The 114,623-nt window shown below is 63.1% G+C and carries 95 protein-coding genes, 3 pseudogenes and 1 riboswitch (1 of these 99 running past the window's edge); of the genes and pseudogenes, 51 read left to right on the top strand and 47 right to left on the bottom strand.

What is annotated here, in order from left to right:
* Together AC0L28_RS09335 and AC0L28_RS09330 are read right to left on the bottom strand one after the other, a co-directional pair.
* Nucleotides 1–960 carry the 5' portion of a YcbK family protein gene (locus AC0L28_RS09335; RefSeq protein WP_473476960.1) on the bottom strand. Its footprint begins 294 nt before the window's first position, so 960 of the gene's 1,254 nt are visible here — the first part of the coding sequence; its start codon is at nucleotides 958–960; its stop codon lies beyond the left edge, outside the window.
* Nucleotides 961–1,173: 213 nt separating this feature from the next.
* Nucleotides 1,174–3,009 (bottom strand): PHA/PHB synthase family protein, encoded by a 1,836-nt coding sequence (locus AC0L28_RS09330; protein ID WP_473476958.1) that lies wholly within the window; start codon nucleotides 3,007–3,009, stop codon nucleotides 1,174–1,176.
* Between the two features lie 97 nt (nucleotides 3,010–3,106).
* Between AC0L28_RS09330 and AC0L28_RS09325 the strand changes: the two genes are divergently transcribed.
* The 5 genes from AC0L28_RS09325 (at nucleotide 3,107) to recJ (ending at nucleotide 9,128) form a co-directional block, all read left to right on the top strand.
* Nucleotides 3,107–3,499, top strand: a complete 393-nt coding sequence (locus AC0L28_RS09325; protein WP_473476956.1) for a hypothetical protein — start codon at nucleotides 3,107–3,109, stop codon at nucleotides 3,497–3,499.
* 79 nt (nucleotides 3,500–3,578) lie between these two features.
* A complete protein-coding gene (locus AC0L28_RS09320; RefSeq protein ID WP_077383891.1) occupies nucleotides 3,579–4,796 on the top strand; it encodes an LL-diaminopimelate aminotransferase in 1,218 nt (405 codons plus the stop codon).
* 47 nt (nucleotides 4,797–4,843) lie between these two features.
* Nucleotides 4,844–6,157, top strand: a complete 1,314-nt coding sequence (locus AC0L28_RS09315; protein ID WP_473476954.1) for a homoserine dehydrogenase — start codon at nucleotides 4,844–4,846, stop codon at nucleotides 6,155–6,157.
* Between the two features lie 141 nt (nucleotides 6,158–6,298).
* Nucleotides 6,299–7,282 carry a class II fructose-bisphosphatase gene (gene glpX / locus AC0L28_RS09310; RefSeq protein WP_473476952.1) on the top strand — a complete coding sequence of 328 codons (984 nt, stop codon included), beginning with the start codon at nucleotides 6,299–6,301 and terminating at the stop codon, nucleotides 7,280–7,282.
* 61 nt (nucleotides 7,283–7,343) lie between these two features.
* The gene (gene recJ / locus AC0L28_RS09305; RefSeq protein WP_473476950.1) at nucleotides 7,344–9,128 is read left to right on the top strand and encodes a single-stranded-DNA-specific exonuclease RecJ; all 1,785 of its coding nucleotides are present in this window, start codon (nucleotides 7,344–7,346) and stop codon (nucleotides 9,126–9,128) included.
* 45 nt (nucleotides 9,129–9,173) lie between these two features.
* On the opposite strand, the gene AC0L28_RS09300 is transcribed toward recJ, so the two are convergent.
* The 3 genes from AC0L28_RS09300 to folE all read right to left on the bottom strand — a co-directional run bounded on the left by AC0L28_RS09300 (nucleotide 9,174) and on the right by folE (nucleotide 11,471).
* The gene (locus AC0L28_RS09300; RefSeq protein ID WP_023801041.1) at nucleotides 9,174–10,142 is read right to left on the bottom strand and encodes a patatin family protein; all 969 of its coding nucleotides are present in this window, start codon (nucleotides 10,140–10,142) and stop codon (nucleotides 9,174–9,176) included.
* Nucleotides 10,143–10,226: 84 nt separating this feature from the next.
* On the bottom strand, nucleotides 10,227–10,697 hold the full coding sequence (gene hisI / locus AC0L28_RS09295; protein WP_023801042.1) for a phosphoribosyl-AMP cyclohydrolase: 471 nt from the start codon (nucleotides 10,695–10,697) through the stop codon (nucleotides 10,227–10,229).
* A 138-nt stretch (nucleotides 10,698–10,835) separates the two neighbouring features.
* Nucleotides 10,836–11,471, bottom strand: coding sequence for a GTP cyclohydrolase I FolE (folE, locus tag AC0L28_RS09290; protein ID WP_023801043.1), 636 nt, complete (start codon nucleotides 11,469–11,471; stop codon nucleotides 10,836–10,838).
* Between the two features lie 240 nt (nucleotides 11,472–11,711).
* On the opposite strand from folE, the gene AC0L28_RS09285 reads away from it, so the two are divergent.
* The 6 genes from AC0L28_RS09285 to AC0L28_RS09260 all read left to right on the top strand — a co-directional run bounded on the left by AC0L28_RS09285 (nucleotide 11,712) and on the right by AC0L28_RS09260 (nucleotide 17,223).
* Nucleotides 11,712–12,158: an iron-sulfur cluster assembly scaffold protein gene (locus AC0L28_RS09285; protein WP_023801044.1), complete on the top strand. Its 447-nt coding sequence runs from the start codon at nucleotides 11,712–11,714 to the stop codon at nucleotides 12,156–12,158.
* Between the two features lie 7 nt (nucleotides 12,159–12,165).
* Complete coding sequence (yidD, locus tag AC0L28_RS09280; protein ID WP_473476946.1) at nucleotides 12,166–12,543, top strand: membrane protein insertion efficiency factor YidD; 378 nt, start codon at nucleotides 12,166–12,168, stop codon at nucleotides 12,541–12,543.
* 124 nt (nucleotides 12,544–12,667) lie between these two features.
* Nucleotides 12,668–13,492 carry a class D beta-lactamase gene (gene blaOXA, locus AC0L28_RS09275; RefSeq protein WP_473476944.1) on the top strand — a complete coding sequence of 275 codons (825 nt, stop codon included), beginning with the start codon at nucleotides 12,668–12,670 and terminating at the stop codon, nucleotides 13,490–13,492.
* Between the two features lie 166 nt (nucleotides 13,493–13,658).
* Nucleotides 13,659–15,635: a threonine--tRNA ligase gene (thrS, locus tag AC0L28_RS09270; protein WP_128170790.1), complete on the top strand. Its 1,977-nt coding sequence runs from the start codon at nucleotides 13,659–13,661 to the stop codon at nucleotides 15,633–15,635.
* A 198-nt stretch (nucleotides 15,636–15,833) separates the two neighbouring features.
* Complete coding sequence (locus AC0L28_RS09265) at nucleotides 15,834–16,220, top strand: hypothetical protein (RefSeq protein ID WP_473476941.1); 387 nt, start codon at nucleotides 15,834–15,836, stop codon at nucleotides 16,218–16,220.
* 64 nt (nucleotides 16,221–16,284) lie between these two features.
* Entirely contained in the window at nucleotides 16,285–17,223 is a 939-nt protein-coding gene (locus tag AC0L28_RS09260) for a lysophospholipid acyltransferase family protein (protein ID WP_287174045.1), read from the top strand.
* Between the two features lie 48 nt (nucleotides 17,224–17,271).
* Here AC0L28_RS09260 and AC0L28_RS09255 read toward each other — a convergent pair whose 3' ends face one another.
* Nucleotides 17,272–18,237 (bottom strand): hypothetical protein, encoded by a 966-nt coding sequence (locus AC0L28_RS09255; protein ID WP_023801050.1) that lies wholly within the window; start codon nucleotides 18,235–18,237, stop codon nucleotides 17,272–17,274.
* A gap of 156 nt (nucleotides 18,238–18,393) precedes the next feature.
* Here AC0L28_RS09255 and AC0L28_RS09250 point away from each other — a divergent pair, with 156 nt between their 5' ends.
* On the top strand, nucleotides 18,394–18,978 hold the full coding sequence (locus AC0L28_RS09250) for a nitroreductase family protein (RefSeq protein ID WP_128244793.1): 585 nt from the start codon (nucleotides 18,394–18,396) through the stop codon (nucleotides 18,976–18,978).
* On the top strand, nucleotides 18,979–19,587 hold the full coding sequence (locus tag AC0L28_RS09245) for a flavin reductase family protein (RefSeq protein WP_473476939.1): 609 nt from the start codon (nucleotides 18,979–18,981) through the stop codon (nucleotides 19,585–19,587).
* Between the two features lie 12 nt (nucleotides 19,588–19,599).
* On the opposite strand, the gene AC0L28_RS09240 is transcribed toward AC0L28_RS09245, so the two are convergent.
* Together AC0L28_RS09240 and AC0L28_RS09235 are read right to left on the bottom strand one after the other, a co-directional pair.
* Nucleotides 19,600–20,481, bottom strand: a complete 882-nt coding sequence (locus AC0L28_RS09240; RefSeq protein ID WP_473476936.1) for an HpcH/HpaI aldolase/citrate lyase family protein — start codon at nucleotides 20,479–20,481, stop codon at nucleotides 19,600–19,602.
* A 3-nt stretch (nucleotides 20,482–20,484) separates the two neighbouring features.
* Entirely contained in the window at nucleotides 20,485–20,961 is a 477-nt protein-coding gene (locus tag AC0L28_RS09235) for a MaoC family dehydratase (protein WP_473476934.1), read from the bottom strand.
* A gap of 238 nt (nucleotides 20,962–21,199) precedes the next feature.
* Here AC0L28_RS09235 and AC0L28_RS09230 point away from each other — a divergent pair, with 238 nt between their 5' ends.
* Complete coding sequence (locus AC0L28_RS09230) at nucleotides 21,200–22,321, top strand: DUF2336 domain-containing protein (RefSeq protein ID WP_473476931.1); 1,122 nt, start codon at nucleotides 21,200–21,202, stop codon at nucleotides 22,319–22,321.
* A 56-nt stretch (nucleotides 22,322–22,377) separates the two neighbouring features.
* Here the strand turns inward: AC0L28_RS09230 and parE are convergent, their stop codons facing one another.
* Nucleotides 22,378–24,429 (bottom strand): DNA topoisomerase IV subunit B, encoded by a 2,052-nt coding sequence (gene parE, locus AC0L28_RS09225; protein WP_023801056.1) that lies wholly within the window; start codon nucleotides 24,427–24,429, stop codon nucleotides 22,378–22,380.
* Nucleotides 24,430–24,697: 268 nt separating this feature from the next.
* Between parE and AC0L28_RS09220 the strand changes: the two genes are divergently transcribed.
* On the top strand, nucleotides 24,698–25,867 hold the full coding sequence (locus tag AC0L28_RS09220; protein ID WP_473476928.1) for a GGDEF domain-containing protein: 1,170 nt from the start codon (nucleotides 24,698–24,700) through the stop codon (nucleotides 25,865–25,867).
* A gap of 71 nt (nucleotides 25,868–25,938) precedes the next feature.
* Here the strand turns inward: AC0L28_RS09220 and gcvP are convergent, their stop codons facing one another.
* From gcvP to AC0L28_RS09180, 8 genes are all read right to left on the bottom strand, one after another.
* Complete coding sequence (gcvP, locus tag AC0L28_RS09215; protein WP_473476926.1) at nucleotides 25,939–28,749, bottom strand: aminomethyl-transferring glycine dehydrogenase; 2,811 nt, start codon at nucleotides 28,747–28,749, stop codon at nucleotides 25,939–25,941.
* A gap of 19 nt (nucleotides 28,750–28,768) precedes the next feature.
* Nucleotides 28,769–29,137, bottom strand: a complete 369-nt coding sequence (gene gcvH / locus AC0L28_RS09210) for a glycine cleavage system protein GcvH (protein ID WP_473476923.1) — start codon at nucleotides 29,135–29,137, stop codon at nucleotides 28,769–28,771.
* Nucleotides 29,138–29,142: 5 nt separating this feature from the next.
* Complete coding sequence (gene gcvT / locus AC0L28_RS09205) at nucleotides 29,143–30,258, bottom strand: glycine cleavage system aminomethyltransferase GcvT (RefSeq protein ID WP_473476920.1); 1,116 nt, start codon at nucleotides 30,256–30,258, stop codon at nucleotides 29,143–29,145.
* Nucleotides 30,259–30,410: 152 nt separating this feature from the next.
* Nucleotides 30,411–30,498, bottom strand: a riboswitch (glycine riboswitch).
* Nucleotides 30,499–30,576: 78 nt separating this feature from the next.
* Nucleotides 30,577–31,365 carry a molybdopterin-binding protein gene (locus AC0L28_RS09200; protein WP_202362538.1) on the bottom strand — a complete coding sequence of 263 codons (789 nt, stop codon included), beginning with the start codon at nucleotides 31,363–31,365 and terminating at the stop codon, nucleotides 30,577–30,579.
* A gap of 1 nt (nucleotide 31,366) precedes the next feature.
* Complete coding sequence (locus AC0L28_RS09195; RefSeq protein WP_473476917.1) at nucleotides 31,367–32,248, bottom strand: cytochrome b/b6 domain-containing protein; 882 nt, start codon at nucleotides 32,246–32,248, stop codon at nucleotides 31,367–31,369.
* 114 nt (nucleotides 32,249–32,362) lie between these two features.
* Complete coding sequence (locus AC0L28_RS09190) at nucleotides 32,363–33,019, bottom strand: DUF1345 domain-containing protein (protein ID WP_473476915.1); 657 nt, start codon at nucleotides 33,017–33,019, stop codon at nucleotides 32,363–32,365.
* A 138-nt stretch (nucleotides 33,020–33,157) separates the two neighbouring features.
* Nucleotides 33,158–33,625 (bottom strand): YaiI/YqxD family protein, encoded by a 468-nt coding sequence (locus tag AC0L28_RS09185; RefSeq protein ID WP_473476912.1) that lies wholly within the window; start codon nucleotides 33,623–33,625, stop codon nucleotides 33,158–33,160.
* 278 nt (nucleotides 33,626–33,903) lie between these two features.
* The gene (locus AC0L28_RS09180) at nucleotides 33,904–35,031 is read right to left on the bottom strand and encodes an S-(hydroxymethyl)glutathione dehydrogenase/class III alcohol dehydrogenase (RefSeq protein ID WP_236374391.1); all 1,128 of its coding nucleotides are present in this window, start codon (nucleotides 35,029–35,031) and stop codon (nucleotides 33,904–33,906) included.
* Nucleotides 35,032–35,232: 201 nt separating this feature from the next.
* On the opposite strand from AC0L28_RS09180, the gene AC0L28_RS09175 reads away from it, so the two are divergent.
* From AC0L28_RS09175 to AC0L28_RS09160, 4 genes are all read left to right on the top strand, one after another.
* Entirely contained in the window at nucleotides 35,233–37,245 is a 2,013-nt protein-coding gene (locus AC0L28_RS09175; RefSeq protein ID WP_473476910.1) for an acetyl-CoA carboxylase biotin carboxylase subunit, read from the top strand.
* Between the two features lie 347 nt (nucleotides 37,246–37,592).
* On the top strand, nucleotides 37,593–41,072 hold the full coding sequence (dnaE, locus tag AC0L28_RS09170) for a DNA polymerase III subunit alpha (RefSeq protein WP_473477081.1): 3,480 nt from the start codon (nucleotides 37,593–37,595) through the stop codon (nucleotides 41,070–41,072).
* 100 nt (nucleotides 41,073–41,172) lie between these two features.
* Nucleotides 41,173–42,183 (top strand): methyltransferase, encoded by a 1,011-nt coding sequence (locus AC0L28_RS09165; protein WP_473476907.1) that lies wholly within the window; start codon nucleotides 41,173–41,175, stop codon nucleotides 42,181–42,183.
* A 103-nt stretch (nucleotides 42,184–42,286) separates the two neighbouring features.
* Nucleotides 42,287–43,090, top strand: a complete 804-nt coding sequence (locus AC0L28_RS09160; RefSeq protein ID WP_473476904.1) for a potassium channel family protein — start codon at nucleotides 42,287–42,289, stop codon at nucleotides 43,088–43,090.
* 103 nt (nucleotides 43,091–43,193) lie between these two features.
* On the opposite strand, the gene AC0L28_RS09155 is transcribed toward AC0L28_RS09160, so the two are convergent.
* Entirely contained in the window at nucleotides 43,194–44,075 is an 882-nt protein-coding gene (locus AC0L28_RS09155; RefSeq protein WP_473476902.1) for a DMT family transporter, read from the bottom strand.
* Nucleotides 44,076–44,229: 154 nt separating this feature from the next.
* On the opposite strand from AC0L28_RS09155, the gene AC0L28_RS09150 reads away from it, so the two are divergent.
* Nucleotides 44,230–44,736: a hypothetical protein gene (locus AC0L28_RS09150; RefSeq protein WP_473476899.1), complete on the top strand. Its 507-nt coding sequence runs from the start codon at nucleotides 44,230–44,232 to the stop codon at nucleotides 44,734–44,736.
* Nucleotides 44,737–44,832: 96 nt separating this feature from the next.
* Here AC0L28_RS09150 and AC0L28_RS09145 read toward each other — a convergent pair whose 3' ends face one another.
* Entirely contained in the window at nucleotides 44,833–46,161 is a 1,329-nt protein-coding gene (locus AC0L28_RS09145; RefSeq protein ID WP_473476896.1) for a DNA polymerase IV, read from the bottom strand.
* A gap of 68 nt (nucleotides 46,162–46,229) precedes the next feature.
* On the opposite strand from AC0L28_RS09145, the gene AC0L28_RS09140 reads away from it, so the two are divergent.
* The 3 genes from AC0L28_RS09140 to AC0L28_RS09130 all read left to right on the top strand — a co-directional run bounded on the left by AC0L28_RS09140 (nucleotide 46,230) and on the right by AC0L28_RS09130 (nucleotide 48,717).
* Nucleotides 46,230–46,805: a GNAT family N-acetyltransferase gene (locus AC0L28_RS09140; RefSeq protein WP_473476893.1), complete on the top strand. Its 576-nt coding sequence runs from the start codon at nucleotides 46,230–46,232 to the stop codon at nucleotides 46,803–46,805.
* Nucleotides 46,806–46,928: 123 nt separating this feature from the next.
* Nucleotides 46,929–47,651 (top strand): DUF6065 family protein, encoded by a 723-nt coding sequence (locus AC0L28_RS09135; RefSeq protein ID WP_419693477.1) that lies wholly within the window; start codon nucleotides 46,929–46,931, stop codon nucleotides 47,649–47,651.
* A gap of 571 nt (nucleotides 47,652–48,222) precedes the next feature.
* Nucleotides 48,223–48,717 carry a hypothetical protein gene (locus AC0L28_RS09130; protein WP_473476889.1) on the top strand — a complete coding sequence of 165 codons (495 nt, stop codon included), beginning with the start codon at nucleotides 48,223–48,225 and terminating at the stop codon, nucleotides 48,715–48,717.
* On the opposite strand, the gene AC0L28_RS09125 is transcribed toward AC0L28_RS09130, so the two are convergent.
* Nucleotides 48,699–49,490, bottom strand: a complete 792-nt coding sequence (locus AC0L28_RS09125) for an anti-sigma factor family protein (RefSeq protein WP_473476886.1) — start codon at nucleotides 49,488–49,490, stop codon at nucleotides 48,699–48,701. The genes AC0L28_RS09130 and AC0L28_RS09125 overlap by 19 nt on opposite strands.
* Nucleotides 49,487–50,029, bottom strand: coding sequence for an RNA polymerase sigma factor (locus tag AC0L28_RS09120; protein WP_023801080.1), 543 nt, complete (start codon nucleotides 50,027–50,029; stop codon nucleotides 49,487–49,489). Before AC0L28_RS09120 ends, AC0L28_RS09125 begins: the two co-directional genes overlap by 4 nt.
* Nucleotides 50,030–50,154: 125 nt before the next feature.
* Here AC0L28_RS09120 and AC0L28_RS09115 point away from each other — a divergent pair, with 125 nt between their 5' ends.
* Entirely contained in the window at nucleotides 50,155–51,579 is a 1,425-nt protein-coding gene (locus AC0L28_RS09115) for a S8 family serine peptidase (protein ID WP_473476883.1), read from the top strand.
* A 136-nt stretch (nucleotides 51,580–51,715) separates the two neighbouring features.
* Complete coding sequence (locus AC0L28_RS09110) at nucleotides 51,716–53,209, top strand: hypothetical protein (RefSeq protein WP_473476880.1); 1,494 nt, start codon at nucleotides 51,716–51,718, stop codon at nucleotides 53,207–53,209.
* A gap of 24 nt (nucleotides 53,210–53,233) precedes the next feature.
* On the opposite strand, the gene AC0L28_RS09105 is transcribed toward AC0L28_RS09110, so the two are convergent.
* Nucleotides 53,234–53,533: a DUF3572 domain-containing protein gene (locus AC0L28_RS09105; RefSeq protein WP_128168995.1), complete on the bottom strand. Its 300-nt coding sequence runs from the start codon at nucleotides 53,531–53,533 to the stop codon at nucleotides 53,234–53,236.
* A gap of 249 nt (nucleotides 53,534–53,782) precedes the next feature.
* On the opposite strand from AC0L28_RS09105, the gene AC0L28_RS09100 reads away from it, so the two are divergent.
* Both AC0L28_RS09100 and AC0L28_RS09095 read left to right on the top strand, forming a co-directional pair.
* Nucleotides 53,783–54,139: a response regulator gene (locus tag AC0L28_RS09100; RefSeq protein WP_287247952.1), complete on the top strand. Its 357-nt coding sequence runs from the start codon at nucleotides 53,783–53,785 to the stop codon at nucleotides 54,137–54,139.
* Between the two features lie 33 nt (nucleotides 54,140–54,172).
* Nucleotides 54,173–55,546, top strand: coding sequence for a PleD family two-component system response regulator (locus AC0L28_RS09095; RefSeq protein ID WP_023801084.1), 1,374 nt, complete (start codon nucleotides 54,173–54,175; stop codon nucleotides 55,544–55,546).
* 390 nt (nucleotides 55,547–55,936) lie between these two features.
* On the opposite strand, the gene rpmG is transcribed toward AC0L28_RS09095, so the two are convergent.
* The 7 genes from rpmG to topA all read right to left on the bottom strand — a co-directional run bounded on the left by rpmG (nucleotide 55,937) and on the right by topA (nucleotide 64,329).
* Nucleotides 55,937–56,104 carry a 50S ribosomal protein L33 gene (gene rpmG, locus AC0L28_RS09090; RefSeq protein ID WP_006201775.1) on the bottom strand — a complete coding sequence of 56 codons (168 nt, stop codon included), beginning with the start codon at nucleotides 56,102–56,104 and terminating at the stop codon, nucleotides 55,937–55,939.
* A 254-nt stretch (nucleotides 56,105–56,358) separates the two neighbouring features.
* Nucleotides 56,359–56,814, bottom strand: a complete 456-nt coding sequence (locus tag AC0L28_RS09085; protein WP_473476877.1) for a YqfO family protein — start codon at nucleotides 56,812–56,814, stop codon at nucleotides 56,359–56,361.
* 105 nt (nucleotides 56,815–56,919) lie between these two features.
* Complete coding sequence (locus AC0L28_RS09080; protein ID WP_023801086.1) at nucleotides 56,920–58,095, bottom strand: MFS transporter; 1,176 nt, start codon at nucleotides 58,093–58,095, stop codon at nucleotides 56,920–56,922.
* A 21-nt stretch (nucleotides 58,096–58,116) separates the two neighbouring features.
* Nucleotides 58,117–58,851 carry an NUDIX hydrolase gene (locus AC0L28_RS09075; RefSeq protein WP_128172324.1) on the bottom strand — a complete coding sequence of 245 codons (735 nt, stop codon included), beginning with the start codon at nucleotides 58,849–58,851 and terminating at the stop codon, nucleotides 58,117–58,119.
* 73 nt (nucleotides 58,852–58,924) lie between these two features.
* Nucleotides 58,925–59,377 carry a DUF983 domain-containing protein gene (locus tag AC0L28_RS09070; RefSeq protein ID WP_473476874.1) on the bottom strand — a complete coding sequence of 151 codons (453 nt, stop codon included), beginning with the start codon at nucleotides 59,375–59,377 and terminating at the stop codon, nucleotides 58,925–58,927.
* The gene (rnr, locus tag AC0L28_RS09065) at nucleotides 59,377–61,683 is read right to left on the bottom strand and encodes a ribonuclease R (RefSeq protein WP_128172326.1); all 2,307 of its coding nucleotides are present in this window, start codon (nucleotides 61,681–61,683) and stop codon (nucleotides 59,377–59,379) included. Before rnr ends, AC0L28_RS09070 begins: the two co-directional genes overlap by 1 nt.
* A 6-nt stretch (nucleotides 61,684–61,689) precedes the next feature.
* Nucleotides 61,690–64,329 (bottom strand): type I DNA topoisomerase, encoded by a 2,640-nt coding sequence (topA, locus tag AC0L28_RS09060; RefSeq protein ID WP_128168997.1) that lies wholly within the window; start codon nucleotides 64,327–64,329, stop codon nucleotides 61,690–61,692.
* A gap of 429 nt (nucleotides 64,330–64,758) precedes the next feature.
* Between topA and AC0L28_RS09055 the strand changes: the two genes are divergently transcribed.
* Entirely contained in the window at nucleotides 64,759–65,505 is a 747-nt protein-coding gene (locus tag AC0L28_RS09055) for a cytochrome c biogenesis CcdA family protein (protein WP_023801091.1), read from the top strand.
* A 68-nt stretch (nucleotides 65,506–65,573) separates the two neighbouring features.
* On the opposite strand, the gene AC0L28_RS09050 is transcribed toward AC0L28_RS09055, so the two are convergent.
* Nucleotides 65,574–67,256 (bottom strand): caspase family protein, encoded by a 1,683-nt coding sequence (locus tag AC0L28_RS09050; RefSeq protein ID WP_473476871.1) that lies wholly within the window; start codon nucleotides 67,254–67,256, stop codon nucleotides 65,574–65,576.
* Nucleotides 67,257–67,639: 383 nt separating this feature from the next.
* Here AC0L28_RS09050 and glmU point away from each other — a divergent pair, with 383 nt between their 5' ends.
* The 3 genes from glmU to AC0L28_RS09035 all read left to right on the top strand — a co-directional run bounded on the left by glmU (nucleotide 67,640) and on the right by AC0L28_RS09035 (nucleotide 71,820).
* A complete protein-coding gene (glmU, locus tag AC0L28_RS09045) occupies nucleotides 67,640–69,001 on the top strand; it encodes a bifunctional UDP-N-acetylglucosamine diphosphorylase/glucosamine-1-phosphate N-acetyltransferase GlmU (RefSeq protein ID WP_473476868.1) in 1,362 nt (453 codons plus the stop codon).
* A gap of 157 nt (nucleotides 69,002–69,158) precedes the next feature.
* The gene (gene glmS, locus AC0L28_RS09040; RefSeq protein WP_027155143.1) at nucleotides 69,159–70,982 is read left to right on the top strand and encodes a glutamine--fructose-6-phosphate transaminase (isomerizing); all 1,824 of its coding nucleotides are present in this window, start codon (nucleotides 69,159–69,161) and stop codon (nucleotides 70,980–70,982) included.
* A gap of 79 nt (nucleotides 70,983–71,061) precedes the next feature.
* Complete coding sequence (locus AC0L28_RS09035) at nucleotides 71,062–71,820, top strand: DUF502 domain-containing protein (RefSeq protein ID WP_031255660.1); 759 nt, start codon at nucleotides 71,062–71,064, stop codon at nucleotides 71,818–71,820.
* Here AC0L28_RS09035 and recG read toward each other — a convergent pair.
* Nucleotides 71,772–73,859, bottom strand: a complete 2,088-nt coding sequence (gene recG / locus AC0L28_RS09030; RefSeq protein WP_287174078.1) for an ATP-dependent DNA helicase RecG — start codon at nucleotides 73,857–73,859, stop codon at nucleotides 71,772–71,774. The genes AC0L28_RS09035 and recG overlap by 49 nt on opposite strands.
* A 333-nt stretch (nucleotides 73,860–74,192) precedes the next feature.
* Between recG and AC0L28_RS09025 the strand changes: the two genes are divergently transcribed.
* From AC0L28_RS09025 to AC0L28_RS09010, 4 genes are all read left to right on the top strand, one after another.
* On the top strand, nucleotides 74,193–74,480 hold the full coding sequence (locus tag AC0L28_RS09025) for an FAD assembly factor SdhE (protein ID WP_023801098.1): 288 nt from the start codon (nucleotides 74,193–74,195) through the stop codon (nucleotides 74,478–74,480).
* Nucleotides 74,481–74,493: 13 nt separating this feature from the next.
* On the top strand, nucleotides 74,494–77,991 hold the full coding sequence (mfd, locus tag AC0L28_RS09020) for a transcription-repair coupling factor (protein WP_473476865.1): 3,498 nt from the start codon (nucleotides 74,494–74,496) through the stop codon (nucleotides 77,989–77,991).
* A 306-nt stretch (nucleotides 77,992–78,297) separates the two neighbouring features.
* Complete coding sequence (locus AC0L28_RS09015; RefSeq protein WP_091593609.1) at nucleotides 78,298–79,671, top strand: class II 3-deoxy-7-phosphoheptulonate synthase; 1,374 nt, start codon at nucleotides 78,298–78,300, stop codon at nucleotides 79,669–79,671.
* On the top strand, nucleotides 79,562–79,876 hold the full coding sequence (locus tag AC0L28_RS09010) for a dihydrofolate reductase family protein (protein WP_473477079.1): 315 nt from the start codon (nucleotides 79,562–79,564) through the stop codon (nucleotides 79,874–79,876). The genes AC0L28_RS09015 and AC0L28_RS09010 overlap by 110 nt, the downstream gene beginning before the upstream one ends.
* 11 nt (nucleotides 79,877–79,887) lie before the next feature.
* Here the strand turns inward: AC0L28_RS09010 and AC0L28_RS09005 are convergent, their stop codons facing one another.
* Together AC0L28_RS09005 and AC0L28_RS09000 are read right to left on the bottom strand one after the other, a co-directional pair.
* Nucleotides 79,888–80,685, bottom strand: coding sequence for an RES family NAD+ phosphorylase (locus tag AC0L28_RS09005; protein WP_287378095.1), 798 nt, complete (start codon nucleotides 80,683–80,685; stop codon nucleotides 79,888–79,890).
* Nucleotides 80,645–81,019 (bottom strand): antitoxin Xre/MbcA/ParS toxin-binding domain-containing protein, encoded by a 375-nt coding sequence (locus AC0L28_RS09000; protein ID WP_473476861.1) that lies wholly within the window; start codon nucleotides 81,017–81,019, stop codon nucleotides 80,645–80,647. The genes AC0L28_RS09005 and AC0L28_RS09000 overlap by 41 nt, the downstream gene beginning before the upstream one ends.
* A 233-nt stretch (nucleotides 81,020–81,252) precedes the next feature.
* Here AC0L28_RS09000 and AC0L28_RS08995 point away from each other — a divergent pair.
* The 3 genes and pseudogenes from AC0L28_RS08995 (at nucleotide 81,253) to AC0L28_RS08985 (ending at nucleotide 82,805) form a co-directional block, all read left to right on the top strand.
* Nucleotides 81,253–81,671: pseudogene (locus AC0L28_RS08995) on the top strand (GFA family protein).
* A 95-nt stretch (nucleotides 81,672–81,766) separates the two neighbouring features.
* Nucleotides 81,767–82,126 carry a diacylglycerol kinase gene (locus AC0L28_RS08990; protein ID WP_091593617.1) on the top strand — a complete coding sequence of 120 codons (360 nt, stop codon included), beginning with the start codon at nucleotides 81,767–81,769 and terminating at the stop codon, nucleotides 82,124–82,126.
* A 97-nt stretch (nucleotides 82,127–82,223) separates the two neighbouring features.
* Nucleotides 82,224–82,805, top strand: coding sequence for a hemerythrin domain-containing protein (locus AC0L28_RS08985; RefSeq protein ID WP_473476857.1), 582 nt, complete (start codon nucleotides 82,224–82,226; stop codon nucleotides 82,803–82,805).
* Nucleotides 82,806–82,808: 3 nt separating this feature from the next.
* On the opposite strand, the gene AC0L28_RS08980 is transcribed toward AC0L28_RS08985, so the two are convergent.
* On the bottom strand, nucleotides 82,809–83,396 hold the full coding sequence (locus tag AC0L28_RS08980) for a DedA family protein (RefSeq protein WP_287378816.1): 588 nt from the start codon (nucleotides 83,394–83,396) through the stop codon (nucleotides 82,809–82,811).
* Nucleotides 83,393–83,956, bottom strand: coding sequence for a DUF1003 domain-containing protein (locus AC0L28_RS08975; protein ID WP_287378818.1), 564 nt, complete (start codon nucleotides 83,954–83,956; stop codon nucleotides 83,393–83,395). Before AC0L28_RS08975 ends, AC0L28_RS08980 begins: the two co-directional genes overlap by 4 nt.
* A gap of 89 nt (nucleotides 83,957–84,045) precedes the next feature.
* On the opposite strand from AC0L28_RS08975, the gene AC0L28_RS08970 reads away from it, so the two are divergent.
* The 4 genes from AC0L28_RS08970 to gltX all read left to right on the top strand — a co-directional run bounded on the left by AC0L28_RS08970 (nucleotide 84,046) and on the right by gltX (nucleotide 90,548).
* Nucleotides 84,046–84,759: a DNA-3-methyladenine glycosylase I gene (locus AC0L28_RS08970; RefSeq protein WP_419693458.1), complete on the top strand. Its 714-nt coding sequence runs from the start codon at nucleotides 84,046–84,048 to the stop codon at nucleotides 84,757–84,759.
* A 145-nt stretch (nucleotides 84,760–84,904) separates the two neighbouring features.
* Entirely contained in the window at nucleotides 84,905–86,650 is a 1,746-nt protein-coding gene (locus AC0L28_RS08965) for an NAD+ synthase (protein ID WP_473476852.1), read from the top strand.
* 522 nt (nucleotides 86,651–87,172) lie between these two features.
* Nucleotides 87,173–88,978 carry an ABC transporter ATP-binding protein gene (locus AC0L28_RS08960; protein WP_473476850.1) on the top strand — a complete coding sequence of 602 codons (1,806 nt, stop codon included), beginning with the start codon at nucleotides 87,173–87,175 and terminating at the stop codon, nucleotides 88,976–88,978.
* A gap of 196 nt (nucleotides 88,979–89,174) precedes the next feature.
* Nucleotides 89,175–90,548 carry a glutamate--tRNA ligase gene (gltX, locus tag AC0L28_RS08955; protein ID WP_128169012.1) on the top strand — a complete coding sequence of 458 codons (1,374 nt, stop codon included), beginning with the start codon at nucleotides 89,175–89,177 and terminating at the stop codon, nucleotides 90,546–90,548.
* On the opposite strand, the gene AC0L28_RS08950 is transcribed toward gltX, so the two are convergent.
* The 6 genes and pseudogenes from AC0L28_RS08950 to AC0L28_RS08925 form a co-directional block, all read right to left on the bottom strand.
* Complete coding sequence (locus tag AC0L28_RS08950; RefSeq protein WP_473476847.1) at nucleotides 90,466–91,626, bottom strand: DUF2865 domain-containing protein; 1,161 nt, start codon at nucleotides 91,624–91,626, stop codon at nucleotides 90,466–90,468. The two genes, gltX and AC0L28_RS08950, sit on opposite strands and share 83 nt — an antisense overlap.
* A gap of 326 nt (nucleotides 91,627–91,952) precedes the next feature.
* A complete protein-coding gene (locus tag AC0L28_RS08945; RefSeq protein WP_473476845.1) occupies nucleotides 91,953–94,295 on the bottom strand; it encodes an NADP-dependent malic enzyme in 2,343 nt (780 codons plus the stop codon).
* Nucleotides 94,296–94,661: 366 nt separating this feature from the next.
* Nucleotides 94,662–95,036 (bottom strand): type II toxin-antitoxin system VapC family toxin, encoded by a 375-nt coding sequence (locus AC0L28_RS08940; RefSeq protein ID WP_023801114.1) that lies wholly within the window; start codon nucleotides 95,034–95,036, stop codon nucleotides 94,662–94,664.
* Complete coding sequence (locus AC0L28_RS08935) at nucleotides 95,036–95,254, bottom strand: AbrB/MazE/SpoVT family DNA-binding domain-containing protein (RefSeq protein ID WP_268929459.1); 219 nt, start codon at nucleotides 95,252–95,254, stop codon at nucleotides 95,036–95,038. Before AC0L28_RS08935 ends, AC0L28_RS08940 begins: the two co-directional genes overlap by 1 nt.
* A 73-nt stretch (nucleotides 95,255–95,327) precedes the next feature.
* Nucleotides 95,328–95,507, bottom strand: a pseudogene (locus AC0L28_RS08930) (hypothetical protein); the annotation flags it as partial.
* A 211-nt stretch (nucleotides 95,508–95,718) separates the two neighbouring features.
* A complete protein-coding gene (locus AC0L28_RS08925) occupies nucleotides 95,719–96,552 on the bottom strand; it encodes a LysR family transcriptional regulator (RefSeq protein ID WP_287258015.1) in 834 nt (277 codons plus the stop codon).
* 147 nt (nucleotides 96,553–96,699) lie between these two features.
* Here AC0L28_RS08925 and AC0L28_RS08920 point away from each other — a divergent pair.
* A pseudogene (locus tag AC0L28_RS08920) lies at nucleotides 96,700–97,701 on the top strand (alpha/beta fold hydrolase).
* Between the two features lie 192 nt (nucleotides 97,702–97,893).
* Here AC0L28_RS08920 and AC0L28_RS08915 read toward each other — a convergent pair.
* On the bottom strand, nucleotides 97,894–98,841 hold the full coding sequence (locus AC0L28_RS08915; RefSeq protein WP_287238088.1) for a LysR family transcriptional regulator: 948 nt from the start codon (nucleotides 98,839–98,841) through the stop codon (nucleotides 97,894–97,896).
* Nucleotides 98,842–98,980: 139 nt separating this feature from the next.
* On the opposite strand from AC0L28_RS08915, the gene AC0L28_RS08910 reads away from it, so the two are divergent.
* Complete coding sequence (locus tag AC0L28_RS08910; protein ID WP_128172349.1) at nucleotides 98,981–99,949, top strand: MBL fold metallo-hydrolase; 969 nt, start codon at nucleotides 98,981–98,983, stop codon at nucleotides 99,947–99,949.
* 353 nt (nucleotides 99,950–100,302) lie between these two features.
* Here AC0L28_RS08910 and AC0L28_RS08905 read toward each other — a convergent pair whose 3' ends face one another.
* Together AC0L28_RS08905 and AC0L28_RS08900 are read right to left on the bottom strand one after the other, a co-directional pair.
* A complete protein-coding gene (locus AC0L28_RS08905) occupies nucleotides 100,303–101,208 on the bottom strand; it encodes an alpha/beta hydrolase (protein WP_287228580.1) in 906 nt (301 codons plus the stop codon).
* Between the two features lie 316 nt (nucleotides 101,209–101,524).
* Entirely contained in the window at nucleotides 101,525–101,935 is a 411-nt protein-coding gene (locus tag AC0L28_RS08900) for a DUF1761 domain-containing protein (protein WP_287175236.1), read from the bottom strand.
* A gap of 158 nt (nucleotides 101,936–102,093) precedes the next feature.
* Between AC0L28_RS08900 and AC0L28_RS08895 the strand changes: the two genes are divergently transcribed.
* Nucleotides 102,094–102,642, top strand: coding sequence for a TetR/AcrR family transcriptional regulator (locus AC0L28_RS08895; protein ID WP_287228584.1), 549 nt, complete (start codon nucleotides 102,094–102,096; stop codon nucleotides 102,640–102,642).
* A gap of 132 nt (nucleotides 102,643–102,774) precedes the next feature.
* Here the strand turns inward: AC0L28_RS08895 and AC0L28_RS08890 are convergent, their stop codons facing one another.
* The gene (locus tag AC0L28_RS08890) at nucleotides 102,775–103,554 is read right to left on the bottom strand and encodes an SDR family oxidoreductase (protein ID WP_287228585.1); all 780 of its coding nucleotides are present in this window, start codon (nucleotides 103,552–103,554) and stop codon (nucleotides 102,775–102,777) included.
* 119 nt (nucleotides 103,555–103,673) lie between these two features.
* On the opposite strand from AC0L28_RS08890, the gene AC0L28_RS08885 reads away from it, so the two are divergent.
* Nucleotides 103,674–104,504, top strand: coding sequence for a UDP-2,3-diacylglucosamine diphosphatase (locus AC0L28_RS08885; RefSeq protein ID WP_023801125.1), 831 nt, complete (start codon nucleotides 103,674–103,676; stop codon nucleotides 104,502–104,504).
* Between the two features lie 237 nt (nucleotides 104,505–104,741).
* The gene (locus AC0L28_RS08880; protein ID WP_287228588.1) at nucleotides 104,742–105,959 is read left to right on the top strand and encodes an MFS transporter; all 1,218 of its coding nucleotides are present in this window, start codon (nucleotides 104,742–104,744) and stop codon (nucleotides 105,957–105,959) included.
* Here the strand turns inward: AC0L28_RS08880 and dgcA are convergent.
* A complete protein-coding gene (gene dgcA, locus AC0L28_RS08875; RefSeq protein ID WP_287258019.1) occupies nucleotides 105,930–106,913 on the bottom strand; it encodes an N-acetyl-D-Glu racemase DgcA in 984 nt (327 codons plus the stop codon). The genes AC0L28_RS08880 and dgcA overlap by 30 nt on opposite strands.
* 100 nt (nucleotides 106,914–107,013) lie before the next feature.
* Between dgcA and AC0L28_RS08870 the strand changes: the two genes are divergently transcribed.
* From AC0L28_RS08870 to AC0L28_RS08855, 4 genes are all read left to right on the top strand, one after another.
* A complete protein-coding gene (locus AC0L28_RS08870; RefSeq protein ID WP_027155114.1) occupies nucleotides 107,014–108,201 on the top strand; it encodes an ABC transporter permease in 1,188 nt (395 codons plus the stop codon).
* A gap of 1 nt (nucleotide 108,202) precedes the next feature.
* Nucleotides 108,203–109,021, top strand: coding sequence for an ABC transporter ATP-binding protein (locus tag AC0L28_RS08865; RefSeq protein ID WP_287258020.1), 819 nt, complete (start codon nucleotides 108,203–108,205; stop codon nucleotides 109,019–109,021).
* A 14-nt stretch (nucleotides 109,022–109,035) separates the two neighbouring features.
* Nucleotides 109,036–110,409, top strand: a complete 1,374-nt coding sequence (locus AC0L28_RS08860; protein ID WP_473476838.1) for an MlaD family protein — start codon at nucleotides 109,036–109,038, stop codon at nucleotides 110,407–110,409.
* Nucleotides 110,410–110,524: 115 nt separating this feature from the next.
* Nucleotides 110,525–111,139 carry an ABC-type transport auxiliary lipoprotein family protein gene (locus AC0L28_RS08855; RefSeq protein ID WP_413468521.1) on the top strand — a complete coding sequence of 205 codons (615 nt, stop codon included), beginning with the start codon at nucleotides 110,525–110,527 and terminating at the stop codon, nucleotides 111,137–111,139.
* A 127-nt stretch (nucleotides 111,140–111,266) separates the two neighbouring features.
* On the opposite strand, the gene AC0L28_RS08850 is transcribed toward AC0L28_RS08855, so the two are convergent.
* Nucleotides 111,267–114,623: coiled-coil domain-containing protein (locus AC0L28_RS08850; RefSeq protein WP_473476836.1), on the bottom strand; the 3,357-nt coding region annotated here is incomplete at its 5' end.

The following is a 114,623-nucleotide window of genomic DNA, read 5'->3' as shown; positions in this document are numbered from 1 at the left end:
CGAAGGTTTCAGGCAGGCAACGTCGACATTCTCCGTCTGCTTCAAAAGACCGTTGGGCGCCAGCCGGGCAAGACCGGGAGCGTATGCCACCTGATAGGCGTCGCCTTCATCCTCATTCAGATCGACGTCGCTGTCGTCGTCGAGGCCGGATTTGCGCTTGATCTCGAAAAGCGCGGTCTTGCGCACGCCAGGCAGCGCGTCATCGGTGAAACGGCTGGTATCGCCGAGCGAAGCCAGTTGCACCGGCTTTTCAGCCGATTTGGCCGAGGCCAGGGTGATGGCGGGTTTTGCCGCCGCCTTGGGCTGAGCGGCCTTGGGCTGCGCCGCCGGCGGCTGCTCGCCCGACCTGTTGCTGGCCTGCGGGGCAGGTGCTGCCGAGGCAGGCGTGCTGAACAAAGAGGCGAGGAACCCCTTCTTCTTCGGCGCATAGGCCTGCGGCTCTGCGGCGGTCACATAGACCGGGTTGTTCATCGCCGGCGCGGCGGCCTCGGCCTTTGACTTCGGCGCGGCCGTGCCGGCATCGGCGGTTTCAGTCTTCTGCGCAGCAGCGTCGGCCTGTTCAACCGTCTGCGCCGCCTGTGGCTGCGGCGTCTGGCCCGCAGCCGCCTCTGCGCCCGCTTTGGCCGGGACGGGGAAGCCGGCATCCGATTTGGTGCCTCCCTGGAGGGCCTGCGCCCCTGGCTTGGCCGCTGGCACATGAGCGACCTGCTCGGGAAGGCTTGCGTCGCCCTTGGCGGTCATCGTCATTTGTGAAGTCGTCATCTGCGACGATGAATCAGTGGTGACCTGTTGGCTGCCGGAGGCCGTGTCTGGTGCCGAGGCATTGTAGCCGGGCATGCCGACGGACAGGGATGGGTCGCCGGCCGAGGTGCAGGACGCCAGGAGCACGGAGAAAAGCGCGGCCGCAATGGCGCGGCTTTCTCCCTTCGCGAGGCGCGATCCTGCTGATTTCAAAACCAAATTCCCCCTCGATGTCCGGTCGGTACTTCATTGGCGGCACCGAAAAGTCTCGCCGCAATAAACCCTTGTCCCCGAGCGGAAACGAGACCTGTGTCAAATCCGCAAGCCCCAGAGTAATTCGACGGCTAGAGAAGAATCGGGAGTGCTTAAGGGTTGACGACACCATTTCGCCCTCTTTTACCGGCGCGTCAACTCACCACACATTACAGAAGGTTACACACGCACCTTGACATAGGTGCCTGGCGCATCGCCCAGGGTTTTCATGTGCTTGCCGGGTTTGCGGGCCGGCACGCGGGTGTCGTCCTTGGCCTCGATCCAGCGTTGCCAGTGCGACCACCAGGAGCCGGGATGGTTGGTGGCCTTGGCGAGCCACTCGTTGAAGTCGCCGGTTGGCTTGCTCCCGGTCCAGAAGTGATATTTCTGCGCCGCCGGCGGATTGACGACGCCGGCGATGTGGCCGGAGCCGGCCAGGACGTAGTCGACCTCGCCGCCGAAATATTTCGAACCGAGGAACACCGAAAGCGCCGGCGCGATATGGTCTTCCTTGGAGGCGAGGTTGTAGACCGGGATGGTGACATCCTTCAGCGAGACGACGCGGCCCGCCAGTTCCATCTCGCCTTGCGAAAGTCTGTTCTCGAGATAGCAATTGCGCAGGTAGAAGGAATGGTTGGCTGCGGCCATGCGGGTCGAATCGGCGTTCCAGTAGAGCAGGTCGAAGGGCAGGGGATCCTTGCCGCGCATGTAGTTGTTGACGACATAGGGCCAGATCAGGTCGCCCGAGCGCAGCATGTTGAAGGCGGTCGCCATCTTGGTGCCGTCGAGATAGCCTTTCTCGTTCATCGCCTTTTCGACGGCCGCGACCTGCTCCTCGTCGACGAACACTTTCAGGTCGCCGGCATGGGTGAAATCGACCTGCGTGGTGAAGAAGGTGGCCGATTTGATGCGGTGGTCGCCCTCCTGCGCCAAAAGCGCCAGGGCGGCTGCCAGCAACGTGCCGCCGACGCAATAGCCGACGGCGTTGACGTCCTGTTCGCCGGTGGCCTTTTCGATCGTGTCCAGGCCGTATTGCAGGCCCTCTCTGATATAGGCCTCCCAGCTCTTGGTGCCGTGCCGCTCGTCCGGGTTGATCCAGGAGATGACGAAGACGGTGTGGCCCTGCTCGACCGCCCAGCGGATGAAGGATTTTTGCGGGTTGAGATCGAGAATGTAGAATTTGTTGATCCATGGCGGGCAGATCAGCAGCGGCCGCTTGAGCACGGTTTCGGTCGCCGGATCATATTGCAGGATCTCGGCGACGTCGCTGCGGCCCACCACCTTGCCGGGTGTCGTGGCCAGGTTCTTGCCGATCTCGAAGGACGAATAATCGGCCTGCCTCAGTTTCAGGTCGCCCTTGCCGGCGGCGATGTCCTCGGCCAGCATCTTCATGCCGCGCACCAGGTTTTCGCCATTCGAAGCGATGGTCTCGCGAAACAGTTCCGGGTTGGTCAGGATGAAATTCGACGGCGAAATGGCGTTGGACACCTGCTTGACGTAGAAACCGGCCTTGTGGCGGGTGTGCTCGTCCAGGCCATCGGCGTGTTCGACCAGGTCGTTCGCCCAGCGCGAGGTGACGAGATAGGCCTGCTTGAGGAAATCGAAGAAAGCGTTGCGGCCCCATTCCGGGTCCTGGAAACGCTTGTCGCCGGGCTCGGGCTTGAACGCGCCTTCGGCGTCTTCGCCGCCGTCGCTGAGGCGCTGGATGGAGTTGGCCCAGACGGTCATGTAGCCGGAGAACAGCCGCGTTTGCGCCTCCAGCGCGCGCTGCGGATCGGAAAGCCAGTATTCGCTGAGCTTAGAGAAGGTTTTCACCATATCGACGACCGGCTCGGCGACATGATCGCGCACGTCGCCTTTTTCGCGCGGCTCGGCCCATGCGGAAGCCGCCTTGCCGGCTTGCTCGATCATGCGCGCCATGTTCAAGGCGAAGCGCTCCGGATCCTTGACCAGATATTGCTCGACGGTCGAAGGCCGGTCATCTTCCGCTTTGCCCGAATCGGGTGTTTTGGACATGGTTCGCGGGGTTCCTCCCGAAGCGTTTTCTTGACATAGTATCATGGCACATCCAACAGGGTCCAACGCGCTCTATTTTGGCTACCCGGGAAACAATATGACGACTGATACTGGCAAAACTGTTTTTTCTGGCACTGGTCGTTTTTGCCGCACAGGCGCGGCGGTCGTCTTTTTGGCGATATCAGGCTGTTCGAGCACCAACATCGAGGGCGCCACGCCTGTCGCTGCTACCGACGGGCCGAAGAACACCGGCACCTATCCGAACCTGAATATCCCGCCGCAGGCGGCGGCGGAGCAATTCACCGAGGCGGAAAAGAACGCCAAGCTCGCCCAGTTGAAGGCGGAGGCACAGGCGCAGGGCTCAAAGGGCGGCGCGGTCAAGGTCGCGAACCCGGCGGCGCTGAACACATTGGCAAAGCAGCACGGCGCCGATGCGCTGAAGCAGATCGAAGCCAAATGCGATCCCGCCCTCGACCCTACCTGCAAATAGGATTATATCGCGCGACCGACAACCACCTTTGCCAAAACCACTTTGACCGTCTGGAATTGAACCCACCACTGGAAACGACATGGAAGAATTTCACAAGGTCCGCCGGCTTCCGCCCTACGTCTTCGAGCAGGTCAACCGGCTGAAGGCCAGTGCCCGATCGCGCGGCGCCGACATCATCGACCTTGGCATGGGCAATCCGGACCTGCCGACGCCCAAGGCCATCGTCGACAAATTGTGCGAGGTCGTGCGCGACCCGCGCACGCACCGCTATTCATCGTCGCGCGGCATTCCGGGCCTGCGCCGCGCCCAGGCCAATTACTATGCCCGCCGTTTCGGCGTGAAACTCGACCCGGACACGCAAGTGGTGGCGACGCTGGGCTCGAAGGAGGGCTTCGCCAATATGGCGCAGGCGATCACCGCGCCCGGCGACGTGATCCTGTGCCCAAATCCGACCTATCCGATCCACGCTTTCGGCTTCATCATGTCTGGCGGCGTCATCCGCTCGTTGCAGGTGGAACCGGACGACGGCTTCATTCCGGCGCTGGAGCGCGGCATCCGCCATTCGATCCCGAAGCCGCTGGCGTTGATCCTCAATTATCCGTCGAACCCGACGGCGCAGGTCGCCTCGCTCGATTTCTACAAGGAGGTGGTGGCGTTCGCCAAGAAGAACGACATCATCATCCTGTCTGACCTTGCCTATTCGGAAATCTATTTCGACGGCAATCCGCCGCCCTCGGTGCTGCAGGTGCCGGGCGCGATCGACGTGGCGGTCGAGTTCACCTCGATGTCGAAGACCTTTTCGATGCCCGGCTGGCGCATGGGTTTTGCCGTCGGCAACGAGCGGCTGATCTCGGCGCTGACGCGGGTGAAATCCTATCTCGACTACGGCGCCTTCACGCCGATCCAGGTGGCGGCGGCGCATGCGCTGAACGGCGACGGCGCCGATATCGCCGAAGTGCGCGACATCTACCACAAGCGCCGCGACGTCATGGTCGACGCCTTCAGCCGCGCCGGCTGGGTCGTCCCGGCGCCGGCGGCGTCGATGTTTGCCTGGGCGCCGATCCCGGAGCCGTTCAAGCATCTCGGCTCGCTCGAATTCTCCAAGCTTCTGATCGAGCACGCCGACGTGGCGGTGGCGCCGGGCGTCGGCTTCGGCGAGCATGGCGACGACCATGTGCGCATCGCGCTGGTCGAGAACGAGCACCGGATCCGGCAGGCGGCGCGCAACATCAAGCGCTTCCTGGCGTCCAGCGCCAAACAGCCCAACAATGTGGTGCCGCTCGCCGCGCATCGTTGAGTTGCCTGATACCACATCGACCAAATTCTTGAAGGGCGTCGCCGGACATGGCTGAAGCGTTGCGTGTTGGAATCGCCGGTCTCGGCACTGTCGGCGCGTCGGTGGCGCGCGTTCTGCGCGACAAGGCGGCGGAACTGACTCGGCAATGCGGCCGCGAGGTCGTCGTGACGGCCGTTTCGGCCCGCGATCCCAAACGCGACCGCGGCGTCGATCTCGGCGCGGCCAAGTGGTTCGACGATCCGGTAAGAATGGCGCAGACCGCCGAGATCGATGTCTTCGTCGAACTGATCGGCGGCGACGAAGGGCCGCCGCATTCATCGGTGAAAGCGGCGCTTGAATCCGGCCGCCACGTCGTCACCGCCAACAAGGCGCTGCTCGCCAAGCATGGCGTTGCGCTGGCCGAGATCGCCGAGAGGAAGGGCGTTCTGCTTAATTACGAGGCGGCGGTGGCGGGCGGCATTCCGGTCATCAAGACGATGCGCGAGGCGATGGCCGGCAATTCGGTGACCCGCGTCTTCGGCATCCTCAACGGCACCTGCAACTACATTCTGACCCGCATGGAAGCCGAGGGCCTGTCGTTCGACGACTGCCTGAAAGATGCGCAGCGGCTGGGCTATGCCGAGGCCGACCCGACCTTCGACATCGAGGGCCACGATACCGCGCACAAACTGTCGATCCTGACCAGCCTTGCCTTCGGCACGAGGATTGCCGCCAACGACATCTACATGGAAGGCATTTCCAACATCAGCCAGGCCGACATCCGCGCGGCCGGTGATCTCGGCTACCGGATAAAGCTGCTCGGCGTCGCCCAGCGCACGGAAAGCGGGATCGAACAGCGCGTGCACCCGACCATGGTGCCGACGGCCTCGGTCATCGCGCAGGTGCACGGCGTCACCAATGCGGTGGCCATCGAAACCGATATCCTTGGCGAGCTTTTGCTCTCCGGTCCCGGTGCCGGCGGCAACGCCACCGCATCGGCGGTGGTCGGCGACATTGCCGACATCGCCAAGAGCCGGCCCGGCTTCCAGCACGGTCCGGTCTTCGGCCTGCCGGCGAAGGAATTGCGGCCGTACAAGAAGGCGCAGATGCGCAGCCATGCGGGCGGCTATTTCATCCGGCTGACCGTGCATGACCGCATCGGCGTCTTTGCCGCCATCGCCAAGCGCATGGCCGACAACGACATTTCGCTGGAATCGATCGTGCAGCACGCCGCCGGGCCGGATACCGCCTTGCAGAAGACAGTGATTCTCGTCACCCACGAGACGACGGAAGCGGCGGTCCGCAAGGCTGTCGACGGCATCACCAGGGACGATCATCTGACCGACAAGCCGCAGGTCATCCGCATCGAGCGGGCGGAATAGGCATATCGCTTTTCTCCTCAATCGATTGATATCGTTGTGTTTTCAAAAAAGACCCGCAGAGGTCTTGCTGTTGTCATGGAGCTTTGACACAACCGGCGCGCCTCTGGCGGGAGGCAATGTGCCAACGAGGATTGTCCACCGATGAACGTTGCCCAGAACATCGTCGCCGGCCTTGACCGGATACTCACAATGGAACTGGTGCGTGTCACCGAACGCGCCGCCGTTGCGGCAGCCAGATTGCGCGGACGCGGCGACGAAAAGGCTGCCGACCAGGTCGCGGTCGACGCGATGCGCGAAGAGCTCAACCGCCTCGCCATCAACGGCACGGTGGTGATCGGCGAAGGCGAGCGCGACGAGGCGCCGATGCTCTATATCGGCGAAGAGGTCGGTTCCGGCAAAGGCCCGGCGGTCGATATTGCGCTCGATCCGCTCGAAGGCACGACGATCTGCGCCAAGAACCTGCCCAATGCACTGGCGGTCATCGCCATTGCGGAAAAGGGCAGCCTTCTGTTCGCGCCCGACGTCTATATGGACAAGATCGCCATTGGCCCGGGTTATGCGGACGGCGTCATCGACATCGATGCCGCGCCGGCCGAAAACATCGCCAGCCTGGCCAGGGCCAAGGGCGTGGCGGTGTCGGAGATCACCGCCTGCATCCTCGACCGGCCGCGCCATGGCGCGCTGATCGAGGCGGTGCGCACCACGGGCGCTGCGATCCGGCTGATCGGCGATGGTGACGTCGCCGGCGTCATCCATACCACCGATCCGGACGAAACCGGCATCGACATCTATCTCGGCACCGGCGGCGCGCCGGAGGGTGTGCTGGCGGCGGCAGCGTTGCGTTGCACCGGCGGCCAGATGCAGGGAAGGCTGATCCTCGACACGCCGCAAAAGCTGGCGCGCGCGGCGAAGATGGGCATCCTCGATCCGAAGCGGGTCTACCGCGCGCAAGACATGGCGCGCGGCGACGTGCTGTTCGCGGCAACCGGCGTGACCGACGGCAACATGCTGGCCGGCGTCAAGTTCGGCCGCAATTTTATCACCACGCATACGATCGTGCTGCGCTCGTCGTCGCGCACCGTGCGCGAGATCAAGGCCAGGCACCAGGATCTGGAAAAGTTTTGATTCCCGACTCGGCTGGCCGTCGCATATTGTGAGAAATGACAATCCGCAGACGGCGCGTCGCATGACGGGCGAAAACCGTATCTTCCTCGATGTCAGGCAGTCGGCATCAGGTGTTTCCTGGGAGCACCGGTTGACCGAGCGGCAGGACATGACCGCGCTTGCCATAGCGCAAGGCTATGGCGTGCCGGACATCGTTGCGCGCGTGCTTGCCGGGCGCGGCGTGACCGCCGAGCAGACCGAGCGGTTCCTGGATCCGACCATCCGCGATCTTTTGCCGGACCCGGCGTCGCTGACCGACATGGACAAGGCCGCCGCCCGCATCGCCGGGGCAGTCGTTGCCAGGGAAAAGGTGGCGATCTTCGGCGACTACGATGTCGACGGCGCCGCCTCGTCGGCGCTGCTCAAGCGGTTCCTCACGCATTTCTCGGTGCCTGCGGAGATCTACATACCGGACCGTATCTTCGAAGGGTACGGCCCCAATCCGGAAGCGATGCGCGAACTCGTCTCGCGCGGCGCGACGCTGATCGTCACCGTCGATTGCGGTACCAACAGCGCCGTATCCATCGACGCGGCGAACGCTGCCGGCGCCGATGTCGTGGTGCTCGACCACCACCAGCTCGGCGGTCCGTTGCCGGCAGCGGTTGCGGTCGTCAATCCCAATCGCGAGGACGACCTTTCGGGGCAGGGCCATCTTTGTGCCGCCGGCGTCGTCTTCCTGGCGCTGGTGCAGACGGCGAGGATCCTGCGCGGCCGGTTGCCCGATGCCGCACCGCCGGACCTGCTCGGCTTGCTCGACCTCGTTGCGCTGGCCACCGTTTGCGACGTGGTGCCGCTGACCGGCGTCAACCGCGCCTTCGTGGTCAAGGGACTGCAGATCGCACGCCAGCAGAGGAACGAAGGATTGGCGGCGTTGGCGCGGGTCTCGCGCATCGGCGAGCCGGTCAGCACCTTTCATCTGGCCTATCTGATCGGCCCGCGCATCAACGCCGGTGGGCGCATCGGCGACGCAGCACTCGGCAGCCGCCTGCTCGCCACCGACGATCCCGTCGAGGCCCGCACCATCGCCGAGACGCTGGACCGGCTCAATCAGGAGCGGCAGCAGATGGAACTGGAAATGCTGGCCGCGGCGCGCGTCGAGGCCGATGCCGAGCTTGCCGGCGGCAATGGCCCGGCCATCGTCGTCACCGCCAGCTCCAACTGGCATCCGGGCATCGTCGGCCTGCTGGCCTCGCGGCTCAAGGACCATGCGCGCCGGCCGGCTTTCGCCATCGCCTTCAACGCCAATGGTGTCGGCACTGGGTCCGGCCGTTCGGTGTCGGGCTTCGATCTTGGCCGGCTGGTGCGCGAGGCGGCCATTGCCGGGCTGATCGTCAAGGGCGGCGGCCATGGCATGGCGGCCGGCATCACGGTGGAGCGGGCGAAACTTGGCGCGCTCAGGGCCTTCTTCGAGGAACGAGCGGCGGCCGAGGTGTTCCCGCTGCAAGGCGAGGAAAGCCTGGCGATCGACGGCGCGCTGGCCGCCGAAGGCGCGACGCTTGGCCTGCTCGATGCACTGGAGAAAGCCGGCCCGTTCGGCGCCGGGCATGTCGCACCGGTCTTCGCGCTGCCGCGCCATCGCCTTGCCGATGCGAGGCCGGTCGGCACCAATCACATCCGCGCCGAGTTGCAGTCGGAAAGCGGCGGCCGCATCCAGGCGATCGCGTTTCGCGCCGTCGATACGGCGCTCGGCGAATTCCTGTTCAAGAACAGGGGCAAGCCGGTGCATGTCGCCGGTTCGCTGTCGGGCAATCACTGGAACGGCAACCGCACGGTGCAGTTCCGCATCGTCGATGCCGCGCGCGCCTGAGGATAGCTTCCGTTTTCTGCGCGGACCTTCAGTTCGGGTCGCGCTTCAGGCGAGAACCGCCTGCAGGCGGGCCAACTCGTCGATCTGCGCCATCGTCACCTGATAGCCGATGCGGATCGCCTCGTCGGCGCGATGGAATTCGGTCAGGCCGATATGGCTGAGTTTTGGCTGCAGCGACATATCAGGCGGGTCGCCGGCAAGACGCGCCCGCGAAATGCGATCCTGGATGATGTTGAAGGCTTCGACCATAACCCCGGTGATGCCGAGCCGTGTCTGGTACTGGTGCCCTGTGTCGATCAGGCCGGGCCTTGGCGCGTCCTTCTCGACGACCAGTTCGCCGGCGCTGTGCTTGATGACGGCGGCGCGGCCGAACAGATCGTAGTGAAGGTTCACCGCGACCACGAGCGGCTGCTCGTAGGCGCGGCACACCGAGACCGGGACCGGATTGACCAGCGCGCCGTCGACCAGAACGCGCCCGTTGCAACTGACCGGTTCGAATACGCCGGGCAGGGCGTAGGAGGCGCGCATGGCGGTGATCAGCGAGCCGCCCGACAGCCAGATTTCATGGCCGGTGCGGATCTCCGTGGTGACGCAGACGAAAGGTTTTGGCAGATCCTCGAAACGGATGCCGGCCATGTGCTCGCGCAGCCGTGCATCGAGCTTCATGCCGCCGAACAGTCCGCTGCCGCGCAGGTTGAGATCGAGAAGACCAAAAATGCGCCGCTTGGTCAGGCTTCTGGCGAATTCTTCCAGCTCATCCAGCTTGCCGGCAAGGTAGCAGCCGCCGACCAGCGCGCCGATCGAGGTGCCGGCGATCATCGACACTTCGATGCCGGCTTCGTCGAGCGCGCGCAGCACGCCGATATGGGCCCAGCCACGCGCGCAGCCGCCGCCCAGCGCCAGCGAAATGCCTGTTTTCCTGGCGGGGCTCTTTTCGGATGCACCGGCGGACGATGACAGGCCATTCGCCTCCCGAACGTCTGGTCTGTTATGCAATGACGCCCATTCGAGCATCACAATCTCCCTTGTCCCGCGGCTAAATTATCGGCAGGCCGTATCGAAATCATGAATATACGTGATTGCAGTTCGGCGAATGGTTCAAATAGATGGTTCATGAGGCTTTCGATACGTTTCTTGCGTATCGAACAGCGGCTTGCTGCCATCGTTGGCAAGCGTCCCCTTGCCGTCGATCAGTCCCACCGTCCGATAAAAGCAGGAACGCCGGCCGGTGTGGCAGGTTGCGTCGTGGCCCATCACTTTGACGCGCAACCATATTGCGTCCTGGTCACAATCCGTGAGCATCTCGACGATTTTCTGGACATTCCCGGATGTTTCGCCCTTCTTCCACAGAGCGCTGCGCGAGCGCGACCAGTAGTGGGCGATGCCGGTTTCCAGCGTCAGCGCCAGCGCCTCGGCGTTCATATGCGCGACCATCAGCAGCATGCCGTCTTCGGCATCGGTGACGACGACGGTGACCAGGCCGCCGGCATCGAAGCGCGGCGAAAAGACCGTGCTTTCTTCCAGTGCTTTCTTGTCTGATGGAGCTTTCGGAAATTCCACTGCCGACATCGCCGGTCCTTGTTCAGAGCCTCGCCGAGCACGATCGGATCGGAACGGGCGAGGCTCTGTCTTGTTGTTTGGCCATGATCTGATCCGAGAACCGGTTCTCATTTCTCGCGACCATGGCTGGCGGCCGGCGAGGCTCGTTCAGCCCCTGCCGCCGCGCACCATGGTGACGAAACGGACCTGTTCCTCGGGCGTGTCCTTGAAGACGCCGGTGAAGGTCGAGGTCAGCGTCGTGGAGCCTTCCTTGCGGATGCCGCGCATGGCCATGCACATATGCTCGGCTTCGAGCATGACGGCGACGCCGCGCGGATTGAGCACATCCTGGATGACGCCGGCGATCTGTGCGGTCATCGCTTCCTGGGTCTGCAGGCGCTGGGCAAAGATATCGACGACGCGGGCGATCTTGGACAGGCCGACGACCTTGCCGTCCGGCAGATAACCGACATGCGCCTTGCCGATGATCGGCACCATGTGGTGCTCGCAATGCGAATGGAACGTTATATCCTTGACGAGAACAAGATCGTCATAGCCGGCGACTTCCTCGAAGGTGCGGCCGAGTTCTTCGGCCGGGCATTTGTCGTAACCGCCGAACATTTCGCGATAGGCCTTCACCACACGCTTTGGCGTATCGACCAGGCCCTCCCGGTCCGGATTGTCGCCGGTCCAGCGCAACAGCGTGCGAACCGCGGCCTCGGCTTCGGCTTCGGTCGGCCGATCGGTGACCGGCTTTTCCATATAGGCGGAAGGGGGCATGAATTTCTTGATGACGGCATCCATAAAGGCGTCTCCCGTAGTTCCCCTCTCAGGAGGAACGAGTTGAACGGACCACGACCTTTCGGGTGTTAGAAACGTGCCCTGTTTCCAGCCCGTAAGCGGCGTGAAGTGAATTGAGCAGGGACGCGGTCGTTGGTCGCCTTGTCCATACCCGAGTACCAGCATTATATATGATCGTTGCGAGCGAAAGGAAGGCCGTCTGCGGCAATCGCTGTTCGCTCGGCGGCGACGGATTGGAAAAATATGATCGACGACGTCTACAATGCGAAAATTCTGGGATTTGCCGGGAATATCGCGCGGATCGGCCGGCTCGACCATCCCGATGCAACCGCGCGCGCGCATTCCAAGCTGTGCGGCTCGACGGTGACCGTCGATCTGAAGATGGATGACGGTATCGTCACCGATTTCGCCCATGACGTCAAAGCCTGCGCGCTTGGCCAGGCGTCGTCCTCGATCATGGCGCAGCATGTCGTCGGCGCCAGCGCGGATGAGTTGCGCAGCGTTCGCGAGACCATGCTGAAGATGCTGAAGGAAAACGGCGCACCGCCGCAAGGCCGCTTCGCCGATCTCAGATATCTCGAGCCGGTGCGTGACTACAAGGCGCGCCATGCCTCGACCATGCTGACCTTCGATGCGGTGGTCGACGCGATCGGCCAGATCGAGAAGAAGCGCGCCGAACAGGCGGCGTAGCCGTCAAATGGCGACGGATCACACGCATCAGAGGCCGCGATACACGCGCAACTGGCCGGGCCCCTGGCGCAAGACGCCCGGCCGAATCGTCGGCACCTCACTCGTGCGCTTCTACCAGCTGACGCTGTCCGGCTTTGTCGGCAATTCCTGCCGGCATTTGCCGACCTGTTCCGAATACGCGCACGAAGCGATCGCCCGCCATGGGCTATGGGCCGGCAGCTGGCTGGGTTTTTTCCGCGTGCTGCGCTGCGGGCCGGGCGGAACGCATGGCATCGACCGGGTGCCGGAGGTGCTGGCCGAGCGCTATGTCTGGTTCACACCCTGGCGGTACTGGCGGATCGGGAAAAAGCGCAGTGATCCGGAAACCGATGCCGGTGGGGCGTAAGCTCTGCAACCAGAGCAGGATCTTTACGATTTGCTAGGGTTAACCGCACGTTGCGCATTTAAGACAAAATCGAGACAAGACGCCTCGCTAAGCCGCTCCTGATAGCCATCAGGAGAGATTGCCAATGCGCCAGATAGACCGCCGTCCATTCGTTTTCGCCTTGGTTATCTACCTTCTGGCCTGGCTTTTTGGTTTTCCGATCCGCGCACAATCGGCGCCGCTGGGGGAGGTCGAATGCACGCTGATCCTGGATGCTGCAAGCGGTGAAACGCTGTATCGGGACGGGGTCTGCGACCAGCGCTTCAGTCCCGCCTCGACTTTCAAGGTCCCCTTGGCCCTGATCGGCTATGACGCGGGAATCCTGAGCGACGAGCACACGCCGGCCTGGGGCTACAAGCCCGAGTTCAAGGCGGTCAAGCGGGACCAGAAAACCGTCGACCCGACGATCTGGGAAAAGGACTCGGTGCTGTGGTTTTCGCAGGAAATCACCCGCCGGCTCGGCAGCGAGCGGTTCGCCGGCTACGTCTCGAAATTCGACTACGGCAACACCGATGTTGCCGGCACTCCCGGCAGGAATGATGGCCTCACCCGGTCCTGGGTGAATTCTTCCCTTGAGATATCGCCGGTCGAACAGGTGAATTTCATGCGCCGGCTGCTTGCCGGCGAACTGCCGGTTTCGGCCAAAGCCCACGCGATGACCAAAGCGATCTTGCCGACCTTCCGGTCAGGTGGCTGGACGGTGCAGGGCAAGACCGGGACCACCAGGCTTGGCGAAAGCGCCGACAAGGGCCCGCTTGGCTGGTTTGTCGGCTGGGCGAACAAGGATGCGCGCAGCATCGTCTTTGCCCGCCTGGTAATCGATACGAAACGTTCCGATACGCCGAAGGGGCCTCAGGCGCGGACGATGTTCCTGAAAGAGCTGCCGAATCTCGTCGACAGGAGCAAGTGATTGGTCATTCGCCTTTACGGCACGAAAATCTGCCCATAAAAGACTGCCGCCGGACGCATCCGGCTTTTTACTTTATGCATGTCGTCGGCCAAAAACCGCTGCACACTTTTGGGTGACATGCATTTCACCACCCGCGTTCGTTTGCGGGACTGGATAGGAGAATTTTATGCTGAATTCCGTTTCCCTGACATTTCCCGATGGCTCCGTCCGCGACTACGAAGCGGCGATGACCGGCGCCGGCCTGGCGGAATCGATCTCGAAGTCGCTGGCCAGGAAGGCGGTCGCCTACTCGATCGATGGCGTGGTGCGCGATCTTTCCGACCCGCTCGGCAAGTCCGGCAAGGTCGAGATCATCACCCGCGAAGACCCGCGCGCACTGGAGCTCATCCGCCATGACGCAGCGCACGTGCTGGCCGAAGCCGTGCAGGAATTGTGGCCGGGTACGCAGGTGACCATCGGCCCAGTGATCGAGAACGGATTCTACTATGATTTTGCCCGCAACGAGCCGTTCACGCCCGATGATTTCCCGGTGATCGAGAAGAAGATGCGCGAGATCATCGCGCGCAACAAGCCGTTCACCAAAGAGGTGTGGTCGCGCGAGAAGGCGAAAAAGATCTTTGCCGACAAGGGCGAGCGCTACAAGCTGGAACTGATCGACGCCATTCCCGAGGATCAGGACCTCAAGATCTATGCGCAAGGCGATTGGTTCGACCTCTGCCGCGGCCCGCATATGGTCTCGACCGGACAGATCGGCAGCGCCTTCAAGCTGATGAAGGTGGCCGGCGCCTATTGGCGCGGCGATTCGAACAACCCGATGCTGACCCGCATCTATGGCACGGCCTGGGCCGATCAGGCGCAGCTCGATGCCTATCAGACCATGCTGGAGGAAGCCGAAAAGCGCGACCACAGGAAGCTCGGCCGCGAGATGGACCTGTTCCATTTCCAGGAGGAGGGGCCGGGCGTCGTCTTTTGGCATGCCAAGGGCTGGAGGCTGTTCCAGAACCTGGTCAACTACATGCGCCGCCGCCTCGACGAGCAGGGTTATCAGGAAGTCAACGCGCCGCAAGTGCTCGACAAAAGCCTGTGGGAGACGTCAGGTCACTGGGGCTGGTACCGGGACAATATGTTCAAGGTGACGGTTGCCGGCGACGACACCGACGACGACCGGATGTTTGCACTGAAGCCGATGAACTGCCCCGGCCACGTCCAGATCTTCAAGCACGGTCTGAAGTCCTACCGCGATCTGCCGGTAAAACTTGCGGAATTCGGTAATGTGCATCGCTATGAGCCGTCCGGCGCGCTGCATGGGCTGATGCGCGTGCGCGGCTTTACCCAGGACGATGCCCACATCTTCTGCACCGAGGAACAGCTCGCCGACGAGTGCATCAAGATCAACGACCTGATCCTGTCGACCTATGCCGATTTCGGCTTCGACGAAATCACCGTCAAGCTGGCGACGCGTCCCGAAAAACGGGTCGGCACCGACGCTATGTGGGATCATGCCGAGGGCGTGCTGCAGGACGTGCTCGACAAGATCGCAGCGCGGTCGGGCAACCGGATCAAGACCGGCGTCAATCCGGGCGAGGGCACGTTCTACGGGCCAAAATTCGAATATGTGCTGAAGGACGCCATCGGCCGCGATTGGCAATGCGGGACCACGCAGGTCGATTTCAACCTGCCGGAACGGTTCGGCGCCTTCTACATCGGCTCGGATTCGGAAAAAAAGCAGCCGGTGATGGTGCATCGCGCCATCTGCGGTTCGATGGAGCGCTTCCTCGGCATCCTGATCGAGAACTATTCCGGCCATTTCCCGCTGTGGTTCGCGCCGCTGCAAGTGGTGGTTGCGACGATCACCTCCGATGCCGACGATTACGCGCAAAAGGTCGTCGCGCAGCTGAAGGCGGCCGGACTGTTGGCGGAAGCCGATCTTCGCAACGAGAAGATCAACTACAAGGTCCGCGAGCACAGCCTGGCCAAGGTTCCGGTGATCCTCGTCTGCGGCAAGCGCGAGGCGGAGGAAGAGACGGTCAACATCCGCCGGCTCGGCTCGCGCGACCAGGAGTCGCTCGGCCTTGGCCAGGCGGTGGCGATGCTTGCCGAAGAAGCGGTGACGCCCGACCGCAGGCGCAAACGAGTGGCCTGACCCTGGCTCCAATGGCGCATCCTTGTCGGCAGTAATCCGGGCGAAGTTCACGCCGACAAGGTTGACGTCGCAGCGCTTCGTATTTCCGTCGCAGTTTATTTCTTTGTCCTGAGAGCTGACGGGGCAATCGGCACTTGATGCAAGAAATGTGCACATATTGTGCCAACAAGTGCCATTGCAGGCGCGCCGGAGAGATCGATGACAGTCGCTCAGAATACGCAGGCAGCCATGGTGTCGGGCTTCGTGGAGAGCCTTCAGGAACCTCGCACGCCATACATTTCACCAAAACGCTTCTCAAAGGCGCTTGGGGTCCAGGTGACGAACCTGGCCGATCTGACTGGTGTTCACCGAAACACGCTTCGCAACCCGGCCTCTGAGCGACTGCAAAGCCGGATGCGCGAAATGATCAAGGCGATCACGGCTGCGGCGACGCTCACCGGAGACATCAGCAAAGCTATTTACGGGTATCGAAACGAGCCGATCGCCGAGTACGATCATAAGACCGCAGCCGAATTGGTGGCCAAAGGGCATTTTGAAGCGGTGTTGAGCTATCTCCGCGACTTGGAAAACGGCGCGCGCGGGTGAATCTCGTCCGCATCGGGCCGGACGAGGTTCACACGCTTGTCACGCCAGCCTGGTAACGAGCCTCATGCTCAAGCTGAAGATGCGCGAAAGACCGTTTCCCGAGCTCTCCTATGCCAGCCCGCATCAGCCGACATTGACGCGCTGGTTCATCCACTCCATCGAAGGCCTGTCCGGCCGCGACCGCTTCGCGGCGCTCTATGACTTTTGGCGCCGCCATGTGGTGCCGAGCGGCGAGCGCGTGTTCAGCCGCATGCTGGAGCTGATCGATGTCAGGGTGCGGACCACCGGCCAATGGCCGCCGGAAAAATTGCCTGACACGCCGCTGGTGATCGTCGCCAACCACCCGTTCGGCATCGGCGACGGCATTGCGGTGCTGTCGCTGGCCGAGCAGCTTCAGCGCCCGTTCCGTGTCATGATCCACAAGGATCTGCTCAAGATCCGCGAGATAGAGCCCTATTCGCTGCCGATCGACTTTTCCGAGACCAAGGACGCGCTCAGGAACAACATGGCGGTGCGCCATGAGGCGATGCGGCTGCTGAAAGACGGCGTCATCATCGTCGTCTTCCCCGCGGGCGGCGTCGCCACCGCGCCGAAAGGTTTTGGCCGGGCGCGCGACCTGCCGTGGAAGATGTTTCCGGCCCGTCTCGTTAGGGATGCCAAGGCGTCGGTTGTCCCAATGCACTTTTCCGGCCAGAACGGGCGGCTGTTCCACCTGGTCAGCGGACCCATGAACCTGGCCGAGCGTGACGGGCGCGTCGCGAAGTTCGTCGGCAGGGCTTCGCTGACGCTGCGTACTTCGCTGCTCATCCACGAATTCGGTCGGCTGTCCGGCAAATCGATCGACGTGCGCGTCGGCGACGTGCTGGGATGGGACGAACTGGAGCAGGTGGGCGACCGCAAGGCTTTGCTCGAGCGGCTTTACCGGGCTGTCTTCGATCTGGCTCCGGCGGAACCGCGCGGCCGCGGCCAGTTTCTGCCGCAACGCATGCGTAACGCGGCTTGATCGGCAATCATACGCTGCTGGACCGGTTCCCGCACAGGGTTCGGACGTCTAGTCCGCGCCTTCCTGAGGATCGATCGCCGAGGCCTCCGTGGCCAAAACCTGGATTTCCTGGTTCTGCCCGGCCACGACCGTAAAATCTTTCTGGTAGATGCGGTCGCGGTTCTTGGCGATGATTGTGTAGTCGCCCTCGGCAAGCACCATCGAAGCAAAGGCGCCGACGGTTTCCTGGATGGGATCGCCGGATTCGTTGAGCAACGACCAGGAGGTGTCGGCGATCGCCTCTCCGCCCGGCTCGCGCACCAGCTTCATGGTCATCTCCGCCGCACGATGCTCGACGGCTGCTTCGGTCAGCTTGCCGGCCTCGACGCGGATGTCTGAGCGGATGACCGCATTCACCGAGCCATAAGTCGAGACGACGTGATAGACGCCCGCGTTCAGCCGCACGACGCTGTTCGGCTCGACGTCGGGTATGATCAGGGCGCGATCGTGATTGGCCTCGGCCTGGCCTTCATAGATCGAAAAGCGCAGTTTCTTCGGCGGTATGCGCACCCCGCCTGACAGGACGGCGTCGAGCTTGAGTCCGCCGGCATCGAGCACGAGGCTTTCGCGCTTGGCGTCCTTGCCGACGGTGATGCGCTTGGTGGCTCCGGCCCGGCCGTAAGAGGCGTGGACCAGATAGCTGCCGGGCTCGAGCTGGAACACCGCGCTGCCGCCATGGGCGGAAGCGACCATCGGCAGCTTGCCGTCGCCGGTGGCGTCAGGCTTGAAGACGCGCCAGACGATGCCGCGTGTGATGTCGGCGCCCTTGTCGGTCAATTGCGCCGACAGCGTAATCGCCCCGCTGCTCGCCGCTGCCAGCGGTGCCTCGCTTTTTGGGGGCGCATAGTTCGACATTCCGGGAAGTTTCAGATCACCGAGGCCGTCCGCATCCTGCGCGACGGCAAGCGAAACCGGCACCATCAACAGTGCGGCTGCGAGCCAGATCGGGAAAAGTCGCGATGTCCCCTCAAACATGGCTTGCGTTGAAGCCCAAGGCGGTGGCAATTTCAAGGCTCAAAAGTCCGATCAGCTTCTACTGGAGGGCTCTTTGTGCGGCGCGCCGCGCCAAGCCCGAGCCGCCCGATGCCCCGATGGTGCGCTTCAGCTCAAATTCCAAGGAGACTTGCGCCCATGGCGTCGCCGATCATCGACTTTCTGCTGACCCGAAATTCCGCGCCGATCCCGGAGTTGAAGGAACCGGCGCCCAGCGACGCTGACATCGCGACGATGATTGCCGCCGCCTCGCGGGTGCCGGACCACGGCCGGCTCGAGCCGTGGCGCTTCATCCTCTACCGGGGCGAGGCGCGCGTCGAGATCGGCAAGAAGCTGGCGGCCCTTGCCGCACAGCGCGAAGGGCCGCTGCCGGAAGGCCGCCATAACCAGGAACTGGCGCGCTTTTCGCGCGCGCCTTTGGTGATCGGCGTGGTGTCGAGCCCGAAGGAAAACCCAAAAATCCCGCAATGGGAGATGTTCCTGTCCGGCGGCATGGCGGCGATGAACCTGATGCTATCAGCCAATGCGCTGGGCTATGGCACCAACATGATCAGCAACTGGTATTCCGACGTGCCGGAGGGCAGGGCGATCCTGGGGCTGGCGCCGCATGAGCGGGTGGTCGGCTTCATCCATATCGGCTCCTATCAGGGGCCGGCGCCGGAGCGGCCGCGGCCGGATCCGGCAAAGCTCTATGGCGATTATGCAGGGCCATGGGTGGGCTGAATGTTCTACGAGCCGTCTAAAGGCCACGGGCTGCCGCATGACCCGTCCAAGGCGATCGTGGCGCCACGGCCGATCGGCTGGATCTCGACGGTGAACAAGGCCGGCGAGGTCAACCTCGCCCCCTATTCATTCTTCAATGCGTTTTCGACGCGGCCCTTCATCGTCTGGTTTTCATCCGAAGGCGAGAAGGACAGCGCCACATTCGCCGAAGAAACGGGCGAGTTCGTCGCCAATCTCGTCAGCCGCGATCTCGCTGAAAAAATGGTCCGCACCGCGGTCGATGCGCCGCGCGGCGTCACCGAATTCGACTATGCCGATCTCGCCATGGCGCCGTCGCGGCTGGTTGCGCCACCCCGCGTGGCGGCGGCGCCCGCGGCGCTTGAATGCCGGGTGACGGAGATCATGCGTCCAAAGGCGCTGGACGGGACACCGACCGGCGCCATCGTCGTTGCCGGCGAAGTCGTCGGTGTGCATATCGACGATGCCTTCCTGAAAGACGGCATCTTCGATATCGTCAGGGCGGGCAATGTCGGCCGTCTCGGCTATATGGATTATGCCAGCGTCAGCAAGATCTTCTCGCTGCGCCGGCCTCATTGGGGAAAAGACTAGGCTGGGAAAATATTAGGCCGAAATCCCTGCCGCCCTGGCGCGTGCCAGAAGCCGCTCTGCCAGCTTGAGATGCGGCCGGTCGTACATCTTGCCGCCGATGCCGACGACGCCGGGATTTCCAGCCGCCTCGAATGCCTGGACGATCGCCAGGGAGTGTTTCACCGCCTCGGTCGACGGCGTGAAGGCGGCGTTGATGACAGGCACCTGCGCCGGATGGATCGCCATCTTGCCGGTGAAGCCGTCGCGCTCGGCCTCGGCGCATTCCGCCGCGAAGCCGGTCATGTCGCGAAAATCTGGGAAAACCGTGTCGATCGCCGCGACTTCCGCGTCACCGGCGGCGAGGATGGTCATGGTGCGGGCGAAGCGGAACACATCGGTGTAGCGGCCATTCTCGTCGCGGGCCGTGCGCGCACCGATTGCTGCCGAGAGATCTTCCGCACCCCAGGTCACGCCGACAAGCCGCGCACTTGCGTTGGCGTAGCTCGCGGTCGCCAGCACACCGGCAGCTGTTTCGGTGATGATCGGCAGGATTTTTATCGCACCGTCCGGGACCCCGCTTTCGGCCTCGTGCACCCTGAGCTTGGCCGAGAGCTGCTGGACATCCTGTCCGCTGTTCGACTTCGGCAGCATGATGCCGTCGGGTTTCACTGGCACGAGTGCCGCCAGATCGTCATTCGCCAGGCCGGTCGAGAGATCGTTGATGCGGACATAGATTGCGGAACTGGTTTGATGCCCGTGTTCGGTGATGAAGCGTGCGGCGATATCGCGGGCCAAGGTTTTGTTTTGTGGCGCGACCGAATCCTCGAGATCGACGATGACCACGTCGGCGTCGGCGCCAATCGCCTTTTCCAGCTTCTTTTCCGAATCGCCGGGAACGAACAGCAGCGAGCGCATCGGTCAGGCCGCCTTCTTCATCATCATCGCCTGCCTCGTGCATTTGGCGACGAGCACGTCGTCCTGGTTGTAGGCGCGGTGCTCGAATTCGACGATGCCGCGGTCCGGCTTCGACCTGGAGTCGCGCACCGACACCACCGTCGTCTCGACGCGGATGGTGTCCCCGTGGAAGACCGGATGCGGAAACACCGTCTCCTTCATGCCGAGATTGGCGACGGTGGTGCCGACGGTGATGTCGTTCACCGAAATACCGATCATCAGGCCCAGCGTGAACAGCGAATTGACCAGCGGCTTGCCCCATTCGCTTTTGGCGGCGAAATCGAAATCGATGTGCAGCGGCTGCGGGTTCAGCGTCATTACCGAGAACAGCATGTTGTCGCTTTCGGTGACGGTTTTCCGCAGCGTGTGCTGGAAGACGTGGCCGACGACGAACTCTTCCAGATAAAGCCCGGCCATGGTCGATCTCCTCCGCTGCCGCATCGCCCCGAAAATCGGAATCGATTTTTTGGAAAGTACGATGCTTCAAAGTGTTAGCGTGCTTTGTGCGTCCGAAAGCGCGCAAGTCGCTCTAAGGGTTGATAGGCGCTGCCTACCGCGCTCGCAAGCCAGTTAACAAAGAGGGGCAGTTAACAAAGATGGTGAACCGTTCGTAAACCATTTCTGCCTACGGTCTTCACTGGGGCGGGAACGGACTCGGGCTAGGGGCATAGCGGACGGCATGGTTGTTTCGCATTTCCTGAAATGGATTCATACGGCAAGGGTCTCTGAGCGCGCCGCGGCAGCAAGCGCATTGGCCCGCGCCTACATCAATGCCGAACTGCCTTTCGAGGATCGCTGCGCGGCGGAGGCGGCGCTGACGCTGCTGCTCGACGATGCCTCGTCGAAAGTGCGGCTGGCGATGGCAGAGGCGCTGTCGATGAGCCATCACGCGCCGCTGCAGATCATCAGCGCGCTGGCGTCCGATCAGCCGGAAGTCGCCAGCCTGGTGCTGGCACGTTCGCCGCTGCTTACCGATGCCGATCTGACCGACCGGGTTGCCGGCGGCCAGAAGGCGATCCAGAAACTGATCGCCGATCGTCCGCGCGTCTCCATGGCGGTCGCCGCCGCGATCGCCGAAATCGGCGAGCCGGAAGCCTGCGCCACGCTTCTCGCCAACAGCGGCGCCGACATCGCTTCGCTCAGCTTCCGCCGTATCGCCGAACGCCATGGCCATCTGCCTTCGCTGCGCGAAGCGCTGATATCGGATGCGCGTCTGCCCGCTGACTGCCGGCATATGCTGCTGATAAAACTTGGTGAAACGCTAAAAGGTTCGCCGCTGGTGCTGGCGCTGATGGGCCGTGCCAGAACCGAGCGCGTCATGCGCGACGCCTGCGTCAAGGCGTCGATGACGCTGATCGAAGGCACCCGCCAGGAAGAACATGCGGCGCTCATCGAGCATCTGCGCCTGCGCGGCGACCTGACCGCAAGCTTCATCATTCGCACCATTGCGCACGGCAAGGTCGATTTCTTCGGCTCGGCGCTGGTCGCGCTCAGCCAGCAATCCGAACAACGGGTGAGGGCGCTGCTGGCCGGCGGGCACGACGTGGCGCTGCAGGCGCTGCTCCGCAGCGCCGGCCTGGCCGCGGCCACGCACGCCATCATCCTGCGCGCGCTGAAGATCTGGCGCGAGGTCGCCAATGGCAAGCGCCTCGCCGGCGTCCAGGAAGTCAGCTGGCTGATGCTGAAGGAATTGGGCGGGCAGTCCGCCGAAGGCGATCTCGCCGGATTGGTCAAATCGATCCACCTCGATGCGCTGCGCGAAAACGCGCGCGGTCACGCGCTGGCGATCGCGGCGGCTTAGGCCTTATCCTTCACGAAGAACTCCGGGAACTCCGCATTCGACGCGAGCGGGTTAGCTCAGATGTCCAGCACTTCCGTCTCGGCGAATTCCGCGCGTTCCTGGATGAAGCGGAATCGGGCTTCCGGCTTGGTGCCCATCAGCGCGTCGACCGCATCCTTGGTCGCCGCCTCGGCATCGATCACGTCGACCCTGAGCAGCGTGCGCTTTCTCGGGTCCATGGTGGTTTCCTTGAGCTGGGCGGCCATCATTTCGCCCAACCCCTTGAAGCGGCCGATTTCGACCTTGCCGCGCCCGGTGAACTCGGTGCGCAGCAGTTCGTCCTTGTGCGCATCGTCGCGGGCATAGGCGACCTTGCCGCCTTGGCGGATCGAGTAGAGCGGCGGCACCGCCAGGTAGAGATGGCCGTCGCGGACCAGGCTCGGCATCTCCTGATAGAAGAAGGTGATCAGCAGCGAAGCGATGTGGGCGCCGTCGACGTCGGCGTCGGTCATGATGATGACCCGGTCGTAGCGCAGATCCTGATCGCGGTATTTTGACCGCGTGCCACAGCCAAGCGCCTGGATCAGGTCGGAAATCTGCTGGTTGCCAGCCAGCTTGTCGTTGCCGGCGCTGGCGACGTTGAGAATCTTGCCGCGCAGCGGCAGCACTGCCTGGCTGGCGCGGTCGCGCGCCTGTTTCGCCGAGCCGCCGGCCGAATCGCCCTCGACGATGAAGAGCTCGGCGCCGGCCGCGGCATTCTGCGTGCAGTCGGCGAGCTTGCCGGGCAGGCGCAGCTTGCGCACCGCGCTCTTGCGCGAGACTTCCTTCTCCTGGCGGCGGCGCACCCGCTCGTCAGCACGCGCGATCACCCATTCGAGCAGCTTCGAAGCTTCCTGCGGGTTGTCGGCCAGCCAGTGGTCGAAGGGGTCGCGGATCGCGGCCTCGACGATCCTGATCGCCTCGATCGTCGCCAGCCGGTCCTTGGTCTGGCCGACGAATTCCGGCTCGCGGATGAACACCGACAGCATGCCCGCCGCCGAGATCATGACGTCTTCCGAGGTGACGATCGAAGCGCGCTTGTTGCCGACCAGCTCGGCATAGGCGCGCAGGCCGCGCGTCAAGACGTTGCGGAAGCCGGCCTCGTGGGTGCCGCCTTCGCCGGTCGGAATGGTGTTGCAGTAGGAATTGAGGAACCCGTCGCCGCCGAACCAGGTCACCGCCCATTCGAGCGAGCCGTGGCCGCCTTGCCTGTCGCTTTTGCCGGCAAAGATTTCGCGGGTGACCTGGAATTCGTCGCCGAGCGAGGCTTTCAGATAATCCTTGAGGCCACCGGGAAAATGGAACTCGGCCTTGGCCGGCGTCGTGTCCTTCTCCTTGATCAGCGAGGGGTCGCAGGTCCAGCGGATCTCGACGCCACCGAACAGATAGGCTTTCGAGCGCGTCATCCGGTAGAGCCGCGCCGGCTCGAACGCCGCACCCTTGCCGAAGATCTGCTCGTCGGGATGGAAGCGTATCCTGGTGCCGCGGCGGTTATGCACCTCGCCGAGCTGCTCCAGACCGGTCACCGGAACGCCGCGCGAAAAGCGCTGGCGATAGAGCTGGCGGCCGCGCGCGACCTCGACCTCGAGATGGTCCGACAGCGCGTTGACGACGGAGACGCCGACGCCGTGCAGGCCGCCCGAGGTTTCGTAGACCTTGCTGTCGAACTTGCCGCCCGAATGCAGCGTCGTCATGATGACTTCGAGCGCCGGCTTCTTGAATTTCGGATGCGGATCGACCGGAATGCCGCGGCCATTGTCGGTCACCGCCAGGTATCCGTCGGCCGAAAGCTCGACATCGATGAAAGTCGCGTGGCCGGCGACCGCCTCGTCCATCGAATTGTCGATGACCTCGGCGAACAGATGGTGCATCGCCTTGTCGTCGGTGCCGCCGATATACATGCCGGGCCGCCGCCGCACCGGCTCCAGCCCTTCCAGAACCTCGATGTCGGCGGCACTGTAGCTCTCGCTGCCGTCGCGGGATGCCGGGCGCTTCGCCGCCTGCACCAGCGGGTCGGCCGGGCGCGCGGTGGCGCGAACCGGTTGCGGCTGCTTGTCCAAATTGCCGAAAAGATCGTTGCTGTCGTTCATGCTGGTCCTGGATTGCGATGCTGCGAATCACCACCCGATACTGCCACGCTTTTTGCGGGCAGGCGACGGAGGTTCCCGTTACGTTCGAGGATAGAGCCTCTTACTGCAAAACCATTCGACAACCAAGCGGCGGAAATGGGCCGAGGGCATCGACGCTTTGTAAACCTTGTCCGGAGGTTACGCCGGAAGGTTGGCCGAAAAAGGGTCTTCGCGGATTGCTGCTGACCTAGAATGCGGCAAGAACCCGAGAAGAGGCTGTCGCTTACGCATGTTGGATTACAGTTCGCTCCTGCTTGCGGCAGCGCTGTCGGGCACGTGCCTCAGCATCACCATGTTTGCGATCTGGTGCACCGCGCCACAGGCCCGCTTTGTGCTGACGGTGGCGTGCGGCATTCTCGTGCTCGTCGCACATGTGGTCTTGTTCTGGCACTATGCCAAGCATCCCAGCCCCTGGCTTTGCCAGATTGTACTTGCGCTTCTCAGCCTGGGCCTTCTGACCCTCTGCCTGTCGGCCATGCAGTATCTCGGCGTCCACGACTACAGGCGCGCCATCTTGCCGACCCTGGCTGGGATGGCGGTTTGCGCAGGCGCGACGTCGCTGGGCTTTGACGGCGTCGGCTTCATCGTCACCTACGCGACGGTAACGGCGCTGCTCTCGCTTATCGGGGTGATGTTCTGGATCAAAGGTGGTCATGATCGCCGGATATTGCTGGTCGTTTCGTTCCTGAGCGGCGTCTGTGCGCTGTCCTTCGGACTTTGCGGCGCGGTCCTGCTGGTCAAGGGCCAATGGGTGCTCGGCGTTGCGCCCGACAACTGGGCCGAACGGTTGAATTCCGCCGTGGCGGTCGCCTGCATGACGGGGCTCGGCGCATTGACGCTCTCCCTGCACCATTTGCAGGCGCAGATCGAACTGAAGGCCGAGACCATGACCGACCCATTGACCGGGCTGATGAACCGGCGGGCGTTGACGGCATTCTACGGCGAGCGGATTTTCGGCCCGTTCATGTCCGTCGCCATGTTCGACCTCGACCATTTCAAGAAGACGAACGATGTATTCGGTCATCCGGTCGGCGATCAGGTTCTGCGCCGCTTCGCCGCTGTCGTCAGAAAATACTCCAGGACCGGCGTCGACGCCTTCCGGCTGGGCGGCGAGGAATTCGTCCTCGTCATGTCGCGGATGACTGAAGAGAAGGCTTACGACATTGCGAGCAAGATCAGCGTCGCCTTCGGCACGGAAGTCGTCGCCACCCAGCTTGGTCCGTTGCGCAGCACAGTCAGTGGCGGCATCGGCTTTGGCGGGACGGATGGCACCAGTCTCGACAATGTGCTGGCCGAAGCCGACGCCGCACTCTATGCGGCAAAGCGCGCCGGGCGAAATCGCGTCGTCGCCCAGAACAAGGCGAGCAAGGCCGACGCGCCGGCCTTGCGTTCTGCCTGATTGAGGCTTCTATCTTCTTGTTAGACCATGATCTTGTCCGAAAACCGGATTCCACTTTTCGGGATCATGGTCTACTCCGCCGCCCCCAGATATTCCGACAGCGGCGGGCAGGAGCAGACGAGGTTGCGGTCGCCGGCCACATTGTCGATGCGCGACACCGGCGGCCAGTATTTGGCTGACGTGTCGGCATCGCCGGCGGGGTAGGCCGCCTCCAGGCGCGAATAGGGATGGGTCCACTGGCCGGCCAGCGCCTCGGCGGCGGTATGCGGCGCATTGACCAGCGGATTGTCGGCCAGGGGCCATTCGCCTTCCGCCACCTTGGCTGCCTCGCCTGATATCGCGATCATCGCCTCGCAGAAGCGATCGAGCTCGCGCTTGGGCTCGGACTCGGTCGGCTCGACCATCAGCGTGCCGGCGACCGGAAACGACATGGTCGGCGCATGGAAACCATAGTCGATCAGCCGCTTGGCGACGTCGTCGACGCTGATGCCGGCACCGTCCTTGAGCACGCGGGTATCGAGGATGCATTCATGCGCGACGCGCTCGTGCCTGCCCTTGTAGAGCACCGGGAAATGCGCTCCGAGCCGCGTCGCCACATAATTGGCGGAAATGATCGCCGTCTCGGTCGCCTGCTTCAGGCCCGAAGCGCCCATCATCCGGATATACATCCAGGTGATCGGCAGGATCGAAGCGCTGCCGAACGGTGCAGCCGACACGGCATGGCCCGAGCCTTCGACGACGTGGCCGGGCAGATAGGGTTGCAGATGCGCCTTGACGCCGATCGGGCCGACGCCGGGACCGCCGCCGCCATGCGGGATGCAGAACGTCTTGTGCAGGTTCATGTGGCAGACGTCGGCGCCGATGTCGCCGGGGCGGGCGAGACCGACCAGCGCGTTGAGGTTGGCGCCGTCGAAATAGACCTGGCCGCCATGCTCATGGACAAGGGCGCAGAGGTCGCGCGCGCCTTCCTCGAAAACGCCGTGCGTCGAGGGATAGGTGAACATCAGCGCCGCAAGGTCTTGCGCATGCTCGTCCGCCTTGGCTTTCAGGTCATCGACGTCGATGTTGCCGTCTTCGGTGCAGCGCACGACGACGACGTTCATGCCGGCCATCGCCGCACTCGCCGGATTGGTGCCATGCGCCGATGACGGGATCAGGCAGACCGTGCGGTGAGCTTCGCCGCGTGAGCGGTGATAGCCGCGAATGGCGAGCAGCCCGGCATACTCGCCCTGGCTGCCGGCGTTGGGCTGCAGGGTCACCGCGTCGAAGCCGGTGATCTCCGCCAGCCAGGCTTCCAGTTCGTCGATCATGGCGCGGTAACCGGCCGAATGGCTTGCCGGGGCGAAGGGATGCAAATTGGCGATATCAGGCCAGCTTACCGGCATCATCTCGGCGGCGGCATTGAGTTTCATCGTGCAGGAGCCGAGCGGGATCATGGTGCGGTCGAGCGCCAGGTCCTTGTCGGCCAGCCGGCGCAGGAAGCGCATCATGTCGGTTTCCGAGTGGTTTTCGCGGAAGACAGGCTGCGTGAGAAACGCCTTGCCGCGCGGTTTTCCGGGCATGGTGCTGCCGGCGGCTGCGCCCCGCTTGGCGCCGAACAGCGCCGCGATCGCCTCCAGATCGGCATCGGTCGAGGTCTCGTCGAAGCTGATGCCGATGCGGTCGGCGTCGATGACGCGCAGCAATCGGCCGGTCTTTTCGGCTGCGGCGCCAATCGCCCCGGCTCTGCCTTTCACTTCCACCGTCACCGTGTCGAATCGGCTTGCGCCAAGCACCGAGATTCCTGCTGCCTTGAGACCGTCAGCCAGCCGGTTGGCCAATGCATGGATTCGGCCGGCAATCGCCTGCAGCCCGGCAGGGCCGTGCCAGATCGCATAGGCGGTCGCCATGTTGGCGAGCAGCGCCTGCGCGGTGCAGATGTTGGAGGTCGCCTTGTCGCGGCGGATATGCTGTTCACGCGTCTGCAAGGCGAGGCGATAGCCGGGCCGGCCCTTGCTGTCGGTGGACTGGCCGACCAGGCGGCCGGGCATCAGCCGCGTCAGCCTGTCGGAAACGGCGCAATAAGCGGCATGCGGCCCGCCAAAGCCCATCGGCACGCCGAAGCGCTGCATCGGGCCGACGGCGATGTCGGCGCCAAGCGCAGCCGGCGCGTCGGTCAGCGTCAGGGCGAGCGGATCGGCAATGAAGACGACCAGCGCGCCGGTGGCGCGAGCTTTCTCGATTGCCGCCCTGTGGTCGCCATAAACGCCAAACGTATCGGGCCAGGAGACCAGCAGAGCGGCTGTGTTGTCGTCGATCGTGTCACCGTCGACCTCGATGCCGAGCGGCTCGGCGCGGGTGCGCACGACGTCAAGCGTCTGCGGATGCGGCGTGCCGGCCAGCGCCACCTTGGTCCGCTTATCGCGGTGGTGGCGTAACGCGATGCCGACTGCTTCGGCCACCGCCGTCGCCTCGTCGAGCAACGAGGCCGACGCGACCGGCAGCCCGGTCAGTTCGGTGACCAAGGTCTGGAAATTGAACAGCATTTCGAGCCGACCCTGGCTGATCTCGGCCTGGTAGGGCGTGTAAGCCGTATACCAGGCCGGGTTCTCGAACAGGTTGCGCTGGATGACCGGCGGCACGTGGACGCCGTGATAGCCGGCGCCGATGAAGCTCTTCAAAACTGTATTTTTCGCCATTGTCGCTGACAGCTCGGCCAGCGCCTCGGCTTCGCTCGCCGGGGCCGGCAAGGCCAGCGGCCGGTCGAGCCGGATCGATTTCGGCACAGCCTGGCTGATCAGCGTCTCGACCGACGGAACGCCGATCGTCGCCAGCATGGCTCTGACATCATTGAGGCCGGGGCCGATATGGCGGGCCGAGAAGGAGTAGGGTGCTGCGGTCATCTTTCCTGGTCCTGCTCTCTCAACCAATATGGGCTTTGTAGGCGGCCTCATCCAGGAGACCTTCGAGTTGGCTTTCATCGGCCAGCTTCATCTTCCACAGCCAGCCGTCGCTGGCCGCCGCCGAATTGACCAGGGACGGATCAGACGAAAGCGCGGTGTTGGCCTCGGTGATCTCGCCGTCGACCGGCGCATAGACGTCCGATGCCGCCTTGACCGATTCGATCACGACGGCGGTATCGCCCTTGGCCAGCTTTTTCCCAGGCTCCGGCAATTCGACGAAGACGAGATCGCCGAGCTGTTCCTGCGCGTAGTCGGTGATGCCGATGGTGGCGATACCGCCTTCGACGCGGAGCCATTCGTGATCTTCAGTGAAATAGGTCTTTGCCATGAAGTTCATCCTTTGCGGTAGCGATGCGGCGTGAAGGGCAGGGGATTGATATCGATCGGGATTTTGGTCCCGCGAACGTCGGCGAAGAGTTTTGCGCCGGGTTTGGCCAGCGACGCCTGGACGTAGCCCATGGCGACCGGATGGCCGGCCGAGGGGCCGAAGCCGCCGGAGGTGACGTGGCCGGCGGGATTGCCGTCGGCATCGAAAAGGGTTGCACCGGGGCGCACCGGCTGGCGGCCCTCCGGCTTCAGGCTGACGCGTTTTTGCGCCGGGCCGCGCTCCAGGATTGCACGCAATGCGTCGGCGCCGATGAAAGCGCCGGAGGCGCGAACCTCCTTCGGGATCGCCCACATCAGCCCGGCGCTGGCCGGGTCGATCTCAGGCGTGATGTCCAGTCCGTGCAGGCACAGCCCTGCTTCGAGCCGCAGGCTGTCGCGGGCGGCCAGCCCAACCCACATCACTCGCTCGTCCTCGAGCAGTTTGGCGACGAGATTTCGCGCATCCGCTTCCGGCAGGCCGACCTCGAAGCCGTCCTCGCCGGTATAGCCCGAGCGGCTCATGAACCAGTTTTCGCGCGGCTCGAAGCCGTGCATGAACAGCAGCGATCCGGTTTCGATGCCGGCGCGCGACAGGGCGGCCCAGGCTTCGGGACCCTGGATTGCCAGGAAGACGCGGTCGAGTGCTTCAATCTTGGCGTCAAAGTCCGCCTTGGCATCAAAGTCGGCAAGCTCACGAAGGTGTTTTTCGTCGGCCTCAGCATTGCCGGCATTGGCGACGACCATGAAGCGTTGCCGGCCGAGCCTGGTGACGATCAGATCGTCGATGATGCCGGCGGCTTCATTGAGAAAGAACGTGTATTTGGACTGGGAAATCTCAAGCGCGCCGGCGTCGAACGGGCAGGCACGATTGAGCAGTGCTTCAGCGCCCAAGCCACTGATCTCGAACAGCTTCATGTGTGAGATGTCGAACAGGCCGGCATGTTCGCGGGTATGAAGGTGCTCCTTCATCACGCCGGCCGGATAGGTGAGCGGCATCGACCAGCCGGCGAACGCGCCAAAGCGCGCACTGGCGGCCACGTGCAGGTCTTCTAGGGGAAGGTGTTTGGTGTCGTCGCCCGTCATGTCGTCTCCAGAGTCGCACGCAATCGGCCGCGAATGGCGACCAGTCCGTGCCCCTCTGTCTGAAGCCTGAGAGACTCGCGCCCCGTAACTCTGTCGGCAGCGCTTACACCTTCGGCGCGGGGCGAAAAAAGCCCCGACTTTCCAGAGTGTCTTTCCCGTCTACGGTTCTTTTTGCCTGAGAGATTTCGGGCGATTTCCCCTTCGGCGGCAGCTCTCGCTGCTCTCTCCCGCAAACAGGTAGGACTCAATTTGAGCCCTCGACTCGTCATCCATAGCCTGTCGGCGACACCTTGTCACCTGCCAGCGACAGCGTTGCGATCAAATGCCGCCGTACCAGTCGTAGCCATTGTCCTCCCAGTAGCCGCCCCTGCCGCCGCCGATGGCGGCGAAACTGTCGACCAGTTCGATCTTGCGGAGATACTTTGGCATCTTGTAGCCGATCTGGCGCTCGACGCGGACGCGCAGCGGCGCACCGTTCTCGACCGGCAGCGGCTTGCCGTTCAGGCCATAGGCAAGGATCGTCTGCGGGTGACGGGCATCGATCAGGTCGATCGAGCCGTAATATTTGATGTCGCCGGACAGGCTGCGGTCGATCGTGTCGAGGCAATGGAACATGACATAGCGTGCCTGCGGCTTGACCACCGCCTGGTCCAGCACCAGCGACAGCGGCGTGCCGGTCCATTTGGCGATGCAACTCCAGCCTTCGACGCAGTCGTGGCGGGTGATCTGGGTGCGGCTCGGCATGTTCATCAATTGCTCGCGGGTCAGCGACAGCGGCTTTTCGACGAGGCCGGAAACCTCGAGCCGCCAGTCGGCGAAATTGTTGGCGAGCAGGCCCTTGTAGACATCGTCGTCCGGCGCGGTGACGCCGTTCGGCCGCTGCGGCTGGCGAATGTCGGCTTCGGTGAATTCCGGCGCAAGCGAATCGCCGGCGAGCAGGCGTTGCGCGCGCCAGGTCAGGCCGTTGGCGCCTTCAAGGAAGCTGCGCAGGCCATCGCCGACACGAAGCTGGCTGTCGAAGGCATCGCAACCCGACAGCATGATGCCGGAGACGCCGAGGCTTGCCGAGGTCAGGAATTTTCTGCGGCTGATTACAAACTTTGCCATCTCACGCACTCCTCTGCGGCGTCTTGCTGCCATGCTCCGGCGGATCGGTTCGGTACCAACCGGTGATGATGGAACGCAGCTCGTTGATCGGGCCGGCGGCGAAGATCATCAGCATATGGATGATGAAGAAGGCGACGAGCAGCAGCATTACTAAGAAATGAATGGTCCGCGCCGTCTGCCGGCCGCCAAGCAGATCGTTGAGGAACGGCAGCGCCGCGTTCATGCTCGGCGACATGGCAAGGCCGGTGATGATCATCAACGGCAGCAGCACGAACATGACGCCGCCATAGGCCATCTTCTGCAGCGTGTTGTACTCGCGCGTTTGGTGAAACTTGAATTTGGCATGATCGACGATGTCTCGCGGCAAGCGCCTGAGATCGGCGATGCGCGGGACAAGATCGCGGCGCAGATGACCGTTGATCAGGCTGGCGACCAGCCACACGACCAGGGTCGTGGTCAGTATCCAGGCAAAGAAGAAATGGACGACGCGGGCCGTGCCGAGGTCGTAGTAGGAGGGGATCGTCGCCCAGGACGGGAAGGCGCGGGCCGTCTCCCGACCCGCCGGCCCCGACCAGCCGAGCACACCGGTTGTGTCGAAGCGCTTGCCGAAGATTTCGGTGTAGCCGCGCGGGCCGTTTGCGGTGTTCTCGGCGCCGATGGCGAAGATGGTGTTGTTATAGGCGAATCCCGATTCCTTGCCGATATAGAGCTGGGGGCGGGCGTTGAAGATCTGCAGGCCGGAAAGCAGCATGAAGAACAGCGAAATGGCCCAAAGCCAGTGCGTCAGCCGCGTCCAGCGCGATTGCCGGTAGATCAGCGTTGCATCTTTCGGCGCGGCGGCATCTGGCCCGACAGTGGATTGGCTCCTGGCAATCGATTGCATTTTTTCGCGTCCTTCCGGCCGCTCAGCCGGCCTTTCCGATCGTTCTCCTCCCAATACGTTGCCAGCCAAAGCGATGTTTCATCCGATCACGGAATTATTACAGACTGCCCGGTGCTACCGGCTCCCGAGACTGACGGCGAGGTTGACCGCGGCAGCGACGATCACCGTATGGAAAAAGAACGACAGGATCGAATGCAAAAGCACGATGTGACGCATTTGCGTGGTCGAGACCGCCGTATCGGAGGTCTGCGAGGTCATGCCGACGGTGGTCGAGAAGTAGAGGACCGGCAAATACGAGGCCGCCGCCGGCTTTTTCTGCTTCGCTTTGCTGCCGGGGTCGGTCTCTTCATCGTTGACCCAGTAAACATGGGCGTAGTGCAGCGCCGTCATGACGTGGATGGTGAACCAGCCGAGCGGGATCGACAGCAGCGCGAAGGTGAGTTCGACAGGGTGCGCGCTGCCCTCGCGATTGATCAATTGGAACAGCGAGATGATGACAACGGTGACGACAATCAGCGTCACCGCAAAGATGATTAGCACCGGCTGGTCGGTGGCCCGCGCGTTCTTGGTCAAAAAGCGGCCGGTGAGCAGCGGCATCTGGGCGACGACGATGACGGTGTAGGCGGCGAAAAACGCATTGGCGCCGATCGAAAAGGCCAACGGAGTGCGCAAGACCAGCGGGATCGCTAGTGCCACTACACCGATGCAGGCCGACACCGCGAACTGCATGTGGCGGTGCAGTGGTGTCTTCAGGGGCGTCTCGGTCGTCATGGCCCGGCCTCTGATGGCGGTCCGTCTTACCGCCGCTCGTCTTTTAGGGCTCGAACATTATAGCACTTTTGACTGTGCGCATGATGCCGAAGATCGATTCCGATTTTGCTGCGCTGACCTCCGGTTCGGGGTCAAGCGCTAGCCCAGCGCGGCGGATTTCAGCGCGCGCCGCAAGATGCGGTCGAGCTCGCCGAGAAACCGCGAGCGGTCCTGCGGCGCGAAACTGGCGTTGTAGCCCTTGCTTTCGCCGGTCTCGCGCAGATGCTGCTTGAGGTCGCGCATCGCCACCGCCATGCCGATCGTTTCCGGCGTGAACGGGCGTCCGGTCGGCCCCAGCACATAGGCGCCGAGCGCCACCGTGCGGGCTGCAAGCGGGATGTCTGATGTCACCACGATGTCGTTGGGCTTGGCATTGTCGACGATCCAATCGTCCGCCGCGTCGGCGCCCTTGGACACGACGACGTTGCGGATCATCGGGTCACGCGACGGACGCAGGCCGCCATTGGAGACAAAGGTGACGACGACGCCATGGCGCTCGGCGACTTTCTCGACCTCGGCCTTCACCGGACAGGCATCGGCATCGACGTAAATGGCGGGTGCGGGCATGGTTCGTTCCAAGCGTATGAAAGCCGGGCGATTGGCCAGAGCGGTCAAAGGTAGGCGCTGCCCGTCATTGCCCTGCCGGGCATTTCTCCCCGTATAGTGACGGGGAGAAAGGCTGTCGCAAAGGATTTCGCTAATCTTCAGCGAGGCAGAATGCGTGCCGACGTTGCGATCAGCCCCTTCTCCCCGTCACTATACGGGGAGAAGATGCCGGCAGGCAGATGAGGGGCAGCGCAAACCTAAGCGATTGCCTTGCGTCCTCCCGGCCACGTCGCGATTTCTTAGTAAACCACCACGCTCCTGATGCTCTTGCCCTCATGCATCAGATCAAAACCCTTGTTGATGTCCTCCAACTTCAGCGTGTGGGTGATCATCGGGTCGATCTCGATCTTGCCGTCCATGTACCAGTCGACGATCTTCGGCACGTCGGTGCGGCCGCGCGCGCCGCCGAACGCGGTGCCCATCCAGGTGCGTCCGGTGACCAACTGGAACGGCCGCGTCGAGATCTCCTGACCGGCGCCGGCAACGCCGATAACCACCGACTTGCCCCAGCCGCGGTGCGATGCCTCAAGCGCCTGGCGCATCACCTTGGTGCTGCCGGTGCAGTCGAACGTATAGTCGGCGCCGCCGATCTGGTCGGCGCCGCGTTTTGTCATGTTGACGAGATAGGGCACGATATCGCCGTCGATCTCCTTCGGATTGACGAAATGCGTCATGCCGAATTTCTCGCCCCATTCCTTCTTGTCGTTGTTCAGGTCGACGCCGATGATCATGTCGGCGCCGGCCAGGCGCAGGCCCTGGATGACGTTGAGGCCGATGCCGCCGAGGCCGAAGACGGCGGCCGTGGCGCCGATCTCGACCTTGGCTGTGTTGATCACCGCGCCGATGCCTGTGGTGACACCGCAGCCGATATAGCAGATCTTGTCGAAGGGCGCGTCGGGATTGACCTTGGCGACCGCGATCTCGGGCAGCACGGTGAAGTTGGAGAAGGTCGAGCAGCCCATATAGTGGAAGATCTTGTCCTTGCCGATCGAGAAGCGCGACGAGCCGTCCGGCATCAGCCCTTGCCCCTGCGTGGCGCGGATCGCGGTGCACAGATTGGTCTTTCTGGACAGGCAGGACGGGCATTGCCGGCATTCCGGCGTGTAGAGCGGGATGACGTGGTCACCCTTCTTGACCGAGGTGACGCCCTTGCCGACATCGACGACGATTCCGGCGCCCTCATGGCCGAGGATCGCCGGAAAAATGCCTTCGGGATCGGCGCCCGACAGCGTAAATTCGTCGGTGTGGCAGATGCCGGTCGCCTTGATCTCGACTAGCACCTCGCCGGGCTGAGGGCCGTCGAGGTCGACCTCCAGGATTTCCAGCGGCTTTCCGGCGGCGACAGCGACAGCGGCACGGGTTTTCATCGGGGCTCTCCTCTCAAGCCAAATCGGCAATCGAGGCGAGCTTTAGCGTATCTGCAGGTTCAGGACTATGGGACGAATTGACAGTTCGGTGCCCGGTTTTGGTCGGCACCAGGCGACTCGGCACCCCGGATATGCGCCTACGTGCCTTGACCGGCCGGGCCAAGCCCATAAAAGAAAGGCAGCCGAGGGAATAAAACCCGCATGTTCACAAAAATCCTGATCGCCAATCGTGGCGAGATCGCCTGCCGCGTCATCAAGACGGCTCGCAAGATGGGCATCGCCACCGTCGCGGTCTATTCGGACGCCGATCGTGACGCCGTGCATGTCGAGATGGCCGACGAGGCTGTACATATCGGGCCTTCGCCAGCCTCACAAAGCTATCTGGTGCCGGAGAAGATCATCGCCGCCTGCAAGGCGACGGGTGCTGAAGCCGTGCACCCCGGCTACGGGTTTTTGTCCGAACGCGCCTCCTTCTGTGAAGCGCTGGAGAACGAAGGCATCGTCTTCATCGGCCCGAAACCCGGAGCGATCAGGGCGATGGGCGACAAGATCGAATCGAAGAAATTCGCCAATGCGGCCAAGGTCAGCACGGTGCCCGGCTGGCTTGGCGTCATCGAGAATGCCGGTCATGCCGAGAAAATAGCCGGCGAGATCGGCTATCCCGTGATGATCAAGGCCTCGGCCGGCGGCGGCGGCAAGGGCATGCGCATCGCCTGGAGCAAGGCCGAGGTGCGCGACGGGTTCGATCGGGCGCGGTCGGAGGCCAAAAGCTCGTTCGGTGACGACCGCGTCTTCATCGAAAAGTTCGTGGTCGATCCGCGCCACATCGAAATCCAGGTGCTGGCCGACGCGCATGGCAATGCGCTTTATCTCGGCGAGCGCGAATGCTCGATCCAGCGCCGCAACCAGAAGGTCGTCGAAGAGGCGCCTTCCCCTTTCCTCGATGCCAGGACCCGGAAAGCCATGGGCGAGCAGGCGGTGGCGCTGGCCAGGGCGGTCGACTACCAGAGCGCCGGCACGGTGGAGTTCATCGTCGATAGTGAAAAGAACTTCTATTTCCTTGAAATGAATACACGATTGCAGGTCGAGCACCCGGTGACCGAGCTCGTCACCGGCATTGACCTGGTCGAGCAGATGATCCGTATAGCAGCCGGCGAAAAGCTCGCTATCAAGCAAAGCGACGTCAGGCTGAAAGGCTGGGCCGTGGAAAGCCGGCTCTACGCCGAGGACCCGTATCGCAATTTCCTGCCGTCGATCGGCCGGCTGACGAGATACCGGCCGCCGCAAGAGGGACAGTTCGGCGACATCGTCATCCGCAACGATACCGGGGTTGCCGAGGGTTCGGAAATCTCGATGTTCTATGACCCGATGGTCGCCAAGCTGTGCACCTGGGCGCCGACGCGGCTCGCAGCGATAGACGCCATGTCCGAAGCGCTCGACAGTTTTGTCGTCGACGGCATCGAGCACAACATGCCGTTCCTGGCAGCACTTATGCAGCATCCGCGCTGGCGGGAAGGGCGGATATCGACCGCATTCATATCAGAGGAATATCCGGACGGCTTCGCGCCGATCGTGCCTGATAGCGAGGAAACGGCCGTGCTCGCAGCGATCGCCACCGCGGTCGAACTGCTGCGCCGCGACCGGCTCGACCGGCTCGGCGGGCGGCTGGCGCCGCATTCGGGTGTGCTGAAACGCGACTGGGTGGTAAAGATCGGCAAGGATTACCTTTCGGCCTCGGTTCTCGAAGGCATGATCTCAATTCCGCTGGCGATTGGTCTGTCGATTGACGGCGGCACGGCGCTGACGGTCACGTCCGACTGGCGTCCGGGCGACCTGATCTGGCGCGGCACGGTCGGCGACCGAAGAATCGCCGCGCAGGTCAGGCCGGTGCTGAACGGGCTTCGCGTCGCCTGGAAAGGCATGTCGGTGAGCGTACGCGCCATGCTGCCGCGCACCGCCGAACTCGAAAGGCTGATGCCGGAAAAAGTGGCGCCCGACACCTCGAAGATGCTGCTCTGCCCGATGCCCGGCCTTGTCGTGTCGATCGCCGTTGCCGAAGGGCAGGAGGTCAAGGCCGGCGAGACGCTGGCGGTCGTCGAGGCGATGAAGATGGAAAACGTGCTGCGCGCCGAGCGCGATCTCACCGTGTCGAAACTCAAGGCAAAACCGGGCGACAGTCTCGCCGTCGACGCGGTGATCATGGAATTTGCGTGAGGATACAAGGCAATCGCATTGGTTGGCGCTGCCCCTCATTGCCCTGCCGGGCATTTCTCCCCGTATAGTGACGGGGAGAAAGACGCCTTCGCACAGGATTTCGCCAATCTCCGGCGTTGCAGAAAGCGAGCCGAGGTTGCGGCCAGCCCCTTCGCCCCGTCACTATAAGGGGAGAAGGTGCCGGCAGGCGGATGAGGGGCAGCGCCAGCATCGACAATTGGCCTGTCGCTGGACTCGCATCGTCCAGTGCCGGACAATACATCCTCATCGACTGAGTCCTCTCAAACGGCGATAAAAAAATGGCGAATGAGACACTTCCCCGCGATCCGTTGCGGCGCGAGGCTTTTATGAAGGCATCGCGGCCGGAAGCGCCGGCGCGGCCGTTCATTCATCTGCGCGTTCATTCGGCCTATTCGCTGCTCGAAGGCGCTTTGCAACTCGGCACGGTTGTCGGCCATGCGGTCAAAGATGACGCACCGGCGATTGCCGTCACCGACACCAACAATCTGTTCGGCGCACTCGAATTTGCGCAAAAGGCGGTGAAGGAGGGTATTCAGCCGATCATCGGTTGCCAGACCGCTCTCGCTTTTTCCGGTGAAGCCGGCGACAGCCAGCGCGACCGCAGGCGGCAGGGCCCGGAAATGCGGCCCGTGGTTTTGATCGCGGCGACCGAGGCTGGCTACAGCAATCTGGTCAGGCTGGTCAGCCGGGTCTATCTGGAAACGCCGCCCGGCGAGGCCGTGCATCTGACGACCGAGATGCTGCAAGGCCATTGCGACGGCCTGATCTGTCTCAGCGGCGGGCCGCGCGGCCCGATCGGCAACGCGCTGAAAGAGGACCGCCGCGACCTCGCCGAGACGCGGCTTCTGGCGCTCAAGGCGCTGTTCGGCGACCGGCTCTATGTCGAGATGGAACGGGTTTCCGGTTATGACCGGGCCATCGAGAAATCGTCAGTCGACCTCGCCTATATCAATGACTTGCCGCTGGTCGCCACCAACGAGGCGTTTTTCTCCTCGCGCGACGACTATGAGGCGCATGATGCGCTGATCGCCATCGCCGAAGGGTCGGTCGTCGCCGTCGACAACCGCCGGCGGCTGTCGCCCGACAATTTTCTGAGAAGCCAGGCCGACATGGCGAGGCTGTTCGCCGATCTGCCGGAGGCGATCGACAACACCGTCGAGATCGCGCTGCGCTGCTCCTACTATCCCAAGACCCGCAACCCGATCCTGCCGCGCTTTGCCGGCGGCGATGTCGCCGACGCCGATGCGGCGGTGAAGGCGGAGGCGCAGGAGCTTGCCAGACAGGCGCATGAAGGGCTGGAGGCGCGGCTCGCCGCGCACGGCCTAGCCCCTGGCTACGCGGTCGAGCAATACCGCGAAAGGCTGGAATTCGAGCTCGGCATCATCGAGAAAATGAAGTTCCCCGGCTATTTCCTGATCGTCGCCGACTTCATCAAATGGGCGAAGGCGCAAGGCATCCCGGTCGGGCCGGGGCGCGGTTCGGGCGCCGGCTCGCTGGTCGCCTATTCGACGACGATCACCGACATCGATCCGCTGCGCTTCTCGCTGCTGTTCGAGCGCTTCCTCAATCCCGACCGCGTGTCGATGCCCGACTTCGACATCGATTTCTGCCAAGACCGGCGCGAGGAGGTCATCCGCTACGTCCAGCAGAAATACGGACGCGACCAGGTCGGCCAGATCATCACCTTCGGCACGCTGCAGGCCCGCGCGGTGCTGCGCGATGTCGGCCGCGTGCTGCAGATGCCCTATGGCCAGGTCGACAAGCTCAGCAAAATGGTGCCGTCGAACCCGGCCAATCCGGTCAAGCTCGCCGACGCCATCGCCAACGAGCCGCGCTTTGCCGAGGAGGCGGAGCGCGAGCCGATCGTGCAGACGCTGCTCGACATGGCGCAGAAGCTGGAAGGGCTCTACCGCCACGCCTCGACGCACGCCGCCGGCATCGTCATCGGCGACCGGCCGCTGTGGGAGCTGGTGCCGATGTACCGCGACCCGCGCTCCGACATGCCGGTCACCCAGTTCAACATGAAGTATGTCGAGCAGGCCGGCCTGGTGAAGTTCGACTTCCTCGGCCTGAAGACGCTGACGGTGCTGGAGACCGCGGTCAAGCTGATCCGCCGCCGCGGCATCGAGATCGATCTTGCCCATATTCCGCTCGACGACCCCGACACCTATGCCATGCTGTCACGCGGCGAAGTGGTCGGCGTGTTCCAGGTGGAAAGTGCCGGCATGCGCAAGGCGCTGATCGGCATGCGGCCCGACTGCATCGAGGACATCATTGCGTTGGTCGCGCTTTACCGGCCGGGCCCGATGGAGAACATCCCGACCTACAACGCCAGAAAGCATGGCGAGGAGGAGATGGCTTCGATCCATCCGAAGATCGACCATCTGGTGAAGGAGACGCAAGGCGTCATCGTCTACCAGGAGCAGGTGATGCAGATCGCGCAGGAGCTTGCCGGCTATTCGCTGGGCGAAGCCGACCTGCTGCGCCGCGCCATGGGCAAGAAGATCCGCGCCGAGATGGACAAGCAGCGCGAGCGCTTCGTCTCGGGGGCGATCGAGCGCGGCGTCGGCAAGCCGCAAGCCGACTTCATCTTCGACCTGCTGGCAAAGTTCGCCGACTATGGTTTCAATAAGTCGCATGCCGCCGCCTATGCGGTCGTCTCCTACCAGACGGCCTATCTGAAGGCGCACTACCCGGTCGAATTCCTGGCCGCGTCGATGACGCTCGACATGGGCAACACCGATAAACTCGCTGATTTCCGCCAGGATGCGCTGCGCCTCGGTATCGATGTCGTGGCGCCGTCGGTGATATCAAGCTTCCGCGCCTTCGAAGTCGCCGAGAACCGGATCTTCTATTCGCTGGCCGCGCTCAAGGGCGTCGGCGACGCGGCGGTCGAGCATATCGTCGCCATGCGCGGCGAAAAACCGTTCAAGAACCTCGCCGATTTTTGCGAAAGGGTCGACCCGAAGATCGTCGGCAAGCGCGTCTTCGAAAGCCTGATCATGGCCGGCGCGCTCGACTGCTTCGGTCACGACCGCGCCGCGATGATGGCGGGCGTCGAGCGGATGATGGGGCTGGCGTCGCTTGCGCAGCAGAATGCAATGTCGGGCCAGCACGACATTTTCGGCGCCTCGCTCGGCGCGCAGTCGCAGGCGCTCAACCTGCCGGCGACCGACCCGTGGCTTGCCGCCGACCGCCTGCACCGTGAATTCCAGGTGGTCGGCTTCTATCTCTCGGCGCACCCGCTGGACGAATACAAGGCGGCGCTGCAGAAGATGCGGGTGCAGACCTGGGCCGAGTTCTCGGGCGCCGTCAAACGCGGCGCTGCCGCCGGGCGGCTTGCCGGCACCGTCACCACCAAGCAGGAGCGCAAGACGCGCACCGGCAACAGGATGGGCGTCGTGCAGTTCTCCGACACGTCGGGCCAGTATGAAGCAGTGCTGTTTTCCGAAGGTCTGGCGCAATATCGCGACCTGCTCGAGCCCGGCCGTTCGGTGGTGGTCACAGTTTCGGCCGAGGACAGGCCCGAAGGCGTCAATCTGCGCATCCAGACGGTGCAGTCGCTGGAGGACGAGGCAAGCCGCATCCAAAAAGCCTTGCGTATCTTTGTCAGGGATGATCGGCCGGCGTCGGCGATTCAAGCGCAGCTTACCCAGCGCGGCGACAGCCTGGTGAGCATTATCGTCATCAAGGACGAGGCGCAGGGCGAGGTCGAGATCGAACTGCCCAACCGTTACCGCGTCTCGCCACAGATCGCCTCGGCCATGCGGGCGGTGCCGGGCGTGGTGGAGGTGGAGTTGGTGTGAGCTAACGACCGTATTCCGCCAGGTCGCATTGCTCGGTGACGATGCCGCTGGTATTGTGGGCTCGGCGGCCTGGGTCTTTTGGCGGCCGGGGGAGTGCGTCATGGATGAGCGGGATGCCGCTGCCGAACTCCAGAAAATGGTCAATGGCTTCCAGGTATCTCAGGCGATATGCGTCGCCGCCACGCTGGGCATTGCAGACCATCTCAAGAACGGAAAACGCAGCAGCGGCGAACTGGCCGTGCTGACCAATACCCATCCGCAGGCGCTCTACCGGCTGCTGCGCGCCCTTGCGTCCGTCGGCGTGTTCCATGAAGCGAAAGACCGGTCCTTCTCGCTGACCCCGGTTGGCGGCGCGTTGCGATCCGACGTTCAGCATTCGGTCGCGTCGTGGGCAATTCTGGCCGGACGGCCGTATTTCCGTCAGGCATGGAGCGATCTGCTGCACAGTGTCAGCACCGGCGAAAACGCCTTTCGCCACGCTTATGGCAAGGGCGTTTGGGAATACCGGGCGGAGCATCCGGAAGAGTCCGTCGTTTTCGACCGGGCGATGACGGCCATGTCGCGTGGCGTCGCCGCTGCGGTGCTCGCGGCCTATGACTTCCGGCAGTTCTCCGTCGTTATGGATGTAGGCGGCGGGCAGGGCGCGCTGCTTGCCGAAATCCTCCGCCGCAATCCCGGCCAGCGCGGCATTCTATTCGATCAGCCGCAGGTCGTGGCGAAGGCCGGCCCGGTCTTCGACGCCGCGGCTGTGGCCGATCGCTGCGACCTCGTCGCCGGCGATTTCTTCGTCTCGGTGCCCGAAGGAGCCGATGCTATTGTGCTTAAATGGATCCTGCATGACTGGGACGACGACACAAACATCCGGATCCTGAAAAGCTGCCGCCGGGCGATTCGCCCAGAAGGCAAACTGCTGGTGCTCGAGAGCATTCTGGCGCCGCCCAATGTAGGCGCCGTCGCCAAATTCGGCGATCTGAACATGCTGGTCATGCCGGGCGGGCAGGAGCGCACGGCGGAAGAATTCAGGTTGCTGCTTGCGGCGTCGGATTTTCGGGTCGCGAATATCGTTGAAGCCGGACCTCGCATCAGCATCATCGAGGCCGAACCGGTCTGATTGCTTTCCGGGTGTGGAACGCTCCGGATGTTCTCAAGCCACAGCCGCTTCCCTCTGCTCTGCCCACTGGACGGCTGTCGCAGCGAGCGTTATCGCAGTCGTCATGAAGGCGCCGAAAAGGGACGGAGTGCAGGATTTTTCAGCCTTGACGCGGCTGCGCGACACATTGCGCAAACTCTATCACGGGCGCACGCCTGCGGCTTTCCGGTTTCAGCTGGCGGCTGTTATCATCGACCTTGCCATCATCGCCTTCTTCATCGCCACACCGGTGATCCAGGAATCGTCCTCGTTCCTCTGGCTCGATTATTCAGTGGCAGCGCTTGTCGCCGCCGACATGATTGCCCGGCTGCTGGCGTCAAACAACATGCTGCGCCTGATGAAACAGCCGACGTCGTGGGTCGACGGCTTCATCCTGCTGACGCTGCTGATGCCTTCGGCGCTGGCCAATTTGGGATTCCTGCGCATATTGCGGCTGTGGTCGCTGTCGCGCAGCGGCGCGCTGTGGCGGTTTTTCGAGATGCGCGGCCTCAAAAAATGGCGCGAGGCAAGTCATGCAGTCATCAATCTCCTGACATTCCTGTTTGTCGTCACCGGTTTCGTCTACACCTTCTTCTTCCGCACCGGGGCCGGTCTCGAAGGCTATGTCGATGCGCTGTATTTCACCGTCGCCACGGTGACCACGACCGGCTTCGGCGACATCGTCCTGCCGGGGATAGCCGGCAAGCTCACCGCGATCGTTACCATGATCATCGGCATATCGCTGTTCGTCAGGCTGGCACAGGCGCTCTTCCGTCCCAACAAGGTCTTCTTCCCGTGCCCGCAATGCGGCCTTCAGCGGCATGAAGCCGACGCCGTCCACTGCAAGGCCTGCGGGCATCTCCTCAACATACCCGACGAAGGCGACTGAAATGCGAGGCTAAGCGCGGTTTTGTGGAAACAAAACCGCGCGGTAGCTCTTTGCTTTGACGCATTTTGTCGGACGCCAAACGAAGCCGTTTGGCTGCAAAATGCTAAGACGCTGCCACTTCCGCTGGTTTGGTCGCCTTTTTCTGCAGATTGAGCAGATTGCCCAGCAGGATCAGCAAGGCGCCGCCGGCGGTGAAGGCGTCGATCTGCTCCTGATACAGCAGCCAGCCGATCAGCGCCGACAGCGGCACGCGCAAAAAGTCCATCGGCGAGATGACGGTGGCGTCGGCATAGGCGAGTGCGCGCGCCATGCAGAAATGCGACGACATGCCGGTGAAGGCGATCAGCAGGATCCACGGCCACAGTTCGAGCGGCGGGTTGCGCCATTCGTAGAGCGCCGGGACAAGGCCGAGCACGGACTGGATGACCAGCATCCAGAAGATGATGGACACGACGCTGTCCGTCCGCGTCAGCGATTTGACCAGGACCACGGATATGCCGAAGCAGACCGCGGCACCCAGCACGACAACATGTCCCGGATCGACGGAGCCGACGCCCGGACGGACGATGACCAGCACACCGATCAGCCCGAGCACGATCGCTGCAAGTCTGGGCCGGCTTAGTCTTTCACCAAGAAAGCCGACCGCCAGAATGGCCGTCCAGATCGGCGTCGTGAATTCGATGGAGATCAGCACGGCCAGCGGGATCAATGTCAAGGCGTAGAGCCATGCCGCCTGGCCGACAAAATGGACGACGTTGCGGGCGATATGGGCGGCGGGGCGTTTGCTGCGCATCGCCGCAAAACCGCCTGACATCATCACCAGCGGCAGGAGGATGAACAGGCCGATCACCGATCGCAGCTCCAGCACCTGGAATACATTGAGCTCGGCCGTCGTGGCGCGGCCGGCGACCGACATCGTCAGAAACGATGCGATCGACAGCGCCATCCAGAACGCAGCCTTGGGGACCGAGGGCGAGGGTGCCATGCGCGCTATGTCGCAAGTCGGGACTTTCACCGCAACCGCTAGTCGACGCATTCGGCTGGGCCAGAGCGGAGCGTTGCAAAACGGTCATGTTGAGGGCGGAACCTGCCGTGACGGCGAGCGTTGGTCCAACAGCCAGTTCAAGGGGAGAGATCCAATGAAATCATGTGCACGATTTGCACTCGCCGGCTGCCTGACGGCTGCCGCCGGCGCGGCTCATGCCGACGAGGCCGATTTTCTTCGCTCGTTCGAGGGGAATTTTGCCGGCAAGGGCACCGTCAAGGTAACCACCGAGGCGCCGACGGTGAACGTCTCCTGCCGCTTCAATTCCGACGCGACATCGAGTTCACTGTCGCTGGACGGCACCTGCCGCGGTCTCGTCGTGGTGACGCGCGCCATCAGTGCCGACCTGAAGTCCAGCGGGACGAAGTACACCGGCACCTATGTCGGATCCCGCACCGGGCCGGCGCAGCTCAGCGGCAAGCGCTCGGGCAATGCGATCAATCTCGGCATCCGCTGGGCGAAGAAGGTCAACGGCGATCGTACCGCGCAAATGACCGTCGAGAAAAACGGCGAGGACGGCATGCGGCTGACCGTTATCGACGTCGACCCAAAAACCGGCGAGCGCGTGACGACCAGCCGGATCGATTTGCGACGCATCTGAAGAGGCCCGCTTTACCCATCTTGCTTGGGCGTGATCCTTCGGAAACTGGATCCGCTTTTCGCTTGCGCGGACCTTAGTTTCGGGGTCATGCTTAAACTAGTCCTCGATCGGCTCGGGCGGGTGGGCATTGCGGCCCTTGCCGAAGGTGTAGCCGGTCTCCACCGCCTTGCGGCCGAACTTGTCGCGCAGCGTGTCGATCGCGCCTTCGGCCATGGCACGCTTGCGCGACTGGATATCGACGAGGTCGGGCGGATCGGCCTTTTCGTCCTTCGAGAGGTCGCTGACGCCGATGCCGAGCAGCCGGTATCTGGTGCCGTCCGCCTCCTTGCGCAGCAGTTCGAGCCCGGTCGAGAAAATGCGGTCGGCCAGCCGTGTCGGGTCGCCGAGCTGCCGGGTGCGCGTGCGGGTCTTGAAATCCTGCGTCTTCAGCTTCAGCACGACGGTGCGCCCGGCAATGCCGGATTTCTTCAGCCGCCCCGAGACTTTTTCCGACAGCGCTCTCAGCACCGAAACCAGTTCCTCGGGGGAGGCGATGTCGGTGTCGAAAGTGGTCTCCGCCGAGACGCTTTTCGCATCCTGGTCGGGGTGCACGCGGCGGTCGTCCTCGCCGCGTGAAAGATGGTAGAGCCGGTCGCCCATCACGCCGTAGCGGCGCATCAGGTCGCCGCGCTCCATGCGCTGCAACTGGCCGATGGTGCGGATGCCGTCGCGCTCAAGCGTGGCGGCGAAGGCTTTTCCCACCCCCCAGATCAGCGTCACCGGCTGCTCGGCCAGAAAGCCGGTCACCTCGGCCTCGCCGATCACCGAATAGCCGCGCGGCTTGCGAAAGTCCGACGCCACCTTGGCCAGGAACTTGCAGTAGGAAAGGCCTGATGAAACGGTGATGCCGATCTCTTTCTCCACACCCAACGCGAAGCGCGCCAGCACCACCGCCGGCGGCAAGCCATGCAGGCGCTCGGTGCCGGCAAGGTCCAGAAACGCTTCGTCGATGGAGATCGGCTCGACCAGCGGCGTCAGCGCCTGCATCATGGCGCGCACCTCGCGGCCGACGCGACCATATTTTTCCATGTCCGGCGGGATGACGACCGCTTCCGGACAGGCTTCGAGCGCCTTGAACATCGGCATCGCCGAGCGCACCCCGTGGACGCGGGCGATGTAGCAAGCGGTGGAGACGACGCCGCGCTTGCCGCCGCCGATGATCAACGGCCGGTCCTTCAGCGCCGGGTTGTCGCGCTTTTCGACCGCCGCATAAAACGCGTCGCAATCGATATGGGCGAGATGCAGCCGATAGAGCTCCGGATGGCGGGCCAGCCGTGGACTGCCGCAGCGCTCACAGCGCCGTGCCTCACCGCGCTGAAAGGTCAGGCAGTCGCGGCAAAAACCGTGATCGGGATTGTTGACAGGAACCGCCATCGCTGCGAACATAAAGAGAACAAAAGCAATGGTACGTCAGGACGGACGCCACGACAAGGCGGTGGGCCGGGAGAGAGTTCGTGAATACGACCATAGCGCCGCTGGTGCCCGAGCTTTGGGCGGATTTTGAAGATCTTTTCGGTAAGCAGGGTGCCTGCTACGGCTGTTGGTGCACACATTTCCGGCTGTCGCCGGCAGCGCGCCGCGCCGGCAACCGGGAACGCAACAAGGACCACATCAAGGCGCGGATCGAGGCCGGGCCGCCACCGGGCGTGCTGGCGTTCGAGGATGGCAAGGCGGTCGGCTGGATGCAGATCGGCCCGCGCGCCGACGTGCCCGAATGGAACAACAAGGGCAGGGGGTCGGCGCCGGTCGATCCCGCCGACGCCACCAATCCGGGCGTCTGGGCGATTTCCTGCTTCTTCATCCGCGTCAAGGCGCGCGGCCGGGGCGTGACGCACCGGCTGGTCGAAGGCGGCATCGAATTTGCTCGCCAGAATGGCGCGCGGCTGGTCGAGGCATGTCCGATCGACCTGTCGAAAGATTCGCGTTCGATCGGGCTGTTCGTCGGCTCGTCGCGGGTCTTCGAGAAAGCCGGCTTCGAGAGGCTGGTCGAGCGCAAGGCAGGCCGGCCGCTGATGCGATTGGTGCTTTAGACAATGCTGCTGTGCGCGCCGCGGCGACCGAACTATCGTCGTCGGCCTGCATATCAGACGCCCACCCGGGAATAAATCCGGCTGCGGCCCGTTCCTCCTCGGATTTTTCCAAGGAGGCCATCGATGTTTCATTTTTCCCAGACTTCTCAGAAGACCTCTCGCTCGATCCGGTTTTCCTGTCGGCCGGAAGATCATGGGGTCATCGCGCCGCCAGTGGCGGCCAAGACGGTCCTGCCGGATTGGTTCCGCAAACTGCCGCCGGTCGATGCGCAGCAAGCCTCGGCCACCAACAATGGCCTGACCGTCAAGCGCTGCATGCCTTTTCTCGACGCGATGACAACCGGCTGGATCCTGCCGCTCGCGGCGACCGTCCGCCTTGAGGTCAAGGATGGCGGCAGCGCCGTCGATGCCGGCTGGGAGTTCGACAGGGTGATGGTCAGCAATCATGGCGCGCATCAGGTCGCCGGCAATCCGAAGGAACCGGCACCGCCATGCAAATTTCACAATTACTGGTCGATCCGTACCCCGCCGGGCTGGAGTTGTCTGTTCCTGCCGCCGCTCAATCGGCCGGCTCAGCCTTTCGAATGCGTCGCCGGCATCGTCGATACCGACACCTACGCAGCCCACATCCATTTTCCGTTCTTTGCGACGGCGCCGGATGGCCTCTACGTCATCGAAAAGGGAACGCCGCTGGTCCAGGTCATACCGTTTCGCCGCGAAGATGCGGCGCTCAAGGCCGAGATCCAGGCGGAGACCGGAGCCGAGGCGACCGAGCGCGAAACGGTCTACCGCAACACGATTGCCAGCGAAGGCTGGTATCGCAAATGGGCCCGCGCGGCCCGCTAGGCTTTTTCTGGAGAACAATGCGAAACAGGGCCGCTAGGTCCCGTTTCCTTGTGGAGCGCGGCCGACTTTTAGTCGAAGCGCACCGCCGCTCAGAATAAAAGCGCTCTGTAGCGATCCTTCGCGCCCCCTCTGTCCTGCCGGACATCTCCCCCACTTGGGGGGAGATTGGCAGCTTCGCGGACAGCGTCCTTTTTGCAAGGTTTGTGATTGGCGAATCAGTGATGAAGGCCAATCTCCCTCCTTGTGAGGGAGATGTCCGGCAGGACAGAGGGGGGGCGCTCTCCCTCGGCGATCAAAGGTTCTGCACCGCAGCGGCGCTCCAAGGTAACGGAATGGATCCCAGGGTCTGCACCGCGTCGCTTCGCTCCTTGCTCCACCTAAGATTACGAACTCGTGGTGGCCCATGCCAATCGCCAGCGAATGCGAAACGGGGGCCGGCCGGCCCCCGTTTGTCTGTGGATTGTTTTAGAGCGGCGGACACAAGTCGAAGCGCGCCGCCGCTCTATCGCCCGGCCCGCGTCAACGCCGCCAGTTGCGCGACCACCCGCGATCCGAACCGTTCGAGTTCGAGTTGGAGGAACTGTTCGACGATGAGTTCGAATTCGAGTTGCTCGAGGAATTGGAGCTGGAGTTCGAAGACGAGTTCGAATTCGAATTGCTCGACGAATTAGAGCTGGAATTCGACGAACCGTTGGACGACGAATTGGAGCTCGAATTTGAAGAGCTGTTGCCAGCGACGATGAAGGAACCGTCGCTTTGGCTGGACATTGCGGCCGGCGGACGCTCGGTTTCCGGCGCCCCCGCGGGAGACTCCTTCGCCTGCGCCGTGGTGCTCGCGAGCGCTGCCATTCCTGCGACCAGTGTCGACTTGAGCTTCCAGTGTCTTGTCATGGTAGTTACTCCTTGTTTCAGACCGGACCGGCAGTTGCGGCCCGGCGGAGTAACGGGCGATCCCCGGCTTTATTCCATTCAGAGAAAGTTGGATTCCATTTCAGAGCAAGCCGGGCCAGAGCAAGCCGGGTCAGAGCGGGCCGGGCCGTCGCAGTTTCACTTCCGGTCCTTTTGACGGATCTCGTCCAGTGCTTTGACTTCCTCCTCGGCTGACATCGGAGCGCCTGCTTCGATCGCCGAAAGATAGGCGTCGAGGGCTTCGGTCGACGAGGCCGGGGCATAGCCTCCGGCGTCGCCGGGCGCCACGACCGCGAAGCTGACGCGCCATTCGTCGCCGGAACGGCAGGCGACCGACATCACCGTGGAGCGGTCCTGCGAGTCGACCTCGAATTCGCGGCACAAATCCTGCGAATCGTTACGGAACGTAGCGATGGCCCGGAACCGGTCGCTGATCCCGGCGAGCTTGATTTCCTTGCCGGACTCGACCGTTTCAAGGGCTTGGGCCAAGCCCGGCCTGATGACGCCGGCAACCCACAAGCCGCCCTGCGTGCGTTCGTTGGTGCCTGCTGCCCAATAGCCGGCGAGCCCGCCGCCAATTGCCGCCGCGAGAGAGGCGGCAATTGGCAGCATCCATCGAGACCTCGAAGCAGGCCCTGCCAAGCGCCTGCTGCCGAAGGGCAATATCGATGCCGTCGCCGCTTTCTCGCCGGCACGCCTGGCCTCGATCATCTGCTCGACGGCCGCGACAAGTTTTTCGGGAACCGGCTCGTCGAGCAGCGGCTTCAGCGCGGCCTGCGCCTGCGCTCTGGTTTCGATGAACACAGCAATCCTGGCAACCAGACGGTCGTCCGATTCCATCGCCTGCTCGATCCTGGCGACCATGTCTGGATCAAGCTCACCGTCGGCGAACCGCATCAGGATTTCGTCCGAAAAAGTCTCTTCGGTCATTTTGCAGCCCCTTTTGTGACCGGAGAACGGGTGGGCGCCGAAGATATTCCAGTCGCCTCCGCCAGATTCCTCCTCGCTCGGGCCAGCCTGCTCATCACCGTCCCGATCGGCACGGCAAGGACTTCCGCGGCCTCCTTGTAGGAAAGCTCTTCGACGCAGACCAGAAGCAGCACGTCGCGCTGGTCGGCGGCGAGCTCGCCTATGGCTTGCGCCACGCTGTTCAGCGCCAGCCGCGCCTCCATCTCGCGCTCACCGGAAACGCCGGCGATGTCATGGCGCTCGTCGATATCGTCCTGCGGGCCGGCGACCTTGCGCTTGCGGATGTCGTCGATCCACAGATTTCTCAGAATCTTGAACATCCACGCGTCGAAGCGCGTCCCTGGCTCGAAACGCTGCTCGTTGGCGAGCGCCCGTTCGCAGGCGCGCTGGACAAGATCGTCCGCGATGTCGCGGGACCGGCACAGCGCAATCGCGAACCGGCGCAGATTCGGCAGAAAAGCGACAAGCTGATCTTGGACGCGGTCGGCTTGTTCCGGCATGTTGCTCCAGGTTCTGGAATAAAGCGGCCCCGCGCCCGTTCCTCGCAAGGCTAGCTTATTGCCGGACAGCTCCGCTAGCCTCGCGACGTTGAAAATCGGCGACGGCCGGAAATGTGAGGGAGACCATGCGCACCACCTCCTGGTTGAGACCAAAAGCCCTGCTGCTTTTCTGGGTCGCCGTCGCATTGCTCGTCGATCCTCAGGCGCCGGGCGGCCAGCTGGCGCTCGGCGAGTTCGGGCCAAGATCGGCGTTGGCCGATGACGACGGTGGCGGTGACGATGGCGGTGGTGATGACGGCGGTCGGTCCGGCGCTTCGCCCGGTGGGTCGCGAACGACGTCCAGCCGATCGACCGGCCCGAACCTGTTTCGCGCGCTGACGGATCGGTTTCTTCCGCGCCCGCCAAGGCGCAGCGGCAGGCGCGCGCAACGGCCAGCCGCCCCTTTGCCGTCTCGGGTACCGGACCAGATCGTGGCGACCGGGCTGAATTCGGCTGAGATCGGTCGGCTTCAGGCAACCGGCTTCACCGTACTGGACCGTGCCGACATTCAGCTTCTTGGATCGGAGCTGATTCGGCTGCGCATTCCACCCAACATGCCGCTGGAGGCTGCGCGCGATCTTGTCATCGATGCCGCTCCGCAGTCGACGGCAGATTTCGTGCATTACTATCGGCCCGGACAGGAAGCTGAATGTGCCGGGCCGCACTGCGCCGCCGCGGGCCTGATCGGCTGGCCGGCCGGTAGCGGACTGCCAGCCGGCTGCGGTGGCAATGTCACGATCGGCCTTATCGACACCGCGATCAATCCTGCGCATGACGCCTTCTCGAAAGGCCGGGTCGAAGTTCTTCGCCTGTCGGACGACGGCGTTCCCGAGTCCGGCCGCCAGCACGGCACCGCCGTCGCGGCCCTGCTTGTCGGCGGCGCCGACAGCCGTACTCCCGGCCTGCTGCCGCACGCCAGGCTCATCGCGGTCGATGCGTTTCATCGGGGCGATCGCCAGGATGACCGCTCGGACGCCTACGATCTGCTTCGCGCGCTCGACCTTCTTTCGGCGCGCGGCGTGCAGGTGACGAATATGAGCCTGTCGGGTCCTGCGAATGCGCTTCTCGAGCAGGTTGTCCGAAGACTCTCCGAACGCGGCATGGTGATCGTCGCCGCCGCCGGCAATGGCGGCCCAAAAGCCGGGCCTGCCTATCCGGCGGCCTATGCTGAAGTGATCGCGGTGACGGCGGTCGACCGCATGAAACGCCCCTACAGGCGCGCCGGCCGCGGCGAGCATATCGACCTGGCCGCTCCCGGCGTCCAAGTGTGGACGGCCGCGTCGGTCAGCGGCGCACGGCCGAAGACCGGCACCTCCTTCGCGGCGCCCTTCGTCACCGCAGCCGCTGCCTTGATGAAATCTGCAAACGGCAACGCCACCGCAGCCGACATTCAAGACGCGCTCGGCAAGTCGGCGGAAGATCTCGGCGCGCCGGGCAAGGACGACGTCTTCGGCTGGGGCCTGCTCAATGCCAGCGCCGCTTGCCTCGTCACGTCGAAGAAGCCGACCTGAAGCTCCACTGTCGATGCCGGAGGATAGCGCGGAGGGCGAAGGCTGGTTAGCCCCAACGAGGGGATTGCACCCCGACGGTTTCCGATTACGGTTGCGGCTGGAGTTTTTACCACAGAAACAGCAACGGAGATTCTGCGTGAATCGTGTTCTGCCGGCCGTCTTTGTCCTCGCGCTCAGCGCGCCTGCCTTCGGCCAGACCGTCGACGGCGAGGGTGCCAAGCAGCTCTCCGAAAATCTGTCCCGCTATTTCGGCAGCAAGGCGATCGACAGCGGCTTCCTGAAGGTTTCGGTGGAAGGCGACGCCTATAAACTCGCCGTCGACTTCAAACCTGTCGTCGACCTGCTGGCGGCGCAGAATTCCTTCAAGTTCGACTTCAGCCCCTACGCATTGCTCGTCAAGCCAGACAGCAACGGGACATGGAGCGTCTCGGCGGACGTGTCGCAAAGCGGGTCCTTCGAGTTCAAGGGGCCAGATGGCCCGCAGAGCATGGAGTTCTCGATTACAGACGGCAAGTTTTCCGGCGTCTACGATCCCGAACTGGCGGCTTTCACCAGCGCCACACAGTCGATTGCCGGGATGACGATGAATTCCCGGGACGCCGTGCAGCGCGCCAAGGTGAGCACCGGCGCCGGTACGGCCACCATGAACGCAAGCAAAGCTGCGAATGGCGGCGTGGATTTTACCGCGACGCAGTCGCTCGCCGATTTCGCCGAAGCGCTCGACTTTGACGATCCCAAGAGCGGGCTGAAATTCCCGCTCACGATCAAATCGCCAAAGCTGTCGGTGAACGCGACCGGCAAAGGCGTGCGGACCAAGCCGCTTCTCGATCTGCTGGCATTTGCCGTCGCCAATGAAGACGAGGCCAGACTGAAGGCCAACCAGGCGCAGCTCAAATCGCTGCTGCTCGCCGCGCTGCCGCTGTGGGAGCGGCTCGACGGAACCTACGGGTTCAAGGATCTCACCGTCGAAAGCCCGGTCGGGCTTTTCGGGGCGACTGAGCTGGACACAGGCTTCGGGACCGACGGCATCGCCCAGAACGGAGCAATCAACTACTCGATCAGGGCCGCGGGACTGAAGATCCCTGACAATCTCGCGCCCGCCTGGAGCACGGCGCTGCTGCCCACCGATGTCAATCTGAGTTTCGGCGGCGCCAATATCGATCTCGACAGCATGGCGAAGAAGGCGATCGAAGCCTTTGATCTGAACAAGAATCCACCGCTGCCGGCCGACTTCGGCGATACCTTGACCGCTGATTTCATGGCCAGGATGCCGAAATTTGTCATCGGCCACAGCACGGTGAAAAACGGCGATATGGAAATCGCGATGGAAGGCGAGATGACCTTCGCCGGCATGAAGCCGGAGGCCAATGTGACCATCGATGTCGCAGGCTATGACAAGATCGTGGAAAGCCTGCAGGCGGCAGCGAAGTCGGAGCCGGAAGCCGCGCAATATGTGCCGGTGGCGCTTGCGATCAAGGGATTCGGCAAGACGCTGCCGGACGGCCGCATCGAATGGGTCGTCAACGGCAAGCCGGACGGTTCGGTCACCGTCAATGGTGTCATGGTGAAACCGGCCGATCCGGTTGCGGATGCTGACGGCGACGACGGCGAAGAAGAAACGACGCCGTAGGCGTTTTCGCGATCCGGTCGTCGCTTATATCGAATGCTCATGATCGTCGTCGCCAAGCGGCAGCGCCCGCAGCGCCCTGCCGACGGAAGCCGGCGGCGTGCCGGTTTCCGCCGCGAACCGCATGAGCGTCGGCTCGTGGGCGAGGATGAACTGCAGCACGCCGGCCAGGAATCCCGGCTCGCCGGCGGCCTGGCGGATCGAATGCGCCTCGATGCCGGTGATCGCCAGGAAGCGGGGCAGAAGTTCCGGATCGGCGGCGACGAAGCCCAATGCCTTCACGGCAATGGTTTCCGCTTCCTCGCGCATTGACCCTGGGTTTGCCATCACTACCTTCTTGTGGGTTGAATGAGTCTGTTTTTGGCAGTAATCGCAAGCGTCGCCTGCGGCAAGCCATCTGTCTCTGCAATGCGGAGTTCGCGGTGAAATCCGAAGCTTTTCCGGCAGCCGGTTTCCGTTTCGTCAATTATCTCGCGGTAGAGTTGAGCAGGGTTTGGTGCGTACCGGCGAGGGCGCATGGCGGCATCCTTCGAGCGGAAGGCAGGCCGGGACGGGAATTTGATGCCTAAGAAGGTCATGATCGTCGAGGACAACGAGCTCAACATGAAGCTCTTTCGCGACCTCATTGAAGCGAGCGGTTACGAGACGGTACGCACGCGCAACGGTCTGGAAGCGCTGGATCTGGCGCGACTGCACAAGCCGGACCTCATTTTGATGGACATCCAGCTGCCCGAAGTGTCGGGGCTGGAAGTGACCAAATGGCTGAAGGAGGACGACGACCTCCATGTTATCCCGGTCATTGCCGTCACCGCATTTGCGATGAAAGGCGATGAGGAGCGTATCCGCCAGGGTGGCTGCGAAGCCTATATTTCCAAGCCGATCTCGGTGCCGCGTTTCATCGAAACCATCAAATCCTACCTGGGCGACGCCTGATGCGCCCTTCCAGCCGAGCCGGAGCTTTATGAGATGACTGCACGGATCCTCGTCGTCGACGACATCCCTGCCAATGTCAGGCTGCTCGAGGTCCGGCTGCTTGCCGAATATTTCGAGGTGCTGACCGCCACCAACGGGCCGGACGCGATCGAGACCTGTGAAAACGGCAAGGTCGATGTCGTATTGCTCGACGTGATGATGCCTGACATGGACGGGTTCGAAGTCTGCCGCCGGCTGAAGAGCGATCCGGCGACGTCGCACATCCCGGTTGTCATGATCACCGCGCTCGACCAGGTTTCGGACCGGGTGCGCGGCCTCGAGGCCGGTGCGGACGATTTTCTGACCAAGCCGGTCAACGATCTGCAATTGATGACCCGCGTCAAAAGCCTGGTCCGGCTGAAGACTTTGACCGATGAGCTGCGCCTGCGCGCCTCGACCACGCGCAATATCGGCATTGAGGAGCTGTTGAGCCGCAACTTCGCGTCCGCGGACACCACGCCGAAGGTTCTGCTGATCGACGAGCGCAAATCCTCCATTGAGCGCGTCCAGAAGATGCTGCGCAGCAGCGCCGACCTCGACATCGCCACCGATCCGCATGCGGGCTTCTTCCAGGCCGCCGAGACGCCCTATGAATGCGTGATGATCTCGACGGGTTTTGCCGATTTCGATCCGCTCAGGCTCTGCTCGCAACTGCGTTCGCTCGATCGCACCCGTTTCGTGCCGATCATCCTTCTGGCGGAGCAGGGTGAGGAGGGACGCATCGTCCGCGGCCTCGAGCTTGGCATCAACGATTATCTGATGCGTCCGATCGACCAGCATGAATTGACCGCGCGGCTGCGCACGCAGGTGCGCCGCAAGCGCTACAACGACCAGTTGCGCGCCAGCGTCACCCAGACCATCGAGATGGCGGTGACCGACCCGCTGACGGGATTGCACAATCGCCGTTACCTCGACAGCCATCTGCAGACACTGTTCGACCGCGCCGTGGCGCGGCGGCGGCCGCTGTCGGTGATGATCACCGATCTCGACCGCTTCAAGACCGTCAACGACACGCATGGCCATGACGGCGGCGACGAGGTGCTGCGCGAATTCGCGCGGCGGCTGCGCAAGAATGTGCGCGGCATCGATCTCGCCTGCCGCTTCGGTGGCGAGGAGTTCGTCGTGGTGATGCCGGACACGGACGGCGCCGTCGCCGAAAAGGTGGCGGAGCGGATTCGCGCCGAAATCGCCCAGATGCCGTTTGCCGTCGGTCAGGACGGCAAGACGATCGAGGTTACCGTCAGCGTCGGCGTGTCGTCGGTGCTGAAGGGTGTCGACTCGGTTGCCGGGCTCATGAAGCGGGCCGACCTCGCGCTCTACGAAGCCAAGAGCGCCGGCCGCAACCGGGTCGTCGCCAAGGCGGCGTAAAAGTCTGATTATCCTGTCAATGTGACAGGGTTAGGAATTTACCTTAACGCAAGCGATTCGCCGGGGCTTGGTTAAGAAATTGTTGATTTTCACAGGCTGTTGCGCAAATGTGCAGGCCAATGACGGGATCGGCGCCGGGGTAGATCGCCGGATCGATCCGAAGAATACCCCATGATTCAGGTCCGCCGCATCTCCTGGGTCCGTGGGGTCGGCCGGCCGGCGCTGGCACATAGTGGCCTCCTCGTACCGCTGCCAAACGCCGGCCGGCCCCCAAACCTCAAAATGACATCAAGTCTCTGCGCCAAGCATTGGAAATGCTGGACTTTTCGAGCGTTGAAAACAAAAAAGCCGCCCACGGGGCGGCGTTTTTGTCTCAAGCAGGAAAGCAGATTACTTGATCTTGGTTTCCTTGAACTCGACGTGCTTCTTGGCGACCGGATCGTATTTGCGGAACGACAGCTTGTCGGTCTTGGTGCGGCTGTTCTTGCTGGTGACGTAGAAGAAACCGGTGTCGGCGGTCGACAGAAGCTTGATCTTGATGTTTGCGGCTTTGGCCATTGTATCAGTCCATTATGTTCGTGGAGTCTTGGCCGCTGGAGCACGGGAAAACACCCGGACGCGGGAACTTGGCGCGACACATAAACAACGCGCCCGGAAAGTCAACCCTGTGAGACACCCTGTGAGCCGGCCTCGTCCTTCTCCCCTTGTGGGAGAAGGTGGATCGGCGCGTAGCGCCGAGACGGAAGAGGGGTGTTGGACGGAGTGCTGTCGGTGCCAAGCCGGAGCACCCCTCATCCGGCCGCGTTCCGATTCTACGCATCTTCTTTAACTGGAGCGGCCTTCTTCCAGTCTCCCGTGGTGTTCCACCAGCGGTTCGGGTTCGAGCGGTCGTCCAATCCCTTGGAGCGGCTGGCGAGGATCGGCTGGATGCGGATCACCGGCTCCTGATAGGTGTGGACCTGGAAGATCGCCTCGACGATGCGGGCGGCCAACGCCTGGTCGTCGGGCAGCTCGAACGACACTTCCACCGTGCCATGCCGTCTGAGCAATTCGGTCTCGGCGCCGGCGGCGGCACCATCGAGCGCCCGGTGGCGCTCGATGCCGTGCGCCGACTGGTAGGCATTGCTGTCGTATTTGCCTGTGGTGAGCGGGGCGATCGCGACCACCGCTTCCATGATACGATCGACATCGGAAGCCGGCGCCTGGAAGGTCACAAGCAGCAGCAATTCCATCCGCAGCGATTTCGTTTCAAACCCGGAGTCGATCATGGCGGCATCCTCAAATTCGTGGCGTGTTGCTGACAATCTACCCAGGTGCTGCTGACACGGTTATGTCAGCAGCCTTGCGCCACCTGAGGCATTGATCGGGTCTTTTTACAGGATTTTTCGGATAAGCCTGGCGCCGACCAGCGCGATATAGAAGGCGAAGAACAAGCCGAGCGCCCAGCCGAAACCGGAGGGGCCGAAAAGGTCCATGCCGATGCCGATCGCCTGCGGGCCGAGCACCATGCCGACACCGTAGCAGAGCACGAAGGCAGCGTTGGCCGAGGCCAGGTCGTGGCCGGAAAGCTGCGAGCCGAGATGGGCCAGGCCGATCGTGTACATGGCCGCGACGACGCCGCCCCAGACGAACAGAAGCGCCGCCATCAGATGCCAGTTCTGCGCGAAGTGCGGCATGAAGATGGTGCCGGCAAGCCCGATGGTTGCACAGGCCAGAAGCAGATAACGGCGGTCGCTGACCCGGTCGCTGATCATGCCGAGCGGGATCTGCAACAGCACGTTGCCGAGGCCGATCATGGTGAGCAGCAGGGCGGCATCGGCCTCGGAGTAGCCGATGCGGTTGCCATAGACGGGAAACAGCGCAAAGCCACCGGTCTCGACCGCGCCGAACACCAGCACCGCAGCGGTCGCCGTCGGCACCAACCAGATGTAGCGCAGGAAGTTGCTGGTTTCGCCGTTGGAGACGATCGTCGGGCTCTCGTTGCGGGCCGCCAGAACTGGAATGGCGGCCAGCGTCACCAGCGCCATGATGACGCCGAAGGGCAGGAAGCCAGCGCTGCCGAGTTGGGCGAACAGCCACGGCCCGGCGGCAAAGCCGAGCGACAGCACGGTGGCGTAGATGCCGAGGACGAGACCGCGCCGGTGCGGCGGCGCCGATGTGCTGATCCAGAATTCCGACAGGATGAAAAGCACCGTCAGCGCGATGTGCAGCAGGACGCGCAACGGAAACCACATCCAGAAGTCCGGTGCGAAATGGAAGCCGACAAAGGCCAGCACTCCGGTGGCGATCATGGCGAGCATCGTCCTGGCGACGCCGAACCGCATCGCCAGCGGGGTGGCGAGCGGTGCGCCGGCGATCGAGGCGAGGCCGGCGACAGCGGTGTTGAAGCCGATCATCGACGCCGAATGGCCACGCGTTTCGAGAATGACGCTGAGCAGCGGCATGCCGAGGCCGATGGCGATGCCGACGACGCTGATCGACGAGATCGCCGCGATCATCGGCAGCCAATGGACGCGTTCTTCGACCTCTTGCTGGGTATCGACTGTCATGGGATGTGAATGCTCTATGCTCTAAAGAATTTCGCGAACGAAGCGATTGCCGACAAGCCGGTAGAAAGGCACGGAACCACCGGGGCGCAGCCGCGGATCGTCGACGAGCCGCTTTTCCAGCTCCTCCAGGATAGCCCTGGTGATGTCGGGCACATCAGCTTCTCTGGCCTTGGCGAGCGGCAGCCAGACCAGTTCCTCCAGCTCGTTGGTCGGACCGCCGTCCGGCAGCTCCACGGCGACGTCTTCGCGCCAGGCGCTGAAGAAGCGCGTGTCGAAGCGCCGCACCCGGTTTGGCGGGGTGATGGCGCGCGCGATGAAGCGCAGCGCTTCCAGCGACGGTCTTACGCCGTGCTCGGCGAAACCCTGCCAATCGCGCCTGGTCGTGGCGAAGGCGCCCTTCTGGCCGATCAGCAGGCCGGCTTCTTCATAGGTCTCGCGAATCGCCGACAGGGCGATGGCGCGGGCGCGGGCCGGGCTGGTGCGGCCGACGCCGGCAGTCAGCCTCGCCTGCTCCTCAGGGTGCAGCGCTGTGGCAACGGGAATTCGGCTGTCGGCCGGATCGGTACGGCCACCGGGAAAGACGAATTTCCCCGGCATGAAGGCGTGACGGGCGTGGCGCCTGCCCATCAGCACCAGGAACTCGGCGCCCCTGCGGTCGAGCAGGATCAGCGTCGCGGCGTCGCGCGGGCGTATAGGCCTGGCGTCGAGCGCGATCGGCTCAACCTTGTCGACTTCCGCCTTGGTCATAACGTCCATGCGCACGACCTAGCGGAATCTTCTTCGATGCGAAAGTGGCGTCCAGCCATGCCGATTTGCGCCAGCCTCGGTTTCAAGCCTCGGGATGCGACTCGATCAGATCTTCTTCCCCGCCGAAGCCGTGCATATAGAACGCCCATTGCAGGCCGATGACGGCGCCCTTGACCGGCTGCAGCAAGACGATCGCCATGAGGATGGTCAGCGGCACCCAGATGGCGATGTGCTGCCAGGTGGACAGAGTGGAGGCCGCTTCGACACCCATGAAGGCGCCGAGCACGATGTGGCCGACGATGGCCACCACCAGATAGGCCGGCAGGTCGTCGGCGCGGTGGTGATGAAGCGCCTCGCCGCAATGATCGCATGTATCGACGGTCTTGACGAAGGCGCGAAACAGCTTTCCCTCGCCGCAATGCGGGCAACGGCCAAGCGCGCCACGCTTCATCGCCGTCCACAGCGGGCGGGCGATCCGGCCCGAGTGCTGTTGGCCGCCGAAAACCTGTTCGTTCTTTTTCAGATCGCTTGGCATTACCGTCTCCTGCCGCGCGAGCCTGGACGCGATTGCGACGCACGGGCGCGGCCCTTGGCCTTGTGAAACGACCGTTTGGAGCCGGGCAGCGGCTTTGGGTCGGTCAGCATCTCGAAACGCATCGCGCCGGCCATAGGCGCCACCTCGATCAGGCGAACCTCGACGCGGTCGGCAAGCTGATAGCCCTTGCCGGTGCGTTCTCCGAAAAGCGATCGGGCAGTTTCGTCGTATATATAGTAATCGCCGCCCAGACTTGACACCGGAATGAAACCATCTGCGCCATACTGCGGCAATTGGACAAATAGTCCCGATTTGGTGACGCCCGAAATGCGTGCATCGAAGCGATCGTCGACACGCTCTGCCAGATAGGCGGCGATCAGCCGGTCGACCGTGTCGCGCTCGGCGGCCATGGCGCGGCGCTCGGTGGCTGAGATCAGCGCAGAAACTTCTTCCAGCCGCTCCGCTTCATCCTGCGTCAGTCCGCCTGCACCGAAGCCGAGCGCGGCAATCAGCCCGCGATGCACGATCAGGTCGGCATATCTGCGGATCGGCGAGGTGAAGTGCGCATAGCGTTTCAGGTTGAGGCCGAAATGGCCGATATTGCTTGGCGAATATTCGGCCTGCATCTGCGTGCGCAGCACCACCTCGTTGACCAGCCCCTCATGGTCGGCGCCGCGGACGCGATCCAGGATGCCGTTGAACTGGTTTGGCCGCATCTGGGCGCCGCGCGCCAGCGAAAGGCCAAGCGTCTGCAGGAATTCACGCAGCGATTCCTGCTTGGCGAGCGAAGGTGCGTCATGGATGCGGTAGACCAGCGCCTGTCGTTTCGCCTCCAGCGTCTCGGCCGCCGCGACATTGGCCTGGATCATGAATTCTTCGATCAGCTTGTGCGCGTCAAGCCGCTCCGGCACGACGACGCGGTCGACGGTGCCGTCCTCCTTGAGCAGGATTTTCCGCTCCGGCAGTTCGAGTTCGAGCGGCTGGCGCGTCTCACGACCGCGCTTCACCACGGCATAAGCGTCCCACAGCGGCTTCATCACGGTGTCGAGGATCGGGCCGGTCTTGTCGTCCGGCGCGCCGTCGATCGCGGCCTGCGCCTGGCGATAGGCGAGTTTTGCCGCCGATTTCATCATGATGCGGTGGAACGAATGCCTGAGCTTGCGGCCATCGGCCGAAAAGGTCATGCGGACCGCCAGCGCCGGGCGGTCCTGGCCTTCGCGCAGCGAACAAAGGTCGTTGGAGATGCGCTCCGGCAGCATCGGCACGACGCGATCCGGGAAATAGACCGAATTGCCGCGCTTCAGCGCCTCGCGGTCGAGCGCGGTGCCATAGCGCACGTAAGCGGCGACATCGGCAATCGCCACGGTAACGACCACGCCGCCGGGGTTCTTCTCGTCTGGATCTGCTGTCGCGAACACGGCGTCGTCATGGTCCTTGGCGTCGGCCGGATCGATGGTGATCAGCGGCAGGTCGCGCCAGTCTTCGCGGCCGGCCAGCGTCGCCGGTTTGACCGCCTCCGCCTCGGCGATGACGTCTGCCGGGAAAATATGCGGAATGTCGTGCGCGTGGATGGCGATCATCGAGACCGCCTTTTCGCTGGTCAGCGAACCCAGCACCGCCAGCACCTTGGCCCTGGGCAGCCCGTAGCGGGAGGCCCGCGCCGGCTCGACCTCGACCAGATCGCCGTTCTTGGCGCCGTTCTGGAATTCCTTGTCGACGACCAGCTCCGGCTGGCGCCTTTCGACAGGCTCGATGCGGAAGGTACCGTCCTGCAGCACGCGAAAAACGCCGAGAACAGCATCGGTGCGCTTCTCGAAGATCTTCATCACCCGCCCGGTATAGGCAGGGCCGGTCGCATCATCGGTTGGAAAGGTCTTGGCCAGCACGCGGTCGCCAATGCCCGGTGTCGGGCCGCCGCCGCCGCGCGACACGCGTATCGCTATGACAGGAGGCTCGCCGTTGCCCACCGCTTCGGTTGGGTGCGCCAAAAGCACGCCGTCGGCATCGCGGCCAAAGATGTCGAGCACGGCGACATGGGCGAGGGAGCCGACGCGGGCGAGCCGCTTGCGCTCCTTGGTCAGCAGGCCTTCATCCTGCAAGTCGCGCAAAACGTCCTTCAGCCAGATACGGTCCTCGCCGCGCAGTGCGAACGCCTTGGCGATGTCGCGTTTGCCTGAGCGATCCGGATTTTCGGCGATATAGCGTAGGATTTCGTCGCGGGACGGCCGGTAATCATCCTTGACCTTGGCCCGGGTGTCGGCGGTGCGCAGATCGCCATGACTTCTTCCGGATACCCTGCGCGCCACGATGCACTATCCCTTTTTGTTGGCCACTTTCTTGGCCGCCATTTTTTGGGCCGCCGGTTTTTTGGCCGCAGGCTTTTTGGCAGGTGCGGCCGCTTTGCGGAAGGGCTTTCTGCCGCCATTGCCGCCCTTGGCTTCCTTTTCGGCAATCAGCGCCACCGCGTCTTCGATCGTCACCGACTGCGGGTCCTTGCCCTTCGGCAGCGTCGCATTGACCTTGCCGAAATTAACATAAGGCCCGTATTTGCCGTCACGCACGACGATCTTGCCGCCGCCCGCCGGATGCTCGCCAAGTTCCTTCAAGGCGGCGGGCGTGCCGCCATTGCGACCGCCGGGGCCTTTCAACTGCTTCTCGGCGATCACCGACACGGCGCGGTTGAGACCGATCGAGAACACGTCCTCGATGTTGTCGAGATTGGCGTAGGTGCCGTCATGCAGCACGAACGGACCGTAGCGCCCCAGCCCGGCCGAGATCATCTTGCCGGATTCCGGATGCTTGCCGACGTCGCGCGGCAGCGACAGCAGGGCGAGGGCTTTTTCGTGGTCGATCGAATCGACGGTCCAGCCCTTGGGCAGGCTGGAGCGCTTGGCTTCCTTGCCGTCGCCGCGCTGGACATAGGGCCCGAAACGACCACTGCGCAGCGTGATTTCCTCCGCTGTGTAGGGGTCCTTGCCCAGCACCTTGGTGCCATCCTCGCCATTGCCGTTTTCGGCATTGGGGTTGGCGGCGTCGCCGAGCTGGCGGGTGAAGGAGCATTCGGGATAGTTCGAGCAGCCGACAAAGGCGCCGAATTTGCCGAGCTTCAGCGACAGGTTGCCGGTGCCGCATTTCGGGCAGATCCGCGGATTTGAACCGTCTTCCCGTGCGGGAAACACCAGAGGCGCCAGTTCCTCGTTGAGGGCGTCGAGCACGTCGGTGACGCGCAATTCCTTGATGTCGGCGACGGCGCCTGAAAAATCCTTCCAGAAATCGCGCAGCACATCCTTCCAGGCGAGCTTGCCGTCGGAAATCTCGTCGAGTTTTTCCTCCAGCGAGGCGGTGAAGTCATATTCGACATAGCGCTCGAAGAAGCTCTCGAGGAAGGCCGACAACAGTCGGCCCTTGGCCTGCGGCAACAGCTTGCGCTTGTCCATGCTGACGTAGTCGCGGTCCTCCAGCGTCTTCAGGATCGCCGTGTAGGTCGACGGCCGGCCGATGCCGAGCTCTTCCAGCTTCTTGATCAGCGAGGCTTCCGAATAGCGCGGCGGCGGTTCGGTGGTGTGCTGGGTGGCGTTGATGGCCTCGCGGTCGAGCTGTTCGCCGGCACGGATCTCGGGCAGACGGCGGTCTTCCTCGTCTTCCGCATCCTCGTCCTTCTGGTCGGTATAGGCGGCAATGAAGCCATCGAAGCGAACGACCGAACCGACGGCGCGAAGCTCCGCGCTGCGGGCGCCGTTGACCGCCTCGATTTCGACCGTGGTGCGCTCGATCTCGGCTGGCTGCATCTGGCTGGCGATGGCGCGTTTCCAGACAATCTCGTAAAGCCGCGCCTGGTCGGCATCGAGATATTGCCTGACCGAAGCCGGCGTGCGCATGAAGTCGGTCGGGCGGATGGCTTCGTGCGCTTCCTGGGCGTTCTTGGCCTTGGTGGTGTAGTTGCGCGGCTTTTCGGGCAGGTATTTTGGGCCGAACTCTTTTGCGATCGCATCGCGCGCGGCTGATATCGCCTCGGGCGCCATCTGCACGCCGTCGGTTCGCATATAGGTGATCAGGCCGGTGGTCTCGCCGCCGATGTCCATGCCTTCATAGAGCCGCTGCGCCACCTGCATGGTGCGGCTTGCCGAAAAACCGAGGCGCGAGGAGGCGGCCTGCTGCAGCGTCGAGGTGGTGAAGGGCGGGCCTGGATTGCGCCTGGTCGGCTTGGCTTCGACCGACAGCGCCTTGAAGGTCGCGCCATCCAGCATCGCCTTGATGTCGTCGGCCTGCGCCTTGTTCGAAATGTCGAGCTTTTGCAGTTTTTTGCGATCGAAGGCGGTCAGCCGCGCCTCGAAATTATCCTTGCGCGGCGTGCCGAGAATGGCGGCGATCTGCCAGTATTCCTCGCGGATGAAGCGCTCGATTTCCAATTCGCGGTCGCAGACGAGGCGCAGTGCCACCGACTGGACGCGGCCGGCGGAGCGGGCGCCCGGCAGCTTGCGCCACAGCACGGGCGACAGCGTGAAGCCGACGAGATAGTCGAGCGCGCGGCGGGCGAGATAGGCGTCGACCAGCGGCGCATCGATCTGGCGCGGATTGGCCATCGCTTCCAGCACCGACGATTTGGTGATGGCGTTGAAGACGACGCGGCTGACCGGCTTGTCCTTCAGCGCGCGCTTCTGCTTCAGCACTTCCAGAACATGCCAGGAAATGGCTTCGCCCTCGCGATCCGGGTCGGTGGCGAGGATCAGGCCGTCGGCGTCCTTGACCGCCTTGGCGATGTCGGCAAGACGTTTGCTCGAGGCGGTGTCGACAGCCCAGGACATGGCAAAATCCTCGTCCGGACGCACCGAGCCATCCTTGGCCGGCAGATCGCGGACGTGGCCGAACGAGGCCAGGACCTTGTAGTTCTTTCCGAGGTACTTGTTGATTGTCTTCGCTTTGGCCGGCGATTCGACGACGACGACGTCCATGAGGTCTCATATCAGCTGTGGTGCGGCAGAAGAATTCCGCTGCGCGCGACGAAATCTCGTATAATTGTCGCTCACATGGCCGTGCTTTTGCATCCGGTCAAGGGGAAGCGCCCAAAATGCAGTCCTGCTTTGAGCGCGCAACCTAGGGATGCGTCATGTGATATCCGCTATCCTGGATAGGGAGAGCGGCTGCCCTGATCGTTGGACAAACCGGCAATGAATCCGGGAGAACGGGACAAATACTTCCGCCGATATAAGAGAAACATCGATCACGCGCCAGCCCTGGTTTGAAGAGACGGGCGGCATGATGCGACGCTGACGGGCGAGACAGGCGTGGCAAGCGGCCGTCTGCGACTTGCCACGCGATGGTGATTGGCGGATCGGCGCGGTCGCGGCTATATGGCAGCGCAAACCATCAGGAGTTCGGGAATGGCGTTGGATATCGGCTATGTCAGCGCGGTCGGGGCGGGGGCGATCTCGTTCCTGTCGCCTTGCGTGCTGCCGCTGGTGCCGCCCTATCTCTGCTATATGGCCGGCGTGTCGGTCGATGATTTCCGCGGCAATGCCGGCGTCACCGCCAAGGCCGACGCACGCGGCGCGCTGCTTTTTGCCTCGATCGCCTTTGTTCTCGGCTTCTCGACCGTCTTCGTGGCGCTGGGCGCCGGCGCCTCGACCATTGGCCGGCTGCTGCGCGTCTGGCAGGAGCCGCTGGGGATGGCGGCTGGCGTGCTGATCATCCTGATGGGTCTGAACTTTCTCGGCATATTGCGCATCCCGATGCTGTCGCGCGAGGCGCGCTTCCAGTCGCAGGGCAAGCCGGCCAGTATCGTTGCCGCCTATGTCATGGGACTGGCCTTCGCCTTCGGCTGGACACCCTGCATCGGACCGGTGCTGGGGCCGATCCTGACGCTGGCCGGCGGCCGCGAGACGGTCGGCGAGGGCGCGGCTCTGCTTGCCGCCTATTCGCTTGGCCTCGGCATACCGTTCCTGGTCGCGGCGCTGTTTTCCGGCGCCTTCATGCGCTTTCTCGCAAAATTCCGCGTCCATCTCGGCCGCGTCGAAAAGGCAATGGGCGCGCTGCTGGTCGTCGCGGGCGTGCTTTTTCTGACCGGCGGCGTGCAGGCTGCATCCTACTGGCTGCTGGAGAATTTCCCGGTGCTGGGGCAGTTGGGGTAGGTCTGTACCCGCAAACCCATGCTGGCCCACAGAATTTGACCTATACTCAATCTGCGACAAAGATACTGCTACTGAATTGGTGCCATTTTGTCTATTTCAACAACGCCTGCACACTCTCCGCCTACATGGTAGAATTTACCTTTACCTCTGTTACCGTTTATCTTTCCGTTTAAAATATTGCTTTCTTTTTTCCCCTCGTGAACAAAGCGATGTATTATTCTTAAGGTGCCATCGCTCGCGATTTTTCCTTCCCACTTTGGGGCAGAAATCTTACCGCTTTTGATCGAAACATTTGCTGTAATCTCCCGCCACCCGCACAACGAATTGGTGGCACGTCTCGTCAAAGCCCATCTTCCGTCGAAAGCACTTAAACCGGCAGACCCTGCACCCGTGCAACGACCCTCTCGTGCCTCCATTCCGTCAGCACAAAGAAGGGGGCAGACCCTAGCCCGAATTGCTTTCAGCCCTTTTAGAAGGTAGCCCGTCGGCTCGACCGACGCGAGCTTAATCCCTTGCCGCTTCGCATAGTCGTTCAAAGCTTTCTGGCTGGCGGAACCCCATTTTCCGTCGACCTGGCCAGTAAGGCATCCGATTCGGGCCAACTCCCTCTGGGTGGAAAGAGGAAGTTCGCCGGAGCCATCAGAATCTACTGAAGACCTCTCCGGTTGGACTTCCGGATTGGGATGTTCAAGCCTGGCGACGGTCTTGACGTCGTCTGAAGCCTTTGCGACAGGCCTCCCTTGCACGCGATCTTGTTCTGCCTTTTGTCGTTCAGTCGCCTGCCGTTGCAAATCGACCCGACTGTTTATTGCGTCGATCTTTAACTTGGCTAGGGCTACAAACGCGCCATTCGGATATTGCTGTAGGTACGCTTGAAAGAAACTCTTGTCCGCCGAGTCCTTGATCGTTTCCCAATAAGCGATCTCAACCGCATTGTCAGGCCCGACTGGTACCGGCGTGCGGGCGGATTCCGCCTTCGGCTCCTGAATCGGGAGAGGATTCAACACCACATCGCCCGTGAGCGAGGAATTGTCCCATGGAACTTGCTTTCCATACGTCGCTTCGAGCACATCTCGTCGCACATGAACGAGGTCGCGGGTGATATCCTGCCCCGGCGTGCCGAGGTGCCTGAGCAATGCAGTTGTGAAGGGGGAGTTTCTACCTGACCCGTCGAATGCCACGTTGCCCGGCTGCGTTGCGAATGCGATGAGAGAACCGACACCGCTGCCAAGCTTGGCTAGACCCCGACCCACAGAACCGGATCGTGTTCCCATCGACCGGGCAAGATTCTCGGCGAGCGGGTTGTCCCGGCAGGCATCGAGGAAGACAAGATTGACCTTAGAAGCGCGCTCCATCGCCGCAAGAACAAGGTCCATCGGCAGTGTCTCGAAATCGAGGTCGTCATAGGACGACAGGTGAGCATCCACAGGCGCCATATAATTGTTGCCGTTAACCTGCAGGCCATGCCCGGAATAATAGAACAGCGCAATGTCCGCCCTATCGAGCTTCTTGATAAAGTTCCGTATCGTGACACGCATCCTGGCCAAATCGAGATCCAGACCGGTCACTACCTCGAAGCCCAAATCTTTCAATTTGGCGGTCATGTCGCTGGCATCGTTCGTGGGGTTAGGAAGTCCGTGTACGTTTTGGTACGCCGAATTACCCATCACCAGCGCAACGCGCCTATCTGCGAGCGCATCCGCCGAAACAGCTGTAAACAATAAGATGAGGATAAAACGAACGCTGCGCATGGCAGGAACAACTCCCCCCGAGCGAACGTATCAGATGCTAATATAACGGAAAAGACCTATCACTGGCAGGAAATGGCCAGATCATTGCCCATGCTTCCACGTAAGGAGCGTAAGTCGTGCAGGGTGGCTGTTTGAATTCATTCCATCTCCGATGCCAATTTCCGCGCAAACGCCAAGGCTTGGCGGCTGCAGCCGCTGCAAAAGCTGAAACCGGAGATGTAGGGTAACCACCTGATCGCCCGCCTAGACCTACTGATCAAAAGTCAGTTGCTCGACCACCTCACCGGAATTTAACCGCATTGGTGCAGCATGGCGCCAAATGCTAGTGAAATTCTGGGCTAGACATGCCTTGATTCCCAACCCTCTTCATACGGTCGCATTCCATGAGCCAGAGAACCTGCCTGTCCGTCATCCTCGCCGCCGGCGAGGGCACGCGCATGAAAAGCGCCGTGCCAAAAGTGCTGCACCCAATCGCCGGCCTGCCGATGGTCGCCCATGTCGTGAGGGCTGCTGAAGCCGCAGGTAGCGGCGATCTGGCGCTGGTGATCGGCCATGGCGCGGACGAGATGCGCAAGGCCACGCAAAAATTCGCGCCGAGGGCGGAGACCTTCGTCCAGGACAAGCGGCTCGGCACGGCGCATGCCGTTCTGGCGGCCCGCGACGCGATCTCAAAAGGTTACGACGACATCCTCGTGATGTTCGGCGACACGCCGCTGATCGACCCGGAGGTGCTGAGTGCTGCGCGTCTGAAACTGGCCGAAGGCGCTGCCGTCGTTGTGGTCGGCTTCCGCACGTCAAATCCGTCCGGCTATGGCCGGCTGATCGAAAAAGGCGGCAAGCTCATCGCCATCCGCGAGGAAAAGGACTGCACCGACGAGGAGAAGAAAATCACCTTCTGCAATGGCGGTCTGATGGCGGTTGCCGGCAAGCACGCGCTGACGCTGCTCGATCAAGTCGGCAACAACAACGCCAAGGGCGAATACTATCTCACCGACATCGTCGAGATCGCCGGCGGGCAGGGTTTTGACGTCGTTGCTGCAGAAGCCGGCTTCGAGAATGTGCTCGGCATCAACAACCGTGCCGAACTGGCTGCGGCGGAAGGCATCTGGCAGACGCGCCGGCGGCGCGAAGCCATGCTCTCCGGCGTCACATTGATCGCGCCGGAAACCGTCTTCTTTTCGCACGATACCGAGATCGGTGCCGATACGATCGTCGAGCCCAATGTCTGGTTTGGGCCGGGCGTGACAATCGCCACTGGCGCCAAGATCCATGCCTTCAGTCATATTGAAGGCGCCACGATCGCTTCGAATTGCGATGTTGGTCCGTTTGCGCGGCTGCGGCCGGGCGCCGATCTCCGGCAAAAAGCCAAGGTCGGCAATTTCTGCGAGGTCAAGCAGGCGACGGTCGAGGAGGGCGCCAAGGTCAATCACCTGACCTATATCGGCGATGCCCGCGTCGGCGCCGGCGCCAATATCGGCGCTGGAACCATCACCTGCAATTATGACGGCTACTCGAAGTTCTTCACCGATATCGGCGAGGGCGCTTTCGTCGGCTCGAATTCGTCGCTGGTGGCGCCTGTTGCAATCGGCAAGGGCGGCTACATCGCTTCGGGCAGCGTGATCACCGAAAGCGTGCCCGACGATGCGCTCGCCTTCGGCCGCGCCCGCCAGAGGACGCTGCCCGGCAAGGGCAAGGAATTGCGCGAGCGTTTTGCTGCGGCTGCGGCTGCCCGGAAAAAAGGCTAGCCTGGCTGCGGTAACCGGATTGCAAGAGCGCCCTGTCATGGTGCATCTGTGCAGAACCGTTCCGGCTGATACGGAACGAAACGCAATGTGATTTTCGCGGCAGCCCGGCCAACCCTAAATGGCGCCGGGTTTTCATGCCGGAATCGGGGCAACGTCTATGTGCGGTATCGTCGGAATTGTCAGCCACTCGCCGGTCGCGCCGCTCATCGTCGATGCGCTGAAAAGGCTCGAATATCGCGGTTATGATTCGGCCGGCGTCGCCACCGTCGAGCACGGCCAGCTGGCGCGTCGCCGCGCCGAGGGCAAGCTGATCAATCTCGAACGCCGGCTGAAGGACGAACCGCTCGACGGCATGATCGGCATCGGCCACACGCGCTGGGCGACGCACGGCGTGCCCAACGAGACCAATGCGCATCCGCATTTTTCCGACGGCGTCGCCATCGTCCACAACGGCATCATCGAGAATTTCGCCGAACTGCGCGACGAACTGATGCGCGACGGCTACACATTTTCGTCGCAGACCGATACCGAGGTCGTCGCACATCTGGTCGGGCGCGAACTGGCCAGGGGCCTGCAGCCGGTCGAGGCCGCGCACCAGGCGCTGAAGCGGCTGGAAGGCGCCTTTGCGCTGGCCATCATGTTCAGGGGCGACGAGGATCTCATCGTTGGCGCGCGCAACGGCCCGCCGCTGGCCGTAGGCCATGGCGATGGCGAGATGTTTTTGGGCTCCGACGCCATCGCGCTTGCCCCCTTCACCAATTCGATCACCTATCTGGAGGATGGCGACTGGGCGGTGGTGCGCCGCAACGACGTCGCCATCTTCGACATGGACGGCAACAAGGTCGACCGCAAGCGCCAGCAGTCGCTCAGCACCAGCTTCATGGTCGACAAGGGCAACCGGCGCCATTTCATGGAGAAGGAAATCCATGAACAGCCCGAGGTGATCTCGCACACGCTGGCGCATTATGTGGATTTCGTTGGCGGCGTCTCGAAGCCGCTCGACCTGCCGTTCGATTTCGCCAAAATCGACCGGCTGGCGATTTCGGCCTGCGGCACTGCCTATCTGGCCGGCCTGATCAGCAAATACTGGTTCGAGCGCTATGCGCGTCTGCCGGTCGACATCGATGTCGCTTCGGAATTCCGTTACCGTGAAATGCCGCTGTCGAAGACAGACGCCGCCTTCTTCATCTCGCAATCGGGCGAGACCGCCGACACGCTGGCCTCGCTGCGCTATTGCCGCAAGGCGGGCATGAAGATCGGCGCGGTCGTCAATGTCCGCGAATCGACGATGGCGCGCGAATCCGACGTCATCCTGCCGACGCTGGCCGGACCGGAGATCGGCGTCGCCTCGACCAAGGCCTTCACCTGTCAATTGTCGGTGCTGGCCTCGCTTGCCGTGCGGGCCGGCGTGGCGCGCGGAACGATTTCGCAGGAACAGGAAACGACGCTGGTCCGCCAACTGTCGGAAGCGCCGCGCTATGCCAACCAGGTCCTGAAGCTCGACGGCCAGATCGAAAAGGTCGCGCGCGACCTCTCGCACTACAAGAACGTGCTTTATCTTGGCCGCGATACCAATTTCCCGCTGGCCATGGAAGGCGCGCTGAAGCTCAAGGAAATCTCCTATATCCATGCCGAGGGCTATGCTGCCGGCGAGCTGAAGCACGGGCCGATCGCGCTGATCGACGAGAACATGCCGGTGATCGTCATTGCCCCGCATGACCGGATTTTTGAAAAAACCGTGTCGAACATGCAGGAAGTGGCGGCGCGCGGCGGCAAGATCATCCTGATCACCGACAGCAAGGGTGCCGCGCACGCCACGGTGAAGACGATGGAGACGATCGTGCTGCCGGACGTGCCGGAAATCATCTCGCCGATCATCTACGCGCTGCCGATCCAGATGCTGGCCTATTTCACCGCGGTGTTCATGGGCACCGACGTCGACCAGCCGCGCAACCTGGCGAAATCGGTGACGGTGGAATAGGCGTGGTTTAAAAAATTCGCAGTTCCAAAGCCGGATGCGGTTCATTAATGTCGCGCCGCAATCAGCGCTGCGGTGAACCATGTCCGATGCTTCCAAGACCTCAGGCATGACCCGGCTGCGGAATTACTTTCTGACAGGCTTTGTCGTCTGCGCGCCGCTGGCGATCACCGCCTACATCGCCTGGTCGTTCATCGGCTGGGTCGATTCCTGGGTGAAACCCTATATTCCGGCGCGTTACAACCCCGATAGCTATCTGCCGGCGCCGGTTCCGGGATTCGGGCTGATCGTCGCCTTGATCCTGATCACCCTGATCGGTTTCCTGACCGCCAATATCGTCGGCCGGGCTATCGTCTTGTTCGGCGAGCGGCTGCTCGGCCGCATGCCGCTGGTGCGCGGCATCTATGGGTCGCTGAAGCAGATCTTCGAGACCGTGCTGTCGAACAAGGGCGACATGTTCCGCCAGGTCGGGCTGGTCGAATACCCGCGCAAGGGCGTCTGGTCGCTGGTCTTCGTTGCCAGCGAGAAGGAAACCGAGATCAACCAGAAGCTCGACCAGGAGGGTGATCCGCTGATCGCGGTGTTCATGCCGTGCACGCCCAACCCGACCACCGGCTTCCTGATGTATGTGCCGAAATCCGATATCGTGCTGCTCGACATGACGATCGAGGACGGCGCCAAGCTGATCGTTTCGGCAGGGCTGGTGGCGCCGGCGGTCAAGACGAACATGGTGACGTTGAACGGCAAGCCGATCGGCGGCCAGATCGGCAATCCGCCGGTGGATGCCGAGCCTCAGCCGGCGCGCAAGAGCCGCACCGCCTCGTCGCGTCCGAACAAATAGAGCAGCATGCGAAGGGCGGCGCCGCGTTCGGATTGCAGTTCCGGATCGCGCGACAGGATCAGCCGCGCGTCGTCGCGAGCGGCTTCGAGCAGGTCGGCATGCGCCTCGATGCGCGCCACCTGGAAGCCAGGGGTGCCGGACTGGCGGGTGCCGAGCAACTCGCCTTCGCCGCGCAGCTTCAGATCCTCCTCGGCGATGCGAAACCCATCCTCGGTTTCGCGCATCACCGACAGCCGGCGCGTTGCCGTCTCGCCGAGCGGATCCTTGTAGAGCAGCACGCAGGACGACGGTTTTTCGCCGCGACCGACCCGGCCGCGCAACTGGTGCAACTGAGCGAGGCCGAAGCGCTCGGCATGCTCGATGACCATGATCGTCGCATCCGGCACATCGACGCCGACCTCGATGACCGTGGTGGCGATCAGGATGCGTGTCTCGCCGGCCTTGAAGGCGCGCATCGCCTCGTCTTTTTCGGCGCCCTTCATGCGGCCGTGCACCAGGCCGATCCGGTCGCCGAACAGCGGCTTCAAGGAGGCAAAACGGTCCTCCGCCGACATCAGCTTGATCTCTTCGGACTCCTCGACCAGCGGACAGATCCAATAAATCTTCTGGCCGTCGGCGACTGCGTCGCGCATGCGGCCGACAAGTTCGTCGAGCCGCTCGAGCGGCAGGGTGGCGGTGCGGATCGGTTGGCGCCCGGCCGGTTTTTCTGTCAGCTTCGACACATCCATGTCGCCGAAAGCAGTCAGCACCAGCGTGCGCGGGATCGGCGTCGCCGTCATCACCAGCATGTCGGGCGCGTCGCCCTTGGCGGTGATGGCCAGCCGCTGGTGGACGCCAAACCGGTGCTGTTCGTCGATGACGGCGAGGACCAGGTCGTGGAACGTCACCGTTTGCTGGAACAGCGCATGGGTGCCGACGACGATGTCGATCTCGCCACTGGCCAGGCCGGTCAGCGTCTCGGCGCGCTCGCGGCCCTTTTCGCGGCCGGTGAGGATGGCGATGCGCAGGCCGGCTTGTTCCGCCAACGGCGCAATCGTCGCAAGATGCTGGCGCGCCAAAATTTCGGTCGGCGCCATCAATGCCGCCTGGCCGCCGGCCTCGACAGCGCGCGCCATGGCGAGCAGCGCGACAACCGTCTTGCCTGACCCGACATCACCCTGCAGAAGGCGCAGCATGCGTTCGGGGTCACCGAGATCGGCATTGATTTCGGCAAGCGCCATTTCCTGCGAATTGGTCAGCGAATAGGGAAGGGCGGCGCGCAGCTTTTCGACGAAGCGGCCGTCCCCGACCAGCGGCCGGCCGGACAGGCGGCGGACTTTTGCGCGCACCAGCGCCAGCGACACCTGGCCTGCCAGAAACTCGTCATAGGCGAGACGCCGCCAGGCCGCGCCGTCGACGGACACGTCGATCGGGTCGGCGGGATTGTGGATGCGGGAGAGAGCATCACCGAAGGCGGGAAAGCTGCGGCGGCGCAGAAACTCACCCTCCTGCCATTCCGGCAGCACCGGCAAGCGAGCGAGCGCCTGGCCGATTGCCCGGCGCAGCACTTTTCCCGAGAGGCCGGCGGTGAGCGGATAGACCGGCTCGACCAGCGGCAGGTTTTCCACTTCGCTGGCCAGCGCGATGTGGTCGGGATGAACCATGGTCGGGCGGCCGTTGAACCATTCCATGCGGCCGGAGACCACGACATGCTCGCCCTCCGGCATCGTCTTTTCGAGATAGGCGGCATGCGCATGGAAGAAGGTCAGCGCGATCTCGCCGGTGTCGTCATGGGCGTAAACCCGGTACGGCACCGATCGGTTGCCGCGCGGCGGCGGTTGGTGGCGATCGATGCGCACTTCGAGGGTGACGATCGCGCCTTCGACCGAACCGGCGATGCCCGGCCGGTTGCGGCGGTCGATCACCGAATGCGGCAGCACGAACAGAAGATCGCCGGCACGTGCGGGGCGGCGGTCGCCGAGATCGGCCGGCACGATTTTCTCGATCAGGGCGCCGACCTTCGGCCCGACGCCGGCAAGCGAGGTGATCGGGACAAACATCGGATCGAGGAGGGAAGGTCTCACGGGTGAGAGACCACGCGATGTCGGCGCTCACCCCCCTCTGGCCTGCCGGCCATCTCCCCCTCAAGGGGGGAGATCGGCAGCTTTGCCGACAGCGTGCCTTCTACAGCATTGGAGATTTGCGAAAGCAGAAACAACATCCAATCTCCCCCCTTGAGGGGGGATGTCCGGTAGGACAGAGGGGGGTCTTAGCGCCGACGGTGTCAGGAGTGTATGTCACACCGGGATGTTAGACACCCGCCGGACCGTTGCAAGGCTGACACCGCGCTCTATCCACGCTATATGCGCCGCTTCAGGCAAGGATGCTGGACAATGACCGGAACAAGACGATCAAGCGAGGGGCTCGACGCCCGCCGCCGCAAGCTTCTGTTTCGATCCTGGCATCGCGGCATGCGCGAAATGGACCTTATTCTCGGCAGTTTCGCAGACGCCGAGATCGGCGGCTTGACCGGCGACGAACTCGACCAATATGAGAGGCTCCTCGAAATTGCCGACACCGAATTCCTGCCCGTGATCACCGGCGAGCGGCCGATTCCGGCTGACATCGACTGTGCCGTCCTGCAAAAAATCCTGGCGTCGCGCCAGGCGATGACATTCTGAAATACGTGATTCCATGAGCCTGATCCCCACAATCGGCCTGCCGAAAGGCCGCGCCGGCCAGTTCATCGTCGACGGCGTCGCCGATGGTTACGAAGCCTTCGCGCTGGTGCAGGCCGCGCACGAGATCGCGCCCGACAAGCCGGTGCTGTTCGTGGCACGTGACGGCCAGCGCCTGCCTGCGATCGTCGAGGCGCTTTCCTTCGCCGCGCCTGGCCTGCCGGTGCTCGGACTGCCGGCCTGGGATTGTCTGCCCTATGACCGCGTTTCGCCCGGCTCGGATGCAGCCGCGCGGCGCCTGGACGCGCTCACCGCGATGATCGCGTTGGCAAAAAACCCGCACCGCGCCGTCATCCTGACCACCGCCAACGCGCTGCTGCAGCGCATTCCGCCGGCAAGCCTTGTCGAGGCGCAGACATTTCACGCCAAACCCGGCAACCAGATCGACATGAACGCACTGGCGTCGCGGCTGGAGATATCAGGCTTCGAGCGGGTGCCGACCGTGCGCGGCGTCGGCGAGTTCGCGGTGCGCGGCGGCATTCTGGACCTGTTGGCGCCGGGCTGGACGGAAGCGCTCAGGCTCGATTTCTTCGGCGATACGCTGGAATCGATCCGCGTCTTCGACGCCGCCACGCAGCGCACCACCGGCCAGCGCAAGTCGATGGCGCTGCAGGCGATGAGCGAAGTGGCGCTGACGCCGGAGACCATCAGCCGCTTCCGCCGCTCCTACATCGACGCTTTTGGCGCGCCCTCGCGTGACGATGGGCTCTATGCGGCGGTCAGCGAGGGACGGCGTTTTGCCGGCATGGAGCACTGGCTGCCGTTCTTCTACGAGCGGCTGGAGACGGTGTTCGACTATCTGCCGGACACGCCTGTCGTGTTCGATCATCTGGCGCATGAGGCGCTGGCGGAGCGCCATGCGCTGATCCTCGACCATTACGAGGCGCGCAGGAAGCAGGCCGACGGCGCGCTGAAGGACGCCGTCCCCTATAAGCCGGTGCCGCCCGACCTGCTTTATCTGTCGCCGGAAAACCTCATCGCCTCGCTTGGCCCGCGCGAGGCGATCGACTTCACGCCGTTCGACGCGCCCGACGCCGGCGCCAGGAAAATCTTCCATGCCGGGTCGCGGCACGGCCGCAGCTTCGTCGAGGAACGCGCCGACCCCAACGTCAACGTCTTCGACGTCGTTGTAAAACACATCGCCGACGAGCGCGCCGCCCGCCGTCGCGTCGTCGTCGCCGGCTGGACCGAAGGTTCGCTCGACCGGCTCGGCCAGATCCTGGCCGAGCATCATCTCGGCAACCTCGAGCCGGTGGCTACGCTGGCCGAGGCGGAAAAGCTCGAACCGGGGCAGGCGGGACTTGCCGTGCTGCCGCTCGAATCCGGCTTCGAGACCGAGAAACTGGTCGTCGTCGCCGAGCAGGACATTCTGGGCGACCGGCTCATCCGTCGCTCGAAGCGCAAGAAGCGCCCTTCCGATTTCATCGCCGAGGCCTCGGCTTTGTCCTCCGGCGACATCGTCGTCCATAGCGACCACGGTATTGGCCGCTTCATCGGGCTGCGCACCATCGAGGCGATCGGCGCACCGCATGATTGCCTCGAAATCCATTACGCCGGCGACGACCGGCTGTTCCTGCCGGTGGAGAACATCGAGCTTTTGTCGCGCTATGGCTCGGATTCGGCCGAAGCGACATTGGACAAGCTTGGCGGCGGCGCCTGGCAGTCCAGAAAAGCGCGGCTGAAGCGGCGGCTGCTCGACATGGCCGGGCAGTTGATCCGCATCGCCGCCGAGCGGCATATGCGCGCTGCCCCTTCGCTGGTGCCGGCAGGCGGTCTCTATGACGAATTCGCCGCGCGGTTTCCCTATGAGGAGACCGACGACCAGCAGACGGCGATCGATTCGGTGATGGGCGACCTGGGCGCCGGCAAGCCGATGGATCGGCTGATCTGCGGCGATGTCGGCTTCGGCAAGACCGAGGTGGCACTTCGCGCCGCCTTCATTGCGGCGATGGAAGGCTTTCAGGTCGCGGTGGTGGTGCCGACGACGCTGCTGTCGCGCCAGCATTTCAAGACCTTCTCGCAGCGCTTCTCCGGCCTGCCGATCCGCGTCGCCCAGGCCTCGCGGCTGGTCGGCGCCAAGGAACTGGCAGAGGCCAAGAAAGGCATCGCCGACGGCACCGTCGACATCGTCATCGGCACTCACGCGCTGCTCGGCTCGTCGATCTCGTTCAAGAATCTCGGCCTGTTGATCATCGACGAGGAACAGCATTTTGGCGTCAAGCACAAGGAACGGCTGAAGGACCTGAAGAGCGACGTGCATGTGCTGACGCTGTCGGCGACGCCGATCCCGCGCACGCTGCAACTGGCATTGACCGGGGTGCGCGAACTGTCGCTGATCGCCACGCCGCCGGTCGACCGCCTGGCTGTGCGCACCTTCATCTCGCCCTTCGACCCGCTGGTCATCCGCGAGACCCTGCTGCGGGAACGCTACCGCGGCGGTCATTCCTTCTATGTCGTGCCGCGCATCAGCGATCTGGCGGAAATTCATGATTTCCTTCGTGAATCCGTGCCCGAGCTAAAGGTGGCTGTCGCTCACGGCCAGATGCCGCCCGGCGAGCTCGACGACATCATGAACGCCTTCTACGACGGCCAGTACGATGTGCTGTTGTCGACCACCATCGTCGAATCCGGCCTCGATATCCCGACCGCCAACACGCTGATCGTGCATCGCGCCGACATGTTCGGCCTGTCGCAGCTCTACCAGCTGCGCGGCCGCGTCGGCCGCTCGAAGGTGCGCGCCTATGCGCTGTTCACGCTGCCGGCCAACCGCAAGCTGACCGATACCGCCGAGCGCCGGCTGAAGGTGCTGCAGTCGCTCGACACGCTCGGCGCCGGTTTCCAACTCGCCAGCCACGATCTCGACATCCGCGGTGCTGGCAATCTTCTCGGCGAGGAGCAGTCCGGCCACATCAAGGAGGTCGGCTTCGAGCTCTACCAGCAGATGCTGGAAGAGGCCGTCGCCGAGGTCAAGGATTCGGGCGAGGTGCAGGATGGCGGCTGGTCGCCGCAGATCGCCGTCGGCACGGCGGTGATGATCCCCGAAAGCTATGTTCCGGACCTGCAGCTGCGGCTGGCGCTCTACCGCCGCCTCGGCGATCTCGAAAACACCGAGGAGATCGACGCTTTCGGCGCCGAGCTGATCGACCGCTTCGGACCGCTGCCGGAGGAAGTGAAGCATCTGTTGAAGATCGTCTTCATCAAGGCGCTGTGCCGCAAGGCCAATGTCGAAAAGCTCGATGCCGGGCCAAAGGGCGTCGTCATCCATTTCCGCAAGCGCGAGTTCTCCAACCCCGTCGGGCTGGTCACCTTCATCGGCGAGCAGGGTTCGCTGGCCAAAATCCGGCCGGACCACAGCGTCGTTTTCGTCCGCGACTGGCCGACACCTGAAAAGCGGCTGGCCGGTTCAGCGGTCGTCATGACGCAGCTGGCAAGGCTGGTGGAGAAGGCGGCTTAGCGCGGCTCAGCTGGCTCCCCCTTCTCCCCTTGTGGGAGAAGGTGGCCGCGAAGCGGTCGGATGAGGGGTGTTCCAGCTTGGCAAAACCGTGCTCCGGCCAACACCCCTCATCCGTCTTGGCGCTGCGCGCCAATCCACCTTCTCCCACAAGGGGAGAAGGAAAGACAGGCGGCGAGCTTGCGCCATTCGCCACCACCGAAATTCCGGTCTAGAATAGGAAATCGGCTTCGTGTATGGAGCCGCGATCCCGTATTGGGGCGAAATGGCGGGCTATAACACCCGCTGGAAGGAATTTTGGGTGCAACGATGACGAAATGGTCGCCGAATTCGTGGAGAGCAAAGCCGATCCAGCAGGTTCCTGCCTATCCGGATCTTGCCGCGCTGAAGAACACGGAAGCCCAGCTCGCCACCTTTCCGCCGCTGGTTTTTGCAGGTGAGGCACGCAAGCTGAAGAAGCAGCTTGCGACCGTCGCTGCCGGTGACGCATTCCTTCTGCAGGGCGGCGATTGCGCCGAGAGTTTTGCCGAACATGGCGCGGACAACATCCGCGACTTCTTCCGCGTCTTCCTGCAGATGTCCGTGGTGTTGACCTTCGCCGGCGCGCAGCCGGTGGTGAAGGTCGGCCGTGTTGCCGGCCAGTTCGCCAAGCCGCGCTCGTCGGACGCCGAGACCAAGGGCGGCGTGACGCTGCCCAGCTATCGCGGCGACATCATCAACGGCATCGAATTCGACGCCAAGTCGCGCATTCCCGATCCGGCACGCCAGGAGATGGCCTACCGCCAGTCGGCGGCGACGCTCAACCTGTTGCGCGCGTTTGCGCAGGGCGGCTACGCCAGCCTGGAGAACGTGCATCAATGGATGCTGGGCTTCGTGTCCGACAGCCCGCAGGGCGAGAAATACGAGTCGCTCGCCAACCGCATCACCGAGACGATGGACTTCATGAAGGCTGTCGGCATCACCTCGGAGACCAATTACGCGCTGCGCGAGACCGACTTCTACACCAGCCACGAGGCGCTGCTGCTCGGCTACGAGGAGGCGCTGACCCGCGTCGATTCGACCTCCGGCGACTGGTATGCAACCTCCGGCCACATGATCTGGATCGGCGATCGCACCCGCCAGCCCGACCATGCCCATGTCGAATACTGCCGTGGCATCAAGAACCCGCTGGGCCTAAAATGCGGCCCGTCGCTGACGCCGGACGGGTTGCTGCAGCTCATCGACCTGCTCAACCCGGAAAACGAGCCCGGCCGGCTGACGCTGATCGCGCGCTTCGGCTCCGACAAGGTCGCCGAGCATCTGCCGAAGCTGGTGCGCGCGGTGCAGAAGGAAGGCCGCAGCGTGGTGTGGTCGTCGGACCCGATGCATGGCAACACGATCGAGGCCGCCGGCTACAAGACACGGCCATTCGACCGCATCCTGAAGGAAGTGCAGAGCTTCTTCGAGGTGCATCGTGCCGAAGGCACGCATCCGGGCGGCATCCATATCGAGATGACCGGCAAGAACGTCACCGAATGCACCGGTGGCGCCCGCGCCATCACCGCCGAGGAATTGCAGGACCGCTACCACACCCATTGCGACCCGCGCCTCAACGCCGACCAGGCGATCGAACTGGCGTTCCTGGTCTCGGACCTGCTCAAGAAAAGCCACCCGGTCCAGCACAAGCAGGCCGTCAACGGCTGATTTCAGTCACCATCGATCAGATCTTGCCGCGCATCTTGCACGCTCCGGTCTGATCGACGAGTACCGGCTCTACATCCACCCGGTCGTGCTTGGCGGCGGCAAGCCGTATTTCCAGTCCGGCCTGTCGCGGACCTTGAAGCCGCTTGGTAAGGAAAGCCTAACCCAGGGCGTGACGCTGCTGCGCTACGCACCCGCCGGTTTTTAGCGAGGATCCGGCTAGCGGCCGCGCTCCCAGCGCAGTCCGTTGAGCCGGGGATCGGCGGCAAACGCCGTCCTCGAAAACTCGATCCGCTTTTGCGGAAACTCGCAGATCGCCTGCACGCCGAAGGCGCCCAGCCGGATGCGCCAGGTGTGGGGTTCCAGCGGTTTCGGCTTGGCAAAGCCGCTGCATGCCAGCAGCGCCACGTTAGCGCCTTTCGGGTCGCGCACGGAGCGATAGCGGATCGCCTCCAGCCTGGCTTCGCGCGCGACATCGGCAATATTTTGGCAGGCCGCATAGTCGGTCGGGTGCGTCCACGCCGCCGCGTCGCGGTCGAGCGGTGGCCGCGTCAGGTCGATCACCTTTGTGCTGCGTATCGCGGCGGCGAAGGCGGTGTATTCGGCGGCGTCGTGCGGCCACGGCGTAGCCGGCGATTCGGCGAAGAACAGCAGGCGGTAAAAAGCCATTTCGGAAACTGCGGTCATCATGGTTTCCGCCGCGTAGTAGACGCCCTTGGTCCTGCCGGCGCGGCGGAAGCGCGAACCGTGCGGGTAGATCGAGCCGTAGCGGAAGGGCGTTGCCAGGAGATAATGCAGATGCCGGCATTCCAAGGGGATTTGCGGCTTGGTTTCCTCGATCAGGTCTTCGAGGACGGCCTGCTCGTCGAGCGTGTCAACGACTTTCAATGTCGAGACGCGATGCTGCGCCTCGACCATGCGCCAATATTTGCCGTCGAGCCCATACTTGCCATACTTGCCACCTCGTTTGGCGGCTTCAGACGAGAGCGCGTCGGGAGTCCAGATAGGCAATGACATCGACAAGCCCTGATATCGTCACGATTTTTTCGAGCGGGGTGCCATCGAAGGCCGTGTTGGCGTTCTTCAGCCATGCCCGGGCGACGGTCTCGTCGCCGCCGACAATGGCGTCGAGCGAGCGGAACAGGCGGACGAACAGCACGGCAAGCTCGAACGGCTTGGTTCCACGCTCCAGCAGGAATTCCCGTCTGCGCATGCGCGAAACCGTGGCTTCCGAAACCCCAATGGTGGAGGCCAGCATCCTGGCGGTAATGTCCAGCAGGTCGGCGGCGCGCAGCGTCGCCTTGGTCAGCACTGCATTTTCGGCCGTGTTGGCGGCGAGATTGGGTTGCATTGTCGGCAGCGTCTCCTTTCTAATGAAAATATAGCGCACAAAAATTCATATGGAAAGATATTGCTTTAACAATTGGCGCCGTCGAGAGGTTGTTGGCGCGGCCTGCCGCTTTGTCCAAATCGTGCTGTGGGGAACACGCCCGTCGAATGTCGCATTCGCTTGAGCACGGCCGCTGCAAAACTGGAATCCTGGCAAGGGACGCCGAGGATCACGGCTGCGTCGGGAGGCCCGAGATGGACAACACACATAGCGGCTCTTGCCTGTGCGGGGCTGTGCGGTTCAAGACGCGAGGGGCCTTGCGCGGCGTCATCTACTGCCACTGCTCGCAATGCCGGAAGCAGAGCGGGCATTTCTACGCTGCAACCAATGTTGCCAACGCAGACATCACGATTATGGGCGCGGAAAGCATCACCTGGTACGAAGCATCTTCGTTTGCCAGGCGCGGTTTCTGCAAGACATGCGGCTCGTTGCTGTTCTGGAAGCCGCAGGATGATGAATATGTCTCGGTTCTGGCCGGACTGTTCGACAAGCCCACCGGACTCAGGGCCAATGCCACATCTTCGTCGGCGACAAGGGCGACTACTACACGATCGACGATGGGCTGCCGCAGTTCGAAAAATCGACGCCGTCGACCAAGGTCGCCGATGAGTGACAAGCTCGCCGGCAAATGATTTTTGCAGCGATCGCCTTATTCCCTTGATCCGGCCATTGCGCTATCCCCTGCCGGTGGTTCGGAAAAGGTTTGGCATGCAGCGGCTGATCGATGCTTTCTACAATTCAGTGCGGGCATTTCGCAAATTGGCTTCCAGCGAAAAAGCCTTCCAGCAGGAGCTGATGCTGCTCGTGCTGGCGCTGCCGCTCGGCTGGTTTGTTTCGGTGTCGTGGCGCGGCTATGCGCTGCTAATCGGCGCGGTGCTGCTGCTGATCATGGTCGAAGTGCTGAACACCGGCATCGAGGCCGCATGCGATGCGTTCAGCCGGGAGTTCAACGTCGATATCCAGCTCGCCAAGGACTGCGGTTCGCTGGCGGTGCTGATTTCGGTGGTGATCGTTGCCGGCGTCTGGGGCATCGCCATCATCGAGCGAATCATGGGGCTACCGATCTAGCCATCAAATTCCTACATGCCGGTCACCCAACCTGATCCCATGATCTGTTCCGAAAACCGGTATCCACTTTCCGGGATCATGGTCTGAGGAGACCGAGATGACCGCCGTTTCCCTGCTGCTCGAACGCGCAGGCCTGCCGGACGATTTGCGCTGGCTTGCTGAAAAATACCCGCGCGAGGTCTGGCAGGGCCACGCCAACATCCATGGCATCGCCACTATGTGGCTGCAGCGGCACGACATGTTCCGCGAGCTCGGCGGCATGCTGACCAATGGCATTGGCGACTATCGCGAGGGCCGGCTGACGGCGCCGGAGTTCGCGCGCTGGTTCGCGCCGCGCCTCAACCATTTTCTCGGTCATCTCGACGGCCACCATAACGTCGAGGATATCCATTATTTCCCGGTCTTCGCCAAGGCCGAGACCCGGCTGAAGCGCGGCTTCGAGATTCTCGATGCCGATCATCATACGATCCATGAAGGGCTGGAGCGCAATGCCGAGGCGGCAAACGCCTTCATCCGCACGCTAAGCGAGAGCGAGGACAAGCAGCGCTTTGCCGCCGATGCCTATGCCGACGAGAACAGCCGGCTGATCGCGATGCTGACCCGGCACCTTGCCGACGAGGAAGACCTGATCATCCCGCTGATCCTCGATCGTGGGGACCGGGCGCTCGGCATCGGCTGATTCTCACGTCTCCTTGCTGCGCTCCTTCTTGGCAATGGTGTGAGCGATGAACCAGGCGAGGATCGCTGCTGCCAGGCCAATCGCCAGGGCGATCAACAATCGCTCGTGACGGACCAACGCCTGGCCGACGATGCGCTCCGCGCCCAGCCCGAACACATAGCCGATGGTGGTGAACAATCCGGCCCAGACCATCGATGAAATGGCGTTGAGAATGACAAAGCGCGTCACGCCGATGCCGGACAATCCGGCCGCGATGCCGCCGACAAGGCGCAGGCCATAGATAAAGCGGTTCGTCAGCACGAAAATGTCGGGATGGGTGGAGACAAGACGATAGGCGTGGCTGAAACCCGGCCGGCCCTTCAGTTTGACCACGAACGGATGGTCGGCGAAGCTTCGTCCGAGGATAAAGAAACAGCTGTCGCCGGCAAAGGCGCCGATGGCGGCCGCCAGGAACGCCTGCCACAGGACGAAAACATGCTGATGCGCGAAAAAACCGCCGAGGAGGGCGGCACTTTCGCCCTCGGCGACACAGCCCAGGAAGACGGCAATCAGCCCATATTGCTCGATGAGGTTGTGGATGGCATCCGTCATGAAGGCGTCCGCTGCTTCGACAGTATCTCGTCGATCCGCTTCACCTGTTCGGTCAGCTGCGCGATCTCGTCGCGCATGCCAACGATCTGGCTGTGGCGCATTTCGTCCAGCTTCTCATGCAGCGCCATGATCTCGATCTCGGCCTTGAGATTGACCTCGTAGTCGTGGGCGGCGTCGATGCGGTCGCGCTCGGCCTGGCGGTTCTGCGCCATCATGATCACCGGCGCCTGCAGTGCAGCGACCATCGACAGGATAAGGTTGAGGAAGATGAAGGGATAGGGATCGAAGGCGTCGCGCGACAAAAGCCAGGCATTGCCTGACGTCCACAGGATCAGGAAGGCGATGAAGACCAGGATGAAGGACCACGAACCGCCGATCCGGGCGATGGTATCGGCGAGGCGGTCGCCAAACGTCTGGTGAAAAGCGACGGCCTTGTTGGTGTCCTTCGCGATCGTGGTGCGTTCGAGCGTGCTTTGCAGCACCTGGCTCTCGACCTGGCTTAGGCCATCCGGCCTTCGCCGCAGCCAGCGGTTTGCCAGATCTTCGATCGTCTTGTTCATTGTCGCCTCCGTCGTCAGCGTCCGCATAGACCTAGAGGCTGCCGGTTCGCGCGGGAAGTGGTAGATTGACGCGACAGGGTGAGGAAACAATGATGGATTTTCAGAAAATCCGCGCCCGCGCGGCCAAACGCAAGGGCGGGGAAGCGGTGCTGGCGTCGCTGCTGGGGCCGATGCCCGACAATGCCGCGGTGGCTGACATTAGCGACGACCGCATCCTGTCGACGATGGCCGAGCGTGTTTTTGCCGCGGGTTTCGTCTGGCGCGTCATCGAGCAGAAATGGCCGGGTTTCGAACAAGCTTTTCTCGGCTTCGAGCCGAAGCGGCTGTTGTTCCAGCCTGACGATTTCTGGCACGAACTGACGGCCGACGAGCGCATCGTGCGCAATCCGCAGAAGATCAAGGCGGTTCGCGACAACGCGGCTTTCGTCGAGCTTGTGTCGAAGGAGCACGGCGGCTTTGGCAGGTTCCTCGCCGACTGGCCAGAAGACGACCAGGTTGGACTGATGGCCTATCTCGGCAAGCATGGCAGCCGGCTCGGCGGCAATACCGGCCAGTATTTTTTGAGGTGGCTGGAGTGGGACGCCTTCATCATCTCAGGCGACATGGCGGCCGCACTGCGCGACGCCGGCCTGGACATCGCCGAACACCCGACCTCGAAGCGGGATCTCGACAAGATCCAGAACCAGATCAATGCCTGGGCGGCGGACACCGGGCTGCCGCGCCGGCATATTTCGCGCATCCTGGCGATGTCGATCGGCGAAAACCATTCGCCGCAGGCATTGCGCGAATATATGGGCGAATAGGACGCGATCGGTATCCGGCGGTCCGATCGGTCTTAGAAATGACATGTGTCATACGGTCTGACACGAATGACCTAGGTCATTCGGTCTGGGGTGGTCCAAGCAAACGCCATTGCCCGGCCAATTCTGTCGCGCTAAGTCAGCAGGCATGACCGACAAGACCGCTTCCGACATATTGCGCATCGCCGTCGCCCAGCTCAATCCAACGGTTGGCGATGTCGCCGGCAATCTCGCCAAGGCGCGCGAGGCGAGGGCGGATGCCGCTCGCCAGGGCGCCGACATCGTGCTGTTCACCGAGCTTTTCCTTGCTGGGTATCCGCCCGAAGACCTGGTGCTGAAACCGGCGTTCCTGAAGGCCTGCGAGCGGGCGGCGCAGGATTTCGCTGGCGATACTGCCGATGGCGGGCCTGGCTTCATTATTGGCACCCCGCTGAAGCGCAAGAGCGGCACGCACAATTCGATCATCTTTGCCGATGGCGGCAAGATCCTTGCCGAGCGCTACAAGCTCGATCTGCCGAACTACGGCGAATTCGACGAGAAGCGCGTCTTCCAGGCCGGCCCTGAAATCCAGGGGCCGGTCAATTTCCGCGGCGTGCGCCTGGGGATTCCGATCTGCGAAGATATTTGGGGCGATGTCGGCGTCTGCGAGACGCTGGCCGAAAGCGGTGCTGAAATCCTGCTGGTGCCGAACGGCTCGCCCTATTATCGCGGCAAGGTCGATGTTCGCCACCAGATTGTCATCCGCCAGGTCATCGAATGCGGGTTGCCGATCATCTACGCCAATCAGCTTGGCGGCCAGGACGAACTGATCTTCGACGGCGCGTCGTTTGCCATCGGCGCCGACAAGACGCTGGCCTTCCAGATGAGCCAGTTCGAGGAAACGGTCAACGTCACCACCTGGAAGCGCAACCGCGCCGCCGCAGGCGCGCAAAATAGAAATAACGCCGCCGCAGGCGCGCAACTTGGAAATGGTCCTGATGGCTGGGTCTACTCCGAAGGACCGATGTCGAAAATCCCGGAAAAGGAGGAGGCCGATTACCGCGCCTGCATGCTGGGCCTGCGCGACTACGTCAACAAGAACGGTTTCAGGAATGTCGTGCTCGGTCTTTCCGGCGGCATCGATTCGGCGATCTGCGCCGCACTTGCCGTCGATGCGCTCGGCGAGGAGCGGCTGCGCGCCGTGATGATGCCTTACCGCTACACCTCGAAGGACTCGCTCAAAGACGCCGAGGATTGCGCCCGCGCGCTCGGCTGCCGTTACGACATCGTGCCGATCTTCGAGCCGGTCGAGGGATTCCTGCATACGCTGACGCAGCTTTTCGAGGGAACCAAGGAAGGCATCACCGAAGAAAACCTGCAGAGCCGCGCGCGCGGCACCATTTTGATGGCGATCTCCAACAAGTTCGGCTCGATGGTGGTGACCACCGGCAACAAGAGCGAGATGTCGGTCGGCTACGCCACGCTCTACGGCGACATGAATGGCGGCTTCAACCCGATAAAAGACCTCTACAAGATGCAGGTCTATGCGCTGGCGCGCTGGCGCAATACGCATGTGCCGCCGGGTGCGCTGGGCCCATCCGGCGAGGTGATCCCGAACAACATCATCGACAAGGCGCCGTCGGCGGAACTGCGCGAGAACCAGACGGATCAGGATTCGCTGCCGCCCTATCCGGTGCTGGACGACATATTGGAGTGTCTGGTCGAGAACGAGATGGGTGTCGACGAGATCGTGGCCCGCGGCCACGACCGGGCAACGGTGACGCGCATCGAGCACCTGCTCTACATTGCCGAATACAAGCGCCGGCAGGCAGCGCCGGGCGTGAAGATCACCAAAAAGAATTTCGGCCGCGACCGCCGTTATCCCATCACCAACCGGTTCAGGGACGGCGGATAGATCGCCGTTTTTTGCTGCTGTGAAAGTGGCTGCCGCGAGGAAGTGCACAACCCGCGATTGTTGCAAAATCGCCTCACCAGTTGGACCAGATGCACTTTTGGCCTTCCACTGACTTGGCGCGGCGTTGACGCGACTCTATAAACGCCTTTCCGCGATCCCTACGCATCGGCCTGAAAATCGAAATCGATTTTCAGAAAGCACGATGCGCAGATTCAAGAAGTTAGAGCGAACTTTGTGTGTCCGAATGGACGCACGTCGCTCTAATGGGAGGACCGAATGCCAGGATTTGACATCGTTATGCGAGGCCGCGAAGCCTAGGTCTCAGAGGGCGCGCCGGAAGGTTTTTCAGCTTCACGGCCAGGCAATCTGACAACAGGCATTCGTCGATGCCGGTCGCCGCCCGTATTCGGGCGAGCCGCCAATATGCCGAACCTTCCGCATTCCCGGGCACTCACGCGCCCAACGCGGTTTTCTCAATTTCGACCTTACCGGGACCGGGCTCGTTTGCGCCCGAATGACATCATGGCTCGTTTTCAGATCGATTTGCGCGCCGGCGCCTTTCGCAGCGTCCTTGGCTTCACGCTCAGTCATTGGCGGCGCCAGCCGTGGCGGCTTTCGCTCATCATGGGCACATTCCTGCTGTCGACCTTGGCCGACGTGCTGACGCCGCTCTATTCCGGCCGGCTGGTCGACGCCGTCGCCAGCAGTGCTGCGGCCGACGATGTCGCCTGGGACGCGGCGATGGCGGCCTTTTCGATGCTGGTGGCGCTGGCGCTCACCGGTGTCGTGCTGCGCAACCTCGCCTTCATGGCCATCGTCGAATTGACCCTGAAGATGATGGCGGATATCGCCGCCGACGCCTTCCACCGGGTCCAGCGTTTCTCCACCGACTGGCACGCCAACAGCTTCGCCGGATCCACCGTGCGCAAGATAACCCGGGGCATGTGGGCGCTCGACCTGCTCAACGACACGATCCTGATCGCGCTGCTGCCGTCCGTCGTCATGCTCGTCGGCTCGACGCTGCTGCTCGGCTGGTTCTGGCCGCTGATGGGTGCTGTCGTCGCCGCAGGCTCGGTGCTGTTCATCGCAGTGACGGCGCTGCTGTCGCTTGGCTATGTCGCGCCCGCGGCAAGGCTTGCCAATGCTTGGGACACGCGCCTTGGCGGCTCTCTGGCCGATGCGGTGAGCTGCAACGCCGTGGTCAAGGGCTTTGGCGCCGAGGAACGCGAGGAAACACGCCTCGCCAAGGTCGTCGCCAGATGGCGCGCCCGCACGCGCCGCACCTGGGTGCGCGGCACCATCAACGGCACCACGCAAGGATCGATGCCGCTGCTTCTGCGAACAGCGGTGATCGGATTTTCGCTGCTTTTGTGGGCGTGGGGGCAGGCGAGCGCCGGCGATGTCACCTTCGTGCTGACCTCGTTCTTCGTGCTGCAAGGCTATCTGCGCGATATCGGCACGCACATCCGCAATTTGCAGCGCTCGATCAACGACATGGAGGAACTGGTCGACTTCCAGTTCGAGCCGCTCGGCATCGAGGATGTGCCCGGCGTCAGGCCGATCCGCATCACCGACGGCCGCATCAGCTTCGACAACGTCACCTTCCATTATGGCAGCCACCGACTGCCGCTGTATCGCGACTTTTCGGTGGACATCGCGCCGGGCGAGCGCGTCGGGCTGGTCGGCCATTCGGGTTCGGGCAAGACGACCTTCGTCAAGCTGATCCAGCGGCTTTACGACGTGAACGCGGGAACGATCCTGATCGACGGCCAGGATATTTCCGGGGTGGCGCAGGCGTCGCTGCGCGGGCAGATCGCTATCGTCCAGCAGGAGCCGATCCTGTTCCACCGGTCGCTGGCCGAAAACATCGCCTATGCCCGGCCGAGCGCGACGCAGGCCGAGATTGAGCGTGCCGCACGGCTGGCAAGCGCGCACGACTTCATCGTCGATCTGCCGAAAGGCTATGGCACGCTGGTCGGCGAGCGCGGCGTGAAACTATCGGGCGGCGAGCGCCAGCGGGTGGCGATCGCGCGGGCTTTCCTTGCCGACGCGCGGATCCTCATTCTGGACGAGGCGACGTCGAGCCTCGATTCGGAATCGGAGGTGCTGATCCAGCAGGCGATGGAGCGGTTGATGGTCGGCCGCACGACGCTGGTCATCGCGCACCGGCTTTCGACGGTGCGAGCGCTGGACAGGCTTCTGGTGTTCGATCGCGGCCGCATCGTCGAGGAGGGCTCGCATGATCAGCTGATCCGGCTGCAAGGCGGCATCTACCGCCGGCTGTTCGAGCGCCAGGCGCTCGAATTGACCAAGGGGCTGGCGATCTGACGACTTGCAGCGCCGCGCGCGTCCAACAACTTTGAATCTGCGCATCGTGCTTTCCGCAATCGGTTCCGATTTTCGGGCCGATGCGCTAAAACGCGCGGCGCTGCCGCCTTTTCATCGCCTTCGTCATGTCTTATGTCTGCGGCCAAGCGCGGGGGCGTGTCTTGTCAACAGCAAAACCATCCGGTACGCCCCATTCATGACAGTTACCGTCCGTTTCGCCCCATCACCCACCGGCCGCATTCATATCGGCAATGCGCGCACTGCGCTGTTCAACTGGCTGTTCGCCATGAACAACAAGGGCCGATTCATCCAGCGCTTCGACGACACCGACGTCGCGCGCTCGACGCAGGAATTCTCCGACGCCATCCTCTACGACCTGCATTGGCTGGGCATCTTTCCCGACGCTACGGAATACCAGTCACGGCGCTTCGAGATTTACGATGCGGCGGTGGAGAAATTGAAGGCGGCGCGCCTTCTCTATGCTTGCTACGAAACACCGGAAGAGCTCGATCTCAGGCGCAAGGTGCGCCGCACGCGCGGCTTGCCGCCGGTCTACGGCCGCGAGGCACTGACGCTGACGGCTGAGCAGGTCGCCGAATACCAGGCCGATGGCCGCCGGCCGCATTGGCGCTTTCTGCTGCCCAATTTCACCAGCGATCCGCTGCAGCCGGAGCGCACCGAAATCCACTGGAACGATCTGGTGCGCGGCGAGGAAACCGTCGACCTCGCCTCGCTTTCCGACCCGGTTCTGATGCGCGAGGACGGCACCTATCTCTATACTCTGCCTTCGGTGGTCGACGACATCGAGATGGGGATCAGCCATGTCATCCGCGGGGACGATCATGTCACCAATACCGGCGTGCAGTTGGCCTTGTTCCAGGCGCTGGGTGCCGAGCCGCCGGTGTTCGGCCACCACAATCTGTTGACCACCGCATCGGGCGAGGGCCTGTCGAAGCGGAGCGGCGGGCTGTCCATCGAAAGCCTGCGCGAGACCGGCATCGAGCCGATGGCGGTCGCCTCGCTGGCGGTGCTCGTCGGCACCTCGGAAAACGTCGTCGCGGTGCAGACGATGGCTGAGCTTGCCGAGCGCTTCGATCCGGCGGCGACATCGAAATCCCCGGCCAAATTCGATCCGGACGAGCTTTTCGTGCTCAATCGCACGCTGCTGCACCATATGCCGTTTTCCGAGGCGCGCGACCGGCTGATCGTGCTCGGCATTTCCGGCGAACAGGCGGAGCCCTTCTGGCTGGCGGTGCGCGGCAATCTCGACAGGCTGGCCGATGCAGCAATCTGGTGGCGCACACTTCGCGACGGCCCGCAGGAGCAGCCGGACTTTTCCGACCCCGACCGCGAGTTCCTTCGCCAGGCGTTCGACCTTTTGCCGGAAGACCCCTGGAACGGGTCGGTCTGGATGGAGTGGACCGGCAGGATCAGGGAAGCAACCGGCCGCAAGGGCAAAGCGCTGTTCACGCCGCTCAGGCTGGCGCTTACGGGCCAGCCCTCGGGGCCGGAGCTTGCAGATCTGTTGCCGCTGCTGGGTCGGGAAGGAACGTTGGCCCGACGACCCTGACCTTGCGCTGCTCCGGCGGCGGCAAGGTCGTCGGCGAGGGTTTTGCGGCACGGGGCTCGATGGCTTCGCGATCGAGCCGGCCTTCGCCATTGGCCAAACTCGCGGGGTCGGCGGGGTCAGGCTGTTCCGGGCCTGGCGGGTTGCCGGCAATGATCTCGAAATTTCGCGCGGCGTTGCAGCCGCAGGCCGGCGGACGCGCGGGCTGCTTGTAGAGATAGGCGGTCGGCAGCTCGCTGTAGGGCCTGCCGGTTACCGAAGACGTCATGCCGCCCGAGTCGTCGCCAAAGCCGCGCGCATAAAACACCTGCATCTCGGTGCCGGGGCAACTCGAATCGCAGTTCTTCTGGTCGCGCTCGAAATCGCCCAGCGAGGCGGCGTTCGACATCGGGAAGAAATAGCCGTCGCAGGTGCGCACGCACATGGTGCGGAATTCGCCGTGCGGCTGGCCCATGTCATCGGCATTATCGAGCATGTTGCGGATGTCGCGCGGGCCCACAGCTTGATCGGGCTCTTCAGGCCGGTCGGGCGCGCCGGGTTCAATTGCGTCGCTGCCCAAAAGCTGGTCGAGTAAGTTTTTCTCGCCGGTTCCACGGCTGGCGTCGCGGCTCGGTGCCGGCTTTGGCGGCGCCGCATCATCGCGGCAGCCATTGGCGTCGAGCGAAGCCAATATGCGTGCGCGATTGCGGTGCGAGCCGTCGCCGGCGAGTTCAGCGCGCGTGGCTTGCAAGCCGTCGAGATTGGCTGCCATGCGATCGATGGTGGCGTCGAGTGTGGCGCATGCGTTGGCGTTGCGGCGCGACAGCGAAAAGCCGCAGCCGGCGCGGCTGGATTGGCTGACGGCCTTTGAAATCTGCTGGCGCTGCCGCACGATTGCATCGTCATGTTTCCTGAGCAGGGCCGGCTTGGTGCCGCCACCGCGCGAAGCGGCCGCGAGATCGGCTTCCAGCTGCCGGCAAACACCGGAGGCGGCCCGCAGTTCGGTGGCGGCAAAGCCTGACAATGCCAGGGCACCGAGCAGTGCTGCGGCGCGCGTCAGTTTTAGCGGTTTCTCGCCCCGGGCGTTGGTGCTGCCCCTCACCTGCCTGCCGGCATCCTCTCCCCGTATAGGGACGGGGAGAGGGGCGCTTTTGTCACCGGTTTCGCCAATCACCGGCGTCGCAGGCAGGGCGCCGAGACTGCGGCCAGCCCCCTTCTCCCCGTCACCATACGGGGAGAAGTACCCGGTGCACCCTCCGCAGCTGCAGCGCAGCTGCTGCGGAGGACGGGCAGGGCGATGAGGGGCAGCGCCAACCTCGACAGTTGATGCGGCGGCTTGCGTCAGCTTCCACCACCCGCCCATCCGGAACTCCGCTTGCCTCGTCGGTTGCGAAGGTTACCGCGTCTGCGGTTAACTGTTCATTTATCTTACCGCGAAAGGCCGGCTTCGCCCAGACTTACGACCGCCTGCGCCTTGTGGGCCGCTTCGACCACCGCGAGCGCCGTCATGTTGACGACGCCGCGTGACGTCACCGACGGCGTCAATATATGCGCCGGCCTGTCGGTGCCGAGCAGGATCGGCCCGACATGCAGCGCGTCCATCATCGCGCGCAGCGCAGTGAGCGTGATGTTGGCCGAATCGAGATTGGGGAAGACCAGCAGATTGGCTTCGCCCTTCAGCCGCGAATGCGGATAGACCCGCTGGCGCAGCGGCTCCGACAGAGCCGAGTCGGCATGCATCTCGCCGTCGCATTGCAGGTCCGGCGCGATGCGCGCCAGGATCGCCGCTGCCTGCCGCATCTTGAGCGCGCTTGGCGAGTCGCGTGAGCCGAAATCCGAATGCGACAGCAGGGCGGCCTTTGGCTCGATGCCGAAGCGCTGGATTTCCTCGGCCGCCAGCACCGTCATCTCGGCGATCTCCTCGGCGGTCGGATCGACGGTGACATGGGTGTCGGTGAGGAAAATGATGCCGCGCTGCGAGATCAGCATCGAAAGCGTCGACAGGTCGTGATCCTTGATGCCGGCGCGCGGGCCGATGATCAGGGTGACATTGCGCAAATGCCGCTCGAACCGTCCTTCCAGGCCGCAGACCATGGCGTCGGCGTCGCCACGCTTGAGGGCAAGTGCGGCGATCACCGTGTTGTCGGTGCGCACCATGGTGCGCGCGGCCTCCGTCGTGACGCCACGCCGGCCGGCGAGTTCGATCAAAAGGTCGACATAGTGGCGATAACGCGGATCGTCCTCGGGATTGATCAGGCCGAAATCGACGCCCGGCTTGATGCGCAGCCCGTAGCGTTTCAGCCTGACTTCAATGACGTGCGGGCGGCCGATCAGGATCGGCTCGGCGATGCCTTCCTCCAGCACCACCTGGGCGGCGCGCAGCACGCGCTCGTCCTCGCCGTCGGCATAGATGACGCGCTTGGCGCTCGACGTCTTGGCCATCGTGAACACCGGCTTCATGACCAGGCCGGAGCGGAAGACGAAGCGGTTGAGCGTATCGATATAGGCGGCGAAGTCGGTGATCGGCCGTGTCGCGACGCCGGTGTCGCAGGCGGCCCTGGCCACCGCCGGCGCGATGCGCAGGATCAGCCTGGGATCGAACGGCGAGGGGATCAGGAAATCGGGCCCGAAGATCGGCGTTTCGCCGGAATAGGCGCGGGCGGCGACGTCAGACGGTTCCTCGCGGGCAAGGGCTGCGATCGCCCGCACCGCAGCCATCTTCATCTCTTCGTTGATGGCGCTGGCGCCGCAGTCCAGCGCGCCACGGAAAATGTAAGGAAAGCAGAGTACGTTGTTGACCTGGTTGGGAAAATCGGAACGGCCGGTGCAGATCATCGCGTCGGGTCGCGCCGCCCGTGCCGCTTCCGGCATGATCTCGGGGTTGGGGTTGGCCAAGGCCAGGATCAGCGGTTTTGGCGCCATGTGCTGGAGCAATTCCGGTTTCAGCACGCCGGCGGCCGAAAGGCCCAGGAACACGTCGGCGCCCGGCAGTACATCGGCCAGCGTGCGTGCCTCGGTGTCCTTCACATAGGGGTCCTTCCAGCGATCCATCTCGTCGACGCGGCCCTTGTAGGCGACGCCGAAACGGTCGGTGACCCAGATGTTTTCGATGCGCGCGCCGAGCAAAACCAGCAAGTTGAGGCAGGCGAGGGCCGCTGCCCCGGCGCCGGAGGTGACGATCTTGATGTCGGAGATCGTCTTGCCGGCAAATTCCAGCCCGTTGAGCACGGCGGCGGCAACGATGATCGCGGTGCCGTGCTGATCGTCGTGGAAGACCGGTATGGCCATGCGGGCCTTCAGCCGTTCCTCGACCTCAAAACATTCGGGCGCCTTGATGTCCTCGAGGTTGATGCCGCCGAAGGTCGGCTCCAGCGCCGAGATCGTCTCGACCATCCGCTCGATGTCAGGCGCGTCGATCTCGATGTCGAAGACGTCGATGCCGGCGAATTTCTTGAACAGCACCGCCTTGCCTTCCATCACCGGCTTGGAGGCCAGCGGGCCGATATTGCCCAAGCCGAGCACCGCCGTACCGTTGGAGACGACACCAACCAGATTGGCGCGCGCCGTGTAGTCGGCGGCGGCTGCCGGATTGTCGCGGATTTCCAGACAGGGCGCCGCGACGCCCGGCGAATAGGCAAGCGCCAGATCGCGCTGGTTGCCGAGCGGTTTTGTTGCCTGGATTTCAAGCTTTCCAGGGCGTGGATGCTTGTGGAAATAGAGTGCGGCTTCGTCGAGGTCCGACCGGGCTGCTTTTTTGTTTCCGCCTTGCATGCCGGCCGCTCCTCAGTCCAGTCCGTTTGCTGTTTTGAGTCTCTTAGCATGCAGCCAAGGCTTTTCGAGAGGTGATATGTCGCAAAGTGCGGCCTTTGGCTTCGCATAGCGTCCCGCTGCGTGGTCCCATCGAAATGCTGGACGCGGGGCGGCGCGCTGCGGCGAGCTACGCCGACATCCCAGTTTGTATGTCTGCAACGGGTGGAAAACGACCTTCACGCGCGAGCCGCATCGAATACGAGCGCGCTTCTGTTCGCTTGGGCGGAGGAGAAAATTCTACGTCTTGACCGACGTGCCGAGTTTTCACACGCCCTCGGTCGTGAACTGCCGGAGCCGACATCACCCCGCGGCCCAACAATGTCAGCGCTAAATCTTTTCGATGAGGGTGACGACTGGCAGGCTCTCGAAATGCTTGTCGCAAGTCAGGAGCGTCGCGTCATGCGCCCGAGCGGTCGCGAAAATGATCGCATCTGCGGTCGCCAATTTGTGCTTCCGGCAGGCTTCGGCGGCCGCTAGCGCGATTTCCGTGTCAAGCGGGACCACCGTACAGACCTGCGTAAAGGCGATGGTCTGATCGGCTTTGTCTTCGCCTACTTCGCGAGTGAGCCATTTTGCGAGTTCCAACTGCACAATGGTCGGAACGAGCCAGTCGGCTCGCTCGGGCAGATGCTCTGCCACCTGCTCTCCAGTCGGAGAGCCTATCAGCCATTCGATCCAAGCCGAGGTATCGACGAGCACCATCAGAAACGGTCCGACCGGTCGCGATATTCCGTCGCCGAAGCGCCCTTCGCCAGCCCCTTCAGCGCTTCCCGCTTCGGCACAGGGACGAGTAGCACGCCCGTTCCCTTCGGGATGAAGGCCAAGGTCAAACCCGCTTCCCAATGCTGGGCGGTCCGGATCGCCTTGGGGATCGATATCTGGAACTTCGAGGACAGGGTTGCAGTCTCGGGCATTATCATACCCTCACTTGATCGATGCGCCAAACGTAAGACGCAATGAGGGTCAATGCAAGGAGCTTACGGCAGCCGTCTAGTCTCGGATTTCGAGACAGGGCACCGCCACGCCCGGCGAATAGGCAAGCGCCAGGTCGCGCTGGTTGCCGAGCGGCTTTGTCGCCTGGATTTCAAGCTTTCCAGGGTGTGGGTGCTTGTGGAAATAGAGGGCGGCTTCGTCGAGGTCCGACTGGGCTGCTTTTCTGTTTTCGCCTTGCATACGGGCCTCCCTGCGATCCTGCCTTAAGTACTTTTAGCGTGCAGCGCTGGTTTTTCACGATGCCAAATGACGCAACCGCCAATTAGAGGAAAGGATCGTGGAAAACCATACCATGTCAGATTGTTGCGCTGAAATCCTCACCTGCCTTGTTGCGGCCGGCGCGGATGTCATCGAGCGCGTCGCGCCGCCGGGCGTGTCCAGTCGCGGGCGGTCAACTCACGTCTGAACGAGCCTCAAGCAGTTTCCAGACGCTATCGACAATCGCCGGCCGTGGCCGCCGTTTCGCGATCACGGCAAGTGGCCAGGCGGGCAGCGATACGTCTGCGATCGCTGCATAGCGGACGCCCTGAAACACAAGGCGCTGGGTCGATCGTGGCAGCAGCGCCGCTCCAAAGCCGGCGGCTACGAGCGAGAGCATGATCAGTGCCCGCGCTGCCTCCTGGACGATCCGCACCTCGAGACCAGCCTTGGTGAACGTGTCCATGATGCGGGCGTGGAGTGCCGGGCCTTGTGCAGCCGGAAACATGATGAGGCCGTGGCGGGCGATGTCCGTCAGCGTCACCCCGTGCGTGTGCCGGTCATCAGGCAGAACCGCGATAAGATCTTCAGCAGGATAGCCATGGACGTCGAGACGTTCGTCAGTACCGAGCGGTGGATGCACGAAACCGATGTCGATCTCATTCCGCGACAGCGCCGCAATCTGCTCATTGGTGGACACCTCGATGAGCTTTGGATGGATGTCCGGATATGTCTCGCGAAGCCGGGATAGGAGATGCGGCAGATGTTCGTACAGAGCCGCCGACACGAAGCCGATCCTGATCTCGCCAGCTTCGCCGTCATGCGCTGCGCGGGCGACGTGAAGCGCCGCATCGGCGTGCAGTACCGATGCCCGCGCCTCCTCCACGAAGGCCGCGCCGGCGCGCGTCAAGGTCAGGCGGCGGTTGGCCCGCTCGAACAGTTTGACGCCGAGTTCTTTCTCCAGGCGACCGATCGATTGACTAAGCGGAGGCTGCGCCATGGCCAGCCGCAGTGCGGCACGCCCCATATGCAATTCCTCCGCGACGGCGAGGAAATGTCGCAAGTGCCGAAGTTCCATATCTTGACGATATCAAACGCGCTCAAATACGTCATCGATAAGATATCGAATAGCTGGCAATCTTTGCCAAACGCGATTGCGATCGGAGATATCATCATGTCCCATTTCACCGCCTTTCCCCTTGTGCTCGCCGCAGCCATCATGGCTGCGGCTCCAGTCCCGGCAGGCGAGCCGGATCTCGTCAGGGCCGACAGGTTCGTCGAACTACCGACGGGCGAGCGCCTCTTCGTCCGGGAGGTGCGCCGTCTTGTCTGCCTGTTGCGGGGCGGATCGATTGCCGCCGACCTCGCGGCGGGCGGGCACCTTGTCTATGTCCTGGATCTTCGCGGCTACGGCGCATCGAGCCGTCCTGTGGCCATGGACAGGCCGCCGGACAAGTCCGCTCCCCTGATGCGCACCGAAGACGTCGTGGCGGATATTTCCGCAGCGGTCGACGGCATCGCGAAATGGAGCGACGTTTCGAGGATCAGCCTCGTCGGCTGGGCCACCGGCGGGCATTGGGCCGGCGCCTATGCCAGCCGGTTTCCGTAGACGGTTGATCGGCTCATCCTCTACAACACCCTGTATGGAGGCTCAGACCAGCATCCCACTCTTGGCACCGGCTCGCTGCTCGAAAATCCGGATCGGCCTGGGACGTTCAATGTCCATGCGTTCGGCGGTTATCGGCTGAATACACGTCCGAGCCTGTTCACCGCCTGGGACGACAGCATCCCGGCCGCGGACAAGGCTCAGTGGCGCGATCCCGCGGTGGCCGCGGCCTATGGTGATGCGGCACTCGCCTCCGACGAGACGGCGTCGACGCGCCAGCCGCCGAGTTTCCGGTCACCGAGCGGCGCCATGGCCGACAGCTTCGAACTCGCGTTCGATCGCCGGCAATTGTCGGCGGCGGCGCTCACCATGCCGGTGCTCGTCATCCGTTCCGGACGGGATTTCTGGAGCCGACCGGAGGATGCGAAGGCAATTGTGGACGAAGCACCAAAAGCGGAACGCCTGAACATCCCGGACGCTACCCACTTCGTGCATCTCGACCGTGAGGCCGCAGGGCGCGGTGTGTTCCTCGGCGCCGTGAAGCGGTTTCTCGATCGGCAGGAGGAATGACCACGAAGGGCAGTTCATGTGTCCTGCGGGAGCAGCAGCCGCAACTGTGTCAGGTCGACCGCCTCCAGGCTTTGCGGCTACCGTCCACCCGACAGCTACTCACTGCGCGGTTGCGGGGCTACGCCTATCTCCGCCGCGCCACATCTCGACTCCCCCGTCTCCGCCATTTCCCTGCGCGTACAAACGTCAGCTTCACTGGGCCGGCGCCGTTTCCTTGGATGTACATGCTTTTTTGTCATCGATGAACGCACCCATCGCGGCGAGGTGGTCGGCGAAGCCGGCAACGAACCGCCTAACCTTCAACGGAATGAAGCGGTTCGATGGATAGACCGCATGCACATGGTGCGGCGCATAGTGCCAGTCCGGCAGCACATGTTCGAGCAAGCCTTCGGCGATGAGCGGATCGAGTATCACCCTGTGCCCGAGGCCGATGCCGACGCCGGACAGCAACGCCTGATGATTGAGCAGCGAATTGTCGGAGCGCATGGCCGGCCGGATTCGCACCTCGGCCTTTTCGCCGCCCGGGCCGGTGAGCGGCACGACATCGCGCTTCCTGATGTGGGCGTAAAGCAGATAATCATGGTCGGCGAGATCTTCCGGGCGTCGCGGCCGGCCCCTGCGGTCGAGATACTCTGGCGTCGCCGCAAGGCAGCGCCCGATCACGCCGAGCTTGCGCACGATCAGCCGGTCGTCATCGATGGTCCCCATACGGATCGCCACGTCGAGCCCCTCTGCGATCACATCGACGAAACTGTCGGTCAGCGCCACGTCGAGCAACAGTTCCGGATAGGCGCGCTTGAACTCGATCAGGTAGCTGCCAAGCACACCTGCGCCGAAGCTGGCCGGCGCGCCGACGGCAAGACGTCCGCACATCTTCGATTCGAGGCAGCCGACGCTGCGGTCCGCCTCCTCGAGGCGCTCGATGATGTCGCGGGCACGCTCCAGATAACGCCGGCCGGCTTCCGTCGGCGAAACATGGCGAGTCGTACGGTCAAAGAGCCGGACCCCTAGACGCTTTTCCAGTGCGCGGATCTGCTGGCTGACGGCCGGCTGGCTCAAGCCCAACTCGCGCGCTGCCGCCGAGAAGCTGGCGGTATCGCAGGCGCGTACGAAGCTGGTCAGCTCGGTCAAGCGGTCCATGATGGCAACTCTCCGTCGTGATTAATAAACAAGAATAATAAGACATATAAGGAATCGGCAAGTTCAAAAAGCTGAGCCTATGACATAGACCCGCCTTGCTCCGCCTGGAGCTCTAGATCCCCAAACTGGAGACGATGCAATGCCGCTTTCCCGCCGTCATTTTCTCGCCGGTGCCGGCCTAACCGGCGGCACTCTCCTAGCCAATGTATCCGTTCCGGCGGTGGCCCGAGCGCCGCTGGTCGACGCCGCAACGCTTGGCGCGCTGCGCAGCAACGTGGGATCGGTCCAGGTTACGGCGCTACTAGATGGCTATATCGACATTGGTTCCGAGCTGGTCATCGGGCTCGCTGAGGCCGATGCGGAGCGGCTGGCTGAGGCCAGCTTCCAGAAGCCCGGACCGCGCCGCGCACCGGTCAATGCCTATCTCATCAATCTGGGCGACCGTCTGGTGCTCGTCGACGCCGGTACGTCGGACAGCATGGGCCCGTCACTCGGCCGACTCCCGGCCGCTATCGAGGCGGCCGGCGTCTCTCCGGACCAGATCGATACATTGCTGATTACCCACATGCATCCCGACCATATCAACGGCGTGCTGACTCCCGCCGGCCAGGCGCTGTTTCCCAATGCCGAACTCGTCGTCACCGCCGCCGACTACGCCTTCTGGCACGACGATGCGAACATGAACCAGGCGCCGGACGAAGCAAAGCCGTTCTTCATCGGGGCACGCAAGGCTGCCGCCGCTTATGCGGATCGCCTGCGGCAAGTGGACGGCGAGCGCGAGGCGCTCGGCTCGATCCGCACCGTGCCGCTGCCCGGCCACACTCCGGGCCATGCCGGCTTCATCGTGGAATCGGACGGTGAGGCGCTGTTCATCTGGGGCGATGTCGTGCACATGGCGACCTACCAGTTCGCGCGCCCGGATTGGAGCATCGCCTTCGATGTCGATTCCAAGCTGGCTGCCGAAACGCGCAAGCGGACCCTCGACCGGGTCGCTGCCGACCGGATGCTGATCGCCGGCATGCATTTGCCGTTCCCCGGCATCGGCCATGTGGCGCGCGATGGCGACGCCTATCGCTTCGTGCCGGACGAATGGCCCTATGCACTGTAGCGGCGGCCGGCGCGGGAAGGGGCCATCATAGCCCCGCTGCTCAACACCACACCCGCCCCCTCGCCAGCGCAGCCGATGTCTTTGAGACTTCGGACGATAAATCGGCTCCTTATGGTCTGGCACGGCACCTGCAACGCCTGCGTTCAGAGCCGTCACTTCCTGACAAGAACGGCCGAGATGGATCGCCTCCCGGCGTTCCCAGCGGGTACCAAGCGTTAGGTACCAAAACGCGCTGACGTAGAGGCCGCCACCGCCCAGTGTGATGTCTACAACGGGTGCAGCCTGCGGAATGCTGTCATTCGTCTCGTCGATTGGGAACGAGAAAGTGGCGCCAGCAGATGCCTCACCCAGGGTTATAAATGTTCGCGGACAAACACACCCGCGCTGTGAAGAGTGCGGCGACCGGCACTCAATCCTGCATTCCAAACCGGCCAAGCGTGAATCATATACGGCCAAATTTCGAGACGTACTTTGACGTCAGCCGCGCCAGCGGCTTCCGCGAGCCGAGTTGCGTCCGACAACAGCGCCTCGGCCGAACCGACTTGTATCAGCATTGGGGGAAATCCGCCCAGATCGGCGAACAACGGCGAGATCAGGGGATCGCGCCGACCAACGCCATGGGGAACATAGGCGGTGGCCAGTTCCTCCAAATACGCCCGGTGGATGATAGGGTCGATCGCGTCCTTAGTTGATAGTGTCGCGCCGGACATCGAAAGGTCCGTCCAGGGCGAGACCAGCCAAAGACATCGCGGCAACCGCTCCCCTGCCGCGCGCAATATATTGACCAAGCACAGGGTGAGGTTGCCGCCCGCACTGTCTCCGCCAACCACGATGCGGTCCGGCGCGATCCCTTGCCGGCTCAGAAAGCGCCATGCGGTAAGTGCGTCTTCATGTTGCGCAGGGAAAGGATGTTCCGGTGCGCGTCGATAGTCGATCGCGAGGGTGCGCATTCCCATTGCTCGACCTGCCTCGGTGACCATTCGACGATGACTTTGGAGAGAGCCGGAGCAGTAGCCACCACCGTGGAAGAAGAGCAGAACCTTATCCCTGTCACTCTCAGGCGCTAGCGACCACTCTCCCTCAAGGCCGTCGAGAACCGCATCCTCGCATCGGATGTCGTCCGCAATCGGCCACACCGAACCAACCTCGTCGAGCCGCGCCCGGCGTTCGTCCCAGTCCACCGGTCGTGGCTTTGACGTCAACAACCTGCGGACGGCGTTGATCTCCGTCAGATCGAGGTGTTCGTCCACATCGCTCATTTTGCTTCCCTAGCCTCATCAAACCGGCGGACAGCAACAGCCAAACGTCATCCATAAAGTGCCAATGCCAGCGCTTGGGGAATTCGTTAGAATCGCGCCAGGGCCCGTAAACCCGCTCGTCATCTTTTAGCACTGCCCCCGCTCATGGTCGAATATTTCCATCTGATATTTGGCCGCTTCGGGTCATGAGCGCTGGTTGCGTTCAATGTCTGGTTTCGGGAAGGAAAATCGGTTCCGGAAGGTCGCGTTTGGGTCAACTTGCGCCGCAGAGCGAGCAAATCCGGATGCCTGGAACAGGTCGACAACAGCGCCTTTGTTAGCGCAACACGGTCAGGATCACGCCCATTGCCATCATGCTGACCAAGCGATAGCCGGCATTGATCGCATAATAGCGCAGAGGCCGGTGCTCATAGGTCACCGAATGCAGCAGCGTGACAGCGACGAAGCCGAGCCAGAGCAGGAAAGTGCAGAGGACGGTCGAGACGATCGTCAGCGCACCCCAGGCGTGAAGTACCTGATCGAGGATAAACGCCATGACCGCAAACGAGGCAAGGTCGACCGCAATCGCCCGCCGCAGGCCGGCGGCGAATTTCGCGCCGTCGACGCCCGACATCTCTGCCCACGGTCGGATAAAGAGCAGCGGCGAATACCAAAGCCCAGCGACAGCCCAGGCTGCGAGTACCGCAGTTCCGATCCCCCAGAGGTTTATCGGCACAAACTCGATCATGCTGCTCCTCCTTCCAGCCTACTGATTCAATGATCTGGCGGTTATATTGGGTATAGCTTACTATATCCAATATGAATGACAATTCAAAGACCCGCAGGCGCTACGACGCACGGCTACGGTCGGAGCGTGCTTCCGGCACGCGCCAACGCATTCTCAATGTGGCGAAAGAGCTTTTTACTGCGCGCGGAGTGGAAAAGGTCACGATTAATGACATCTCATCAGCCGCCGGTGTTTCGGCACCGACCGTCTATGCCCTGTTCCAGTCGAAGACCGGCATTCTAAGAGCCGTGGTCGACCGTTCCTTCTTCGGCCCGCGCTATGCGGAGATAGCTAAGCAGGCCGAGAACGGGAGAGACCCCGAGGAAATTCTGCGTATTACTGCCTCGATCTCTCGGGTCATCCTTGATGCTGAACGTGAGGAGATCGGCCTTATGCGAGGCGTCTCGGCCCTGTCTCCCGAGCTGAAGGCGATCGAGACGGAGTTGGAGACCGTCCGCTTCAAGCTCCAGGAAGCGCGTGCCAACCTTCTCGTCGCATCCGTCACTGTCGCGCGCCAACTCGGCTTAGCCCGCGTGCGCGACATCCTATGGATGTATACCGGCCGCGACGTATATCGCATGCTCGTGTTGGAGCGGGGTTGGTCTTCGGACGAATATGAAAGCTGGCTCGCCGAGACGCTGATCAAGACGCTGATGGGGCGAGACTAGTCGCACTCTCATCAGAGCGTGGAGGCGGATCAGGGGCGGCCGCAGCAAGCCTCGGGATCCGTCGTGAAAGACGGTCGGAAAAACATCCTTTTTCTCGCCGCTCCCAGCCGCTATCAACCCTGGATTCTGCCACTAGAACGCGCTGACGTAGAGGCCGCCATCCACCGGTATGTTCTGCCCGGTCAGGTAGCCGGCGTGAACCGAGCACAGGAAGGCGCAAATCTGGCCGAATTCCTCCGGCGTGCCGAGCCGCTTGGCCGGAATGTTGACTGCTGCCTGGGCCTTGCGTGCGGCGGCAGCAGCCGGATCTTCCGGTGTGCCGGCTTCATGCGGGGGACGCAGCCGGTCGGTGTCGAGCTTGCCCGGCAGCATGTTGTTGATCGTCACATTGCGGTCGATCACCGTCCGCGCGACGCCGGCCAGGAACGAGGTCAGGCCGGCGCGCGCGCCCGACGACAGATCGAGGCCGGGAATGGGAACATAGACCGACAGCGAGGTGATGTTGACGATGCGGCCGAAGCCGCGCTCGGCCATGCCGTCGATCACAGCCTGAACCAGCTCGACAGGGGTCACCATGTTCTGGGTGACGCCTTCGAGGATCTTTTCGCGGTCGAGCTCGCGGAAATCGCGAAGCGGCGGTCCGCCATTGTTGTTGACGAGGATATCGGGATCGGGACAGGCGGCAAGCAGCGCCTTCTGCACCTCGGGCTTCGACACATTGCCCACGATCTCGGTCACCTCAACGCCGAATCTTTCGCGCAGTTCGGCGGCGGTCTTGGCCAGTTGGTCGGCGTTGCGCCCGTTGACGACCAGATCACAGCCCGCTTCGGCCAGCGCCATGGCGCAACCGCGCCCAAGGCCTTTGCTCGAAGCACAGACGATGGCCTTTTTTCCGCGAATACCGAGATCCATGGCGATTTCTCCTCTGATTTGGGTCGCAACCTACTCTTGCGGCTGGACCAATCGCAACCGTCATACGGTTGTTGCATGAATCGAGGCATAGCCTGTTCGGAAGCAACGGTGAGAATCCAATGCCTGGCGCAGAGCCCCGCACATTCCGCAGCATGTTCATCTCCGACGTCCATCTCGGATCGAAGGCGGCGAAGGCCGAGTTCCTGATCGATTTCCTGCGCCATCACGACGCCGATATCATCTATCTCGTCGGCGACATCGTCGACGGCTGGCGGCTCAGACGGAACTGGCACTGGCCGCAAAGCCACAATGACGTCGTCCAGAAATTGCTGCGCAAGGCGCGCAAGGGCGCCAGCATCACCTACATCGCCGGCAATCACGACGAATTCGCGCGCCAGTTCCAGGGCGTGCATTTCGGCGGCATCGTCGTCGCCGACCGCGTCGTCCACGAGACTGCCAACGGCAAACGCTTTCTCGTCATCCATGGCGACCAGTTCGACACCGTCGTCCACAATGCGCGCTGGTTGGCCTATCTCGGCGACTACGCCTATGATGCGGCGATGCTGGTCAACCGCGTGGTGACGCGGCTTCGCCAGCTGCTTGGCCTGCCTTACTGGTCGTTTTCGTCCTGGGCCAAGGTCAACGTCAAGAAGGCGGTGAATTTCATCGGCTCGTTCCAGACCATGCTGACCGAGGAAGCGCGCCGCTCGCATGTCGACGGCGTGATCTGCGGCCACATCCACCATGCCGCGATCGAAAATTATGAGGACGTGCAATACATCAACACCGGTGACTGGGTGGAGAGCTGCACCGCAGTGGTCGAGCATTTCGACGGCCAGATGGAGATCCTGCACTGGGCGCACGTCCTGCCGGAGGCTCCGGTCGGCGGCGAAGTGCTGGTGCCGATCGACATCGTCGCCATCAAGGGCAGGGCAGTCCAGGCTGCCTGACGCGATGATGCGTTTATGCATGTCGCGCAAAAGCATGCCCTCGGGCCTGACACGAGGGTGTGCAGCGGTTTTGCGATAACGACATACATAAAACAAGAACCTAAAGCGCGTCGCATGAGGCGGTCAAACGCGACGCGCTTTAGCGCAGCGGTTTCATCGCTTTTTTTGCCATGTTATGGGATCGGCGTGCGTTGGCTGGCCGGCCGGTCGAATGCTGCGCCGACGGATTGCCTGCTGATGTCCTCCCTGCCGCCGCTTTTACTCGAACAACTCGTCAAGCCGCGTCAGTTCGAGCTGCGCATGGGCCTGATCTTCTTCACGCTTTTCGTGCCGCTCGGGATACATTTGCCGTACTTTCCGCTGTGGCTGCAGGCAAACGGTTTTGATGCCGAGCAGATAGCGATCATTCTCGCGGCACCGATGTTCCTGCGCGTGGTGACGACGCCATGGCTTACGGCACTGGCCGACAGGGCGAGCGACCGCGCCCATGTCTATGTCGCGCTGACGGCCGCATCGCTGGCGCTGTCCGCCGGTTATTTCCTGACGCCGACCTATGCCATGGTGCTGGCCGTTTCGCTGGCGCTCACCGTCGCCTGGACGCCGCATTCGCCGATCGCCGATTCGCTGGCGCTGTCGGGGGTGCGCCGCTTCGGCTCGAATTATGCCAACATGCGCAAATGGGGATCGATCTCCTATCTGTGCGCAAATCTTGCCGGCGGTTTTATCCTGTCGGCGACCGGCGCCCAGGCAGTTCCGGTGATCATCTTCGTGGCGTTTGGCGCCGCACTTGTCGTCGCACTGATCGCGCCGCGGCTCGGCCGTCCCCGCCGTGCCTCGCCGCTTTCGGCTGCCGACATCCAGCAGTCGGCGCCAAAACTCCTCAACGGCTATTTCCTGTATTTCTCCGTCGGCGTCGGCGTCATCACCGCCAGCCACGCGTTCTTCTACGGCTTCGTCTCGATCTACTGGAAATCGATCGGCATCGGCGACTCTGTGGTCGGGCTGCTTTGGGGTTGGGGTGTCCTGGCCGAGATCGGCATGTTCATGATCTTTACTCGGGTTTTCGGTTCCTTCTCGGTCGTATCGATCATGGTGATGGCGGGAATAGGCGCGATCGTGCGCTGGATTGCCTTTCCCTTGATCTGGCCGCTTGGCCTTGGCGTAGGTGGGTTTTTCGCAGTCCAGACGCTGCACGCGGTCTCGGTGGCGCTGGTGCTGATCGGCCTGCAGAAAATGATCGGTGAGACGGTCGCGGAGGAACGCACCGGGGCCGCGCAAGGCATCGCCTATTTCTCCAACGGCTTTTTCACCGCTGTGGTGACGCTCCTGTGCGGCCCGCTTTACGACCGCTTCGGCGTCGACGGCTTTTTTGCCATGATCCCGATCGCCCTGGTCGGCCTTGTGCTGATCGGGCTTGCGGCGCGTTCAGCCCCACAGCACCGGATCGGGCGGTGACACCAGCGAACCTTGGTAGACAAGGCCAGGCGCACGGTCGCGGGCCAGCAGCAGTGGACCGTCGAGATCGACGAAATCGGCATCCTGGGCCAACAGCACCGCCGGCGCCATGGCCAATGACGTGCCGACCATGCAGCCGACCATGACGCCAAAACCCAGTTCGCGGGCGCGATCGCGAAGGACGAGGGCAGCGGTCAAGCCGCCTGACTTGTCGAGCTTGATGTTGACGCCATCGTAAAGGCCGACAAGCGAGGCAAGGTCTTTAGCCTCATGCAGGCTTTCATCGGCGCAGATCGGCACCGGATGGGCGATGTTGCGAAGGATGCCATCACGGCCCGCCGGCAGCGGCTGTTCGATCAGCGCGATGCCGTGCTCGGCGGCAAAGGCCAGGTTTGCAACGATGTTGTCGTCGCTCCAGCCCTCATTGGCGTCCAGGATGATGCGGCTCGCCGGTGCCGCCTCCCTGACCGCGCGGATGCGGGCCATGTCGTTGTCGCCGCCGATCTTGACCTTGAGAAGCGGGCGCAGGGCATTGGCGCGGGCCTGGGCTGCCATGGCTTCGGGCTCGCCGAGCGACAGCGTGTAAGCCGTTTCGAGCGCCCTCGGCGGCGCCGTGCAGATGCTGGAAGCCACCGGCTTGCCTGCGATCTTCGCCTCCAGGTCCCATAGCGCGCAGTCGACGGCGTTGCGCGCCGCGCCCGCCGGCATGGCGTCGAGCAGCGCGGCCCGGCTGATGCCGTCTTGAACCTGCTCCCGCATCGCCTCGATCGCATCGCGCACACCCTCGATGGTTTCGCCATAGCGTTTGTAGGGGACGCATTCGCCGCGCCCGCTCTGGCCGTCCTCGCGGATCGTCACTGTGACGACCTCGGCTTCGGTTTTCGAACCGCGCGAGATGGTGAAGGTCCCGGCGATGGCAAAGCGCTCGGACTCGACCGAAATGACACGCGCCATATTTTTCTGCTCCGGCTGTGCGACAACAAGCTTGTCGGCAAATCGACAGGTGGGTTCTGTCAGGTTAAACAGATCGGCCCGTCAGGCTAAACAGGACGCCATGTTGACGATCCGCAAACGCGACGCAAGCGGCACGACCGCCAAGGAGGCCGACCACCAGCCGCGCGTTGTGGTCGGCGAGGACGGCGGCGTCCTCGGCTGCGCTTTCTCCGGCACCTGGACGACACGCACCGTGGCGCTCGTCGATGCCGAGATGCGCAAGATCGAGCAACGCAGCGGCTTTCAGACATTGGCGCTCGACCTCTCGCATATCGAGAAGATGGACACCGCCGGGGCCTGGGTGATCGACCGTCTGGTTAGCGCCTTCGAAAAGCAGGGTGTGAAAATCACGATGCAGGGGCAAAGCGAGGTTGCCTCGATCCTGCTCGGCGCCGTCGGCGACGCTGTTCGACGCGAACCTGATTCCGGCATCGTTGGGCCGCCGAACATCGTCATTCGCGCGCTCGAGGCGGTTGGCCGCCGCGTCTATGAGATGCGTGACGATTTCCTGGCCGCGATGAACATACTGGGCGCCACGATACGCGGCGCGCAGATGAAGCTTGGCCGCGGCCATGCGGTCAATCCGGCGGCGATCTTCAACCAGATGGACCGCATGGGCGTCGGCGCCATCCCGGTGGTTGTGCTGATGTCGGCCATCGTCGGGGCGATCGTCGCCCAGCAAGGCGCCTATCAGCTCAGCTATTTCGGCGCCGATATCTTCGTCGTCGACCTTGTCGGCGTGCTGATCCTGCGCGAGCTCGGCGTGCTGATGACTGCGATCATGATCGCCGGCCGTTCGGGCAGCGCCATCACGGCTGAAATCGGCTCGATGAAAATGCGCGAGGAGGTCGACGCGCTGAAGGTCATCGGGCTCAATCCGATCGGCGTTCTGGTGTTTCCGCGGCTGGTCGCGCTGGTGATCGCACTGCCTTGCCTGACGATCATTGCCAATTTCGCCGCACTCGGCGGCGGCATACTGGCGGCATGGCTCTACTCCGACATCGCACCGGCCGCCTTCATCGACCGGCTGCGCGTTGCCATCGATCTCAGCACCATCTTTGCCGGGCTGATCAAGGCGCCGTTCATGGCCATGATCATCGGCACGATCGCCTCGGTCGAAGGCATGAAGGTCGGCGGCAGCGCCGAATCGCTCGGGCAGCACGTGACTGCTTCGGTGGTGAAGTCGATCTTCGTGGTGATCATCCTCGACGGGCTTTTCGCCATGTTCTACGCAGCGATCGAGTTCTGACATGGCGCTGCTTGGCACAAAGCCGACCACGACTACGCAAAGGGCCGACGAGGAGGAGATCGTGCTTTCTGCGCACGACGTCACCGTCTCCTTCGGCGACAACGTCATTCTCGATAAATTGTCGCTCCATATCCGGCGTGGCGAAATTCTCGGCTTCGTCGGCGCCTCCGGCGCCGGCAAGTCGGTTCTGCTGCGCACCATTCTCGGCCTGGTGCACAAGCAGTCGGGAACGATCAAGCTGTTCGGCGTCGATGTCGAAAAGGCGAGCGAGAGGGAGCGCCTTCGCATCGACATGCGCCTTGGCGTCCTCTTTCAGCACGGCGCGCTGTTTTCGGCGCTCACGGTGCTCGAAAACGTGCAGGTGCCGATGCGCGAATATCTCGATCTGCCGAAAAAGCTGATGGACGAGTTGGCGATGCTCAAGGTCGAACTGGTCGGGTTGCCGCCGGATGCGGCGCAGAAATTCCCGTCCGAGCTTTCCGGCGGCATGATCAAGCGTGCGGCGCTGGCGCGCGCGCTGGCGCTCGACCCCGACATCGTGTTCCTGGACGAGCCGACATCCGGCCTCGATCCGATCAGCGCGGCTGAGTTCGACGAACTGGTCGTCAAGCTGCGCGATACCATGGATCTGACCGTATACATGGTCACGCACGATCTCGACACGCTGTTCACCGCTTGTGATCGGGTGGCCGTGCTCGGCAACAAGAAAGTGCTGGTCGAAGGCACGATCGACGACATGCTCAAGAGCGAGGAACCCTGGGTGAAATCCTATTTTCGCGGAAAACGTGCGCGGCAACTTGATCTTGCGGCCCGCGCGTAGCCATAAGTGGATAAATGGAAACCAGAGCCAACTACGTCATTGTCGGCATTTTCACGCTAGCCGCGATCCTGGCGGCATTCGCGTTCGTCTATTGGACGGCCGCGATCGGCGACAGGGGTGAGACGGCGATGCTGCGGGTGCGCATTCCGGGATCGGCTTCCGGCCTTGGCCGCGGCAGTTTCGTGCTGTTCAACGGCGTCAGGGTCGGGGATGTCAGGCGCGTCTATATCGACCCCGCCAATCCGAACGACGCCATAGCCGAAGCGGAAGTAGGCCGCACGACGCCAATCACCAAATCGACGCAGGCCGATATCGGGATCGTCAGCCTTGCCGGCCAAGCGAGTATCGAGCTCAGGGGCGCTGACCCCAAGGAGGTCAACCTTCTCGACCAGGCGGAGCAGGAGGGCCGCGTCGCCGAGATCGTCGCCAACCCGTCGGCGGTCACCAACCTGTTGCAGACGGCGCAGAACATCTTCACCCGCGCCGATACGGTTCTCTCCCAGCTCGAAGGCTTCACCAGCGACGTTCGCGGGCCGCTGACGCAGACCGTCAACAATGTGCAGACCTTCTCCGATGCGCTGGCCAAGAACTCTGACGGCATCGACAAATTCCTCGCCAGCGTCAGTTCGCTGTCGGAGGAACTGAGGGGCGTCTCGGGCAAGCTTGACGGCACGCTGAAGGCGGCGGAAGGGCTGCTCAACGCCGTCGACAAGGATCAGATCAAGAGTATTGTCGCCAACGTCGATACGGTGACCGAGAACCTGAAGGAAACCAGCAAGCAGTTCGACACGGTCGTCAGGAATGTCGACACCGCGGTGGGGTCGATCAACGATTTCGCCCAAAGGACGCAAGGCACGCTGGCCAAGGTCGACGGCGTTCTCGACGGCATCGATCCGGCACAGGTCCGCACCGCGCTGGCCAACATCCAGAAGGCCAGCGAAAACGCCAACGAGGCTGCCGCCGACATCGCCAAGGTGACCAACAAATTCGCCAACCGGGCCGACGATATCGACCAGACGATCAAGGACGCGCAGCAGTTCGCGGAGCGCCTCAACGACGCTTCGGTGCGTGTCGACGGCATCCTCGTCAAGGTCGATACATTGCTCGGCTCAGGCCAGGCCGACGGCATGATAGCCGATGCCAGGAATACCCTGAAATCGTTCAAGCAGGTCGCCGACACGCTGAACGCCCGCCTCGGCACCATCACCGACAATCTGGCGCGATTCTCCGGCCAGGGCCTGCAGGACGTCGAAGCGCTGGTCCAAGACAGCCGTCGCTCGATCAACCGCATCGAAGAGGCGGTAACGGATCTCAGCCGCAATCCGCAGCGAATCCTGTCAGGCGGCGAAGGTGAGGTTCGGCAATTCGATGGCAGGGTGCGGCGTTGACTTCGGCTTTCGCCGGCCCCAAGAACGGCAGGCAAGTACGCTGCGGGTGCGATTTGCTCATTCGATTCGGGGACAACGGGGATCGCGTGTGAAGTCGGTCGTGCTTAAATTGGGCGTGCTTAGATTGGGCGGAGTCAAAGCGGGCGGGCCCACTGCGGGTGTGGCATTGCTTGCGCTTTCGCTGGCCGGCTGCGCGTTTTTGCCGGGCGGCGGGCCGGCGCCCCTGGACACATTCGAACTGTCGGCGCCGTCGCTCGATGCGCGCGGCCGCGGCCGCCAACAAATCCTCATCGCCCAGCCTTCCGCGCTCAAGGCGCTGGACAGCCAGAACATCGTCATCAAGCCGTCGGTGCGCTCGATCCAGTACCTCAAGGGAGCGCAATGGGCCGACCGGCTGCCGCTGATCGTGCAGGCGCGGCTGGCCGAGACATTCCAGCGCTCGGGCAGTTTCGCCGGCGTCGGCAAGCCGGGCGAGGGCCTGGCGATCGACTATCAGGTGATCGTCGAGGTCCGTTCCTTCGAAGTCCGCGTCGACGGCGGCCAACACGCCGAGGTCGAGCTGTTCGTGCGGATATTGAACGACCGCAATGGCGAGGTGCGCGCCTCCAAGAGCTTCAACGCGACCGCGCCCGTCTCCGGCAGCGGCAACCAGGCCTATGTCGATGCGCTCGACAGGGCGTTCGGCGATGCCGCCAAGGACATCGTCCGCTGGACCGATTCGGTGATCTGACCACAGCCGGAACGGCCGGGCACTCAATTGTCGCTGCCAACGCCGGTAACGATGTGAAATTCAAATCCGAAGCGATTGCCCTAAAAGACGGGAGTTTCCCGCCTTTTTCTGTTCGCTTATCGTCTGATCAATGCAGGCGGCCACTGGCGTGGGCAAGCATCGTATAGACCTTGCCGGTGTCCGACGTCAGGTAGGTCTGCGCCATCATGTTGTCGCGGTCGTTGCGCGAGACGTCCTTGAGCAGCTTTTCGAAGTCGTCGCAGTAACGGTCGACGGCGGCGCGGAATTCCGCCTCCATTTGATACTTGCGGCGAATCTCGTCGAACGTCTGCTGGCCCTTCAGCGTGTAGAGACGCCGGGTGAACACGTCACGCTCGCCGCTCCGGTAGCGGTTCCACAGTTCGATCGAGGCGTCGTGATCGATGGCGCGAGCGATGTCGACGGAAAGCGAGTTGAGCGACTCCACGACATGAAGCGGCGAGCGCTGGGCAGGGGCCGTCGAGCGTGGCGCTTCCGAAGGTGCCGCCGGCTTGGCGGCCTCTTCGCGCGACGCCCCGGTCAAGAGATCGCGCACCCAGCCGCCTTGCGGCGCACGGCCATTGGGGTCGCGCTGGCGCGGCGCCGTCTCCGGCGGGCGTTCCAGGTCGCCGCGCAGTGTGGTGTCACCCGACGGCGCCTGCGGGGCAAGGGGTTCCGGGGCCGGAGGCCGGCGTAGCGGCTCAGTCGCGCGCGGGGCAGGCGTCTGCTGTGCTGGACGCAGGTTGCGCGGCTCGGAGGAGTCGGTGCTGCGGCCAGATTTCGCAACGATGTCAGAGAGTTCCTTCAGCGCGTTGATCTGCTCGGAAACGGCACGGCGGATGGCCGTGGTCGATTCCTTTGCCTCTTCCGGCATCTCGATGACACCCTTCTTGAGCTCGGCGCGGGTAAGGTCGAGCTCGCTCTTGATCGAGCTGGCGGTGCGTCGCATCTCCTCGGTCGCGTCGGCAAAGCGCTTGGTTGCCGAATCGACGACGTCGGCAATGGAGGTACGGATCTTGTCCGCCGACTCCAGCGTCTTGCCTTCGGCGTTCTGCAACGTCTGGCCGACCAGATCCTCGAACGAGCGCATGACTTTTTCGAGATCCTCCGACTTCTTGACCAGGCCGACGGCGAGGTCCTCCAGCGACGACTGCCTTTCCAGCGTGTGTTCGAGGTTGCTCTGGGCCGAGCTCAACAGGTCCGAAGCACTGGACAGCAACCGGCTGTGCTCGTCGAACTTGGTGGCGATCGAGGCAACCTCGCGCAAGGTCGAGGATGACAGCTCGGTAAGCCGTGTCGTGTTCGAATCGACCAGACGCGCCGAGCTGGCAAAAGTCTGCGCGGCTTTTTCCGTTGTCGCCGCAAAGCTTTGCGTGCTGCCGGTCAGGCGTTCGTCGACCTGGCCGAGATTGGCCGCCGCCTGTTCGATCAGCTGGCCGAGCTGTGCGCTCGAGGTGCTCATGCGGCCGATGAGATCGGCGACGCTGTCGGCAAGCGTCGAGCGCGCCCCTTCGACGGCCGACAATGTTTCGGCCGTGCGGCTGGCGAGCGCGTCGACCAAGGCGGCGTTTTCGCTGCGCAGCTTCTCGGTGGCGCGTTCGGTCACCTCTTCCATGCTCTTTTGCAATTCCGAGCCGCCGTGGGCGAAGCGCTCGACCAGAGGCCGTGCCGTTTCGTCAAGGATTTTCGAGATCTCGGCCGAACGTGCCGCAAGCATGGTGTTGAGTTCGCGGGTGTTGGTGCCGATGGTCTTGGCGGCGTCGTTGGTGCTCTGGCCGATATGCTGGCCGACCGCAGTGAAGGTTTCGGCGATCGAGTTGGCGCGCGAAATGAGCTGCGCCTCAGCGGTCGAAACCTGCTCGTTGAGCTTCTGGCCTATCGTTTCGGTGGTGTTGACCAGACGGTTTTCGACGCCGGCAACCTGTTCCTCGACGCGAGCCGCCGCGGCCGCCGCGCTGGAGGCCAGGCGCTCGTCGGCGCCCGCGAGCGCCTGCTCGATCTCACGGGCGTGGACGGCCAGGTCCTGCCCGGTCTGCTTTGCACGTTCGGCAACCCGCTGCTCGGTGCTGGCGAAGGCCCCGACGATGTTGTCGGCATGTTCTCCGATCGTCGACGTGCTGTCGGCGATACGCGACACCAGGCGGTGATCCGCCTCATCGAAGATGCGGGCGATCTCGGACGCGCGGGCCGACAACGCTTCCGAACCTTCGGCGATGCGCGAGATCAGCTGTTGGTCGGCAGCATCGAAAATGCGGCCAAGGTCCGATGCACGCGCTGCGAGCGCTTCGGCCGATTCGCCGATGCGCACGCTGAGCCGTTCGTCGGCGCCTTCGAAATTGCGCAGGATGTCGCCGGCGCGTTCCGCCAGCGACTGTGCCGTTTCGACCGCGCGGGCAACCAGCTTCTGGTCCGCCGCATCGAATGTACCGGCGATCTCGCTGGCACGGGCAGCCAGCTGGTCGGCCGTTTCCTGGGCGCGCGCCAGCAACGAGTTCGAGGTGTCGTCGACGCGGGCCATGATTGCGCTCGATGCACCCTCCGCCCGGGCAACGAGCGCGGTTGACGTGTCTTCGGCACGTGCGGCGAGGCGGCGATCCGCTTCCTCGAAGGTGCGTGCGATATCCTCCGCCCTGGCGAGCAGGGCAGCAGAGGTCTGCTCCGCCCGTTCGGCGATCTTGCGATCGGCGTCACTGAAAGCCGCACCTGCCTGCTCATGCAGTGCGCTGGTGACTTCCATGACCTTTTCGCGCAGCGCTCCGGCAACGAAGACGGCGCTCTTTTCGAGCACGCTGCGGACGTTGTCGACCCCGGTCGACAGCGCGCGCTCCATGGTCCCGGCACGCTCCTCGATGATGCCGGTCTGGCGGCTGAACGCCTGCTCGATCTTTTCGACGTCGGCGGCAATGGCGTCCGAGATGTCGGTGCTCCTGGCGGCGATCTGGTCGATATGGCCGGACAGGGAACGGTCGACTTCCTTGCGCGTGTCGGCGAGCTTGGAGAGGTCGTCCTCCAGCGCACGGGTCAGCGCGTCGCGGCCTTCGGTCAGCTTGCCGACGTGCCCGGCGATGATGTCGTCTATGTCGCTGCGGCTCGCTGCAATTTTCTGCAGGTCTGCTTCCAGCGCACGTCTGAGGATGTCGCGGCCTTCGGCCAGCTTCTCGACCTGGCCGGAAACCAGCCCGTCGATGCTCGACCGGCTTTCCGCCAGCTTGGCGAGATCGTCTTCGAGCGCCTTGGACAGGATTGAGCGGTCCTGGATGAGCTTCTCGGCGTGGCTGTTCACAAGACCGTTGACGCTGCCGAGGTCGGCCTCCAGCGCCCGCGCAAACTCTGCGCGATTGTCGGTCAGCTGCTGAGACTGGTCGGCGACGACACCCTTGATGGTGTTGAGGTCTGCTTCCAGCGCACGTCTGAGGATGTCGCGGCCTTCGGCCAGCTTCTCGACCTGGCCGGAAACCAGCCCGTC

The organism is Mesorhizobium sp. WSM4847 (assembly GCF_055811335.1).
This window is presented reverse-complemented; position numbering and strand designations above follow the sequence as displayed.

Bases quoted from the DNA above. Each gene is read 5' to 3' on its own strand.
- AC0L28_RS09330 (WP_473476958.1), bottom strand. From the start codon at position 3,009: ATGTCCAAAACACCCGATTCGGGCAAAGCGGAAGATGACCGGCCTTCG.
- AC0L28_RS09325 (WP_473476956.1), top strand. From the start codon at position 3,107: ATGACGACTGATACTGGCAAAACTGTTTTTTCTGGCACTGGTCGTTTT.
- AC0L28_RS09320 (WP_077383891.1), top strand. From the start codon at position 3,579: ATGGAAGAATTTCACAAGGTCCGCCGGCTTCCGCCCTACGTCTTCGAG.
- AC0L28_RS09315 (WP_473476954.1), top strand. From the start codon at position 4,844: ATGGCTGAAGCGTTGCGTGTTGGAATCGCCGGTCTCGGCACTGTCGGC.
- glpX (WP_473476952.1), top strand. From the start codon at position 6,299: ATGAACGTTGCCCAGAACATCGTCGCCGGCCTTGACCGGATACTCACA.
- recJ (WP_473476950.1), top strand. From the start codon at position 7,344: ATGACGGGCGAAAACCGTATCTTCCTCGATGTCAGGCAGTCGGCATCA.
- AC0L28_RS09300 (WP_023801041.1), bottom strand. From the start codon at position 10,142: ATGCTCGAATGGGCGTCATTGCATAACAGACCAGACGTTCGGGAGGCG.
- hisI (WP_023801042.1), bottom strand. From the start codon at position 10,697: ATGTCGGCAGTGGAATTTCCGAAAGCTCCATCAGACAAGAAAGCACTG.
- folE (WP_023801043.1), bottom strand. From the start codon at position 11,471: ATGGATGCCGTCATCAAGAAATTCATGCCCCCTTCCGCCTATATGGAA.
- AC0L28_RS09285 (WP_023801044.1), top strand. From the start codon at position 11,712: ATGATCGACGACGTCTACAATGCGAAAATTCTGGGATTTGCCGGGAAT.
- yidD (WP_473476946.1), top strand. From the start codon at position 12,166: ATGGCGACGGATCACACGCATCAGAGGCCGCGATACACGCGCAACTGG.
- blaOXA (WP_473476944.1), top strand. From the start codon at position 12,668: ATGCGCCAGATAGACCGCCGTCCATTCGTTTTCGCCTTGGTTATCTAC.
- thrS (WP_128170790.1), top strand. From the start codon at position 13,659: ATGCTGAATTCCGTTTCCCTGACATTTCCCGATGGCTCCGTCCGCGAC.
- AC0L28_RS09265 (WP_473476941.1), top strand. From the start codon at position 15,834: ATGACAGTCGCTCAGAATACGCAGGCAGCCATGGTGTCGGGCTTCGTG.
- AC0L28_RS09260 (WP_287174045.1), top strand. From the start codon at position 16,285: ATGCTCAAGCTGAAGATGCGCGAAAGACCGTTTCCCGAGCTCTCCTAT.
- AC0L28_RS09255 (WP_023801050.1), bottom strand. From the start codon at position 18,237: ATGTTTGAGGGGACATCGCGACTTTTCCCGATCTGGCTCGCAGCCGCA.
- AC0L28_RS09250 (WP_128244793.1), top strand. From the start codon at position 18,394: ATGGCGTCGCCGATCATCGACTTTCTGCTGACCCGAAATTCCGCGCCG.
- AC0L28_RS09245 (WP_473476939.1), top strand. From the start codon at position 18,979: ATGTTCTACGAGCCGTCTAAAGGCCACGGGCTGCCGCATGACCCGTCC.
- AC0L28_RS09240 (WP_473476936.1), bottom strand. From the start codon at position 20,481: ATGCGCTCGCTGCTGTTCGTTCCCGGCGATTCGGAAAAGAAGCTGGAA.
- AC0L28_RS09235 (WP_473476934.1), bottom strand. From the start codon at position 20,961: ATGCGGCAGCGGAGGAGATCGACCATGGCCGGGCTTTATCTGGAAGAG.
- AC0L28_RS09230 (WP_473476931.1), top strand. From the start codon at position 21,200: ATGGTTGTTTCGCATTTCCTGAAATGGATTCATACGGCAAGGGTCTCT.
- parE (WP_023801056.1), bottom strand. From the start codon at position 24,429: ATGAACGACAGCAACGATCTTTTCGGCAATTTGGACAAGCAGCCGCAA.
- AC0L28_RS09220 (WP_473476928.1), top strand. From the start codon at position 24,698: ATGTTGGATTACAGTTCGCTCCTGCTTGCGGCAGCGCTGTCGGGCACG.
- gcvP (WP_473476926.1), bottom strand. From the start codon at position 28,749: ATGACCGCAGCACCCTACTCCTTCTCGGCCCGCCATATCGGCCCCGGC.
- gcvH (WP_473476923.1), bottom strand. From the start codon at position 29,137: ATGGCAAAGACCTATTTCACTGAAGATCACGAATGGCTCCGCGTCGAA.
- gcvT (WP_473476920.1), bottom strand. From the start codon at position 30,258: ATGACGGGCGACGACACCAAACACCTTCCCCTAGAAGACCTGCACGTG.
- AC0L28_RS09200 (WP_202362538.1), bottom strand. From the start codon at position 31,365: ATGGCAAAGTTTGTAATCAGCCGCAGAAAATTCCTGACCTCGGCAAGC.
- AC0L28_RS09195 (WP_473476917.1), bottom strand. From the start codon at position 32,248: ATGCAATCGATTGCCAGGAGCCAATCCACTGTCGGGCCAGATGCCGCC.
- AC0L28_RS09190 (WP_473476915.1), bottom strand. From the start codon at position 33,019: ATGACGACCGAGACGCCCCTGAAGACACCACTGCACCGCCACATGCAG.
- AC0L28_RS09185 (WP_473476912.1), bottom strand. From the start codon at position 33,625: ATGCCCGCACCCGCCATTTACGTCGATGCCGATGCCTGTCCGGTGAAG.
- AC0L28_RS09180 (WP_236374391.1), bottom strand. From the start codon at position 35,031: ATGAAAACCCGTGCCGCTGTCGCTGTCGCCGCCGGAAAGCCGCTGGAA.
- AC0L28_RS09175 (WP_473476910.1), top strand. From the start codon at position 35,233: ATGTTCACAAAAATCCTGATCGCCAATCGTGGCGAGATCGCCTGCCGC.
- dnaE (WP_473477081.1), top strand. From the start codon at position 37,593: ATGAAGGCATCGCGGCCGGAAGCGCCGGCGCGGCCGTTCATTCATCTG.
- AC0L28_RS09165 (WP_473476907.1), top strand. From the start codon at position 41,173: ATGGATGAGCGGGATGCCGCTGCCGAACTCCAGAAAATGGTCAATGGC.
- AC0L28_RS09160 (WP_473476904.1), top strand. From the start codon at position 42,287: ATGAAGGCGCCGAAAAGGGACGGAGTGCAGGATTTTTCAGCCTTGACG.
- AC0L28_RS09155 (WP_473476902.1), bottom strand. From the start codon at position 44,075: ATGGCACCCTCGCCCTCGGTCCCCAAGGCTGCGTTCTGGATGGCGCTG.
- AC0L28_RS09150 (WP_473476899.1), top strand. From the start codon at position 44,230: ATGAAATCATGTGCACGATTTGCACTCGCCGGCTGCCTGACGGCTGCC.
- AC0L28_RS09145 (WP_473476896.1), bottom strand. From the start codon at position 46,161: ATGTTCGCAGCGATGGCGGTTCCTGTCAACAATCCCGATCACGGTTTT.
- AC0L28_RS09135 (WP_419693477.1), top strand. From the start codon at position 46,929: ATGTTTCATTTTTCCCAGACTTCTCAGAAGACCTCTCGCTCGATCCGG.
- AC0L28_RS09125 (WP_473476886.1), bottom strand. From the start codon at position 49,490: ATGACCGAAGAGACTTTTTCGGACGAAATCCTGATGCGGTTCGCCGAC.
- AC0L28_RS09120 (WP_023801080.1), bottom strand. From the start codon at position 50,029: ATGCCGGAACAAGCCGACCGCGTCCAAGATCAGCTTGTCGCTTTTCTG.
- AC0L28_RS09115 (WP_473476883.1), top strand. From the start codon at position 50,155: ATGCGCACCACCTCCTGGTTGAGACCAAAAGCCCTGCTGCTTTTCTGG.
- AC0L28_RS09105 (WP_128168995.1), bottom strand. From the start codon at position 53,533: ATGGCAAACCCAGGGTCAATGCGCGAGGAAGCGGAAACCATTGCCGTG.
- AC0L28_RS09100 (WP_287247952.1), top strand. From the start codon at position 53,783: ATGATCGTCGAGGACAACGAGCTCAACATGAAGCTCTTTCGCGACCTC.
- AC0L28_RS09095 (WP_023801084.1), top strand. From the start codon at position 54,173: ATGACTGCACGGATCCTCGTCGTCGACGACATCCCTGCCAATGTCAGG.
- rpmG (WP_006201775.1), bottom strand. From the start codon at position 56,104: ATGGCCAAAGCCGCAAACATCAAGATCAAGCTTCTGTCGACCGCCGAC.
- AC0L28_RS09085 (WP_473476877.1), bottom strand. From the start codon at position 56,814: ATGATCGACTCCGGGTTTGAAACGAAATCGCTGCGGATGGAATTGCTG.
- AC0L28_RS09080 (WP_023801086.1), bottom strand. From the start codon at position 58,095: ATGACAGTCGATACCCAGCAAGAGGTCGAAGAACGCGTCCATTGGCTG.
- AC0L28_RS09075 (WP_128172324.1), bottom strand. From the start codon at position 58,851: ATGGACGTTATGACCAAGGCGGAAGTCGACAAGGTTGAGCCGATCGCG.
- AC0L28_RS09070 (WP_473476874.1), bottom strand. From the start codon at position 59,377: ATGCCAAGCGATCTGAAAAAGAACGAACAGGTTTTCGGCGGCCAACAG.
- topA (WP_128168997.1), bottom strand. From the start codon at position 64,329: ATGGACGTCGTCGTCGTCGAATCGCCGGCCAAAGCGAAGACAATCAAC.
- AC0L28_RS09055 (WP_023801091.1), top strand. From the start codon at position 64,759: ATGGCGTTGGATATCGGCTATGTCAGCGCGGTCGGGGCGGGGGCGATC.
- AC0L28_RS09050 (WP_473476871.1), bottom strand. From the start codon at position 67,256: ATGCGCAGCGTTCGTTTTATCCTCATCTTATTGTTTACAGCTGTTTCG.
- glmU (WP_473476868.1), top strand. From the start codon at position 67,640: ATGAGCCAGAGAACCTGCCTGTCCGTCATCCTCGCCGCCGGCGAGGGC.
- glmS (WP_027155143.1), top strand. From the start codon at position 69,159: ATGTGCGGTATCGTCGGAATTGTCAGCCACTCGCCGGTCGCGCCGCTC.
- AC0L28_RS09035 (WP_031255660.1), top strand. From the start codon at position 71,062: ATGTCCGATGCTTCCAAGACCTCAGGCATGACCCGGCTGCGGAATTAC.
- recG (WP_287174078.1), bottom strand. From the start codon at position 73,859: ATGTTTGTCCCGATCACCTCGCTTGCCGGCGTCGGGCCGAAGGTCGGC.
- AC0L28_RS09025 (WP_023801098.1), top strand. From the start codon at position 74,193: ATGACCGGAACAAGACGATCAAGCGAGGGGCTCGACGCCCGCCGCCGC.
- mfd (WP_473476865.1), top strand. From the start codon at position 74,494: ATGAGCCTGATCCCCACAATCGGCCTGCCGAAAGGCCGCGCCGGCCAG.
- AC0L28_RS09015 (WP_091593609.1), top strand. From the start codon at position 78,298: ATGACGAAATGGTCGCCGAATTCGTGGAGAGCAAAGCCGATCCAGCAG.
- AC0L28_RS09005 (WP_287378095.1), bottom strand. From the start codon at position 80,685: ATGTCATTGCCTATCTGGACTCCCGACGCGCTCTCGTCTGAAGCCGCC.
- AC0L28_RS09000 (WP_473476861.1), bottom strand. From the start codon at position 81,019: ATGCAACCCAATCTCGCCGCCAACACGGCCGAAAATGCAGTGCTGACC.
- AC0L28_RS08990 (WP_091593617.1), top strand. From the start codon at position 81,767: ATGCAGCGGCTGATCGATGCTTTCTACAATTCAGTGCGGGCATTTCGC.
- AC0L28_RS08985 (WP_473476857.1), top strand. From the start codon at position 82,224: ATGACCGCCGTTTCCCTGCTGCTCGAACGCGCAGGCCTGCCGGACGAT.
- AC0L28_RS08980 (WP_287378816.1), bottom strand. From the start codon at position 83,396: ATGACGGATGCCATCCACAACCTCATCGAGCAATATGGGCTGATTGCC.
- AC0L28_RS08975 (WP_287378818.1), bottom strand. From the start codon at position 83,956: ATGAACAAGACGATCGAAGATCTGGCAAACCGCTGGCTGCGGCGAAGG.
- AC0L28_RS08970 (WP_419693458.1), top strand. From the start codon at position 84,046: ATGATGGATTTTCAGAAAATCCGCGCCCGCGCGGCCAAACGCAAGGGC.
- AC0L28_RS08965 (WP_473476852.1), top strand. From the start codon at position 84,905: ATGACCGACAAGACCGCTTCCGACATATTGCGCATCGCCGTCGCCCAG.
- AC0L28_RS08960 (WP_473476850.1), top strand. From the start codon at position 87,173: ATGGCTCGTTTTCAGATCGATTTGCGCGCCGGCGCCTTTCGCAGCGTC.
- gltX (WP_128169012.1), top strand. From the start codon at position 89,175: ATGACAGTTACCGTCCGTTTCGCCCCATCACCCACCGGCCGCATTCAT.
- AC0L28_RS08945 (WP_473476845.1), bottom strand. From the start codon at position 94,295: ATGCAAGGCGGAAACAAAAAAGCAGCCCGGTCGGACCTCGACGAAGCC.
- AC0L28_RS08940 (WP_023801114.1), bottom strand. From the start codon at position 95,036: ATGGTGCTCGTCGATACCTCGGCTTGGATCGAATGGCTGATAGGCTCT.
- AC0L28_RS08935 (WP_268929459.1), bottom strand. From the start codon at position 95,254: ATGATAATGCCCGAGACTGCAACCCTGTCCTCGAAGTTCCAGATATCG.
- AC0L28_RS08925 (WP_287258015.1), bottom strand. From the start codon at position 96,552: ATGGGGCGTGCCGCACTGCGGCTGGCCATGGCGCAGCCTCCGCTTAGT.
- AC0L28_RS08915 (WP_287238088.1), bottom strand. From the start codon at position 98,841: ATGGACCGCTTGACCGAGCTGACCAGCTTCGTACGCGCCTGCGATACC.
- AC0L28_RS08910 (WP_128172349.1), top strand. From the start codon at position 98,981: ATGCCGCTTTCCCGCCGTCATTTTCTCGCCGGTGCCGGCCTAACCGGC.
- AC0L28_RS08905 (WP_287228580.1), bottom strand. From the start codon at position 101,208: ATGAGCGATGTGGACGAACACCTCGATCTGACGGAGATCAACGCCGTC.
- AC0L28_RS08900 (WP_287175236.1), bottom strand. From the start codon at position 101,935: ATGATCGAGTTTGTGCCGATAAACCTCTGGGGGATCGGAACTGCGGTA.
- AC0L28_RS08890 (WP_287228585.1), bottom strand. From the start codon at position 103,554: ATGGATCTCGGTATTCGCGGAAAAAAGGCCATCGTCTGTGCTTCGAGC.
- AC0L28_RS08885 (WP_023801125.1), top strand. From the start codon at position 103,674: ATGCCTGGCGCAGAGCCCCGCACATTCCGCAGCATGTTCATCTCCGAC.
- AC0L28_RS08880 (WP_287228588.1), top strand. From the start codon at position 104,742: ATGTCCTCCCTGCCGCCGCTTTTACTCGAACAACTCGTCAAGCCGCGT.
- dgcA (WP_287258019.1), bottom strand. From the start codon at position 106,913: ATGGCGCGTGTCATTTCGGTCGAGTCCGAGCGCTTTGCCATCGCCGGG.
- AC0L28_RS08870 (WP_027155114.1), top strand. From the start codon at position 107,014: ATGTTGACGATCCGCAAACGCGACGCAAGCGGCACGACCGCCAAGGAG.
- AC0L28_RS08865 (WP_287258020.1), top strand. From the start codon at position 108,203: ATGGCGCTGCTTGGCACAAAGCCGACCACGACTACGCAAAGGGCCGAC.
- AC0L28_RS08860 (WP_473476838.1), top strand. From the start codon at position 109,036: ATGGAAACCAGAGCCAACTACGTCATTGTCGGCATTTTCACGCTAGCC.